The 109,506-nt window shown below is 70.6% G+C and carries 109 protein-coding genes and 6 pseudogenes (1 of these 115 only partly in view); 50 read left to right on the forward strand and 65 right to left on the reverse strand.

The genetic code is table 11. From position 1 onward, the window contains the following. Positions 1-450, forward strand: a pseudogene (locus ACFVS6_RS15055) (hypothetical protein); the annotation flags it as partial. A gap of 297 nt (positions 451-747) precedes the next feature. Here the strand turns inward: ACFVS6_RS15055 and ACFVS6_RS15060 are convergent. From ACFVS6_RS15060 to ACFVS6_RS15070, 3 genes are all read right to left on the reverse strand, one after another. Beyond that, positions 748-2,253, reverse strand: a complete 1,506-nt coding sequence (locus tag ACFVS6_RS15060) for a S1 RNA-binding domain-containing protein (RefSeq protein ID WP_389703939.1) — start codon at positions 2,251-2,253, stop codon at positions 748-750. A 1-nt stretch (position 2,254) separates the two neighbouring features. Further along, entirely contained in the window at positions 2,255-2,731 is a 477-nt protein-coding gene (locus tag ACFVS6_RS15065; protein WP_389703940.1) for a recombinase family protein, read from the reverse strand. 62 nt (positions 2,732-2,793) lie between these two features. Then, on the reverse strand, positions 2,794-3,189 hold the full coding sequence (locus ACFVS6_RS15070; protein WP_389703942.1) for a MarR family winged helix-turn-helix transcriptional regulator: 396 nt from the start codon (positions 3,187-3,189) through the stop codon (positions 2,794-2,796). A 262-nt stretch (positions 3,190-3,451) separates the two neighbouring features. Between ACFVS6_RS15070 and ACFVS6_RS15075 the strand changes: the two genes are divergently transcribed. Further along, positions 3,452-4,495 (forward strand): DUF4259 domain-containing protein, encoded by a 1,044-nt coding sequence (locus ACFVS6_RS15075; protein ID WP_389703943.1) that lies wholly within the window; start codon positions 3,452-3,454, stop codon positions 4,493-4,495. Between the two features lie 594 nt (positions 4,496-5,089). Further along, positions 5,090-5,545 (forward strand): matrixin family metalloprotease, encoded by a 456-nt coding sequence (locus ACFVS6_RS15080; protein WP_389703944.1) that lies wholly within the window; start codon positions 5,090-5,092, stop codon positions 5,543-5,545. Positions 5,546-5,705: 160 nt separating this feature from the next. On the opposite strand, the gene ACFVS6_RS15085 is transcribed toward ACFVS6_RS15080, so the two are convergent. Next, on the reverse strand, positions 5,706-7,412 hold the full coding sequence (locus tag ACFVS6_RS15085; RefSeq protein ID WP_389703946.1) for a WG repeat-containing protein: 1,707 nt from the start codon (positions 7,410-7,412) through the stop codon (positions 5,706-5,708). A 557-nt stretch (positions 7,413-7,969) separates the two neighbouring features. Continuing rightward, positions 7,970-8,182 (reverse strand): hypothetical protein, encoded by a 213-nt coding sequence (locus tag ACFVS6_RS15090; RefSeq protein WP_389703948.1) that lies wholly within the window; start codon positions 8,180-8,182, stop codon positions 7,970-7,972. A 320-nt stretch (positions 8,183-8,502) separates the two neighbouring features. Here ACFVS6_RS15090 and ACFVS6_RS15095 point away from each other — a divergent pair. The 3 genes and pseudogenes from ACFVS6_RS15095 to tkt all read left to right on the forward strand — a co-directional run. Then, positions 8,503-8,613 (forward strand): annotated as a pseudogene (locus ACFVS6_RS15095) (VOC family protein); the annotation flags it as partial. 651 nt (positions 8,614-9,264) lie between these two features. Further along, complete coding sequence (locus ACFVS6_RS15100) at positions 9,265-9,864, forward strand: hypothetical protein (RefSeq protein ID WP_389703949.1); 600 nt, start codon at positions 9,265-9,267, stop codon at positions 9,862-9,864. Between the two features lie 821 nt (positions 9,865-10,685). Beyond that, positions 10,686-12,893: a transketolase gene (gene tkt, locus ACFVS6_RS15105; protein WP_389703951.1), complete on the forward strand. Its 2,208-nt coding sequence runs from the start codon at positions 10,686-10,688 to the stop codon at positions 12,891-12,893. 119 nt (positions 12,894-13,012) lie between these two features. Here tkt and ACFVS6_RS15110 read toward each other — a convergent pair whose 3' ends face one another. Beyond that, positions 13,013-13,210 carry a hypothetical protein gene (locus ACFVS6_RS15110; RefSeq protein WP_389703953.1) on the reverse strand — a complete coding sequence of 66 codons (198 nt, stop codon included), beginning with the start codon at positions 13,208-13,210 and terminating at the stop codon, positions 13,013-13,015. A 193-nt stretch (positions 13,211-13,403) separates the two neighbouring features. Here ACFVS6_RS15110 and ACFVS6_RS15115 point away from each other — a divergent pair, with 193 nt between their 5' ends. After that, positions 13,404-13,661, forward strand: a complete 258-nt coding sequence (locus ACFVS6_RS15115; RefSeq protein WP_389703955.1) for a WhiB family transcriptional regulator — start codon at positions 13,404-13,406, stop codon at positions 13,659-13,661. A gap of 175 nt (positions 13,662-13,836) precedes the next feature. Here ACFVS6_RS15115 and ACFVS6_RS15120 read toward each other — a convergent pair whose 3' ends face one another. Continuing rightward, positions 13,837-15,114, reverse strand: coding sequence for a peptide ligase PGM1-related protein (locus tag ACFVS6_RS15120; RefSeq protein ID WP_389703956.1), 1,278 nt, complete (start codon positions 15,112-15,114; stop codon positions 13,837-13,839). Positions 15,115-15,602: 488 nt separating this feature from the next. Between ACFVS6_RS15120 and ACFVS6_RS15125 the strand changes: the two genes are divergently transcribed. Then, positions 15,603-15,818, forward strand: coding sequence for a hypothetical protein (locus ACFVS6_RS15125; protein ID WP_389703958.1), 216 nt, complete (start codon positions 15,603-15,605; stop codon positions 15,816-15,818). 131 nt (positions 15,819-15,949) lie between these two features. On the opposite strand, the pseudogene ACFVS6_RS15130 reads toward ACFVS6_RS15125, so the two are convergent. Next, positions 15,950-16,072, reverse strand: a pseudogene (locus tag ACFVS6_RS15130) (IS5/IS1182 family transposase); the annotation flags it as partial. Between the two features lie 1,660 nt (positions 16,073-17,732). Between ACFVS6_RS15130 and ACFVS6_RS15135 the strand changes: the two are divergent. Then, the gene (locus ACFVS6_RS15135) at positions 17,733-19,970 is read left to right on the forward strand and encodes a tetratricopeptide repeat protein (protein ID WP_389703959.1); all 2,238 of its coding nucleotides are present in this window, start codon (positions 17,733-17,735) and stop codon (positions 19,968-19,970) included. 174 nt (positions 19,971-20,144) lie between these two features. On the opposite strand, the gene ACFVS6_RS15140 is transcribed toward ACFVS6_RS15135, so the two are convergent. The 3 genes from ACFVS6_RS15140 to ACFVS6_RS15150 are packed head-to-tail and all read right to left on the reverse strand — an operon-like array spanning position 20,145 to position 23,302. Then, positions 20,145-21,011: an amidohydrolase family protein gene (locus ACFVS6_RS15140; RefSeq protein ID WP_389703961.1), complete on the reverse strand. Its 867-nt coding sequence runs from the start codon at positions 21,009-21,011 to the stop codon at positions 20,145-20,147. Next, positions 21,008-22,012: a hypothetical protein gene (locus ACFVS6_RS15145; protein WP_389703963.1), complete on the reverse strand. Its 1,005-nt coding sequence runs from the start codon at positions 22,010-22,012 to the stop codon at positions 21,008-21,010. Before ACFVS6_RS15145 ends, ACFVS6_RS15140 begins: the two co-directional genes overlap by 4 nt. Positions 22,013-22,036: 24 nt before the next feature. Beyond that, positions 22,037-23,302, reverse strand: coding sequence for a cupin domain-containing protein (locus tag ACFVS6_RS15150; protein WP_389703965.1), 1,266 nt, complete (start codon positions 23,300-23,302; stop codon positions 22,037-22,039). Positions 23,303-23,427: 125 nt separating this feature from the next. Between ACFVS6_RS15150 and ACFVS6_RS15155 the strand changes: the two genes are divergently transcribed. Beyond that, positions 23,428-23,925 carry a VOC family protein gene (locus tag ACFVS6_RS15155; protein WP_389703967.1) on the forward strand — a complete coding sequence of 166 codons (498 nt, stop codon included), beginning with the start codon at positions 23,428-23,430 and terminating at the stop codon, positions 23,923-23,925. Between the two features lie 436 nt (positions 23,926-24,361). Here ACFVS6_RS15155 and ACFVS6_RS15160 read toward each other — a convergent pair whose 3' ends face one another. The 8 genes from ACFVS6_RS15160 to ACFVS6_RS15195 form a co-directional block, all read right to left on the reverse strand. Further along, entirely contained in the window at positions 24,362-25,456 is a 1,095-nt protein-coding gene (locus ACFVS6_RS15160; RefSeq protein ID WP_389703969.1) for a hypothetical protein, read from the reverse strand. A 148-nt stretch (positions 25,457-25,604) separates the two neighbouring features. Continuing rightward, the gene (locus tag ACFVS6_RS15165) at positions 25,605-26,108 is read right to left on the reverse strand and encodes an SRPBCC family protein (RefSeq protein WP_389703971.1); all 504 of its coding nucleotides are present in this window, start codon (positions 26,106-26,108) and stop codon (positions 25,605-25,607) included. Positions 26,109-26,298: 190 nt separating this feature from the next. Then, complete coding sequence (locus ACFVS6_RS15170) at positions 26,299-26,637, reverse strand: hypothetical protein (RefSeq protein WP_389703973.1); 339 nt, start codon at positions 26,635-26,637, stop codon at positions 26,299-26,301. 437 nt (positions 26,638-27,074) lie between these two features. Next, a complete protein-coding gene (locus tag ACFVS6_RS15175; protein WP_389703974.1) occupies positions 27,075-27,359 on the reverse strand; it encodes a hypothetical protein in 285 nt (94 codons plus the stop codon). A gap of 226 nt (positions 27,360-27,585) precedes the next feature. Then, a complete protein-coding gene (locus ACFVS6_RS15180) occupies positions 27,586-27,759 on the reverse strand; it encodes a hypothetical protein (protein WP_389703976.1) in 174 nt (57 codons plus the stop codon). Further along, positions 27,756-28,064, reverse strand: a complete 309-nt coding sequence (locus tag ACFVS6_RS15185; protein ID WP_389703978.1) for a DUF6247 family protein — start codon at positions 28,062-28,064, stop codon at positions 27,756-27,758. Before ACFVS6_RS15185 ends, ACFVS6_RS15180 begins: the two co-directional genes overlap by 4 nt. A gap of 466 nt (positions 28,065-28,530) precedes the next feature. Continuing rightward, entirely contained in the window at positions 28,531-28,821 is a 291-nt protein-coding gene (locus tag ACFVS6_RS15190; RefSeq protein ID WP_389703980.1) for a hypothetical protein, read from the reverse strand. A 245-nt stretch (positions 28,822-29,066) separates the two neighbouring features. Beyond that, positions 29,067-29,645: a TetR/AcrR family transcriptional regulator gene (locus ACFVS6_RS15195; protein ID WP_389703982.1), complete on the reverse strand. Its 579-nt coding sequence runs from the start codon at positions 29,643-29,645 to the stop codon at positions 29,067-29,069. Between the two features lie 89 nt (positions 29,646-29,734). On the opposite strand from ACFVS6_RS15195, the gene ACFVS6_RS15200 reads away from it, so the two are divergent. Both ACFVS6_RS15200 and ACFVS6_RS15205 read left to right on the forward strand, forming a co-directional pair. Then, complete coding sequence (locus ACFVS6_RS15200; RefSeq protein WP_389703984.1) at positions 29,735-30,181, forward strand: anthrone oxygenase family protein; 447 nt, start codon at positions 29,735-29,737, stop codon at positions 30,179-30,181. Positions 30,182-30,389: 208 nt separating this feature from the next. After that, positions 30,390-30,965, forward strand: a complete 576-nt coding sequence (locus tag ACFVS6_RS15205; RefSeq protein ID WP_389703986.1) for a dihydrofolate reductase family protein — start codon at positions 30,390-30,392, stop codon at positions 30,963-30,965. A gap of 22 nt (positions 30,966-30,987) precedes the next feature. On the opposite strand, the pseudogene ACFVS6_RS15210 reads toward ACFVS6_RS15205, so the two are convergent. Further along, positions 30,988-31,153 (reverse strand): annotated as a pseudogene (locus ACFVS6_RS15210) (IS701 family transposase); the annotation flags it as partial. A gap of 152 nt (positions 31,154-31,305) precedes the next feature. Between ACFVS6_RS15210 and ACFVS6_RS15215 the strand changes: the two are divergent. After that, entirely contained in the window at positions 31,306-31,710 is a 405-nt protein-coding gene (locus tag ACFVS6_RS15215) for a type II toxin-antitoxin system PemK/MazF family toxin (protein ID WP_389703988.1), read from the forward strand. Positions 31,711-31,809: 99 nt separating this feature from the next. Beyond that, complete coding sequence (locus ACFVS6_RS15220) at positions 31,810-32,112, forward strand: hypothetical protein (protein WP_389703990.1); 303 nt, start codon at positions 31,810-31,812, stop codon at positions 32,110-32,112. Between the two features lie 271 nt (positions 32,113-32,383). Here ACFVS6_RS15220 and ACFVS6_RS15225 read toward each other — a convergent pair whose 3' ends face one another. From ACFVS6_RS15225 to ACFVS6_RS15240, 4 genes are read right to left on the reverse strand one after another with little or no spacing between them, the layout of a single operon-like run. Next, positions 32,384-33,583, reverse strand: coding sequence for an ABC transporter permease (locus ACFVS6_RS15225; RefSeq protein WP_389703992.1), 1,200 nt, complete (start codon positions 33,581-33,583; stop codon positions 32,384-32,386). Continuing rightward, positions 33,580-34,314: an ABC transporter ATP-binding protein gene (locus ACFVS6_RS15230; protein ID WP_389703994.1), complete on the reverse strand. Its 735-nt coding sequence runs from the start codon at positions 34,312-34,314 to the stop codon at positions 33,580-33,582. The genes ACFVS6_RS15225 and ACFVS6_RS15230 overlap by 4 nt, the downstream gene beginning before the upstream one ends. After that, positions 34,311-35,489 (reverse strand): peptidoglycan-binding protein, encoded by a 1,179-nt coding sequence (locus ACFVS6_RS15235; protein ID WP_389703996.1) that lies wholly within the window; start codon positions 35,487-35,489, stop codon positions 34,311-34,313. The genes ACFVS6_RS15230 and ACFVS6_RS15235 overlap by 4 nt, the downstream gene beginning before the upstream one ends. 2 nt (positions 35,490-35,491) lie before the next feature. Beyond that, positions 35,492-36,019 (reverse strand): hypothetical protein, encoded by a 528-nt coding sequence (locus ACFVS6_RS15240; protein WP_389703998.1) that lies wholly within the window; start codon positions 36,017-36,019, stop codon positions 35,492-35,494. A gap of 193 nt (positions 36,020-36,212) precedes the next feature. Here ACFVS6_RS15240 and ACFVS6_RS15245 point away from each other — a divergent pair, with 193 nt between their 5' ends. The 3 genes from ACFVS6_RS15245 (at position 36,213) to ACFVS6_RS15255 (ending at position 39,007) form a co-directional block, all read left to right on the forward strand. Next, on the forward strand, positions 36,213-36,869 hold the full coding sequence (locus ACFVS6_RS15245) for a response regulator transcription factor (protein ID WP_389704000.1): 657 nt from the start codon (positions 36,213-36,215) through the stop codon (positions 36,867-36,869). Then, complete coding sequence (locus ACFVS6_RS15250; protein WP_389704002.1) at positions 36,866-38,137, forward strand: sensor histidine kinase; 1,272 nt, start codon at positions 36,866-36,868, stop codon at positions 38,135-38,137. Before ACFVS6_RS15245 ends, ACFVS6_RS15250 begins: the two co-directional genes overlap by 4 nt. Before the next feature lie 174 nt (positions 38,138-38,311). Continuing rightward, positions 38,312-39,007, forward strand: a complete 696-nt coding sequence (locus ACFVS6_RS15255) for a VOC family protein (RefSeq protein WP_389704004.1) — start codon at positions 38,312-38,314, stop codon at positions 39,005-39,007. Between the two features lie 115 nt (positions 39,008-39,122). Here the strand turns inward: ACFVS6_RS15255 and ACFVS6_RS15260 are convergent, their stop codons facing one another. Beyond that, positions 39,123-39,680 (reverse strand): DUF1062 domain-containing protein, encoded by a 558-nt coding sequence (locus ACFVS6_RS15260; RefSeq protein WP_389704006.1) that lies wholly within the window; start codon positions 39,678-39,680, stop codon positions 39,123-39,125. A gap of 358 nt (positions 39,681-40,038) precedes the next feature. Here ACFVS6_RS15260 and ACFVS6_RS15265 point away from each other — a divergent pair, with 358 nt between their 5' ends. Both ACFVS6_RS15265 and ACFVS6_RS15270 read left to right on the forward strand, forming a co-directional pair. Next, positions 40,039-40,428: a hypothetical protein gene (locus ACFVS6_RS15265; protein WP_389704008.1), complete on the forward strand. Its 390-nt coding sequence runs from the start codon at positions 40,039-40,041 to the stop codon at positions 40,426-40,428. Between the two features lie 373 nt (positions 40,429-40,801). Continuing rightward, on the forward strand, positions 40,802-42,955 hold the full coding sequence (locus ACFVS6_RS15270; protein WP_389704010.1) for a SpoIIE family protein phosphatase: 2,154 nt from the start codon (positions 40,802-40,804) through the stop codon (positions 42,953-42,955). Positions 42,956-43,011: 56 nt separating this feature from the next. On the opposite strand, the gene ACFVS6_RS15275 is transcribed toward ACFVS6_RS15270, so the two are convergent. From ACFVS6_RS15275 to ACFVS6_RS15285, 3 genes are all read right to left on the reverse strand, one after another. After that, entirely contained in the window at positions 43,012-43,671 is a 660-nt protein-coding gene (locus ACFVS6_RS15275; RefSeq protein WP_389704012.1) for an MSMEG_1061 family FMN-dependent PPOX-type flavoprotein, read from the reverse strand. Positions 43,672-43,906: 235 nt separating this feature from the next. Beyond that, positions 43,907-44,668: an isocitrate lyase/phosphoenolpyruvate mutase family protein gene (locus ACFVS6_RS15280; protein WP_389704014.1), complete on the reverse strand. Its 762-nt coding sequence runs from the start codon at positions 44,666-44,668 to the stop codon at positions 43,907-43,909. Between the two features lie 112 nt (positions 44,669-44,780). Continuing rightward, the gene (locus ACFVS6_RS15285; RefSeq protein ID WP_389704198.1) at positions 44,781-46,019 is read right to left on the reverse strand and encodes a cation:proton antiporter; all 1,239 of its coding nucleotides are present in this window, start codon (positions 46,017-46,019) and stop codon (positions 44,781-44,783) included. A gap of 323 nt (positions 46,020-46,342) precedes the next feature. Here ACFVS6_RS15285 and ACFVS6_RS15290 point away from each other — a divergent pair. Further along, positions 46,343-46,900, forward strand: a pseudogene (locus ACFVS6_RS15290) (thiamine pyrophosphate-binding protein); the annotation flags it as partial. Between the two features lie 124 nt (positions 46,901-47,024). Here ACFVS6_RS15290 and ACFVS6_RS15295 read toward each other — a convergent pair. From ACFVS6_RS15295 to ACFVS6_RS15310, 4 genes are all read right to left on the reverse strand, one after another. Beyond that, a complete protein-coding gene (locus ACFVS6_RS15295; RefSeq protein WP_389704015.1) occupies positions 47,025-47,822 on the reverse strand; it encodes a crotonase/enoyl-CoA hydratase family protein in 798 nt (265 codons plus the stop codon). A 47-nt stretch (positions 47,823-47,869) separates the two neighbouring features. Continuing rightward, positions 47,870-49,075 (reverse strand): cytochrome P450, encoded by a 1,206-nt coding sequence (locus tag ACFVS6_RS15300; protein ID WP_389704017.1) that lies wholly within the window; start codon positions 49,073-49,075, stop codon positions 47,870-47,872. 422 nt (positions 49,076-49,497) lie between these two features. Next, positions 49,498-50,658: a DegT/DnrJ/EryC1/StrS family aminotransferase gene (locus tag ACFVS6_RS15305; RefSeq protein WP_389704019.1), complete on the reverse strand. Its 1,161-nt coding sequence runs from the start codon at positions 50,656-50,658 to the stop codon at positions 49,498-49,500. Positions 50,659-50,980: 322 nt separating this feature from the next. After that, positions 50,981-51,394: a DUF1398 family protein gene (locus ACFVS6_RS15310; RefSeq protein ID WP_389704021.1), complete on the reverse strand. Its 414-nt coding sequence runs from the start codon at positions 51,392-51,394 to the stop codon at positions 50,981-50,983. 113 nt (positions 51,395-51,507) lie between these two features. Between ACFVS6_RS15310 and ACFVS6_RS15315 the strand changes: the two genes are divergently transcribed. Beyond that, entirely contained in the window at positions 51,508-51,957 is a 450-nt protein-coding gene (locus ACFVS6_RS15315; RefSeq protein WP_389704023.1) for a MarR family winged helix-turn-helix transcriptional regulator, read from the forward strand. Between the two features lie 266 nt (positions 51,958-52,223). Here the strand turns inward: ACFVS6_RS15315 and ACFVS6_RS15320 are convergent, their stop codons facing one another. Next, positions 52,224-52,967, reverse strand: a complete 744-nt coding sequence (locus ACFVS6_RS15320) for an alpha/beta hydrolase (RefSeq protein ID WP_389704025.1) — start codon at positions 52,965-52,967, stop codon at positions 52,224-52,226. Between the two features lie 473 nt (positions 52,968-53,440). Between ACFVS6_RS15320 and ACFVS6_RS15325 the strand changes: the two genes are divergently transcribed. Further along, positions 53,441-53,881 carry a VOC family protein gene (locus ACFVS6_RS15325; protein WP_389704026.1) on the forward strand — a complete coding sequence of 147 codons (441 nt, stop codon included), beginning with the start codon at positions 53,441-53,443 and terminating at the stop codon, positions 53,879-53,881. Between the two features lie 211 nt (positions 53,882-54,092). Further along, positions 54,093-55,133: an AraC family transcriptional regulator ligand-binding domain-containing protein gene (locus ACFVS6_RS15330; RefSeq protein ID WP_389704028.1), complete on the forward strand. Its 1,041-nt coding sequence runs from the start codon at positions 54,093-54,095 to the stop codon at positions 55,131-55,133. A 139-nt stretch (positions 55,134-55,272) separates the two neighbouring features. Here the strand turns inward: ACFVS6_RS15330 and ACFVS6_RS15335 are convergent, their stop codons facing one another. Next, a complete protein-coding gene (locus ACFVS6_RS15335; protein ID WP_389704030.1) occupies positions 55,273-55,770 on the reverse strand; it encodes a hypothetical protein in 498 nt (165 codons plus the stop codon). Between the two features lie 39 nt (positions 55,771-55,809). Here ACFVS6_RS15335 and ACFVS6_RS15340 point away from each other — a divergent pair, with 39 nt between their 5' ends. Beyond that, positions 55,810-56,097, forward strand: a complete 288-nt coding sequence (locus ACFVS6_RS15340) for a hypothetical protein (protein WP_389704032.1) — start codon at positions 55,810-55,812, stop codon at positions 56,095-56,097. 45 nt (positions 56,098-56,142) lie between these two features. On the opposite strand, the gene ACFVS6_RS15345 is transcribed toward ACFVS6_RS15340, so the two are convergent. From ACFVS6_RS15345 to ACFVS6_RS15365, 5 genes are all read right to left on the reverse strand, one after another. Next, positions 56,143-57,003: a hypothetical protein gene (locus ACFVS6_RS15345; protein WP_389704033.1), complete on the reverse strand. Its 861-nt coding sequence runs from the start codon at positions 57,001-57,003 to the stop codon at positions 56,143-56,145. Between the two features lie 104 nt (positions 57,004-57,107). After that, positions 57,108-57,686 carry a suppressor of fused domain protein gene (locus ACFVS6_RS15350; protein ID WP_389704034.1) on the reverse strand — a complete coding sequence of 193 codons (579 nt, stop codon included), beginning with the start codon at positions 57,684-57,686 and terminating at the stop codon, positions 57,108-57,110. 129 nt (positions 57,687-57,815) lie between these two features. Continuing rightward, positions 57,816-58,196, reverse strand: a complete 381-nt coding sequence (locus ACFVS6_RS15355; protein WP_389704036.1) for a hypothetical protein — start codon at positions 58,194-58,196, stop codon at positions 57,816-57,818. A gap of 10 nt (positions 58,197-58,206) precedes the next feature. Further along, positions 58,207-59,544, reverse strand: a complete 1,338-nt coding sequence (locus tag ACFVS6_RS15360; protein ID WP_389704038.1) for a PP2C family protein-serine/threonine phosphatase — start codon at positions 59,542-59,544, stop codon at positions 58,207-58,209. Positions 59,545-59,729: 185 nt separating this feature from the next. Further along, the gene (locus ACFVS6_RS15365) at positions 59,730-60,107 is read right to left on the reverse strand and encodes an ATP-binding protein (RefSeq protein WP_389704040.1); all 378 of its coding nucleotides are present in this window, start codon (positions 60,105-60,107) and stop codon (positions 59,730-59,732) included. 237 nt (positions 60,108-60,344) lie between these two features. On the opposite strand from ACFVS6_RS15365, the gene ACFVS6_RS15370 reads away from it, so the two are divergent. Beyond that, the gene (locus tag ACFVS6_RS15370) at positions 60,345-60,968 is read left to right on the forward strand and encodes a flavodoxin family protein (RefSeq protein WP_389704042.1); all 624 of its coding nucleotides are present in this window, start codon (positions 60,345-60,347) and stop codon (positions 60,966-60,968) included. A 177-nt stretch (positions 60,969-61,145) separates the two neighbouring features. Here the strand turns inward: ACFVS6_RS15370 and ACFVS6_RS15375 are convergent, their stop codons facing one another. Further along, positions 61,146-61,841 carry a hypothetical protein gene (locus ACFVS6_RS15375; protein ID WP_389704044.1) on the reverse strand — a complete coding sequence of 232 codons (696 nt, stop codon included), beginning with the start codon at positions 61,839-61,841 and terminating at the stop codon, positions 61,146-61,148. A gap of 117 nt (positions 61,842-61,958) precedes the next feature. Here ACFVS6_RS15375 and ACFVS6_RS15380 point away from each other — a divergent pair, with 117 nt between their 5' ends. Next, positions 61,959-62,609: a TetR/AcrR family transcriptional regulator gene (locus ACFVS6_RS15380; RefSeq protein ID WP_389704045.1), complete on the forward strand. Its 651-nt coding sequence runs from the start codon at positions 61,959-61,961 to the stop codon at positions 62,607-62,609. An 88-nt stretch (positions 62,610-62,697) separates the two neighbouring features. After that, on the forward strand, positions 62,698-63,702 hold the full coding sequence (locus ACFVS6_RS15385) for a terpene cyclase (protein ID WP_389704047.1): 1,005 nt from the start codon (positions 62,698-62,700) through the stop codon (positions 63,700-63,702). 16 nt (positions 63,703-63,718) lie between these two features. Here the strand turns inward: ACFVS6_RS15385 and ACFVS6_RS15390 are convergent, their stop codons facing one another. Continuing rightward, positions 63,719-64,219 (reverse strand): TspO/MBR family protein, encoded by a 501-nt coding sequence (locus tag ACFVS6_RS15390; protein ID WP_389704048.1) that lies wholly within the window; start codon positions 64,217-64,219, stop codon positions 63,719-63,721. 179 nt (positions 64,220-64,398) lie between these two features. On the opposite strand from ACFVS6_RS15390, the gene ACFVS6_RS15395 reads away from it, so the two are divergent. Beyond that, complete coding sequence (locus ACFVS6_RS15395; RefSeq protein WP_389704050.1) at positions 64,399-65,979, forward strand: TIGR03086 family metal-binding protein; 1,581 nt, start codon at positions 64,399-64,401, stop codon at positions 65,977-65,979. A 34-nt stretch (positions 65,980-66,013) separates the two neighbouring features. On the opposite strand, the gene ACFVS6_RS15400 is transcribed toward ACFVS6_RS15395, so the two are convergent. Continuing rightward, complete coding sequence (locus ACFVS6_RS15400) at positions 66,014-66,472, reverse strand: hypothetical protein (RefSeq protein ID WP_389704052.1); 459 nt, start codon at positions 66,470-66,472, stop codon at positions 66,014-66,016. A gap of 380 nt (positions 66,473-66,852) precedes the next feature. Next, positions 66,853-67,581, reverse strand: a complete 729-nt coding sequence (locus ACFVS6_RS15405) for an SMI1/KNR4 family protein (protein WP_389704053.1) — start codon at positions 67,579-67,581, stop codon at positions 66,853-66,855. Positions 67,582-67,758: 177 nt separating this feature from the next. Between ACFVS6_RS15405 and ACFVS6_RS15410 the strand changes: the two genes are divergently transcribed. After that, a complete protein-coding gene (locus ACFVS6_RS15410; protein WP_389704054.1) occupies positions 67,759-68,175 on the forward strand; it encodes a hypothetical protein in 417 nt (138 codons plus the stop codon). 296 nt (positions 68,176-68,471) lie between these two features. Here the strand turns inward: ACFVS6_RS15410 and ACFVS6_RS15415 are convergent, their stop codons facing one another. The 6 genes from ACFVS6_RS15415 to ACFVS6_RS15440 all read right to left on the reverse strand — a co-directional run bounded on the left by ACFVS6_RS15415 (position 68,472) and on the right by ACFVS6_RS15440 (position 73,104). Next, the gene (locus ACFVS6_RS15415) at positions 68,472-69,047 is read right to left on the reverse strand and encodes a hypothetical protein (RefSeq protein WP_389704056.1); all 576 of its coding nucleotides are present in this window, start codon (positions 69,045-69,047) and stop codon (positions 68,472-68,474) included. A gap of 374 nt (positions 69,048-69,421) precedes the next feature. Then, complete coding sequence (locus ACFVS6_RS15420) at positions 69,422-69,610, reverse strand: hypothetical protein (RefSeq protein ID WP_389704058.1); 189 nt, start codon at positions 69,608-69,610, stop codon at positions 69,422-69,424. Between the two features lie 246 nt (positions 69,611-69,856). Beyond that, entirely contained in the window at positions 69,857-70,645 is a 789-nt protein-coding gene (locus ACFVS6_RS15425; protein WP_389704059.1) for a response regulator, read from the reverse strand. Continuing rightward, a complete protein-coding gene (locus ACFVS6_RS15430) occupies positions 70,642-71,817 on the reverse strand; it encodes a sensor histidine kinase (protein WP_389704061.1) in 1,176 nt (391 codons plus the stop codon). The genes ACFVS6_RS15425 and ACFVS6_RS15430 overlap by 4 nt, the downstream gene beginning before the upstream one ends. Before the next feature lie 20 nt (positions 71,818-71,837). Then, positions 71,838-72,380, reverse strand: coding sequence for a hypothetical protein (locus ACFVS6_RS15435; RefSeq protein WP_389704063.1), 543 nt, complete (start codon positions 72,378-72,380; stop codon positions 71,838-71,840). 118 nt (positions 72,381-72,498) lie between these two features. Beyond that, positions 72,499-73,104, reverse strand: a complete 606-nt coding sequence (locus ACFVS6_RS15440; protein ID WP_389704200.1) for a maleylpyruvate isomerase family mycothiol-dependent enzyme — start codon at positions 73,102-73,104, stop codon at positions 72,499-72,501. Positions 73,105-73,433: 329 nt separating this feature from the next. Here ACFVS6_RS15440 and ACFVS6_RS15445 point away from each other — a divergent pair, with 329 nt between their 5' ends. Continuing rightward, complete coding sequence (locus ACFVS6_RS15445) at positions 73,434-74,360, forward strand: aminoglycoside phosphotransferase family protein (protein ID WP_389704065.1); 927 nt, start codon at positions 73,434-73,436, stop codon at positions 74,358-74,360. Between the two features lie 176 nt (positions 74,361-74,536). Then, complete coding sequence (locus ACFVS6_RS15450) at positions 74,537-75,529, forward strand: MerR family transcriptional regulator (RefSeq protein WP_389704067.1); 993 nt, start codon at positions 74,537-74,539, stop codon at positions 75,527-75,529. A gap of 86 nt (positions 75,530-75,615) precedes the next feature. Here ACFVS6_RS15450 and ACFVS6_RS15455 read toward each other — a convergent pair whose 3' ends face one another. Continuing rightward, the gene (locus tag ACFVS6_RS15455) at positions 75,616-76,248 is read right to left on the reverse strand and encodes an AAA family ATPase (RefSeq protein ID WP_389704068.1); all 633 of its coding nucleotides are present in this window, start codon (positions 76,246-76,248) and stop codon (positions 75,616-75,618) included. Positions 76,249-76,363: 115 nt separating this feature from the next. Here ACFVS6_RS15455 and ACFVS6_RS15460 point away from each other — a divergent pair, with 115 nt between their 5' ends. After that, positions 76,364-77,254: a DUF429 domain-containing protein gene (locus ACFVS6_RS15460; protein ID WP_389704070.1), complete on the forward strand. Its 891-nt coding sequence runs from the start codon at positions 76,364-76,366 to the stop codon at positions 77,252-77,254. A 36-nt stretch (positions 77,255-77,290) separates the two neighbouring features. Here the strand turns inward: ACFVS6_RS15460 and ACFVS6_RS15465 are convergent, their stop codons facing one another. Both ACFVS6_RS15465 and ACFVS6_RS15470 read right to left on the reverse strand, forming a co-directional pair. Beyond that, the gene (locus tag ACFVS6_RS15465) at positions 77,291-78,190 is read right to left on the reverse strand and encodes an aminoglycoside phosphotransferase family protein (RefSeq protein ID WP_389704071.1); all 900 of its coding nucleotides are present in this window, start codon (positions 78,188-78,190) and stop codon (positions 77,291-77,293) included. 352 nt (positions 78,191-78,542) lie between these two features. Further along, on the reverse strand, positions 78,543-79,139 hold the full coding sequence (locus ACFVS6_RS15470) for a hypothetical protein (RefSeq protein WP_389704073.1): 597 nt from the start codon (positions 79,137-79,139) through the stop codon (positions 78,543-78,545). Positions 79,140-79,529: 390 nt separating this feature from the next. Here ACFVS6_RS15470 and ACFVS6_RS15475 point away from each other — a divergent pair, with 390 nt between their 5' ends. Next, positions 79,530-80,216 carry a DUF4328 domain-containing protein gene (locus tag ACFVS6_RS15475; RefSeq protein ID WP_389704075.1) on the forward strand — a complete coding sequence of 229 codons (687 nt, stop codon included), beginning with the start codon at positions 79,530-79,532 and terminating at the stop codon, positions 80,214-80,216. A gap of 208 nt (positions 80,217-80,424) precedes the next feature. Here ACFVS6_RS15475 and ACFVS6_RS15480 read toward each other — a convergent pair whose 3' ends face one another. Then, positions 80,425-81,330, reverse strand: a complete 906-nt coding sequence (locus ACFVS6_RS15480) for a hypothetical protein (RefSeq protein ID WP_389704076.1) — start codon at positions 81,328-81,330, stop codon at positions 80,425-80,427. Positions 81,331-81,750: 420 nt separating this feature from the next. On the opposite strand from ACFVS6_RS15480, the gene ACFVS6_RS15485 reads away from it, so the two are divergent. Then, the gene (locus tag ACFVS6_RS15485; RefSeq protein ID WP_389704078.1) at positions 81,751-82,509 is read left to right on the forward strand and encodes a GntR family transcriptional regulator; all 759 of its coding nucleotides are present in this window, start codon (positions 81,751-81,753) and stop codon (positions 82,507-82,509) included. Beyond that, positions 82,510-83,622 (forward strand): MFS transporter, encoded by a 1,113-nt coding sequence (locus ACFVS6_RS15490; RefSeq protein WP_389704079.1) that lies wholly within the window; start codon positions 82,510-82,512, stop codon positions 83,620-83,622. It begins immediately after the preceding gene. On the opposite strand, the gene ACFVS6_RS15495 is transcribed toward ACFVS6_RS15490, so the two are convergent. Further along, complete coding sequence (locus ACFVS6_RS15495) at positions 83,563-84,489, reverse strand: hypothetical protein (protein ID WP_389704081.1); 927 nt, start codon at positions 84,487-84,489, stop codon at positions 83,563-83,565. The genes ACFVS6_RS15490 and ACFVS6_RS15495 overlap by 60 nt on opposite strands. Before the next feature lie 834 nt (positions 84,490-85,323). Next, on the reverse strand, positions 85,324-86,061 hold the full coding sequence (locus ACFVS6_RS15500) for a VOC family protein (protein ID WP_389704083.1): 738 nt from the start codon (positions 86,059-86,061) through the stop codon (positions 85,324-85,326). 143 nt (positions 86,062-86,204) lie between these two features. Between ACFVS6_RS15500 and ACFVS6_RS15505 the strand changes: the two genes are divergently transcribed. Continuing rightward, positions 86,205-86,807 (forward strand): DUF6461 domain-containing protein, encoded by a 603-nt coding sequence (locus tag ACFVS6_RS15505; protein ID WP_389704085.1) that lies wholly within the window; start codon positions 86,205-86,207, stop codon positions 86,805-86,807. Positions 86,808-86,904: 97 nt separating this feature from the next. Here the strand turns inward: ACFVS6_RS15505 and ACFVS6_RS15510 are convergent, their stop codons facing one another. Beyond that, positions 86,905-87,816, reverse strand: coding sequence for an alpha/beta hydrolase family protein (locus ACFVS6_RS15510; protein WP_389704086.1), 912 nt, complete (start codon positions 87,814-87,816; stop codon positions 86,905-86,907). 151 nt (positions 87,817-87,967) lie between these two features. Between ACFVS6_RS15510 and ACFVS6_RS15515 the strand changes: the two genes are divergently transcribed. Next, positions 87,968-88,408: a hypothetical protein gene (locus ACFVS6_RS15515; protein ID WP_389704088.1), complete on the forward strand. Its 441-nt coding sequence runs from the start codon at positions 87,968-87,970 to the stop codon at positions 88,406-88,408. Between the two features lie 178 nt (positions 88,409-88,586). After that, positions 88,587-89,600 (forward strand): SDR family oxidoreductase, encoded by a 1,014-nt coding sequence (locus ACFVS6_RS15520; protein ID WP_389704090.1) that lies wholly within the window; start codon positions 88,587-88,589, stop codon positions 89,598-89,600. 155 nt (positions 89,601-89,755) lie between these two features. Here the strand turns inward: ACFVS6_RS15520 and ACFVS6_RS15525 are convergent, their stop codons facing one another. Beyond that, positions 89,756-91,231: an MFS transporter gene (locus tag ACFVS6_RS15525; protein ID WP_389704091.1), complete on the reverse strand. Its 1,476-nt coding sequence runs from the start codon at positions 91,229-91,231 to the stop codon at positions 89,756-89,758. A gap of 143 nt (positions 91,232-91,374) precedes the next feature. Between ACFVS6_RS15525 and ACFVS6_RS15530 the strand changes: the two genes are divergently transcribed. Together ACFVS6_RS15530 and ACFVS6_RS15535 are read left to right on the forward strand one after the other, a co-directional pair. Further along, the gene (locus ACFVS6_RS15530; RefSeq protein ID WP_389704093.1) at positions 91,375-92,298 is read left to right on the forward strand and encodes a LysR family transcriptional regulator; all 924 of its coding nucleotides are present in this window, start codon (positions 91,375-91,377) and stop codon (positions 92,296-92,298) included. Positions 92,299-92,648: 350 nt separating this feature from the next. Next, a complete protein-coding gene (locus ACFVS6_RS15535; protein WP_389704095.1) occupies positions 92,649-93,902 on the forward strand; it encodes a cytochrome P450 in 1,254 nt (417 codons plus the stop codon). A gap of 275 nt (positions 93,903-94,177) precedes the next feature. On the opposite strand, the pseudogene ACFVS6_RS15540 reads toward ACFVS6_RS15535, so the two are convergent. Then, positions 94,178-94,402: pseudogene (locus ACFVS6_RS15540) on the reverse strand (hypothetical protein); the annotation flags it as partial. A 90-nt stretch (positions 94,403-94,492) separates the two neighbouring features. Here ACFVS6_RS15540 and ACFVS6_RS15545 point away from each other — a divergent pair. The 3 genes from ACFVS6_RS15545 (at position 94,493) to ACFVS6_RS15555 (ending at position 96,430) form a co-directional block, all read left to right on the forward strand. After that, positions 94,493-94,888, forward strand: coding sequence for a DUF4118 domain-containing protein (locus ACFVS6_RS15545; RefSeq protein ID WP_389704096.1), 396 nt, complete (start codon positions 94,493-94,495; stop codon positions 94,886-94,888). Positions 94,889-95,092: 204 nt separating this feature from the next. After that, the gene (locus ACFVS6_RS15550; RefSeq protein WP_389704098.1) at positions 95,093-95,494 is read left to right on the forward strand and encodes a BlaI/MecI/CopY family transcriptional regulator; all 402 of its coding nucleotides are present in this window, start codon (positions 95,093-95,095) and stop codon (positions 95,492-95,494) included. 6 nt (positions 95,495-95,500) lie between these two features. Continuing rightward, complete coding sequence (locus ACFVS6_RS15555; protein ID WP_389704099.1) at positions 95,501-96,430, forward strand: M56 family metallopeptidase; 930 nt, start codon at positions 95,501-95,503, stop codon at positions 96,428-96,430. A gap of 65 nt (positions 96,431-96,495) precedes the next feature. Here the strand turns inward: ACFVS6_RS15555 and ACFVS6_RS15560 are convergent, their stop codons facing one another. The 3 genes from ACFVS6_RS15560 to ACFVS6_RS15570 form a co-directional block, all read right to left on the reverse strand. After that, complete coding sequence (locus ACFVS6_RS15560) at positions 96,496-96,951, reverse strand: tellurite resistance TerB family protein (RefSeq protein WP_389704101.1); 456 nt, start codon at positions 96,949-96,951, stop codon at positions 96,496-96,498. A gap of 108 nt (positions 96,952-97,059) precedes the next feature. Further along, positions 97,060-98,136, reverse strand: a complete 1,077-nt coding sequence (locus ACFVS6_RS15565; RefSeq protein WP_389704103.1) for a sporulation protein — start codon at positions 98,134-98,136, stop codon at positions 97,060-97,062. Positions 98,137-98,222: 86 nt separating this feature from the next. Beyond that, positions 98,223-98,444, reverse strand: coding sequence for a hypothetical protein (locus tag ACFVS6_RS15570; protein WP_389704105.1), 222 nt, complete (start codon positions 98,442-98,444; stop codon positions 98,223-98,225). A gap of 449 nt (positions 98,445-98,893) precedes the next feature. Between ACFVS6_RS15570 and ACFVS6_RS15575 the strand changes: the two genes are divergently transcribed. The 5 genes from ACFVS6_RS15575 to ACFVS6_RS15595 all read left to right on the forward strand — a co-directional run bounded on the left by ACFVS6_RS15575 (position 98,894) and on the right by ACFVS6_RS15595 (position 102,795). Beyond that, positions 98,894-99,433 (forward strand): ArsR/SmtB family transcription factor, encoded by a 540-nt coding sequence (locus ACFVS6_RS15575; protein ID WP_389704107.1) that lies wholly within the window; start codon positions 98,894-98,896, stop codon positions 99,431-99,433. Further along, the gene (locus ACFVS6_RS15580) at positions 99,430-100,716 is read left to right on the forward strand and encodes an MFS transporter (RefSeq protein ID WP_389704109.1); all 1,287 of its coding nucleotides are present in this window, start codon (positions 99,430-99,432) and stop codon (positions 100,714-100,716) included. Before ACFVS6_RS15575 ends, ACFVS6_RS15580 begins: the two co-directional genes overlap by 4 nt. Before the next feature lie 75 nt (positions 100,717-100,791). After that, the gene (locus ACFVS6_RS15585) at positions 100,792-101,598 is read left to right on the forward strand and encodes a hypothetical protein (protein WP_389704111.1); all 807 of its coding nucleotides are present in this window, start codon (positions 100,792-100,794) and stop codon (positions 101,596-101,598) included. A gap of 83 nt (positions 101,599-101,681) precedes the next feature. Beyond that, positions 101,682-102,167, forward strand: coding sequence for an HIT family protein (locus tag ACFVS6_RS15590; RefSeq protein WP_389704113.1), 486 nt, complete (start codon positions 101,682-101,684; stop codon positions 102,165-102,167). A gap of 256 nt (positions 102,168-102,423) precedes the next feature. Beyond that, on the forward strand, positions 102,424-102,795 hold the full coding sequence (locus ACFVS6_RS15595; RefSeq protein WP_389704115.1) for a low affinity iron permease family protein: 372 nt from the start codon (positions 102,424-102,426) through the stop codon (positions 102,793-102,795). Between the two features lie 199 nt (positions 102,796-102,994). Here ACFVS6_RS15595 and ACFVS6_RS15600 read toward each other — a convergent pair whose 3' ends face one another. The 4 genes from ACFVS6_RS15600 to ACFVS6_RS15615 form a co-directional block, all read right to left on the reverse strand. Beyond that, positions 102,995-103,840 (reverse strand): endo alpha-1,4 polygalactosaminidase, encoded by an 846-nt coding sequence (locus ACFVS6_RS15600; protein ID WP_389704116.1) that lies wholly within the window; start codon positions 103,838-103,840, stop codon positions 102,995-102,997. Positions 103,841-103,901: 61 nt separating this feature from the next. Then, positions 103,902-105,314: a sensor histidine kinase gene (locus ACFVS6_RS15605; protein ID WP_389704118.1), complete on the reverse strand. Its 1,413-nt coding sequence runs from the start codon at positions 105,312-105,314 to the stop codon at positions 103,902-103,904. Then, complete coding sequence (locus ACFVS6_RS15610) at positions 105,311-105,988, reverse strand: response regulator transcription factor (protein ID WP_389704120.1); 678 nt, start codon at positions 105,986-105,988, stop codon at positions 105,311-105,313. The genes ACFVS6_RS15605 and ACFVS6_RS15610 overlap by 4 nt, the downstream gene beginning before the upstream one ends. A gap of 370 nt (positions 105,989-106,358) precedes the next feature. Then, entirely contained in the window at positions 106,359-106,640 is a 282-nt protein-coding gene (locus ACFVS6_RS15615) for a hypothetical protein (RefSeq protein WP_389704122.1), read from the reverse strand. Positions 106,641-107,691: 1,051 nt separating this feature from the next. On the opposite strand from ACFVS6_RS15615, the gene ACFVS6_RS15620 reads away from it, so the two are divergent. Both ACFVS6_RS15620 and ACFVS6_RS15625 read left to right on the forward strand, forming a co-directional pair. Continuing rightward, positions 107,692-108,807, forward strand: coding sequence for an LLM class flavin-dependent oxidoreductase (locus ACFVS6_RS15620; RefSeq protein WP_389704123.1), 1,116 nt, complete (start codon positions 107,692-107,694; stop codon positions 108,805-108,807). A 5-nt stretch (positions 108,808-108,812) separates the two neighbouring features. After that, positions 108,813-109,506 carry the 5' portion of an ABC transporter permease gene (locus ACFVS6_RS15625; protein ID WP_389704201.1) on the forward strand. It continues 179 nt past the right edge of the window, so 694 of the gene's 873 nt are visible here — the first part of the coding sequence; it begins with the start codon at positions 108,813-108,815; its stop codon lies beyond the right edge, outside the window.

Here is a 109,506-nt window from a genome sequence, read left to right on the forward strand (position 1 = left end):
CTCGACAACGGCCAAGCCACCACCGTCACAGTGACAGGCCCCTCAGGCAGCTGCGTCCTACTGAACAACGCAGCCTTCGACAAAGTACGAGAACCGGGCAAAAACCTGATCCGACGCGCACGCATCGAGCGCTTGGGCAGTAGCGCTCCCGGCGCTCCCGCGCCCAAGGCGCCTGCCGGCGTTCAGGGTGCTCCTGCCGTGACGAACGTCGTTTGCCCGGGGTCCACGGTGACGTTCTCGGCGGAGGCGGGTCCGCCGGCAGCAACCAGCGGAACATTCCCCACAGGAACAAAACTGAAAGTAACGAACCTCGACAACGGCCAAGCCACCACCGTCACAGTGACAGGCCCCTCAGGCAGCTGCGTCCTACTGAACAACGCAGCCTTCGACAAAGTACGAGAACCAGGCAAAAACCTGATCCGACGCGCACGCATCGAGCGCGTCAGCTAGCAACCAGTTCCCCCTCCAAGGCCACCACTGTCATTCGAGGAATTTCCCCAGGAACAGACCGCCCCTCTGGTGCGGCCGAACAGCGGGCGCCGATGAGCCATTTCTCATCGGCGCCGGCGGCGAAGACCTCCTTGTCGGGCGCAACACACGGGCAGCCACCCCTCGGGGTTCGACCCTCGGCGCGGCACTCCGACTGCTCTACGGAGTCATGCGCACGGATCGGCAGGCTCGCGCCGCCGACGCGTCACGCTGCGCGAGCGCACTCTCCACTCGGCGCTCACCTGTTCTCTCTCGCCGTCAGTCACGCGGCCGACCTTCTGCCGTGGATGCGGGGGCCTGTACACGTGACAGGGCAATACAACGGTGCGTGAGATCGACTTCGATGATCTTCACAGAGAGGATGTCGCCGACCTCGACGACGTTTTCAGATGGTTCGTCCGGCTCCCCGTCGTGCACGAGCCCCTGGAAGCCGTCCTCCCGATCCTCGATGCGGACGAACACCCCGAACGGCATGATCCTGGTGACCGGACCGACGACCACCTCTCCGATCCTTTGCGCCAGCCGCCGCAACGGGTCTTCGTTCAGCGCTCGAAGGGACAGCGGCACCCGTTCCCGACGCATGTCCACGTCGAGGATCTCAGCTGTGACCTCCTGGCCGACGCTGACGACGTCGGACGGGTAGTCGATCGGACGCCAGGACAGCTCCGGAATGTTGATCATCGCGGTGAAGTCGCCGATGTCCACGAAGGTGACGCCGAAGTCGGCGATGGTCGTCACTGTGCCGGTGACGATCTGGCCGCGCCGCAGGGTCTTCAGGAAGGCCCAGTTCCGGTCGCTGGGCGTCGGCTCCGTCTGCCAGCGTGCGCGGAGAACGCCGTCGCTGTCGGGCAGTACGGCGGTGAACAGCGGGTGCCGCTCATCAGCGGTCAGGGGTACGACGCCGGCAGCACACGCACCTGCGAGCCGGGCGACCACTGCCTCGAACTGGGTCTCGTCCGCGATGGTGGCGGCGACACGCCCGTCCTTGTCCTCCCAGACGATTTCCACCCGGTCCTCGTCGGGCAGGGAGGCAACGGCCTCGGCGACATCGGTGAGCAGATCCGGCCAGACCGCCAGCTGCGCGCGGGGCGCCAGCCGGGAGCGCACCACCTCGATGTTCTCGCGTGTGACACGGTGCCACCGGGAGACGTTCGAGGCGTAGGTTTCCTCCAGGTACGTGGCCCGGTGGGAGCTGACCGTCCAGCTCAGGCGGGCCCAGAAGTCGGCGTCGGCCGGGCGCTGTACGTACTGTGGGTCGTCGGGGACGAAGTCGTACGGCGACGCCTCCAGGCGCTCCGGAAACAGCCCGAGCGCGCGGATGCGGGCCAGTGCCGTTTCGCAGGGGCGGATGCTGCCCACATAGACGTACTGGTCCCATCCGACGTGCACGGCGAAGGTGCCCTCCGCTTCCAGACGGCACCAGGCGCTGCTGTCGCGGAGCATGACCCGAACCAGTTCCAGGCCGACGGCGATCGGTACCAGCGCTCCGTCGTGGAACCCGGCGAGGCCGACGGGGAACAGGTCGGCCAGTCCGTGGCCGTCGGCCGGTGGCTCCAGGCCGAAGTGGGCGAAGCCTCCGATCTGCGGCTCGCGGACGGCCAGCCGGTCGATGCCGGTTTCCTCCGCGAGTACGGCAACGGCTCGTAGGTAGGCGGCTTCGACCGGTCCGTGGTCGCTGGTCGCGGGCTCGGCGCCGGTGTAGTGGCCGTACTGGTTGCGGTCGGCGGGGTCGTACTTGGTGACCCGGTAGACGTAGGGCAGCACGTCACTGACCGCCGGAGATCGAAGGCGCGGATGTCTCCCGGTGGGGTTCAAGAGGCCGGTGGGCGGTGGCTCGGCTCGCGCCGGCGCGAGTACGCATGCGGAGGAGGTCCGCCGCGAAGTCGGCGAAGGTGGCAGGGAGGTCGAACAACGTCTTGCCCATCGGGTCGGCGGGGTGGTGGTTCTGGGCGCCGCACGGGGGGAGCTCTTGGCTGCTGCGGGCGGTGAGCGCGTCGCCGCTGTACCGGGCGTCGGCCGCCGAGCGTGCGGGGCGGTGAGGCTTCGGGAAGGCGAGGGTACCGTCGGCGCGCACTGCCGCGAGGGTCCGGGGCAGGTCGGGCCGGTCACGGATGGCTCCGGTGAGTCCGTGGTCGAGGTGGTTCCGGTCCTCCCGGACGTTCGGACTGAGCAGGATCTCGCGCCGGCCGGTGCGGTCTTCCTCGTCCGAACCGCATATGCCGTAGCCGACGCGTTCGCTCATGTCCGGAGCGTACGGGAGGCCCCCAGCCAGCTCACGAGTCTCACTGGACACCCTGAAGGGGCTCAGCCGTCTCCTTCGCTCGAATCACCGCTGCGGTTCTCCTCGGCCAGGGCGAGCGCGGCCTCGCGCATGACGGCGACGGTTCCGGTGAGCCAGCGGCCGACGGCCGCCAGTTCCGACTCGTCGAGGCCTTGCACCACTTCGGCCATCCCTGCCGTCATCCGGGCCATGGCCGCACCCAGGACGCGGCGGTGCGCGGCGGTGGCGGTCAGGGTGAACCGGCGGCGGTCGCCGGGGTCCTTGGCGCGTTCGACGTATCCGAGAGCGGCCAGCCGGTCGATGATCTTGGTGATGGCGGCGTTGCTGAGGCCTGTTTCGCCGACGAGCCGACCGGGATTGGTGCCGGGGGTGCGGGCGATGATGCCGAGCACCTTGTGGGGGGTGTGCGCGGCGACCACGTGGTACGCCTGCCGGTTGCGGCAGTTGCTGGAGGACTGATCCGCCGGAAGCGACCGCAGAGGGCCTGGTGTTGTACGACAGATCCGCGCACACCCATCGATCCGTGCCGCAAGCGTCTCTCGCCACCTCACGGGACAAGAGATCGCACGTCCGTGGGCAGCATCGATCACCACACCGGCGTGACCCTACGCACCACCCCCTGGACCGGTGATGTCGGTGCCGCCTGGAACACTCCTGAGGCACCCCACCTCAAGGAGACCCATGGGCACCTGGGACGTCGGCCCCTTCGACAACGACACCGCCGCGGACTTCAGCAGCTCGCTCGACGAGACCGTTGAGGCCGGCCGGCCCGGCCTCATGCGGGACGCGCTCGTCCACGTCCTCGACGCCGACGACCCTCTCGACCAACACTTGGCGGTCGAAGCGGTGGCCGCCGTAGCCCTGGTGGCCGCCCAGTGCCCCGGGGGCCGACCCGTCACCAGCCCGTACGGGCCCGACCTGCCGGTCCCCGCGCTTCCTGCCGACCTCCGCGAAATGGCCCTGCGCGTCCTGGACCGGGTCGAAGCCGAACCATCCGAGCTGCGGGCGCTTTGGGCGGAGACCGACAAGTACCCCCACTGGCTGCGCAACCTGCAGCTCCTGCGCAGGGTGCTCGCCTTCCCCACGCCTCAGCCGGTGGCCCGCTCCTGGGCCAGAATCGACGCCTGGATGCGGCAACACACCCCCACCTCCTACGCGCTACTCGCCCCACCTGCCGCCCCCGCCGACGTCGAGGCCGCACAGGAGACGATGGGGCTGCGCTTCCCCACCGACCTCGTGGAATCACTGGCCTGCCACAACGGGATCACCCAGTGGGCCAACCTGCTCCCCGACCAGCCACCCATGTCCGTCGCGGGAATGGTCGAACACTGGCAGATGTGCATCGAGATCGCCGGTGACGACCCCGACCTGACGCAACCCGACGGGGACGACGAGCCCTGGTGGCACGCGTTGTGGATCCCGTGGGCGCAGAGCGACGGCGACTCCCAGATCATCGACATGCGCGAGGGGCCCGGCCAGGGCCGCCTCGGCAGTGCGGCACACGACGACACCGGGCACTTCGACGACGGCTGGCCCAACCTCGCCACCTACCTGACAGCAGTTGCCGACGCCTTCGATCACGGCACCGGCGTCGACGGGAAGGCCCCCTTCCTGACCTCCACGGGCGACCTGTGGTGGGCCCGGTCCGGCTCGACCGAGCTGAACGGGACGCCTCTCACCCCCGCCCCCACAACACGAGCCCGGACCGCTCCACACCGCCCGTAACGCCTTCAGGAGCGATGAGCTCGGCAAGCGCCAACCGGGGAACGAGCGGCTGAGCCGGAACGCCTGGGAATCGCGCGGCAACCACCGACGCCCGCTTCGCCGAGCACCTCGCCGCCGCCCGCCTGCGCCCACTACGAGCCCCCACGCCACCCATGCGGAGCCGGAGTGTCAGTTCGAGGACTTACCCATCCGTGTCGGCAGAACAGATACCGTCACACGGCGGGGGGACATGGACCCGCGACTCCCCTGACCGTCCGGTCTCCTGCGTGCAGACTGCGGCTCACCCGAACCCATCGCGGGCACCGCCCTCCCTCAACAGCCCTGGCCCGGTACACAGTCGCGCGTCGGCGCACCCGAGATGGCCTGTGGACGCGGCGCGACCCTTTCCTTCCACCCCCGAAGGGACCCTCCCGCACTGCGGCCCGGACGCCGACCATGCGGTGCCACGAATCCACGCCCCATTCACCCTGCGTAGCCAATACGATGCGGTGCGTGAAACGTCGACGCTTATCACTGCTCTCCGTCGCAGCGGCCTGCGCAGTGCTCGCCGCCGCTCCTCCGTCGCCGGCCCACGCGGCGGATCCCCTCCCCTGTGTGAAGGGCGAGTCCGAGTCGAGAGACAGGTCGGCCGTCGACGACGGGGAGATCCGCTTCACCGACGAGACCGCCTACGACGACGCGCGCAGGTTCGCGATCTCGGCCTGGCAGTACGGCGGCGCGAGGATCAAGATCCTCGGCGACAGCGCCACGACCGTCAACGACCTGGAGTTCCGCGACGAGAACCTCGGCAGCGGCAAGGACGCGCCGGTCGGGGAGTACCGGTACCGCGCGGCGCCGGGCTTCACCGACTACATCGTGTTCAACAAGCAGCGGATGGGCAAGGACATCGACTACCAACGTCACGTCGCACTCCACGAGTTGGGCCACGCCCTGGGCCTGTGCCACAAACCGGAGGGCAAGGCCGCCACCCTGATGTGGAAAGAGATCACGATCTCGATGAACCGGCCGACGGACGCGGACAAGGCCAACCACAAGAAGCTCTGGGGGTGAGACGAAGGAGTACCTCTCTCCTCGGACGCCGCCGTGCCGGCCGAGCAGCCGACCTGGAGGCAGCCAGGGCCACCGTCGAGGGGCTGGATCGTCGGGCGCGTCGTCCGTCCTTGGCCTCGGCCTCCACCGCAATCGGGTGACGGCTGCGGAGATCACCCGTTCAGGCTTCGACGACGGCCAGCCAGACCTGCAGTTCGCGGTCGCCGTCGCCGATGAGCAGGAAGTACTGGAGGACCAGGTGACGGCCCTCCACCTCCCAGGTGGCCTGCCACTCACCGTCGCCGCCGCGCAGGCAGTGCACCAGCTCGGCCGACTGCGTACCGAACAGCTCGCACAGCCGCCGCTCGTACGTCTCCAGGATCTCGGTGAAGCAGTCCTGCACACCGTCCTCCAACCACGGGTACTCGGTGAGCCACTCCGCCGCCAGCCAGGTACTCGCCAGCACGAGCACGGCGCCCTGCTCCGTATCGGCCCGGTCGTAGTCGTCGAGGTCCGTGAGGTCGTACGGGTCCTGGTTCCCGTCGAAGATCAGGGACGTGGGGCGGAACTCGCGGGGCGGCAGGGCCATGAGGTCCCTCACCACTTCGCCCAGGTCGCCCTCCCAGGCGGTGGTGTGGTCGATGAACGCCCTGACGTCCTCGGCCAGGAAGGGGCGGTGGTGTTCGAACGTGCCGGGGGCGGCCGTGCCGCGCCACACCGTGGTGCCCGCGGCGTTCCGCAGGGCGATCGCGCTGCGGTCGGGGGCGTCGACTTCGACCCGGCACACGTCGCGGCCGTCCCGGCCGACGTGGACGAGGCCTCCGTCGGGGGTCAGGAAGGGCGCCGTACCGTGCCCACCGTCGAAACCGGTGATCCAGGACTCTGAGTCGGTGAGGGGTTCGGGGTGCGCGACGGGGGTGAAGGAGCCATCGCTGCGCAGCACCCCCCACACCGGCGGGTCGAGCGGCCTGGCGACGGCCGCGCCACCGGCATCGAAGCGGTCCGTCCACTCGTACTCGTCTTCGATCGCCCATGCGCCGGTCGCGTCGCGGAAGCCTCGCGAGTACTCGTCACCGACCTTCAGCAGACCACAGCGCAGGACGCTGTCCATCTCGCCCTCCTGGCGGACGACGACCTTCCCGTAGGGGTCGACGAACCCGATGTACATGTCCCCCGCGGTCCCGCCGACGGCGTAGGCCAGGCCGTTCTCGTCGAAGGCGTCGAGGCGACGGAAGCAGGGCTCGACGACCCACGCACCGGTGGCGTCGATCAGCCCCCACGCCTCCCCGAGCAGAACGGGCGCCGTGCCGGCCGCGTTGAAGGGCAGCGCCCGGTCGAAGCGGGCGGCGATCGCGAGACGGCCCTCGCGGTCGACGTAGCCGCACCGGCCGTCGACCGTCCGGACGCCGGCCAGGCCGTTCGGTCCGTACCGTCCGGCCGCACGGTGGACCGGGTCGGTCACGAACGTGCCGTTCGGATCGATGTGACCGGCTCCGCTCTCCCCGCGGACGGCGGCGAGGCCGTGGGTGAACGGACCGGCCTCCAGGAAGCGCGCGGCGAGCACCTCCGTCCCCGAGGGGTCGGCGTAGCCCCACAGCCCGCCGGTCATGAACCGCGAGAGGCCTTCGTCGAAGCCGGTGGCGTGCTGCAAGGTCGGTTCGGCCAGCCAACTGCCGTACCCGTCCATGTACCCCCACGTACCGGCCAGGTCTGCGGCGGGGGCTATGAAACCGCCACGACCGTCGGTGTGCCATGCCCCGACCTCGGTCAGATCCGGCGGGCGCACGAGTCCTCCGACCTCGTCGACGAGTGCGTAGCGAAGGCCGAACGGGGCGCACCCTTCCACGGGAACCGCGTGCGGCGCGAGGGGGACGGTGGGGCTGTTCATACCGGTGGCGCTCCTTCGGGGCCCGCTGTCCGAGGTGCGGGACGTCGAGCAGCGTAGCCACCCCCGAACGGCGGCCCCGCACCAGGCGGAGAGGAGCTGCTACCGGCTACTGGCCACCGGCTCGCGGCGAAACCCGCTCTGCTCCCTCGGCACCTCGCAGGCCGGTCCTGCGCTCTCTCCCATCGGGTCGAGTCCGCCCCAGGTCGGCCGTCGACATCCACAGGTCCTCGGCCTGCCATCGGTGGGCCACCGTCGTGTTCAGGACCCGACCGTCGGTGGCAGCGGCGCCGGCGACCGGACGGCATCCAGGCCGTCGACGCATACTCCGCGCAGCACTGCTCGTTCTGGGACCGCCAACCCCGGTGAGCCCCCGGCGCTCGCGAGCGGCGCGTCCCCGGAGCGGTCCGGTTTTGGGGGCTGACCTCGGGCCGGCCTCGACGTCCATGCCACGTGCGCGCCTGCGGAGCTGTCCGGGACGGAGGGCCGATTCCGGACCCTTGTCCTCAAGCAGGGCCTGGGCCTCCCCCGGCCTCCCGAAGCCGACGGGAGGCAGGGCTTCAGGAGCCGAACAGTCGCAGGACACGCAGGGCGCCGCGCAGGTTCTCGGGTGCCGAGGCGGTGCCGGTCAGGGGCATCAGGTGGTCGTTGCCGCATTCGCCGGGCTGCTGGTGGTCGATCTCCCAGTCCCGGTCGGCGTCGAGGGTGGTCGAGCTGGTGGCGTAGAGGGGCCGCCGGCACGAACTGCACCAGTAGAACGACAGGTCGCTCACGTCGCCTCCCGGACGGCGGTGGGTGGACGTCGGGCGACCGTATCCGGCGGGGGCCGGAGGGAACAGCCGGCACTGACGATCGACCGGCAGAAGGCCGGCTCCAGGAGGCGAGGTCGTTCGTTCACATCGGCTGAAACGATCCGGCACAACTCACGTCACTCGTCACCCTCGATTCACTTCACTTCGGCAAGAGTTCGTCCGGGAACCACCGCACGCCTCTCTCTCGGCGCTCGTCGACGCGGAACCGGAACGAAGAGTCCTTCCGCTGGGCCCGAAAGGACTACAACAACGTCTTCGAGGACCCTGCGCACCACGAGGTCCTGGATTTCAAGGTGATCGACCGGGCCGAGGACAGCGTCGAGATCGGTTCCTGGGTGCCGACCATCGAGGAGGTCCGGGCCCGTCAGATGCCGACCACCCTGGTGTTCGTGCCATTGGATCGTTGGTGCAGGCGTGTCGTTGGCCGACGCCCGGTGGGCACGCATCGAACGTTGTTGCCGGACCGGACTCCGCGGAGGGGTGGTCGGTGGCGTGATCGCGGCTAGTTGATCGACGCGATCGCGTTCAAGTGCCGCACCAGCACGCCTTGGATGGACCCGTCCGAGCACCTTGGCTCGTGGAAGGGTGCCCACAGCCGCCTTGCACATGTGGGGTGCGGACGGAACCTGGGCGAAGGTCACCACCGCTCTTCTGGCCCAGGCCGAGGCTGAGGCCGAAGGCGACCTCGACTGCGTCGTGTCCGCCGTCACCGCCGCCGGGGCTCGTCAACGGGGCCCGGCCGGCGAGCCGCCCAACCATGCCCGCCCCGCGGTCCCATCGCTCCGCGACCGGCTCGGGTCCCTCGACGAGCGGCCATTCGGGGCCGCCCCCAGAACTCGGACGAGTGACCTCACGGACCGGCGGCCGATTCCGATCGGAACTTTTGTGCGATGTTCGCCCACGGTTGCGAGACAGACGCAGAACCCGTCTTTTCCCCCCGATCCCAACCCGGCACACGATCGCGCCAGGCCAACGGTCTTCCTCCCCCACACAACCGTGAGCCGCCCCAGCATGGGCAGGCCCCCATTGACGACGGAGCACACATGCGAACACTTGCCTGGGCAGCACGAGGCGTGGCGGCCCTCTCCGGCGTCGCACTCGCCGGGACGCTCCTCGCGCCCGCCGCGTCGGCGTACCAGGGACCCGATCCCAAGGCCCCGAAGAAGCAGGCAGCGAAGAAGCAGCCCGCCACGAAGCCACCGGTCAAGCAGGCGCCCAAGCCGGCTCCGGCCCTGCCCGAGCCGGCCGCGGAGCAGGGTGCGGGCGAGCAGAGCACCGACAACAGCTGCCGCACCTCCCGTGACGTCAGCTCCGCGGTGGTGGACTACTCAGGCACCGGGCTCTTCGAGACGGTCTTCCGCTCCGCCACGGACAACCAGGGACACGCGTTCCTCAACGACAGTCGCAACCCCGGCGTCTGGATCAACCTCGCCCTCGTCCCCAACGCCCCCAGCTGTGTCTACGACACCACCCTCGCGGTCACGGAGGAAAGCCCGGGACACCTGTTCATCACCCTCCTCGCCGACGACGGCACCCTCCACCAGGCCACTTGCACCACCACCGACAACGTCCCCTTCACCCCCTCCAACCTGCGCACCGCCTGCGCCCCCGGTTTCACCAGCCTGCCCGACACCCCCGTATAAACCCCTCCACCACCGGCGAACGCGACTACGCCCGGTGCCGGCCCCAACCCGGCACCGGGCCCCGTGCCGCCGCTCGACGCTGTGGCTGCGGCGTGCTGAAGTCGCTTTCCGTGAGGGATGACGGGCGGGCGGCGCTGGTCCACGCGGCCCCGGCCCGGCGGCCGACCCCAGTGGCAGGATCCGGCTCGGCCCTTCGATCTCGGGCAGCACGCTTGCTGCCGGGTGATCCGGGCAAGTGGGGAGAGAACCACCCCGGGAGTGCTGCCGCCGTCTGTCCGTCCGCCGGGCGGGACACCCTAGACGTGCGCGGTGCCGTACCGCTCTGGAGGTTTCGCATGCCCGTCTCCGCTGGATCCAGCCCGCTCATCGGGCTGACCGCGGCCGATGGACCGGTCCGGCTCGACGGCCTGTCCGGGGAGCTTCTCGCGTGTGGAGGGCCGAAGAGGCGGATCGCGGACGAAACCGTCGTGGGGGCCACCGCGAATCCGACGTTCCGTTGCCATGGCCCGCGAGCTCTGGGGCGCGGTCGGTCGGCCGAACCCTTCCATCAAGATCCCGGCCGCCCACGAGGGGCTGGAGTACAGACGAACGGCTCTCCGCCGACGACCTGGACGGGATGCCGGCACGAACCGAACGGCAGAGCGCCACGCCGGCGGAGCTGCGCTCCGCCGCGGCAGCTCGGACGATGGGATTCCGGCCGCCGTCCGCGCGGTGACGACAACGAGGACATCAGCGTGTACCGACCGGCAGGGCCGCGAGGGTACATCCGCCGACGGGCGGCCCGCAGGGCCGGTCCGTCCGCTTGACGAAGGGACAGCGGCATGACCAGCGAGCAGTCCGATGCAGTAGGGGGTCACAGGTCCGTGGCGCCTCCGACAGCCGAGCGCGCGGGCTGGGACGCGGTGGACGTACGTGCGGTGGACACCGTGCGTCTGCTGGCCGCCGACGCGGTGCAGAAGGTCGGCAACGGCCACCCGGGAACAGCGATGAGCCTGGCCCCGCTGGCTTACCTGCTGTTCCAGAACGTCATGCGACACGATCCGGACGACGACCAGTGGCTCGGACGGGACCGGTTCGTGCTCTCCTGCGGCCACTCCAGCCTGACCCTCTACATCCAGCTGTACCTGGCCGGCTACGACCTGCGGCTCTCCGACCTGGAGGCTTACCGGACCTGGGCCTCGGCCACGCCCGGACACCCCGAGCACCGTCACACCCGCGGAGTGGAGATCACCACCGGCCCGCTGGGACAGGGGCTGGCCGGCGCGGTCGGCATGGCGATGGCCGCCCGCCGCGAACGCGGACTGCTGGACCCGGACGCCGAGCCGGGCAGCAGCCCCTTCGACCACCACATCTACGTCATCGCCTCGGACGGCGACCTGATGGAAGGCGTCACCGCGGAGGCCGCTTCGCTGGCGGGCCACCAGGAACTGGGCGACCTGACCGTCTTCTACGACTCGAACCACATCTCGATCGAGGACGACACCGATATCTCCTTCAGCGAGGACGTGCCCGCCCGCTTCGCCGCCTACGGCTGGCACGTGCAGACCGTCGATTGGACCGCCGGCGGCGAGTACGTCGAGGACGTCGACGCGCTGCTCGCCGCGACCCGCGCCGCCCGGGCCGAGACCGGACGTCCGTCGCTGATCATGCTGCGAACCCTGATCGGCTGGCCGGCCCCCACCAAGCAGAACACCGGCAAGGCGCACGGCTCGGCCCTGGGCGAGGACGAGATCGCCGCCACCAAGCAACTGCTGGGCTTCGACCCCGCGGCGCACTTCATCGTCGAGGACGAGGTCCTGGCCCGTACCCGGCAGGCCGCGGAGCGCGGCCGCGCGGCACACGCCGAATGGGACGAATCCTTCACGAGCTGGCGCAATGCGCAGCCCGAACGCGCCGCGCTGCTGGACCGGCTCCAAGGCCAACGGTTGCCGGAGGGCTGGACCGACGTCCTGCCCACCTTTCCCGCCGATGCCAAGGGGATGGCGACGCGAGCCGCCTCGGGTGCGGTCCTCACCGCGCTGGCCCCGGTACTGCCGGAACTGTGGGGCGGCTCGGCCGACCTCGCCGGGAGCAACAACACCACCATGGACGGCGAACCGTCGTTCATCCCGGCCGACCGGCAGACCAAGGACTGGAAGGGCGGGCCCTACGGACGCACGCTGCACTTCGGGATCCGCGAGCACGCCATGGGCGCCGTTCTCAACGGCATCGCGCTCCAGAGCCTCACCCGCCCCTACGGCGGCACCTTCCTGACCTTCTCCGACTACATGCGGCCGGCCGTGCGTCTCGCCGCGCTGATGCGACTGCCCGTCACCTACGTCTGGACGCACGACTCCATCGGTCTGGGTGAGGACGGCCCCACCCACCAGCCCGTCGAGCACCTCGCCGCGCTGCGCGCCGTTCCCGGCCTCGACGTGGTGCGGCCCGCCGACGCCAACGAGACCACCACCTGCTGGCAGACCATCCTGGAGCACAACGACCGACCCGCGGGTCTGATCCTGTCCCGCCAGAACCTGCCCGTCCTCGACCGCGGAACGTACGCCCCCGCCCAGGAGGCGGCCCGCGGCGGCTACACCCTCGCGGACGCGGCCGACGGCGCTGCGCCCCAGGTGATCCTGATCGCCAGCGGCTCCGAGGTCCACATCACCCTGGACGCCCGCGACCTGCTGGCCGCCGAGGGCCTGGCGGTGCGGGTGGTCTCGATGCCGTGCCGCGAATGGTTCGCCGCCCAACCCCGCGAATACCAGGACAACGTCCTACCACCGGCCGTGCGCGCACGGGTGAGTGTCGAGGCTGCCGTCGGCCAGGGCTGGCGCGACGTGGTCGGCGACGCCGGACGCATCATCAGCCTGGAGCACTACGGGGCCTCCGCCGACTACCAACGTCTCTACGACGAGTTCGGCATCACCCCCGAGGCAGTCGCCGCGGCTGCTCGCGACAGCATCCACGACACAACCCGGGCCCCGCGCCCCGGCGGACAGCAGCAGACCGCGGCCCCCTCGGAGGGCGGCACCGGTGACCGTCCCTAGCTTCGCCCGGTTGTTGGGCTGATCAGAGGGGTGTACCGCACGCCGGCGTGCGGTACACCCCTCTGATCTCGTCGGTGACCAAGCTCCGAGGTCGGCCGGGACCCTTCCCCCGGCGCGGTCTACCGTCCCTGATCCGACTCCGCACGGCAGAGGTCCGACCGGCGCGTGCCACGGCGCCGACTCACCTGCGTCCACTCGGCGAACCACCAGGCGCCGGTCACCACGACCGCCCACAACAGCCCGCTGGACACGGCCTTCGACCAGGACACGCCCTCGCCCCAGCGCTCGACGCCGGTCAACACCGTCCAACTGATCACAAGTACAACAACCGTTCGTACACGTCGATGCCTGAACATGCGTCCCGCCTACCCCACATACCGGCACCAAACGAACCCGTGCGCCGCGATCGGGTGCGAGGAGAAGAAGTCGGTGCCGATGTTCTGCATAGAGCCGGCGATATCGGCCAGGCGGGCAGTGAAGCAATCCGGCAATGTGAACGGAGGCACGACGATGGACTGGCGTCACCAGGCCGCCTGCCGACAGGCGGACCCGGACCTGTTCTTCCCCATCGGCAGCAGCGGACCGGCCCTCCTCCAGATCGAGGAGGCGAAGGCGATATGCCGAAACTGCCCGGTCCTGGACGAATGTCTCCAGTGGGCCCTCGAAGGGGGCCAGGACATGGGCGTGTGCGGCGGCCTGACCGAGGACGAACGGCGCGCACTCAAGCGGCGGACAGCCAGGGAGACCCGAGCCCGCCTGCAAGCCTGAGCCCCGTCCGTCACCTCACGACGAGCGGCCGACGTGGAAGCAGACGTGGAAGCACCGGCCGGCGACCGCGGGCCGATCGCCGTGGCGCTGCGGAGGCAACCGGGGTGCCGTGCGGGTCCCTGCGCACTGTTTCACCCCGGCACCCATCCGGGTGCCAGGAGCGGCATCCTCTGGGTCAGCCGCCCTCGAATTCGAGGACCTCGGCCAGTGCCGCTTCCCGCTCTGCCACGTCCCCGGCGCTTCTGGCCACCACCGCGTACCGCCAGGACCGTCCATCGGGCGGTGCGTCCGCGTAGAGAACCACGCCCTCGCCGTGATCCTGGTCGAACGCGAGGCGGGATGCGCGCAGCCGGGCAAGCGCTCCTGCGAAGTCCATGGGGCTGCGGCTCCAGCCCTTCGACACCGACCATGCCGGGCGCGGCTCGACCGATTCCGCAGTCAGCCGGGCGACCATGCTGTGGGGTGTCGTCGTGGCCGTACGCCGGATGTTGCTCTCGCTCGCGTACGCGACACCGTCCGTGTCCACCAGCGCGTCGAGCCCGAAGGGCCCGGCGTAGCCGTGGTCCGCCAAGTGGCGGCCCAGGAGCGTCCCCCATTGCTCCAGCTCGCCCGCCACGTGTCCGCAGGACGGCGGCAGCGGAGAAACGTAGCCCGTGAAGGAGCCCCGGACCGTACGCATCGCACCGCTGAAGAGCACCCGTGTTCCGGAGGCGGTCACGTCCAGCTGGACGCTGACCGACTCGGCCACATCGAGGCACTCCTCCACCACCCAAAGGCCTTCGGGCCCACCGACCGAATCGAGCCGCAGGCTCACCCCGCCCGAAAGGTCCTCGCGGGACACGAAGCGCATCCCGTGCCCTCCGGCCGAACGGTCCGGCTTCACCACGACGCGTTCGTGCTCCCGCAGCAGCTCGCGCGTCACGGCTTCGGTCTGTGCGCGCCGGCAGACCCGCCCTGCGGGCACCCGCATGCCCAGCCGTCCGGCCGCCTCCCGGAAGCCGGCCTTCGTATTGAGCAGCATGGTCGTCTTCAGGGCGGCCTCGGCGGCCTCGATCGTGGGGTACGGGTGCACCGCGAGACCGATGTCGCGGGCGAACGCGATCGCCGAGGCGTCCAGGGCCGTCGGCAACAGCGCCGCACCTCGGTCACCGGCAACCGCCCGGACCCGGTCCATGAGGCCGGCCTCGCGCACCGCCCGCGCCAGCGGAACGGCTCCGGCGGGCGGTACCTGGATGACGGTGACCGATCCCGCAGGGACTCCGGTCAGGTCGAACGCGTACCGCAAGAACTCCGGGCTCAGCGGGACCGGCGTGACGAGCGCATCGCCCGGCCGAAGCAGCCACACCTTGCGCGGTGCCTGTTGGGCCCACTGCGTCAGGATCTGCCCCTCGTCGAGATCCACCGCCAAGTCCGAGAGGAAGTTCGCGAACACGACAACCGGGCCTGTCTCCATCACCCCTGCGCTCCTCTGCTCGCCGCACGTCGTTGCCTTCAGTGTCCTGCGGGCTACCCGCCACCGCTGTTCGGCGTCTGAAGTTCCGCGGCTGACCGGATCGTCTGTTCCGCCTGCCGGGGAAACAGTCCGCTCTGCCCGCGCGCACGGCGATGCGGGATGACCAGGTCGGAGCCCAGTAGCGGCCGCGGCGCCTCCGGGTTGAGGGGAGGCAGCGGCTCCGGCCCCGGCCCAGACGTACGCCGGCGCTGTGGATCCGTGGCCTGCAAAAGTACGCCGACAGCATTTTTGCCGGCGGAATTGCCTGGGGCTGTGAGAGTCCACCGTGATCGACTGAGTCTGCCGCAGGGGCGCTGCCCTGCGCCGGCGGACAACCCCCAACCGCCGACGCACAGCGCCCCTTTCGCCTGGACCTCTTCCGCGGCCCAGGAGTGAAGAGCGGTAGATGTCGACCAGAGCGAAGGGCAAGAGCCAGTATGAAGAAGAGAATGATTGTGCTTGCCGGTGCCATGGCCGTGGCCGGTAGTGTCGCCATCGCGGCCCCGGCCACCAGCCAGGCGTCCACGGCGGACCACGGACGGCCTGCTTCCGTCCCCGCCCCGCAGGCCACCGTTGCCGCCGACCAGCAGCTGTCCGTGTCCGACAACGGCCTCGTCACGCCGTCCGGCGAGTGGGGCGTGGGCCGTCGGACGCCGCGCGCCTAGGAAACACCCCTCGGGTCACCTCGCCGACCAGCTGAAGACGGCGGCGGGGTGAAGCCCGGCCAAGGGGTGTCCGCAATCGGTCTTCGGGAGGGCCGGGACAAGACCTGCGGTGCGGGATGACCAGCGACCCTGTACCGGTAGTTCTTCACCTTCGTGGCAATGGCATGGCCCCGTGCAGGGACGAGGGTGCCATCGACGATCAGCACCGCATCCTCGACGAACCGCTTCCGTTGCTTCAGCGCGAGCAACAGGGCGACGTGGTCCGGGACGGTTCCGACGGCGTGATCACAGCACCCACGACGGCAAAGGCCCCACGGCGGCAGCGGGCACCCTGGGTTCCGTCACCCCCACTCAGACCTGTCGGCCAGACGGCGGTACCACCAGAACTGAGTCCGCCACTCGCGCCGACGCACGAACGGGTCCGGAAGAGTACGGCGCAAGAACTCCGCGTCCAAGGGCTTCACGAGCCGGCCCAGCTCGGCTCGGGGGCGTTCCGGGAGCCGCTCCATCACCTCCTCCAACACGTCACGTGCATGTCTGACGTCGTCGAAGGAGCACCAGGTGCACGAGCAGAACGACTCCCGCGGGTAGAGCGGACGTCGGCCCGGTGGGTGAAGGAACTCGCGGTACCGCCGCAACGCATGGTCGGTGGCACCTGGGTGGATGTAGAAGCTGTCGCTCGAATGCTCGGCCCGGTGCACGGCCAGGCTCGCCCTCGCGGAGAGGCCGTGGATCCGGAACGGTGGGGTCGGCCCCCAGACACGGGAGGCCGGTTGTTCGGCGCGCAGTGCGCGCGGCCGTCTACGCGGCATCGGCCTTTCGACGAATGATCACGTGATCCATGATGCCAGGCGCCCAAGACCTGCCCTATCCGGTTTCCGACGTCGATCGACGGCCAGGGGTGCCACCAGAAGGAGGCGCACCACCCCGGTCGACGATGCCGGCGGTGGCGTCTGTGCGGTTGCGGCCGTTCAGCGAGCGGTGCGCGAGGGCGGGCGGGGCGACCCGGTGCGTTCCATGTCGACGCCGACGGGCCCCCGAGGACGGCCTGAGGCCGTTCCCGGGCTCATATCCGTCCGCTCGGAGTCCACGCGATGCGGCGTTCGATCCGGCCCGAGCGGGCGGACTCGGGGCTCGCACAGGTGATGTTGGCCAGGACGGAGCTGCGTTCGTCCGCGCGGTCGTGGTCGGCCGTGCGGGACAGCGTCCGCCGGTGGGACGACGTGCTCCGCCCGACGGAGGACGCATTGCCGCGGCCTACACCGCGGTCCCGTGAGGTGTGGTCCCCGGTGTTCGGGACCGGCGTGGGAAGCTGCGCGCCGTAGTGGTTGGCGAGGCTCGTCACCAGCGGCGTTCGGGCGGTCGGACATCGACCGGCCTTGCCCGATGTGGGGGTTGAGATCGCCGATGTGGCTGTTCCGGCTCCGCGGCTCGACGGTCGTGGAGCTGTAGCTGTGGCAGCTCCTCGTCCTCATGGATGTGATGCTGCGGTCGCTGCCGTCGGTGCCGGCTCCTTCGTCCATGCCGGTGATGTTCCACAGGCTCGCGTTCCAAGGACGGCTGTTGTCCGCGTGGGCCGGCGTGCCTCCGATGCTCACCGGGGTGCAGGTCACGAGGAGGGCGAGGCACAGGGGGCCCAGGCGCCTGCCCGTTCGGCGGACGGCGGAAATCGGGTTCATCGCTGGCTTTTCCACGGGGTGTTCGGCGCGGAACGCGCGCAGGCGCGCGGGTGCCGCAGATCGGGGGGTGAGGGGTACCGGCGGTGTCCGGCGTCTTCGTCTGTGCCTCAAGACAACCCGATGGATCCGGGGCGGAACAGGAAGTTCAACCCGCAAAACTGTGTGCCGCATACTTTTGCAGGTGGGGTTCGGCGTTCGAGCAGAACCACGTCGAACAAGAGGGGACGTTCTCGGCATGGGTACGGGTGCACCGGCCACCGGCGGCTTCGGCGCGCTTCTGCACGGTCTACGGACGGGGGCCGGGCTGAGCCAGGAGGAGTTGGCGCAGAAGGCGGGGATCAGTGTGCGGGCCCTGTCCTACATGGAGCGGGGCCGCTCCCGGGGGCCGCAGCGCCGGACCGTGCAGGCTCTCGCCACGGCTCTGGGGCTGGACGCGGCAGGGGCCGGGGAACTGGAACGCCTCGCGAGCCTGGGCCGACCCCGCCCTTCGCCCACGGCGGACGTCACGTTGCCTGAGGTCGTAACGGCGGGCGGCGTGCCGGATCCCGTCGCGTCCAAGGACGCGCCCGATCTGCTGCCGCGTGCGCCGCGCGGCTTTCACGGGCGTACGGCGGAGCTGGCCGCCCTGTCACGGGCCGCCACGGGCGAGGCGCCCGTCTGTCTGGTCGTAGGGCCCGCCGGGGTGGGGAAGACGGCCCTCGTCCTGCATTGGGCCCACCACGTCCGTGCCGGATTCGTCGACGGGCTGCTCCATGCCGACCTGCGGGGCTTCGGCGATACGGGTGAGCCCGCGCTCATGGAGGTGCTGCGGGAGTTCCTGCTGGCGCTCGGTGTGCCCGATTCCCGGATGCCGGAGTCGGCGAACGGCGCGGCCGCGCTGTTCCGATCCCTCGCGGCCGACCGTCGGCTCCTGGTGGTGCTCGACAACGCGCGTGAATCCGAGCAGGTCAGGCAGCTGCTGCCGGGTGGGCGCGACTGCGTCACCGTCGTCACCAGCAGGCACCGGCTGCAGGGTCTGATCGTCACCGACACCGCCCGGCCCGTCGCCGTGGACGTCCTCGGCGCGCAGGACGCCACGATGCTCCTGGCCGGTGTGCTCGGTACGGAACGGGTGGGTGCGGAGCCGGCGGCCGCGCGACGGCTGGCCGAGCTGTGCGGCGGGCTGCCCCTCGCACTGCGGGTGACGGCCGCCCGCCTGGCCGGACAGCCCAACTGGTCGCTGGGCGCGATGGCGGACGAACTGTCCGACCACACGCGTCGGCTGAGCCTGTTGGACGTGGAGGACACCGGCGTACGAGCGGCCCTGCGCATGACGCTGCAACAGCTTCCGGCACAGGTCTCCCGCCTGTTCGCACATCTCGGCCGGCACCCCGGCACGCACGTCGACCGGTATGCGGCGGCGGCCCTGGCGGGCACGGACCCGGCATCCGCCGAGGTCTCCCTGGACCGGCTGGCCGTCGCGCACCTCGTCGCGGAGACGACGCCCGGCCGATGGACGATGCACGACCTCGTTCGGCTCTACGCACGGAGTCTGGACAGCGGTCCCGAAGCACTCAAGCGCGTCCTCGACCACTACATCGCCACGGCCCTGGCGGCCGTGGCGGCGGCCGAGCCCGGCAACGAGGACTGTTTTCCGCTGCCCTCCGACTACCAACCGCCCGCCGACGTACGCGAGTTCGGCGATCGGGCCGCCGCCGTGGCCTGGTACGCGGCCGAAAGGGACGACCTCACGCTCGCGGTGGCCGCGGCGCACGCCGCCGCGCTTCACGACAGGACCTGGCGGATCGTCCTGACGCTGTGGCCACTGATCGTGTGGCGCGTACGGGACGGCTGGGTCCCGCTGCTGCAAACGGCGCTCGCGGCGGCGCGGGCCGACGCCGACCCGCACGGCGAGTCGAGGGTGCTGAACGTCCTCGGCTGGGTGCTGACCGAGGAAGGTCGCATCCCGGAGGCGCTGACTCATCTGGAGGCCGCTTCCGCGCTCGCCTCGCGGGCAGGTGACGCGCTGGCCGAAGCGAACGCTCTGATCGTCCTGGCGGTGGCGCAGTCGGCGCTCGGCAACCTGGACCAGGCGGCGCGGGGGTCCGAGCGGGCGGTGAAGCTGGCGCGGCAGGCCGGCGACCGGACCATCGAGAGACTGGCCATGCAGCACCTCGCCCGGCACCGGGCCGACTCCGGGAAGTGGCACCAAGCCCTCGACACGGCCACCGAAGCCCTGGCCTTCGACGACAGGTCGGGCACGGCCGACGTGCCCCGCATCCTGCTGCTCATGGTGAGGGGAGAGGCGCTGCTGCGGCTCGGGAACGAGGCCGAGGGCATCGGGCAACTCGACCTGGCCGCCCGGGAGGCGGAGTCCTTCGGTTACGACGACGGTGCGGTTCGGGCGCTCCGCGTGCTGCTGCGGGTATCGGCGGACGCGGAACTCCGGCAGCGCTACGACGCGGCAGTCGCACGACTCACCACACGGGCCTGAATCCTGACGCACCCCCCGGCGGGCGGGGTCGCCGACGAGCCGGCATGCGGGCCGGTCGCCGATGAGCCGCTCTGCGGGCGGGCGTTCGGGCGCTGCCCGGAACCGCCGAGCACGGTGGCGACGGGTCGGCCCGGATCCGGTGCTTCACGCACGTCCGGGCGGCCTCCGGCGCCGTCAAGTGGTTTCGGACGCGCCCCAGGTGACCGTCCGGTACTCGCGGACGGCTTCCGCCAGGCGCGCGTCCCGGACGAACGGGTAGTCCGTGCCGAGCAGGACGCGGGGTCGGCCCACGTGTCGTCCGGCCAGTCCGAGGGCCGCCGGATTCCCCTGTGTGTGGCTGTCGAAGCACAGGGTGGACGTGACGACGTCCTGCACGGTGTCGGGGTCGAGCAGGAAGCAGGCGCCGCCGGCTCTGCTGACGATCGGCCGTATGTGGGGGAACCGGGCCGACATGTCCGCTGCCAGCCAGTCGAGTACGACGGTGGTCAGTTGCGCGATGGCGCCCACGGACCACGTCACTGCGACGGGGTCGCACAGCGACGGCCCGGCGGGGGTTCCGGCCGGGTGGTAGAGCAGCGCTGCCCGGGCGTGATCCAGTGCCGCGTACAGGGGTTCGTAGTGGGAGTCCAGAGTGGACGTGCCGTGAAGGGCCGGGGGGAGGACGATGCCTCGTGCGCCGAGCCGGTTCATGAGGTGGTCGAGCTCGTGCAGTGACTCCGTCACCAGAGGCAGGGGCAGGATGCCCAGGAAGGCGAGGCGGCCCGGGGCTGAGCGGACCACGTCGGCCATCGCCTCGTTGGCCAGTCGCGCCGCCCGGACGTTCCGCTCGGGTGGGGCGAGCCCGGGATAGAGGGCCGCGGCATTGAGAACCTGGCAGTCGATGCCGCTGTCGTCCATCTGTCGCAGGCGCCGGCTCAGCATCGCGGCGCTGTCGTCACCCGGCGTGAAGCCCCGCTGGTGGCTGGAGTCCTGGCCGTGTGCGGCGAGGAAGTCGCAATAGGCGCGGGGCCACAGGTGGGCGTGCCAGTCGGTGACCGTCATGCCGCGGACCGTCGTCCGCCGAGCTTGCGGATGCGCAGCCCGGCGTACTGCCGGGCACGTTCCGCACCCGTCGTGCCACTGTCCTCCTTGCTGGCTTCCATGCGCAGACTCACGTTGGTGTCGCCGCCGAAGCGACGGCACACATGGACATGTGCTGCGTAGAGCCGCTCCAGTGCGTCCTCGAACTTCCGGTAGGTCACTCCCCCGGCGACCGCCGGCAGCAGCCGTGTGCCGAGGCTGTCGAGGGACTGCACCAGGTAGTGGTGGTCACGGGTCTGCAGGCCGCTGAATCCCGACCCCACATGCGGTGGGGTCATGGTGGGCCGGATCGAGCGGACGTAGAGCTCGGGGGCGAAGTCCGCGGCGTGCCGCATGGCGAGTGCGGCGCTCGTGCAGAACAGCACGGTGTAGTCGAGGTAGGCGGCTTGTTCGGCGGCGGTGCGTGCGTTGACGGCGCACCCGCAGGTCACGGTGATGGCCTGGAGGTGCGCGAAGAAGAGGCGGTGTCCGGACGTCCAGCGCAGTTGTGCGGTGTGCTCGTCGGCAGGGGGCGCGACGAGGCCCTCGGGCGGGCGTACGAGTCCTGTGCCTCGGTGGTGGGCACGCCGCCGGCTCAGCAGGGCCGAGCCGGCGCCCACCAGCGCGGAGCGCTCGGCCGGGCTCAGCGAGGAGGCGGTGCGCGCGAGGTCGAGGGCGGTGTCGATCTCGGCGACGAGGAGGGCACGGAGGAACAGGTCGGCGGGGCCGTGGGCCCTGGCCACGCCGAAGAAGGTGTCGTGTTCGCTGAAGGCTTCCTCAAGTGAGGGCGTCTCATGAGGCCCGGCGGTGTCGTAGTGGTCCGGCGTCAGTACCTGCCGCAGTCGTCGCACGGAGTCGGTCGCCGATGGTGAGGCGTCGAGCTCTGCTACCAGTGCGTTCACCGCGGACGTTGCCGACCACAGTTCATCCCCGGTCGTGGGGAGGTCGCGCGCGTGGAGGAGGGGAAGCGGTTTCGTGGTCACGGCAGGGGTCCTGTGCGTCAGGGGCTACCACGTCAGCGGATAGTCCGGGTCCAGCATGGGCAGTGCATCGCGTCCGGGTTCGAGGCGCTCGTGTCCGTCGAGCAGCAGGGTCCACTCGGAGGTTTCCTGTTGGCCGCGCGTCGCCTCGGCGAGTCCTGGGGGCGGGCCGTGCGGGACGCCCGGCGGGAAGACGGTCACCGACCCTTGGCGCACGCCGCTCTCCGTACGGGAGCTGAAGTCGCCGTCGGCGAAGAGCAGGAGTTCGTCACCGCCGAGGTTGACGTGCTGGTAGGGCACTTTGACGGCGTGCGGGTGGTACTCCAACAGGCGCGGGGTGAAGAAGATCAGGTCGGCGCCCGGCATGGCGAAGATCTGGTGTACCGGCGGTGGCGCGTGCAGCCGTGCGCTCACCGGCTCGCAGTCCGCGATGTTGAGCACGTACGGATAGAGCGTCCCGGTCCAGCCGACGACGTCGAACGGATGGTGGCGGTAGGTGATCGCCGTTCCGCGGTGACCGTGCCGGGTCAGGACGGTCGTGCCGCGTGCGTCGACGGGTTGTGGCGGGTCGGGATGCCGCAGGTCGCGTTCGCAGTAGGGACTCCCTTCCAGGAGCAGTCCGTGCGGGGACAGGTACCGGGCCGGGGCGCTGATCCGGCCTGCCGACTCGAACAGGGTCAGGCGCAGAGGCGGCGCGGTATCGCGCGCCGCCGGTGGTGTGCGCCGGCCAGGGTCTGCCGGGGGGACCGCGTCCGGCCGTCCTGCCGTGGAGGGGTGCCATGCGTGCACCACTCCGGCCGGGATGACGACGAAGTCTCCCGGGCCGACCTCCATGCTGCCCATCGCGGTGTGCACGAGGGCCGTCCCCGCTTCGACGTAGGCGCACTCGTCGGCGCCGGCGTTGCGGTACAGGGGCGATGCGCCGGTGGCGACGGCGCGCCAGACACGAAGCGTGTCACCGCCCACCAGCATGACGCGGTGACGTACCGCGTCGGTCTCCGCACCGGGGGCAGGCGCCGGACGGCGAGGGAAGTGCATGGCGGCGTGCAGACCCGAGGAATCGGATTCCGTCGACGGTGGTTCCCACGGAGCACGCCCTTCGACGCCTGCCGGGTTGTGCAGGTGGTAGAGCAATGAGGATTCGCCGTCGAATCCGTCGTCACCGAGCAGTTCCTCCACCAGGGGCGATCCCTCCGGACCCTCCCAGTAGATGTGCCGTTTCGGCGGATAGCACCCCACATTCCTGTAGTGCGGCATCGAAATCCTCCCGTCATGGATGAGGTCCATCCTCATTGCTCCGATGCTCGTGCCGCTTCGTACGATCGGGCGTGGAACGGATGAATGCGGATCGTCCGGACCGTCCTCCTCCGCCGGCGAACACACGCACATAGCATGAGGAATCAGTACTGATCAGAAGGATGAAACATCGGGGCGCGGAGGTGCCTGTGAGTGTCGAACGAGTCAACCACGTGGTCCTCTGGGTACGTGACGTGAATCGATCCGCCGATTTCTACAGTTTCGTACTGGGCCTCTCGGTCATCGAGCAGCACGGTAACGAAAAGGCGTTTCTGCGCTCTCCCACGAGTCCCAATCACCATGATCTCGGACTATTTCAGGCCGAGGTCACACGAGAGGTGACCCCGGGAAGTCCGGGAATGTATCACACGGCTTGGCAGTGCGATTCGCTTTCCTCTTTGGTGGACATTCGAGAACGCCTGACATCCTTGGACTCATTCCTGGGAGGCACCGACCACGGCGCCACGAAGTCCTTGTACGCGAAGGACCCCGACGGGCTGGAATTCGAGGTCATGTGGCTCACCCCTCGGGAAACCTGGGTGGAGGGACGCCAGCCGTTCGGCCCGCTGGACCTGGAGGCCGAGCTGCACCGTGTCGAGAGCGGCAACGGCAAGGGGTAGGTCGCTTCAGATGCTGATGGCCGACGACCCGACGGGCCGACGGGCTCGACCGGAGCAGGTCGTGTTGACGGGCATGGGCCCACGAGCAGCCGGACGGCCGCGTGGGGTTGGAGCGCCGCGACCATGGATCCCGAACCTGGGGAGTCCACCAGGTTCGGAGTCCGGTGGACCAGTTCTTCCGGCTGATCAGCCAATGAAATTCAGCCATGCACAGCTGCTAGGTTCAGCCAGTCCGAGGCGACCCCTCGGCCCACACGCCCTGAGCCACTGCGGGTCTTGGGGCGTGAACGGCTTCAGGGGCGGGGAACCGGTGATCGCCGTGTTCGGTTCCCCGCCCCGGCTTCGAGGCCTGTCCGTGTCTGCTCCGGATCGAAGTCGGGCAACGGACCTCCTCCGCGTTCCGCACTCCCGTCCCGGCCGGATCGTCACCGTCTGCTCAGGGCCAGGAGGCCCAAGGGTCTTCCGACGGTTCGGGCTCTTCGGGGTGGAGCATGCAGCGAACGCAGCGCAGGAGTCCCGGTTCCCCGGATCCGCCTGCGGCTTCCATCCACGGCAGGGCCTCCATGGCGTGCGCGCGTTCGTCCGTGGCGAAGGCGTCGACGGTCCTGCGAAGGTCCTCGGGTACGAGTACGAGTACGGGTACGGGTACGGGTGCAGGTACGAGTCCGGGTACGGGTACGGGTTCGTCGGTGAGGCAGAGCCAACCGATCGCCGCCGCCAGGCGAACTTCGGGGGCCTCCCGCCGGTCTTGCCACCGCTCGCGCAACCACGATGCGGTCGGCGAGTGGGCGTGGGCCCGGGTGGTCTCGGCGACGGCGAAGAGCAGCGCGGCGCGGACCAGGGCCTCCTGTTCTGCGGAGAACCTGGTGGCGAGGGCGGTTCGGACCGTGTGATCGGGGTCGGCGGCAGTGGCCAGAACGTAGGTGGCGTCGATGCGGATGGTGGGGTCGGGGTCGTGGAGGAACGGCAGCAGGGCGGGTGCCTCGGCGGTGATCGCTGCGCGGGCGGCGGCCACCGACCAGCCTGCGGGGTAGCCCGTTACCTCGACGCCGTAGTCGTCGTAGTCTCCGGGGGCGTGGCGACGAGGATCGGTGCGGTGGAGAAGGAGTCCATCGCGGGAGGCGACGCCGTGGTGCCGGGCGCGGGCCGGGCCCGAGAGCAGGCTGAGGGCGGGGGCACGGTGCGGGTGGTCGGCATCGGTCGCGATGGGGATGAGGAACGGTACCGCCAAGGCGACGGCGGCCCGGCTGTCGTTGGCGCACAGGCCCCACAACCCGGCCGTCGCCCGGCCGGCGGGTCCCTCGCCGGTGTGCAGCCGTCGAACGTCCTCATGGACTTCCTCGCCGTGGGGGAAGTTCCCCCACGGGACGGCGTCCAGGCACGACCCGCGCCGGTCCCCGGGCTGCATGGCGATGGTGGCGGTCACCACAGCCCGCACGTCGAAGGCGCCTCCCACGAACGAAGCCGGATCCGCTCCGTCCACCAGCTCCCGGCACATCGCGAACGTCGGATCGGTCCGCCAGTCCCCCACACCACACCTCCAGCGTCGAATCCCCGGAGAGTCGATCATGCCTTGCCGTGCCGTCCCCTCCGGCCGGCCACCGGACACGTCGGACGAAGGAAGATCAACACACCATGGGCGTCAGGACCTCGACCGATCGGGGCCGGGTTGAGGCAGCTCAGCCCGTCGAGTCGCGGACGTCCTTCCCCTGCTCTGCGAACGCCTTGAAGTCCTGCATGTGCTGTCGCGACTGCTTGCGGAAAGCGCCGGGCATCAGAAGGCCCATCAGCTTCATCAGAAGGCTGCTGAAACGGTACTCGTTCTCGCTCTCCCAGAGCGTCGTCGCCGGGCCGGCTTCGGTCAGCCGGTCGCGCACGGCGCTCCACATGCCCTCGCCGACGATCTCGCGGTCGAAGTGAACAGTCCTCGTTTTCGCGACCTCGCGCAGGTCTGCCGGTTCCCGACGTGTAATGGTCTCCGTGCACTCGACCCTCCGCCCGCCCATCTCCATCACGACCCGTGACTTCGTGCCGAGCTGCCCGTGCTGCCCGCTCAGCGGCTCGTGGAGCACCAAACCCCGCAGCCAATTCGGCAGGTGCGCCGGGTCGGCGAGCAGTTGGACCGCCTTCTCCCGCGGCAGGGCGATCTCGATGGAGACGGTGTATTTCAGCGGGCGCATCATTCTTTTCCTTCCAGGCGTGGGACACCACATTTTTGTGCTGCGCCACCCTCCTCAGGACAGGACACCGCGTTCTTCACCCGCGATGTGAGGCCGTACGTGTGATCTGCGGCTGGTTGCGCGAACATCGAGGGCGCCGCCCCGGAACACCCCGCGGGACGCGGCGGGTGAGCCGGCACCCCTTGCGGTTTCGTCAGTTCCGCGTGGAGCCGTTCGGGGGCTGTGGCCGCTGCATTCGTTGCCGGGCGGCGGTTCTCGACCGGCGGCTCCGGTGCTCGGAGATGCCGTGGTCCGCCGGATCGCTCGCGAGCAGCACCACGGCCAGGCGTTGGATCTTTTGGTCCAGGACGACGGCGAGGCGTCGGCGTTGCTCGCTGCGGATCGCGGCGAGCGTGTGGGTGCTGGTGTTCAGCTCGACGGCCAGATAGCTGGTCGGCCATCCCCGTTCGGCGAGGTCCTGCAGTGCCGCGGCGGCCCTTTCCGCGTCAACCAGGCCCGGCAGACGGTGATCTCGCCTGAAGACGCTGTTCAAGGGGACGCCGAGAATGGCATCGGAGGTAGCGCGGTGAATACCGGTCGGCCTCTCCCCTGCCGGGCGGAGCAGGCGCCGCACGAGCGTGACGGCGACCCCGGAAATCGCCGCGATGTCCGCAGCCGACAGGCCCGTCTCCCGTAGCCGACAGGCATGGGCGGCCGCGCCCGTGGAGGAGACCCGAGCGGGTCTGCCCGCCTTCAGCTCCCTGGTACGCCGAGCACGGTCCCGGCGAGCCGCGGCTATGCACGCGGGACGCGTACAGCCGTAGTCGGCGCAGGAAGGGCTGCCGTGCCGGACCCGGGACCGGATCGGCTGCTTACGGCCCTTGCTTACAGCCCCTGCCACGGGAACCGGGACGGGGACGGGGCTGGTGGAGAGCGCTGTGGATGCTGCGGGAGGGGTTGCGTTCATACCGGTGCGATTCTGACTTACCTTCATGTCGGCATTGATCCGAGGGCCGTTCGACCGATGACTGTGCCACCCGTCTCATGCCTACGCCGGTTCCAACCCCGGGCCGCGGACAGGGTGCCGCTCACGATCGGGTCCTTCGGCAGTGAGAGCTCACCGACCGGCACGGCGATGTGTGCGGCCTCGTACTCGACGGTCGCGGCCAGGCGGTCGGCGCGCTCTTGCCGCGTCAGCCCGAGTGCGACCACCACGCGATAGCCCACGTGGCCCATGGGTCGAGGGGCAGCAAGCCAGGCTGTTCCGTCAGTCATGACCGCCATCCTGACCTGCACCTCTGACAACGCCCACATCGGTCACGCTCGTCGCGCCCGGCGAGGCCACGGTTCCGAAGCAAGCCCCGAGGCGTTCTCGGAACTCGGGGGCACCACCGTCAGCCCCGCGAGACCGTTCCCGTACTTGGGCTACAGCGTTCACGTGAGTTGCCATCAAAGCCCGTGCCAGGCAACGCCGGACCCGACCTCGGCCGCGATACTTCCATCAGCGGCCCTGACCCGGGACGCCGAGGTCGGGGTGTTGCTGCGGCCGACCCCATGGGGAGCGCACCGCAATGTCCAGGACGTCGCGGACCGTCTCCTTGGCCGGGTCGGGGAGGTCGGAGAGCGTCTTCGCGGCCTGCGGGGAAAGTCGCGCCGCCCACGGCCGAGCGGTCACCTGCGGCGATCGAGGACGTCGTCCAGATCGACGAAGTCGGACTCGTCACAACCGGAGCCCATGAAGGCATCCACAGCCGGAGCCGCGGCGACGCGCAACTGCCAGGTACGCACCACCTCGTGCAGCGGGGTGAGGCTGAAGGAGTCGCGGGCGTCCTCCAAGGCCTTGGCCCAGTCCCGCTCGAAAGCCGGCACCCACGTGTCCGCACGGCGATCGGCGCGCAGCAGGGCACGGAGTTCGGCTGGGGCCCCGGGCGCGGGGGCGTACGGCGGGACGGTTACGGGGTCTACGGGTTGAGCGCTCACGGGCTCCTCCAGGCAGGTGGTACCGCCACGGTAGCCGCCGTAGCGGCGGAGGGAGGAGGGGTTCCGCTCTCGCGGCCGGTGAAGGTGGCTCCGAACGCAGCGGGAAGGCGTGGGCTCGCGGAGGCGCCACAGCTCCGCAGGACGCCGCGAGGGCCGGGAAGGCCGCCGAGATCGCGCCTCTCGGGCCCGACGCGGTGGGGCGGCCGCGCTTCACGGGGGGCAGTGGGCGGAAGCCGCTGACCGCTCAGCGGCGTCCCGGACAGGCGTTCGGCGTGTGCGGATCACTCCGTCCCGTCCCGCTCAAGACTCGGGTCGTACAAGGCCATTGAGTCCGTGATCCTGTGATCCTGCGTTCGAATCCGCACCGACACCTCGGAGAACGGCGCGGTGCGGAGCGCTTCACGTGGCCACGTGGAACGAGCCTGCCCTGCGGCCGCGTTCGCGGATGAGCCGGACTACGGATGGGCTACCCGCCGGCCGATTCCCCTGCCCGACCGGGAAGCGTCCACCAGGCGATCAGCCGTGCCGCCATCGCATCCGGCCGCGACGTAGCGGCGTCGAGACCGAAGTGGTCCTCCAGTTCGTGCCGCAGGAACTCGGCGATCGCCACCCGGCCCGCGCCGCCGTGAAGCCGCCCGAGCAACGGGGCGAGCATGCAGTCGTACTCGTCCTGCACGGCGTCGGCGACACCGATCGGATCCCACTCGTTGAGCAGACGCCGCAGGTCGCGCTCGGTGGAGGTGCTCCAGGGTCTCATCACCCCAGATTGCCTCATCACGGGCCCGGCCGGGCCCGTGGTCGATGCGCATCACCGCTTCCAGGGTGCGTGCCACCCGTCCGGGACACGGGGCCCCGGGCCGGGGCGTGGGTCACGGGGCCCGGCGATCAGCGGCTCCGCTCCGTCGGTGCGAGTGGCCGGGAGCGTCGGCGCGGGCGAGAAAACAGAAACGAGGCGGCGCAAGGACCCTGGCGCCCCCGCCCCGTACCCGCCGATCCGGTGTGTCAGGCCACGGCGAGGCGGTCCACCAGCAGTTCCACCCTCGACTCGGCATCCTCGGGCATGAGGCGGCCCGCTCGGGTCAGGGTCGCCAGGCCGTGGAGCGAAGCCCAGAACACCTCGGTGAACAACCCCGGTGGGACGCCGTCGCCGGCGACGTCGGTGAGGTATTCGACCAGGGCGGCGAAGGCGTCCTTCAGCGGCTCGGGGGTGTCCTCCTGCGCGTACATCAGGCCGCCGTCGAGCTGGAACAAGGCGTCGTAGACAGCCGGATTGTGCTCGGCGAAGTCGAGGTAGGCGTGGGCGAGCGCGGCGACCCGCTCGCGCGGGCTGTTCTCGCCTGAGGCGGCGGCACGCACGGCCGCGGCGAGTTCGGCGGCGCCTTCCAGGGCGACTGCGCCGATGATCGCGCGCTTGCCTCGGAAGTGGCTGTAGAGGACGGGCTGGCTGTATTCGATGCGCTCGGCGAGCCGGCGGGTGGTGACGGCGTCCCAGCCCTGCTGCTCGGCGAGTTCACGGGCGGTCGCCACGATGAGGCGCTCGCGCTCCGCCCGTTCGCGCTCCTTGCGTTCTTTTACCGACATGAAGAAATCCTAGCACCGCTAGACAAGTGAGCGCTTGCAGTACTAGCGTTGCCTCATCACCTAGCAACGCTAGCTCGGGAGGGAACCTCATGTTCAACGCCCTGCAGGTCTTCACCACCGTCGTCGTCGGTCTGATGGTGGGGGTGGAGTTCTCCGTCCTCTTCATCATGAACCGGATCCTGGACGCGCTCCCCGAGGACAGCGGCCAGCTCGGTCACGCCCACGGCGGCCGGATGCTCGGCGCCCTGATGCCGTTCTGGTACATAGGCTCGGTGGTCCTCGCCGCGATCTGGGCCGCCGTCGGATGGCACGACGGCGGCGCGGGACTCGTCGTCACCGCAGCCGGACTGCTGATCCTCAGCGTGGTCATGTCGATCCTGCTGCTCGTCCCGATCAACAACCGGAACAAGACCTGGACCCCCGAGAACCGTCCCGCAGACTGGAAGGAGCAGCTGCAGAGCTGGCACCGCTACCACTACGCCCGCGTCGCCGTCATCATCGCCGCGTTCACCCTGCTGGTCACCGCCCTCGTCTGATACCGGCGCCGCCCGGCACCACAGGACGCGACGGCTCCACGAAGTTCACCAAGCCGAGGACGGCTCGCACGGCGACGAATAGTGTCGCCGAAGAGGGCGAACACCGTCCTGGTCGGCGCCGAGAGATCCAGGACCGTCCCGCGAGCCGAGACAGGTCCTGCGGCGCCGGCGGCCGTAGGGTCGAATCCGTCTCCGAGGAGGACTTCTGATGCGCAGCGTGACCTACTCCATGGGTGTCTCCCTTGACGGCTACATCGTCGGACCGGACGGCGGCTTCGACTGGACAACGCCCGACGACAACGTGTTCCGCTTCTGGATCGAAACGACCCGAAAGCTCAGCGTCCATCTGATGGGACGACGGCTCTACGAGACGATGCTCTACTGGGAGACCGTCGACCAGGATTCCTCGCTGGACGAGGCGACGCGCGAATGGGTGGAAGTCTGGAACCCGCTCCCCAAAGTGGTGTTCTCCAGCACGCTGACGACGGTGCAGGGCAATGCCCGACTGCTCTCCGGCGGCCTGGCGGAGGAGATCGAACGGTTGCGAGCCGAGCCCGGGGAGGGAGACATCGCGATCGGCGGCGCGGCCCTCGCCGCCGAGGCGGCCGCGGCGGACCTGATCGACGAGTACCAAGTCGTGGTCCACCCGGTACTGGTCGGCGGCGGCATCCCGTTCTTCGCCCGGGACGAGCGCCAGGTGGATCTGGAACTCGTAGAAACCCGCACCTTCAGCTCGAAATTCGTCTACCTCCGCTACCGCGTGGTGCGCCCGGCCGCTGTCTAGACGTTCGCGATGCGCGGCCGATGGCCCCCTTGGGCACCTTCCTGGCCGACGTGTCCGCGCAGAACTTCCCGGCCCCTGTGGTGGCTTCGCGCGAGCAGGCCACCGCGAGGACATGGCCGGTGCCGCGTTCTTCCGGCGCGACGAGTGGCGTCAGGGTCGCCGCCGTGGACCTCGTCTCCCGCGAACGTCTCCTGCCGGCGGGCAGGGTCTACGCTGTGGCCTGCGACCACCGCATGATCTTCAGTCTTTTCCCGTAACGATGTTCAACGGTGGCCGCGCTGTCTCCACGGCGCGTCAGGGTCGCGCCGTGTCTGCCTGCCGCCCTGTATCCGGAGGACTTGTGCGACGTGGTGAAGTCTGGTGGGCCCAGTTCGACGAGCGGATGCTGGTCGTACTGCTTTCGGGAGACGACACGTCCGGGATCCGGGTGATGCAGGTCGTCGCTCCGGCGGGCGTCGACATCAGCGGTCTGGGCATCGAAGTGACGGTCGGCGCCGGTGAAGGACTGCCGTTCGAAGGCGTGCTGCGACTCGCGTTCCCGCGTCCAGGCCTCACCCCGTGCACGTGGCTGACCACCGTGTCCCGGGACGACCTGATCGAGCGCGCGGCCGTCCTGTCCTCCGTGAAGCTCGGCGAGATTGACGACGCCCTCCAACTCGCTGAACAAGCGCAGGAGCAGACCCCGGCCACGACCGCGAGACTCGGCGAGATAAGGGATGCCCTCCGACTCGGTGAACTCGGTTAGACGAAGAAGGAGCCGAGGGAAGCATCCAGCCGGCGACGGATGCGGGGCTGGACCACATGCTCGAACGCCGGCGGAGCCGGGTGTGGCAGCATCATCGCCATGTCCTTGCTGACCTGGAACCACGACGGTGATCTGTTCTGCGCCCTCACCACCGAGACGGGTACGAGCGAGGGCCGGATCACACAGTACGAGCTCAGCGAGGCCCGCATGGTTCCGGCTGGAACCCCTTCCTCGCAAGCTTCACCCGCGCCAGGGCCGACGGCCGTGACGGTGGTTGTCCACGCGCCGGCGGAGGAGAAACCCGCCGAGGTCCACTTCGACGGAACTCAAACGCTGCCGTTCGCCGTCCTCCAGCACTTCATGGCGTTCGTCGCCCCACACCTGGCAGACACGGAACGGTAGGGCGGCTGCCTTTGCGTCACGTTGGGAGCGTGGACAGGAACGAGAGACGCAATCCGTTCCTCGATCACCCGACCAGGAGCCGGCCCCGCCTGTCGGCGCAGGGGTTCGGTGCGGAGTCCTGGGGATGGACGGCGTGATCCCGCGCGCCCGCCCGCCGTTCGCCGGGTGGGTGCGCGGGATCCTGGTCCGGGACCGGTCGGCCGTAGCAGGTCGAGCGTGGTGTGCGGGTGGGAGGGGCGGGGACGGAACGGGCGCGGTTCCGGGTGTCCCCTCAGGCTGAGCGCAAGGCGTCCGTCGGGGAGGCCCTGGCCGCGCGCAGCGCCGGGTGGAGTCCGGCGAGGGCGGCGACGATGACGGCGACGACGGGACCGGCGACGACCGTGTGGAAGGGGATCGAGGCCGGCCATCCCTGGGCCAGGGCGTAGCCGTAAACGGTGAGGGCGCCGACGATCAGTCCGCCGATGCCTCCGATACCGCCCATCAGGACGGCTTCCAGCAGGAACTGGGCGGCGATCTGTCCGCCCCTGGCGCCCAGTGCGCGGCGCAGTCCGATCTCGCCGCGGCGTTCCATGACACCGACGACCATGGTGTTGGCGATGCCGACGCCTCCGACGAGCAGGGCCACTCCGGCGAGGGAGAGGACGAGTCCGGTGAGGGCTCCCTTCGTCTCGTTCCGTGCCGTGAGGAGGTCGGAGGGGCGGCTGACGGCGACCTTGCTCGGATTGGCCGGGTTGGCGGTGGCGCCTGCAACGGCCTGTACGTCGGGGACGCGTTCGGGATGGGTGCGCAGGTAGACGGTGGCGGCCGTGCCGTCCGCGCCCAGGTGTGCCGTTGCCTGTGGCCAGCCGACCAGGGCGGACGTGGCCAGTTCGGGGGCCAGGTCGTTCGGAGCGAGGATGCCCGTGACGGCGTACCACTGGCCGCCGAGCCGGACCCGCTCGCCGGGTGCGGTCACGCCGAGGCGCTGCGCGGCCTGGTCGCCGAGGACGGTCACGGGGAGGTTCGCGCTCGCCTCGTCCAGCCACTTCCCGCGGAGCAGGGTGGCGTGCAGGACGTCCATCAGGTTCAGCCGGGTGGCCAACACCGCGATGCTGCCGGTCTGTTCCTTCGGTACCAGGTCGTTGCGGTAGACCTCGGCCTTGGTCGCACCGGTCGCGGTGACCTGTTGCACGGGGGCGATGTTGGCGAGCATCTTCTCTGCCGTGGGTGGCAGTGGTGCGGGTTGCTGGTCGGTGCCCCTGCCCGGTGTGACGGTGATCAGGTTGGAGCCGAGTCGGTCCAGGCGGGCCAGCAGGTGCGCCTGGTTGGAAGCGCTGATTCCGGTCACGGCGATGACTGCGGCGATGCCCAGGGAGATGCCGAGGGCGGACAGGGCGGTGCGCATCTTGCGCGTGCGTGGTCCGATCATGCCCAGGCGCAGCAGGTCCGTCGGTCGGAGCCGGGTCCGGCGCAGGGGGGACGGGGATGTCATCGGTCGACTCCTGCGGGGTGCGGGCGGCGTTCGTCGAAGTCGATGCGGCCGTCGTGGATGCCGATGCGTCGGGGGAAGGAGGAGGCGAGGTCGCGGTCGTGGGTGATGACGACGACGGTGGTGCCGTTGTCGTTGAGGGCGCGCAGGAGGTCGACGACGGCGGCGCCGGAGGCGCTGTCCAACGCTCCGGTGGGTTCGTCGGCGAGCAGCAGCGCGGGGCGGCCCACGAGGGCGCGGGCGATGGCGACGCGCTGCTTCTCCCCGCCGGAGAGTTGGTCGGGGCGGTGAGCGAGGCGGTGCCCCAGGCCGACTTCGCGCAGGGCTTCGACGGCCGCCCGGCGCCGCCGTGCGGCGGGGGCGCCGCCGTAGAGGATGCCGGTGGCGACGTTCTCGACCGTGGTGAGTCCGGGAAGCAGGAAGAACTGCTGGAAGACGAAGCCGATCCGGTGCGCGCGCAGGGCCGCCAGTTCGTGGTCGGAGAGGTCGGACAGGTCGCGCCCTTCGAAGCGCAGCTGCCCGGCGGTGGGCCGGTCGAGCGAGCCGAGGAGGGCGAGGAGCGTGGACTTGCCGGAGCCCGAGGGGCCGACGACGGCGAGGAGTTCACCGGCCTCCACGGTGAGGTCGATGCCGTGCAGGATGCGCAGCGGGGGTGATCCCGCAACCGGGTGTTCCTTGACGACGCCGGTCAGCTCCAGCACGGGTACTCGGCCCCGACGCGGTGGTGTGGTCACTTGGGGATCACCACCTGGTCGCCGCTCCGCACGTCACCGGTGATCTGCGCCTTGGCGTCGGCGACGAGTCCCAGCCGGACCTTGACCAGCCGGCTGGTGGCCCCGTCGACGACCTTGACGCCGTAGCCGCCGCCGTCCAGGGCGAGCAGCGCCGTGACCGGGACGATGAGGGCGTCGTCGGCGGTCTGCCCGACGACGTTGACCGTCACGGCGGAGGGTCCGGCCGACCGGGCCTCGTCCTGGCTGTCCAGCGCGATGGTGACGGAGGTCTTCTGCTGACCGCCGCCACCGCCGGACCCGCCCGCCCCGCCGTCCCCTCCCCCGGTATCGCCGCGGAGCAGGGAGCGGACGCGCCCTTCGACCGTGCCGCCGCCCGAGAGGTTGACCAGCACCTTCCCGTTGGGTTTGAACTGGGACAGCTGGTTCTCGGCCGGCTGGACGACCGCGACGAGGTCGGTGCCGCTCACGGTCATCACGGACCCCGCCCCGAGGGTGGAGCCGAGCTGCGCGCCGTGCTTCTGCACCTGCACCTCGGCCGGCGCCAGCATGACGACGCTGCCGGGGGTGACCGTCCCCGTCTCCTTGACGCCGAGGGCCTTCTGCCATCGTTTGACGGCGGTTGCGGTGGCGTCCGTGAACTTCTCGTCGACGGCCAGGCCGAGGCCGCCCGCGTGGCCGAGCTTGACCAGGTTGCTCTTGAGTTGTTTGACATCGGGCCCGTGTCCGACGCCTGGGCCCAGCTCGCGCCACATGGGCCGGTCCCCCGTCATGAGGACGACGGGTCGCCCGTCGACCTCGTAGAGCTTGCCGCCCGCCTTGACGACGGTGCCGACGGCCGGCAGGGCGGTGATCGTGCCCTGGCCGGTCCCGACCACGGAGGTGGGAGTGTCGTGGCTGAGGGCCCCGGCGACCTGGATGCCGCTGGACAGCGATCCCTTCTCCACCGCCACCGTCCCGTGGTCGACGGACGACTGCTCGGTGCCGGGCCCCTTGCCCTCCCAGGGGCGGGTCGCGCCCCACGCGGCGGTGCCCGCGAGCGCGGCTACGAGGACGAGGGGAACGACGGTCCTGCGACGCTTCTTCCGCCTGCTGCCCGGCACGTCGGTGGCCTCGGAGGCGGTGGCCGCGGGGTCGGTGAAGCCGACGGCATCGCCGGTTTCGACGGTCTCGGGCATGGTCACTCCCCGATCGAGTAGCTGGGCGCGGGCAGCTTGCTGCAGGCCGGCTGGACCGCGTCCCACTTGGCGGCGTCGAACTTCAGCCGCGGGATGAGGAGGACGCCGCTCTTCGGGTCGGGGTCCGGTATCTCCGAGTAGCCGTTCTTCCGCGCGCACGCGACCCACGCACGCGCCTCGTCCACGAACTTCTGATTGATCTTCGCTTTGGCCTGGTGGATGCCGGGAACCTTCTCGTCGCAGACCTTGACCGCCGCCTCGTACCCGGCGACGTCCACGTCGCCGCCGGTACCGGTCGCGGGGGTGAAGATGTTGCCGTCCTTGTCCTGCTGGACCTCGTTGCGCCCCTGTCCGTGCATGCAGGTCACCCAGGCCCGGCGGACCGCGTTGTCGTCCTGCGGCTTGCCCTTGCCCGATCCGTCGCCCCCGGCGACGTTGGGCGCGGCCTCCTGGGAGGAGCAACCGCTCATCACCAGTGCCGCGCTCACGGCGGCTGCCGCCATGAGGACCCGTCCGGTTCGACTGCGCATGTTGTGCTCCCTGATGTGGCTCGACGATGGCGTGACGCGACGTCCACCAGTTCTACGCAGCGCCCGGTTAGCCATCGGTGAGCTGCGCCTAACCGGTGGCTAACGTCGTCCGGGGGATCCTTGACCAGCGGATTCACACAGGACGGCGCACCGCGCAGGCACCTGGAGCAGGACGGACGACGGGACGGAAGACATGCGAGTGCTCATCGTCGAGGACGAGGTGGAGCTGGCCGAGATGCTGGCCGAGGGCCTGCGCGGGGAAGGCATGGTCTGCGACGTCGCGCACGACGGTGCCCGCGCGCTGGAGATGACGGCCGTCACCGCGTACGACGTACTGGTCCTGGACCGCGATCTGCCCCACCTGAGCGGGGACTCCGTCTGCCGGGCCCTGAACACGGCCGGCCATCCTGCCAGGATCCTGATGCTCACCGCCGCCGGCGGCCTCTCCGATCTGGTCGACGGCCTCGGTCAGGGCGCTGACGACTACATGGCCAAACCCTTCTCCTACCTGGAACTGGTCGCCCGACTGCGGGCCCTCGGCCGACGCGCCTCGCAGGGCAGCGCGGCCACCGTGCTGAGCCGCCACGGTGTCAGCGTGGACACCGTTCGAAGGGTCGCCGAACGCGACGGCCGCCCACTGAAGCTCACGCCCAGGGAGCTCGGTGTGCTGGAACTGCTGCTGGCGGCGGACGGCGCACCCGTCGATACGGAGGAGCTTCGGGACAGGTTGTGGGACGCGGCACTGAACCCGGCCACCACCGCCGTACGGGTCACCGTGCACTCCCTGCGCCGCAAGCTGGGCGACCCTCCGCTCGTCCACCACGATCCCGGCTTCGGATACCGGCTGTGAGCCGCGGCCACCGGGTCGGCACCCGGCCCGTCCCGTACCGGCTGCCGCTGCGCGGGCGGCTGACGCTGACGACCACCGCGCTCTTCGCGGTACTCGGCGCCGGCCTGCTCCTCCTGAACTGGCTGAGCTCGCGGCAGCTCATCGAGGACAACCGCTACCTCGTCATCCAGGCCGTCGATCTCCTCCCGGCAGCCGAGCCACCCGGCGTCCCGGACACCGGCCCTTCCGATCCGGTACGGAGCCCCGCCCCCCTGCCGCCGGGCACCTCCGAGGCCGTACCCACCACGCCCGCCGAGGCCTTCGAGGACTTCCAGCACAGCGTCCTCAACGAGTTGCTGGTCCGGTCCCTCGTGCTCCTCGTCCTCTTCACCGTCCTCGCGGCACTGCTCGCCCTGTGGTCCGGTCGCCGCTCACTGCACCGCCTCACCCAGGTCACCGCCGCCGCCCGGCGCATCAGCACCGGGAGCACCCTGGACGAACGGCTCGCCCTGACCGGACCGCACGACGAGGTCCGCGAACTCGGCGACACCTTCGACGCCATGCTCGACCGTCTCGACCGCAGCTTCACCGCACAACGCCACTTCACCGCCCACGCCTCGCACGAACTGCGCACCCCGCTCACCTTGCAACGCACCGCTCTGGAGATCCCCCTGGCCCAGGGCCGGGTCCCCGCCGACCTGCGACCCGCCCTGCACCGCGCCCTGGACGCCAATGCCCGCACCGAGCGTCTGATCGAGGCGTTGCTGACCCTGGCCCGAGGAGAGAGCGAGGCTCTGACACCGCAGCCGGTCGATCTCGCGGACACCGCCCGCTACGCCGTCACGGAGCTCGCCGAGGAGGCCCGGGCGAGCACGATCCGCATCAGCACACACCCCGCCCACGCGCCGGTCGCCGGCGACCCCTCCCTGCTCCAGCAGATCGCGCTGAACCTCCTGACCAACGCCGTACGGCACAACCACCAGGACGGCACGGCGACCATCACCACCGGTGTCACGGGTCGGCGGGCCTTCATCGAGGTCACCAACACCGGACCGGCCTTGGCCCCTGCGGAGATCCCGATCCTGTTCGAGCCGTTCCGACGCGGCCCGGAACGCCGGAGCAAGGGCTCGGGACTGGGCCTCGCCGTGGTACGCGCGATCACCCTCACCCACCACGGCAAGGTCACCGCGACCCCGCGCCCCGGCGGAGGACTCACGGTCCGCGTCGACCTGCCCCTCCGGGCCGGCGGCGAACCGTCCACGTCTACGCCCACCGCTACGCCCACGTGAGGTGATCGGACCTTCGGAGCTCGGAACTTCGGGGCTCGGAACTTCGGACCTCGGAGATCGGGGCTGCCGGCCCGTTGGGTGCCACCGACCTCGTCCCGTCCCTGCGGCCAACTTCAGGGCCCCTTTTCGGATGACCACCGGACGGGTCCCGCAGTCGGCTGCGAGCATGCGGGCATGGAGCAAATACTGAGTCGGCAGCAAGCGTCGGAGGCTGTCCACGACCACGGCTGGCGCTTCCTGCTGGGCACGTTGCGAACGTCGGTCCCGGTCGGGTCGTTGGCCCAGGCGATCGGTTTGGCGGCGGGCGCCATCGCGGTGTGCGGCAACAGTGCCGATCGGCACCTGCGGGTCGATGCGCGCCCCGAGCGGCTCGTGCTCACTCTGCAGTCGCTGGACCATGCGGCCGTGACCGAACGGGACGTCGAACTCGCCCGTCGGATCTCCACCGCCATCAACGAAACCGGGTTGCTGACGACGGAACCCGACATCGGAACGGAGGCACCGCGATCGGTCCAAGTCCTGGAGATCGCGATCGATGCGCTGAGCATCGCCGAGATCCGGCCGTTCTGGAAGGCGGTTCTGGGCTATGCCGACGAGGCGGGAGCCGAGGGGCCGACGGATGCACTTGTCGATCCCGTCGGACAGGGCCCGGCGGTCTGGTTCCAGCAGATGGATCGGGCGCGCCCGCAGCGCAATCGCATCCACTTCGACGTCTGCGTTCCCCATGACGAGGCACCCCGGCGGATCGAGGCCGCGCTGGCGGCTGGGGGCAGACTCGTATCCGCGACCCATGCCCCGGCGTTCTGGGTGCTCGCCGACGCGGAGGGAAACGAGGCCTGCGTGACCACATGGCAGGGCCGAGACGACTGAGGCCCGCTGCGAAGCCCCCTTCCGGGCCTGATCGCCGCCCTCTCCCCCCTCCCAGGGACCTGCCCGCCGGATCCGTTCGGATGTCGGCGGGCAGGCCCCTGGTTCAGCGGAGGAGTCAGCGCTTGAGCGTGAACGTGAAGTCGCCCGAGAGCTTGCCGCTCAGACGGACCGTCGACACGAGGTTCCCCGCGGTGAGCAGCCTCTCGACCTCGGCTCGCGAGTAGTCGAAGCCTTCGGCGATCAGTCGCACGGGCCGCACGGGTATCCGCGCCGCGAAGCGGACCCGGACCTCGATCGCCTCACCATCCGGCAGATCCGGAAGACCCGGCTCGCCACTGTCGAGACGCCAGGCGTTGTCCCAGTCCAGGGCTACGTGATTGCGGCGCAGCAGGATCGGGTCCTGGAGCAGTTCGGCTGCCAGGCCGGGGTCGTTGTCGTGCATCAGGTCCAGGAACTCGGGTCGTACGGAACGCACGTGCGTCCGTTCCAGCACGGTGAGTTTGGTGGTGTCCCCGCAGCCGGTGCACAGGGCCAGGAGCCAGGCGTCGAGGAGTTTGTGGTTCGCGTTGACGCGAAACTTGCCGTGCGTCCGGAAGCGCCCGGAAGGACACCTGTGGCAACGGCGGAGAACTGTCGGAGGGCAGGTGGGAACGACCACCCAGATTTGTGACATGCGAATACACCGGTTCCAGTGAGAAGACCGCAGCGAAAAGGAGCACGGCGCACGAGTGCGACGCGCGACGGTTCAGCGCTCGGGGGGTCTCACTTGGTGTACAACGGCATGTCCTTACCAGGGGCGACAGCGGGTGGCAGCACGTTAACGGCCAACGGGAGCAGGTCTCCACTGATTTTTCGGCGGGTGATGGTGACTCACGACACCGGCGTGCATGCGGCAGTTGGCCGGTGAGGTCGCCTCGAATCGGAACGGCGCGGTCGAAGGCGGCAGCAGCGGCAGCGAGAGGCCGTGGCCCCTGGTGTGTGCCGGTGACCTGTCCACGCATCCTGCCCCCCCGGTTCTGGGACAATGACGTGTGAGCAAGCAGATATGGGAAGCGCTGACCGAGTCGGAGCGGGCCTTCCTCATCAGTTCCTATGAGATCGACATCCTCCCCGGCGTCCGGGGCGATCTCGCAGAGGCCGATCAGTCGGCTCCGGTCGAGGAACTGGCGCAGATCCTGCTCGGACTCGTCGACCGCGGCTGGATCGAGGTGTGCAGGGTCGTGCCGTGGACCTCCCCTGCGGGGCGGGAGGGATTCCAGCCCGGCGAGCCCGTGCCTCGCGACCGACTTCAGGCGCTGCTCTGCGACCCGGCCAACTGGGAGTACCCCGACGACGATCGCTGGATCGGCGCGTTGACCCTGGTCGAAACCGCGGAAGGACAGAAGATCACTCGCCTGTCGCCCGGTGAGATCGCCGAATAGCACACCCCGCTCGTCTCTCGGTTGCCTCCCTCGGATCCCTTCCTCGGGCTACCGCCACCGGGCACCCCACCCGATTCCCACCGCGGATGCGGGCGCGGACCGCCACCGCGGTGGCGTTCCGTACCTGCCCCGCCGCTCAGTGTGATGGATCGCGGCCCGGCGTGAAACTCTCCGCCCGGCGGTCGGCTGCGCCGTGGACCAGGTGCCTCTTGACCTGCAACCTGCCTCTCGGCGGCTCCCGCGCCGGTACGAGCGCCGACGGAGGCTGCCGCCCGGGCCGGTCGGGCGCAGGATGAAAGGAGGGCTGACGCGCCGGTGAGGGACTGGAACGTCGGGTCCGGGGCCCACCGCAGTGGGTGAAGGAGGTCCGTCCATGGTCGCGTCCGATGCGTTCTGGGCCGAGCCCGGCCCCGTACGGGTGGTTCCCTCCGAGCCCGGAGGGCTGCTGGACGTGCTGAGCGTGGCCGCGGTGGTCCTGGACACCGGGGGACGCATCACGTTGTGGAGCCCCCAGGCGCAGGAACTGTTCGGTTGGTCGGCCGAGGAGGCGCTGGGCAGCTACGCGGTGAAGCTGTTGGTCGCCGATGAGTACGTCGACCTGGTCCTGGAGCTGTTCGCGAAGGTCATGGCCGGAGGGGGGACCTGGGCAGGGGTCTTCCCCGTACGGCACAAGGACGGCTCCACGCGGCTGGTGGAGTTCCGCAACATGCGGCTGCAGGACGAGGGCGGCGGCGTCTACGCCCTGGGGATCGCCTGCGACGAGGCCGTCCTGCGCGGCGTGGAGCGTGACCTGGCGCTGTCGGTGCCGCTCGTGGCGCAGTCCCCGCTCGGGCTGGCGGTGTTGGACACCGACCTGCGGTACGTCCTGGTCAACCCGATGCTGGTGCGGATCAACGGCCTGCCCGCCGAGGAACACCTGGGCCGTACGCCCCACGAGGCGCTGCCGTTCCTGGACACGGACGTGATCGAGGCCTCCATGCGCCAGGTCCTGGACACCGGCGTACCGCTGCTGGACCAGTACGGTGTCGGCCGCACTCCCGCGGACCCGGACCGGGAACATGCCTGGTCGGGCTCCTACTACCGGCTGGAGGACCCTCGCGGGCGGGTGATCGGGGTCGCCCTGGTGGTGGTGGACGTCACCGACAGCCACCGCGCTGCCCGGGAGGCCGCCGAGGCCCGAAGGCGGCTGGACCTCATCGCCCGGGCTTCGGTGACCGTAGGCACCACCCTCGACCTGGGGCGCACGGCCCGGGAACTCGCCGACCTCGTCGTGGCCGATCTCGCCGACCTCGCCTCGGTCGACATCCTCGACTCCGTGTTGGAAGGGGGTGCGACGGCCCCGCCCGGCCCCGGTGCGGGACAGGCCCTGTTCATGGCCCTGGCCGTAGCGGCGGCCTACGAGACGGACGTGGTCCGCGCCGCCGACCAGGTGGGCGCGCGCACCACCTATTCGGCCGAGCGGCTGGTCACCCACTGCGTGAGCACCGGGCATCCCGTCCTGGTGCGGCGCGCCACGCGCCCGGACCTGGGGCGCATCGCGCGCGACGACGCCTCCGCGGAGCTCCTCGCCCAGGAGGGCGCGCACTCCTACTTGGCCGTGCCGTTGACGGCCCGAGGACAGGTCCTCGGCGCCCTCGGGCTCCTGCGCACCCGCAACCCGCTGCCCTTCGACCACGACGACGTCACTCTGGCCGGTGAGCTCGCCACCCGCGCCGCGATCGCCATCGACAACGCCCGCTGGTACCAGCACGCCGCCGACACCGCCCTGACCCTCCAGCGCCACCTCCTCCCGCATCCCCCGCCCCGGACCGCCGGACTGCAGATCGCCTACCGCTACCAGCCCGCGGCGGCGGCCGGCGGGATCGGCGGAGACTGGTTCGACGCGATCCTCCAGCCCGAGGACAGGACCGCCCTCGTCGTCGGCGACGTCATGGGACACGGCGTCCACGCCGCCGCCACCATGGGACAACTGCGCACGGCCACCCGCACCCTCGCCGACCTCGGTCTCGACCCCGCCCAGGTCCTGCGCCACCTCGACCACATCACCACGGAACTGGACGGAACCATGGCGACCTGCGTCTACGCCACGTGGGACCCGCGCCGCTCCCGCTGCCGCGTCGCCCTCGCCGGCCACCCGCCCCCCATCGTGATCCGCTCGGGGCGGGCCCCCGAACTGCTCGACCTTCCCGTCGGTGTGCCGCTCGGCACGGGCGGACTCGGCGACTCCGACTTCGAGACCACCGCCCTCGACCTGTTCCCCGGCGACCGGCTCGTCCTGTACACCGACGGCCTCGTCGAGACTCGCGGCGACTCCCTCGACGACCGCCTCGACCTCCTCCTCAGCCTCCTCACCGACCCCGGCCTCTCCCCCGAGGCGACCTGTGACCGGCTGCTGGCCTCCCTACGCCATCGTGACGCCGCCGATGACGTCGCCCTCGTCATCGCCCACGTTCGACCCCATACGTCCATCGACGAGGCGAGCGCATCGGCCCGACAGGCCAGCCCGGGCGGTGGGGCGGCACGCTGACGGACCGACACACGGCCGACCGTGGGGCATGCCGGGCCGGTGACGGCATGCGCCCGTCACTCGTACCGGTACTTCAGCGAGTCCGCCTCGTCCTGCTCGATGCCGGCGATCGTCAGCTCCGGCATCCGCAGCTGGGCCAGTGTGACCTCGGCGGAGGACGGCTGGGCATCCGCCGGCAACCATTGCTCCGGCTTCCAGGCCCCGCTGCGCAGGAGCGACTTGGGGCAGTGCGGGTAGACCTCCTCGATCCCCAGCACCAGCGCGCTCGCCGGCGGCTTGCCGACGGCGGTCAGCTGCGACAGCAGGTCCGGGCGCGTGGAGACGCAGGCCCGGCCGTTCACCCTGAGCGTCGTCGTGCGCCCCGGGATGACGAACAGCAGTCCGGCCCGTCCGGTGGCGATGACGTTCTGCAGGGTGTCCAGACGCTTGTTGCCGGTCGCGTCCGGTATTACCACCGTCCGCGCGTCCAGGACGGAGACGAAGCCGGGGGGCCCGCCGCGCGGGGAGACGTCGCAGTTGCCCTCGGCGTCCGCGCTCGCGATCAGGACCAGCGAGGAGCACCCGATCAACTGTCGTGTTTGTTCGGTGAGTTCGGTCATCTGCTTGCGCAGCGCCGTGTCCTTGGGGAGGACGTAGGCCCTGCGCAGCGCCTCTTGGTCGGACACGGCGTCCAGGCGGAGCGAGTCGAAGGCACTGCCGGCGAGTGATGGCGTCATGCCCCGACCCTAACGGCCCGACTCCCGGACCATCTTGGCCGGCCGGTGCCGTGAATCCGGGCGGTAGGGTGGGGCCGATGCGGTGGGGCCGGTGCGGTGAGTGTGCGTTGGCATGGAGACGACTTCCCGAGTCCTTCGCTGTGTGAACCTCGCCGGGCACCCCCGAGGTCGGGATCAGGCCGCCCCCGGCCGGGGTGCTGCCCGGGATCGAAGGTTCGGCCCCGGGCAGGACCGGCTAGGGAGCCCACCGGCCGAGCATGTCCTTCATCGCATCCGTCATCGCGAACTGCAACAGCGGACCGTAGGTGATCCGGCCGACCCCGAGGCGCCGGAAACGCGCGAGATCGTGCTTGACGGGATGGGCCGTGGAGTTCACCGGAATGGCGACCGCTGCGATCACCGCGACGAGCAGGTCGTCGTCGTCCTGAATGCCCACCGGATAGACGCTGTCGGCGCCTGCCTGCTCCATGGCCTGCAGTCGCTCGACCGCCTCGCCGAGAGCGCTCGCGGCGTCCTCGGCGTGCATGAAGAGGTCGGTGCGCCCGTTGATCCAGACCGGGACTCCCGCGTCGTCGGCCGCCGCGCGCAGGCCGGCGACGTAGCCCGCGTGCTCCTGCGTGCTGCGCACGCGTCCGCCGTCCGAGTGGACGGTGTCCTCGATGTTGAGACCGACGCCTCCGACCTCGATGAGGCCGGCGACGAGGTCTGCGGGATCCTGCCCGTACCCGGCCTCCAGGTCCACGGACACGGGGATGTCGACCGCCGCGATGATCGGCCTGACGGCGGCGAGCACCTCTTCGAAGGTCTGTCCCTCGTGGTCGTCGGCCCCCCGGGCGTCGGCGAGCGGATGACTGCCGATCGTCAGCGCGGGGAACCCGGCAGCGGCTGCCGTCCGCGCGGACCAAGCGTCCCAGACGGTCGGCAGCACGAGCGGCTGGTATTCGGCGTGCAGCTGCTTGAGGCGTTGAGCGCGCTCAACTGTGGTGCGAATGTCCATGTCCGGGACGCTACCCCGGATCTTCACGAACCAACGTGCCGACGGGCAGCACCCGTGATGGAAAGGGCGCGCCCTCGCCCGCGATCGGTCCGCGCCGCGCCCCGTGTGCTCTTCAGTCCTGTGGAGCCGAGCGGTCCAGTCGGGCCGTGACGGGGGTGGCCGCGACGCCGTGCAGAAGTACGGAGAGCAGCACGGTGAAGGTCACCACGGCCCACAGTTCGCGAGCGGGGGCGGCGAAGTCGGCTTCGCCCAACGCGTACGCGAGGTAGAAGAACGAGCCGATGCCACGGATGCCGAACACCGCGATGGCGGCTCTCTCCTTCCCCGTGGCGTTGCCCCGCGACTGGACGACCAAGCCGACGGCCGGGCGGATCAGGAGGAAGAGCACCAGCCCCAGAACGGCTCCGCGCCAGGTCAGTGCCGAGAGGCCGCCGTCGGCGATGAACCCGCCGACGAGGAAGAGGATGACGGCGGTGAGAAGCCTTTCGACCTGGTCGGTGAAGGCGTGCATGACGCGGTGGTACCGGTGGGCGCGTTCGGCGTTGCGGATCGCGCAGGCAGCGACGAAGACGGCGAGGAAGCCGTAGCCGTGGAGGAGTTCGGTCAGCCCGTAGGCCGTGAAGGTGGCGGCGAGCGCGACGAAGCCCTCACGGTGTTCGGAAAGCCGCAGCGCTCTCCAGGACGCCTGGAAGAACATCCGGCCGAGCAGCCGTCCGACGCCGAGCCCCACCACCAGGCCCACCACACTGCGCACCAGGACGTCGCTCCACAACCAGTGCTGGAGCCCGTCCGTGGACCAGCCCGTCGCCGAGGCCGTGGTCAGTGCGATGGCGGCCAGGACGAACGGGAAGGCAAGCCCGTCGTTGAGCCCCGCCTCGCTGGTCAGCGCGAAGCGGACCTCGTCCTCGTCGTCCTCCTCGTCCGTCGGCTCGCCCACGCGCACCTCGGCGGCAAGGACCGGGTCGGTGGGAGCCAGGGCAGCCGCCACCAGCAGGGCCACGGCCGGCGGCCACCCCACCAGCCACGCGCCGACCACCGCGGTGAACAGGATCGTCAGGGGCATGGCCAAGCCCAGCAGCCGCCAAGTCGTCGACCAGCTACGCCATCCCGGGGGCCTGTTGATCGCAAGTCCCGCACCCATCAGCGCGACCACGACACAGACCTCCGTGAGGTGCTCCACCATGCTTCGGTGCCGGACGGGATCGAGTGTCGGTAGCGCGTCGAGGGGCAGCAGGAACACCAGGAATCCCGCCGCGAGGAACACCATCGGCAAGGACAGTGGCCGCTTGGCCAGAGCAGAAGGCAGCACTGCCGCGCACAGGGCGCCCAGTCCCGCGCAGGCGTACACCATGTCGATCCCGGTCAAACCGAGCAAGCCGATCACCATTCCCGTGGGACCCGTGGGAGCACCTCGTCAGGACCGCCTACCCGATCTTGCGGCGGGCAGCCTCGGCGCACTCCCCCGGTTCGATGGATAGTCCCGTTCCGTGGTGCGGCGGCGAGTGCGGCGCCGGTGTCCGGTGTCGCGTCCCCGGTGGCTGGAATCGTGACCCGATGTCGAGGGCATCAGGGCCGGCGGGCGGGGCAGGCGACCGGAAGGCGGCCGATCCGGGCCGGCCCGTGCGCTCACGTGGTTCTCGGTCGGGGAACCGCATCGAATCGAAGGGCATCTCAGTGACACGTACCGTCGCTCACGTGATCGTCGACGCGCTGAAGGAGCTGGGCGTTCAGCATGTCTTCGGCGTCGTCGGTGACGCCCTGAACCCGCTGACCGACGCCATTCGCACCACCGAGGGCCTGGACTGGGTGGGGTGCCGGCACGAGGAGGCGGCGGCCTTCGCGGCCGGTGCGCAGTCCCAGCTGTCGGGGACCTTGGGGGTGTGCATGGGCACCGTCGGTCCCGGTTCCGTGCACCTGCTCAACGGGCTGTACGACGCCGCCAAGAGCCACGCCCCGGTACTGGCGATCTGTGGCCAGGTCCCCCTCGCCGAGATCGGCAGCGACTACTTCCAGGAGGTCGACAACGATCTGCTCTTCAGGGACGTCGCCGTCTACCGGGCCACCGTCACCTCGCCGGAGCAGATGCCGCGGATGCTCGAATCCGCGGTGCGCGCCGCGATCAGCCGCAGCGGTGTGGCGGTCCTGACGGTCCCCGGCGATCTGGGAGACCAGGAGGTGCGGCAGGACCGGCCCACCCGATTCGCTCTCGATCGGCCCGTGACCCGACCGGACGCCAAACTGAAGGAGAACCTCCCCAGCCGCGAAAACTGACGCCTGCCCAACCGGTGGGCATGCGCTGCCCCCGTACCTGTGAGGTTATGTGGGCCGGACGCGCCGAGTGGGAGTGGGTCCATCCTCACCGGCCCGGTCGGACGGTCCAGGTTGCGGGGCGCTTCTCGCAGAATGCACGGGATCCCTCTGCTGCCGAGTCCGTGGCGAAGACCGGGGTGGTGAGGGGGTCCTGGACGGTGAACGCCGTGTGGTCGTCCAGGCCGCGGGTGGCTTCGACGACCTGCCGGGTGACGCGGACGGCCTGTGGGGAGTTGGCAAGGATCCGGTCGGCGAGGGCGAGGGCCGCGTCCAGTGCCTTGCCCTGGCCGGACAGCTGGTTGACGAGCCCGTACCTGGCTGCGTCCGCGGCCGACAGGGTGCAGGCGGTCAGGAGCATCTCCATGGCCACGTGGTGCGGAAGGCGGACGGGCAGCCGGATGGCCCCACCTTCGGAGGCGACGAGACCACGCGCGGGTTCGGGGAGGGCGAAGAACGCGGTGTCGGCGGCGGTGATCAGATCGCAGGCGAGGACGAGTTCGAAACCGCCGGCGACCGCCGCGCCTTCGACGGCTGCGATGAGCGGCTTCGAACGGCGGGCCCGGGTGAGGCCCGCCAGGCCCCGGTCGGCAACCCTGGGCACCCCTTCGTCGGGGAAGGCCTTGAGGTCCATGCCGGAGCAGAAGTGGCCTCCCGCGCCCGTGAGGATGCCGACCTCCAGCTCCACATCGTGCTCCAGGTCGGTGAGTGCGGCGTCGACGGCGTCGGCCAGGGCCTGGTTCACGGCGTTGCGGACGCCGGGCCGGTTGAGGGTGATGACCAGGACTCGATCGCGTCGCTCGGTCAGCACCACTGCGTCCGTGGTGGGTGTGGAGGGGCTGTTCATCTGATCCGTGTGTCCGTTTCGGCTCGGCGGGGCGGGCGGGGGCGGGGTCATCCCCGGATGAGGGGCAGCGCGGCGAGTCCGCGCATGACGCGGGCCGGACGCCAGGGCAGTTCCACGGCGGGCTTGGCCAGCCGCACCGGGCCCAGGCGTTCGAGGAGCAGGGGGAAGGCCACGGTGGCTTCGAGGCGGGCGAGCGCGGCACCGATACAGAAGTGCGGGCCGTATCCGAAGGCCAGGTGGTCGTTGGGCGTACGGGCGAGGTCGAGGCGGTCGGGGTCGGGGAACTGGTCCGCGTCGCGATTGGCGGAGCCGATCAGCAGACTGACGGCCTCCCCTGGGGCGATGGTCCGGCCGTGCAGGCGAATCGGTTCCGCCGCGCAGCGGAACGTGGCGTCCCGCACCGGTGAGTCGTAGCGGAGCAGTTCCTCCACCGCGGTGGCCATCAGAGCGTCCGGGACGTCCCCGGCGGTGAGGCGGGCTGTCTGGCCGGGGTGGTGGAGCAGGGCGAGCATGCCGTTGCCGATCAGGTTCATGGTGGTGTCGTGCCCGACCAGCAGGAGGAGGTAGGCGGTGGAGCGGAGCTCCTCCTCGGTGATGGCCCCGCTCTCGTCGCCCGCCCGGACCAGGGCGCCCAGCAGGTCGATGCCGTCAGATGCGTGTCCGCCACGTTTCCCGGCGATCAGTGCGTCGAGCAGGCCGTGCAGATCGTGTTCGGCGCGGCCGGGACCGGCGCAGCTGGTGGGGCTGATGGTGGCCATGAGGGTGTCTCGGGTCTCGGCCGTGTCCAGGTGTGCGGGAACTCCGAGGATCGCGCAGATCATCCTGAACGTCAGCGGCGCGGCGAACTCCGTGATCAGGTCGAGGTGCAGGTGGTTCTCGACCTGATCCAGCAGTTGGTGGGCGGTTTCGGTGATGAAAGGTTCCAGCAGAGCGATGCGGCGGGGCACGAACGCGGAGTTGACCAGAGTCCGCAGGCGCGTGTGGTCCGGTGCGTCGGCGTGGACCAGGTGCCGATTCAGCCCTGCGGGCCCGGGCACGTATCCGGGGACCCGGTCCGGGTCCTTGCTCAGACGCGGGTCGGTGAGCAACGCCCGAACGTCCGCGTAGCGGGAGACCTGCCAAACGGCGGGCCGGCCCGGCCGCCGCTCGACGTGGGCCGGGGCGTTCTGGCGCAGCCACGCGAAGTACGGGTACGGATCACGTACCCGGGCCTCCAACAGATCGGCGGGCGGGTACGCGGTTTCAGCGGGCACAGCTACTCCGGGCAAGGCGGGAACGGGCGGACACCCCAACCAACGAGGTCCCTCACCAGGGGATACGGTGCGCGGCGGCCCTGAGCCGCAGGCCGACGGATGAGGAACTCGTCGGGCGTCTGGCGCCGGGCGCCGGGCGTGCCGCGTCAGGCGCCGGGCGCCCGGCGCCGGGGCTTCACGGCGAGGAACGCGTGTGCAAGCCGTGGGGGCTTCACCGGCCCGACCGCCTCGGCGTCGCCGATCATGACGTCCAGGTCCGGCGCCGCCCGTCGGTCGGCGGTTTTGCCGCCTGGTTCCGTCGAGGACGCCGCCCTTTGGCCCCAGCGGGATCGGGTGTGGGACGAGGAGGGGCCCATGGGGCCCGCGGCACCCGGGTCCGGATCGTGGGTCCCGAAGCGGGCTCGTGGCGAGGCCGGGCCGGCTCAGCCCCGGGCGGAATGGAAGGCGTGGACGGCGTCGGTGACCCGGTCGGCCTCCTCGTCGGTCAGTTCGGGGGCCAAGGGCAGGCAAACGGTGCGTGGCAGGAGGCCCAGGGTGACCGGGATGTCGGCGGTGCGGTGGGTGATGCCGCGCAGGGCCGGCTGTTGGGGAACGGCGTACGGGTAGACCTGTTCCGTGGTGATGCCGGTGCGACTCAGGTGGGCCGTGAGGGATCCGGCCGTGGCGGAGTCGGGCATCGTCAGGGGGTACTTGTAGTACGTGTGCGGCCGCTTGTCGGCATCACCGGGGGTACCGACGGGCAGGGTGGCGAACGCGTCGGTGTAGCGGGCGGCGAGGGTGCGGCGGCGGTCGGTCCAGGCGGGCAGCAGGTCGAGCTGGTGGCGGATGACGGCGGCGTCGATCTCGCCCATCCGTCCCCGGCTGCCGCGCAGGTGGTGGACGTTGCGCTCCCCGTCCCGGCCGAGGTCGGTGAGCTTGCGCAGCATCGGCAGGAGTGCGGGGTCGCGGGCCAGAAGGAGGCCCCCGTCGGCGAGGCCGCCGAGGTTCTTGCCGACCCACATCGAGAAGCAGCCGATGTCACCGATCGATCCCGCGGGCCGATCGGTGTCGGTGGCACCCGCGGCCTGCGCGCAGTCCTCGATCACGGCGAGGTCGTGGCGGTCGGCCAGGGTCCGGATCGCGGTCATGTCGGCCATCAGGCCGTGCATGTGGACGGGGATCACGGCGCGGGTGCGCGGGGTGAGGGCGGCCGCGGCAGCGGCCGGGTCGAGGGTTCGCGTGTGCGGGTCGATGTCGACGAACACCGGGACAGCCCCGGCGGCGGCCACGGCGAACGCGGTGGAAACGAAGGTCAGGGCGGGCATGATCACCTCGTCCCCCATGCCGATGCCGAGCGCCCGTACCGCGCATTCGAGCGCCATCGTGCCCGAGCTCGTCGCGGCGGCGTGGCCGCCCCAGCGTTCCCCGGCCACCACCTCCAGTTCCCGGACGCGGCGGCCGCCGTGGTAGACGCCCTCGACGATGACCTCCTCGACCAACCGCAGCACTTCCGCCTTCAGGCCCTGGACGCGGCGTGCGTGGAACTCCCCGGAAATCGGCCCGGCGGTCGGCCCGGCGGTCGGCCCGGCGGTCAAAATATTCATGATTGTTCTCCGTCGTCGTCTCAGCCAAAGGACAGAGGGGCGTCGGCGTCGGCGCATTTTCAAGATCACCCCTCCGGCCGGAGAACGAGGAAACGATCCGCCCGACATCTCAGCGCCCTCCCGCTGATCCGTTCGATCCCCCCACCACGCCAACGACGCACCCGCCCCAACCCGCAGGCCCACCCAGGGGCCACGGCCGCGGCGACAGGGGCGTGACGCCCGCTCTCGCACGGCCCGGGTACGACGGGGAACCGACAGAGGCGATGCCTACCAGGCCCCGCCGCCGCCTCGGCACTCGGACGGACCAACGGACGGCGGCCGCCTACAGCTCGACGGCCTCGTACTCCTCGACGTACGAGTCACCGTCGGCCCCGTGGTAAGTGCAGGTGCGTGCCGCCAGGTCTACGTCGTACCAGACGATGCCCGCCATCCAGCAGCCCCGGACGAACTCGGGGAACGTCGTCTCGCCGGCCTGGTTGGCGCGCAGTGCCGCTATGAGTGACTGACGGTCGAACCGTGCGACCTGGACGATGCCGGCGAGCAGCGGCTCGCTCTGGACGGCGACGGGGCCGGCGGCGGTCAGATAGAGCACCGCGTTGGACGGCACGGCCATGCGGTACCGGGTGACTCCGGCCCGGCGCAGCGATTCGGCGAGATGGGGGAAGCCTCCGACCTCGGGACGGTCGGCTTGCGCCCGCTCGAGTACGGCCTGCAGGTGGTCGACAGCAGTGGTCATGGTGCACTCCCTTGGGTGTGAGGGGCCTGCGACAGCCGGCCGCCACGACACGGTAGTAGAATGACAACAAATTTACAGAGTGACAACGCGTTGTCAATGTGGAAGTGGTGGACATGCCCGTGCCCGAGGTGACCGACGAGATGGCCCTGCTCGTCGCGGACGTATACGAGGCCGCAGGCGTCCTGCGGAAGTCCGGTGAGACGATCGCCGCCTCCGAAGGCCAGACGCAGTCCCGATGGCAGGTGCTCAGCGTTGCCTCCGGCGAATCCCTGACCGTGGCCGCGGCGGCACGCCGTCTGGGTGTCGCCCGCCAGGGAGTCCAGCGCATCGCCAACGATCTCGTCCACGACGGATTGGCCACCTTCCAGCCCAATCCCGATCACCGGAACTCCCCCCTGATCGACCTCACCCCCCAAGGGCGTCGCGTTCTCGAAGGCATCACACGGCGGGCCAACGACGTCCACCGTCGACTCGCAGCCGACATCACCCACGCCGAGCTCGCCGCCGCGCGCGACCTGCTGCGCCGCGTCATCACGCAGGTCGGCCTTTCCGGAGACGCGTGAGGGGGGAAGGCGTGCTGCCGGGTGCGGCGCGACCACGATGACCACCCCGACCACGCCGAACCACCCGCCCGACCGCCCACCCGCCCGACCGCCCGTCCGCGAGGTGGGACCGGCCGTCGTGGCCGCAGGTTCAGCGGTGCGAGCGGGCGGGGGGGGTCATGGCGTGGGCTGCCACCGGGCGGTCGGCCTGCCGCGCGGCAAGTACGGCGGCAACGTGCGGACGGTGGACAGCGGCGGTCCGCCACCTGGTGACGGCCGCCGTACGTTCACTTCAGGTGCCGGGCGAAGAAGCGGGCTCCGGCGTCGAGCTCGAACTGCGGGACGCCGGTGTGCCCACCCGAATTGGCGTGCAGCGTCTTCTCCTTGGAGCCGAAGGCATCGAACAGGTCCAGGGCCGCCTGCCGGTCGTTCCCCTCGTCGTCCCACTGCAACAGGACATGCAGCGGAATGGTGACCTGTCGAGCCTCCTCGAACATGGCGGCGGGCACGAGGCTCCCGGCGAAGAAGCCGGCGGCCACGATGCGGGGTTCGACGACCGCGAGGCGAACGCCGATGGAGATCACTCCTCCCTCGTACCCGACCGGGCCGCCGATCCCGGGCAACGACAGGAGGGAGTCCAGGGCGGCCCGCCATTCCGGGACCGCCCGTTCGACCAGCGGGAGGATGAGGGCGTCCACGATCTCGTCGCTCACCGGCCCGCCTGCTTCCAATGCCCGGCGCAGGTCGGCGCGGGCCTGCTCGGCGGCGGCCCAACGGGGCCGTTCACCGCTCCCCGGCAGCTCGATGGTGGCCGCGGCGAAGCCGTACTCCGCGGCGTAGTACCGGGCTCGTCCCGCCAGACGGGGGTACATCCTGCCCAGTCCGAGAGGAGGGTGGCCGATCAGGATCAGTGGCGCCGATGCGGGCGAGGACGCGGGCGCGGGCGTCCACAGGATGCCGGGGATCTCGCCGAGGGTGAATCGGCGCTCTAGAACACCGTCGTCGTGACGTTGTTCGGAGGTGAAGTGCATGGTGGTGCCTTTCGGGAGTGCTCGTGAACGGCGCTCCCGGACGACCTGCCTATCGCCCGACCGTGGCCCCGGAGGGGAGCACCCATGTCGATACTGCGTTCACGGGTACCACCTCCTCGGGCTCTGGCACGGTCCCGGGAAACGTAGCAGTGGTCACGGTGGGCGGCCAAGTGGGTTTGTTCGACGTGACTCCTTGGTCGGATGCTTCCCGCTCGCAGGGATGTCGCCGCCTCACCGCTTACCCTTCCGACCGGGGCGTCCGGGACGTCCCGGCGCCGGGAGTGACGTGCGCCCCGCTGCCGGGCGGTGGTGGACTCCGCCCTCCGGGGCGGCACTCGCGGGACGACGCACAGCGGCTGATCTTCTCCATGGGAATTCCCGGTGGTCCGAGGATGTCGAGAACGTGCCACGGGCTTCGTCCCAGGGACAGCAGTGGGCCTTCGCCCGCCGCACGAGGAAGAGGGAGAAACAGCATGGCGATTCAGCGGATGGACAACGTCGGTATCGTCGTCGAGGACCTGGACGCCGCAGTCGCGTTCTTCGTGGAACTCGGTATGGAACTGGAGGGCAGGGCGGAGGTCGGGGGCCCCTTCGCCGACCAGTGCACCGGGCTCGACGGCGTCCGCTGTGACATCGCGATGGTCCGGACCCCGGACGGTTCCAGCCGGATCGAGCTGGCGAAGTACCGTAGCCCCGCGGTCATCAGCGCCGGGCCGCGCAACCGGCCGCACAACATTCTGGGCACGCACCGCGTGATGTTCGCCGTCGACGACATCGAGGACACCGTGGCCCGCCTGCGCCCTCACGGCGCCGAACTCGTCGGCGAGATCGCCCGGTTCGAGGACAGCCATCTGCTCTGCTATCTCCGCGGCCCGGACGGCATCATCGTCGCGCTCGCCGAGCAACTGCGTTGAGAGCGGGAGACCGGTCCTCGCAGTCGAACGAGATCACCGAGGTTCCGACCCGCCCGATCAGCCGGGAGCCGGCGGGCCCGTGACATGACCCGTCCGGCCCGCGTCGGGATGAGCGGGGACTCCGTGCGAGGTGCCGATCCGCATGCCCCCACCTGCGGACGCTTGCTGAACGGTCGAATTCCGGACGTTGGCTGATATGATCATCGGCCCTATGCAGCAGTCTCCAGCCGTCGCCGGTACCGTCTCGACACATCTCTCGCGCTTCCTCATGAACGCCGTCCCCGGGCCGGCCTCGGGCAGGCTCCACCTCCTGTCCGACCTCGGTCCCGACGTCCTGCGCGACGACCTCGCCAGGACATCGACCCATTCCCTCCTCACCATTTGGGAGCAACTCGTCCTGACGGAGCCACACACGCTCATCGGTCCGCGGGTCCTGGCCAACGCACCGATCGGCACGTTCGGGGTCTGGGACTACCTGATCACCAGCGGCCCCACCCTGGGCCAGTCCCTGAGCCGAGCCGTGGAGCACATCGCCTCGCTCGGTGACCCGGCTGCGGAGCGGCTCCTCGTCGAAGAGGACGGACGCGATGTCGTCGTACGGCACGCCACCGGCAGTTGGGGGCCGGACCTGGTGGAGGCAGTCGACCTGTTCGCCCTCGCTCTCTTCCTGGACCGGGCCCGGGCTGCCGTCGGACGTCACGTCATCCCCTCCTACGTGACCATCACCCATCGCCCGCCGGCTCGGTCCCGGCAACTGGCCGAAATGTTCGGCACCGACCGGATCTCGTTCGGCGCACCGTACAACTCGATCGCCTTCACCGAGGACGACGCGAACACCCCGCTGCCCAAGGCCCAGCCCGGCTTGGATCGGCTGCTCATCCAGCACGCGGAACAACTGCTGGCGGCCTCCCGACCCGTGTTGCGGTGGCACGATCGCTTCCGGATGGTCCTGGCCACCGCCTTCCGTGAGGACGCCGTGAGTCTGGAGAGGGTGGCGAGACGCCTGGCCTTGAGCCCCCGCACCCTCCAGCGCCGGCTGTGGGAGAACGGGACGACCTGGCGCGAGCAGGTCGAGTCGATACGACAGCAGCACACACTCGACCTCCTACGGACGACCGACCTGCCCCTCCAGTCGGTCGCGGGCCGCGTCGGGTTCAGCGATGCGCGCGCGCTTCGACGCGCGGTACACCGCTGGGAGGGACGAACCCCCGGCGACATCCGCAGAACGGCGCGCCCGACAGCCCTCGGATGAACCACACCTCTCCGAGCCGCCGGCTGCGTGCGTGCCGTGCCAGGGGGCGATGGCCCACAGGTCGAGCCGTTCGTGAACGAGGACCGGCTCGACCGCGCCGGCTACGACGTACCCGCGTCCACCGGAGGAGCGGCTTCCGTCATCCGGTGCAGCCCTGGATGTCGTCCGGGCAGCCGTGCACGTCCGGTGGGGCGAGGGTGCTGAGGTTCCACACGATGATGCCGCTCGGTGGAGAGTCCGTTTCGATCGGGGGGACCTTGGCCGTGACGGGCCTGCCCGCGGGGACGTTCACACGTACGAACTGCCGGTTTCCGCAGCGGACTTCGAAGGTGCGGCTGGTCCCGTCACGTAGGAGGGTCAGGGCGATGGTCGACACGCCCTCGGTGTCGCAGGCGATGTCGAAGCGGTAGGGCTTGTCGCCAGGGGTATCGAGGATCTGATCAACCCCTGAGGCCACGTATTTGGATGCCTCGGCGATGAGGGTGGTGTCGACGTCGTCGGTATCGAAGGCCCGTTGGACCCGTTGGAGTGCGTCGTCGGGTTCCCACCACCCGGTGTCGCTGCCGCCGTCCTGGGTGCAGGACGTGGCCAGAGCGGCGGCCGTGAGCAGGACGGCGAGTGCACGGGGTATCCGCATGGCAGCACCCTAAAGGGAGGAACCGGGGACCGTCTCGTGGTGGCGAGACCGGTGTTCGCGTTCGCCATGCGCGGCGCGGAGATCGAGCGCTACAGCGTGCTACCCCGGGCCCTGGACCCTGTACGGCTCTTCCGCCCGCGCGACAGCGAGCCGGAGAACGAACGCCGGATGCTGGAGACCCTGCACACCGAACGCGGGCTCGCGTTGACATGGTGCAGGCTCAGCACCTTCCCAACACGCTCCTGGACGCGGGCGCCTCGCGACGGCGGGACATTCGTCCATCTCGGCTTCTCCCGGATCCTGCACGAAGGGGGCGCGTTGGGGTGAACGCTCGGGCGGTCCGACCGGGAAGTGCCCGGCGAACCTCGCTGCTCACTCCGGGCCGTCGTGGCCGGGCGCATAGGGCGGGATCGTCCAGCGCATCGTTGTCCGGCCCGTGCGGTCCGGCTGAAGTGTGACGGGATACACCTGTCCGAAGGGGCGTTCGCCGCGATGCCTCATCGAGTGATCGCCGCTGTCCCAGTTGATTCCCAGAACGGGGCAGTCGGCTACCTCGATCGCGCCGATCAGGAGCGGGTGGGTCCGACTCGCTCGGTTGAAGGAGTGGAAGTCGTTGTGCTCATCGACTGCAACCATGACGCCCCGGCCCTGTTCGTCCCCCGTCCAGTCGCCCAGGGCGTCGCCGAGGCTCTTGGCGTCATCGAGCGGGAGATCGAGCCACCCTCGCACTTGATTGCCGCGTCCCGGGATCAGCTCTCCGCCGAACTGACGATGGGCTGCCTCCGCGTGGGCTCCCCAGTAGGTGACATCGGCAAGGCCGTCGGTTGATGGGTGGCCGTCTCCGGTCCAGGAGTCCAGGGCAAGCGCATCGCCGAGCACCATGCCGCAACGGTCGACCGGTAGGTCGCCCAGGATGATCGGCTCGTTCCCCGCCGTGCGGACCCATGGAATTCCGAGATCGATCTCAAGGGTTGCGATGGTTGGTCCCCCGTCGAGCGGAGACTTCGCCGTGCCGGCCCGCACCGTCAACGGCCTGTCACCGGCGGCGCGAACCGCGACCATCTCACACATCCAGTCGTGGACGTGTCCGCCACCGATCGATGCCGAAGCCCTTGCACGCTCGGACAGCGTTCCCCCCAGCTGGGGCCAATGGTCGATCCACGACGCCATCCCCAGGACGAGGACCCCAGACGGCGCCGTCACGACTCCCAGGTCAATGTGACTCTCAGCCATGCGGCGATTGAACCTTCTCTCCGCTCTCAGGATCAAGCCAAGCCGGTTCATCCCCCTGATCGGCGATCACCGCCATGACCGGGGGGAGCGGCCCGGTCGTCGCCTCACACGGCAGATGTGCGGAAAGGATCAGTGGGAACGATTTCCGCATCGTCGAAGAGCTGCTCCAACGCCTCGTGGCCCTGACGCCTGCGGAACTCGATTTCGGCGGCCGTCACAGGCAAGGTCCACAGGATGCGGGCATGCCCCCCGGGCAGCGGACAGTGTTCAAGGTCGGGTCCGTGGAGATGGGGCAGGCTGATCAGCAGGTGGTCGCAGGTCGAGCCCGGCACCCACGGCTCACCGATCGGCAGGCTGTGTTCCAGGTCGAGCCGATGTCCTCCGCGGTGGTAGTGGGCGATCATCGCCATGAGGTCGATGAACCGCTGGTCGCGGACCTGGGCGGTCATGACGAACTCAAGCCCGTGGCCGTCCTTCTCCGTCGCGGCCCAACACCCGGCGGTCACATAGGCCCAGCCATCGCCTCGCGGACCGGGGCCGACCACGAGAACCCGTAGGTCGGGCGGGACTTCGCCGCGCTCCGGCCCCGGCTCGTGGATGACGGCCTCAACGGAATGCCCCTCGAAGAACGCCCGTACATGTGATTCAACGGCCTTCACGGCCGACTGTCCCCCGTTGTTCACCGCATGATCATCCCAGATGATCGGCGCGGCGTGTTGGCGACCGTTATCGAGGCCGGGCTCGTCGACGTACTTCTTGAACCGTGTGGAGCGGCGCTGATCCTCCGCGTCACCAACCCCGGGAGGGCTCCTTCAGCCGCCGGGGGCGTCGGCCGCCGTGATGGCCGTGAGAGCCGCTGTCAGGTGGGGATGGATCCGGAAGGCGCTCCGGGTGCCGGTGACGTCAAGGCGCCGGTTCAGCGACCGGCTGAGGGGGCCGACGAGGTGAAGTCGGGTGCGGATGTGGGCGTGCAGGAGGAGGCCGAGGAGGACGGCGTCGGCATGCTCGATGGACCCCACGTCCACTATCAGCGGAAGGTCGCCGGCCGTGGAGGCCCGGGTGAGGGCGGTTCGCAGGGCTGTTTCGTCCCACCAGTTGACCGTCCCGCGCAGGAGCAGGATTCGGGCCGGTGGGTTCCGGATGGGTGCTTCGATCAGCGTGAGTCGGTCGGCGGAGTCCGTTCCGTGGTCCATGGCGTGAGCCTCAGGGTCGGTGAACATCGGGGACGCGCAGGGCGAGGAGGGCGGTGTCGTCGCTGGCCCAGCCGCCGTGCCGGGCTGCGAGGGCCCGGTTGATGTGGTCGATGGTGTCGGCGGCGTCCATGCGCGTCGTGTCGGCGAGCGTTCGGATCAGATCCGAGTCGTCGAACACGTCGTGCTTCTTCTCTCCTGCCCCGGGACGGGCCCGGGCCTCGGTCGCGCCGTCGGTGTAGAGCAGGAGGAGGTCGCCGGGCGTCAGCCGGAACCGGACGTCGATCAGGGCGCTCGGGGCGAACACGCCCAGGAGCATGCCGGGGGTTCCGATCGGGCGGACGGTGCCGTCCGCGCGTCGGATCAGGGCGGGCGGATGCCCGGCCAGAGCCAGGGTCCCCGCGATCCCGCCGGGCGTGGGGCGGAAGCGGGCGTAGACCGCGGTCAGGAAGCGCGGCGAGTCCTGGGTGAGCATCGCGGTGTTCAGGTGGTCCAGGACATCGGCCGGGGCCCGGTTCTCCGTCGCGAGGGCGCGGATCGTGTAGCGGGCCATCGAGGAGACCTGTGCGGCTTGGACGCCCTTGCCGCACACGTCGCCGAGGACCACGCCCCAGGAGGTGCCCCGGGTGCGGAAGAGGTCGTAGAAGTCGCCGCCGACCTCGATGTCCGAGCGCCCGGCCCGGGAGGCCGGGTTGTAGGAGGCGGCGACCTCGATTCCGGGGATCCGGGGCGGCGACGGTGGCAGGAGGCCTTGCTGGAGGGAGTGGGCCAGGTCCGCGGAGAGGGTGAGGGCCTTCTGCGCGGCGGCCAGGGACTGGCGCAGGCTGATCTCGGCGCTGACCGCCCGGGCCAGGGTCTCCAGGGTGATCAGGTCCGTCGGGGACCATGCGCGGGGCCGGTCGTCGATGACGCAGAAGCTGCCCAGCACCTCGCCGTCCGGGCCGAGGAGGGGGAATCCGGCCCAGGCTCCGATCTTCATCGGCCCGACGGACGGGTGCCGGCGGGTGCGCGGGTCGTTGGGGGCGTCCTCGACGATGAGCGGGGCGCCGCCGAGTCCGATCAGGAGGTAGCAGAAGCTGTCCTCGACCGGGTTCTGCCGGTCGGCGAGAGCGACGGCGTCGACTCCGACGCACGCCTTCCAGAACGAGCGGCGCTCATCGACCAGGGTCACGAACGCCCGCCCCGAAAGCGTCACCCGGGCGGCAAGGTCCGCCAAGTCCTCGAAGACCCGTTCGGGACCGGTGTCCAGGAGACCGGTCGCCTCGACCGCCGCCAACCTGGCCCGATCCCACAGATCCTCCGGCAGGTCGGCTCGGTGCCGCTCGCGCTCGCGCACCCTCGTACCGGTCATCGCAGCCCCACGTCTTCCCCAGGGGGCCGTCTTCATGCCCCGGTCATCCCCTCTTGTGTCCAGAGCGGAGTCAATCACGCATCCGGCGGAGCCCCGACGCGGGCTGTGCCCGCCTCGGTGTTTCGGCCCCCACTCCGTTCGGGTCGACGGCGTCGACGCCGCACGCGCCCTCCGACCGACGGTGTTCACGGGTCGGAGTCGGCGGAGGTGAGGGGGAGGTAGGCGGTGATCGTCTTGCCGTCGTGGTCGGCACGGATTTCGGTGCGGGTGGCCATCCTGTTCACCAGGAGCCAGCCGAAGCCGCCCGGCACCGTGGGCGGCGTTCCCGGTGGGACGGGCAGGAGCGGGGAGGCGTCCGACACCGCGACGACCACCTCGTCGTGGAGGTGGCGCACGTCGAAGGCGGTCACACCGCCCGCATGCCGGATCGCGTTGGACACCAGTTCGGCGACCACCGTCAACACGTCGTCCAATGCCTGCTCGTCCACCCGGTGGGGAGCAAGGACCTCCCGAGCGAGCCGCCGGGCGTCCACGCCTCTGAGACCAGCCGCGTGATGTGACATCCCAGGCATCGTCGCTCCCCTCACGCCTCTCACACCTCTCGCCTTCTCCCTCCCCTCCACGCCATCCGCCCCGCCGACGGTTCCCCACCCGCACCAACGCGACCCTCGCGTGCGGAACTGCCCGGCCGGCCAGTTCCGCGCACCTTCCCGGGAACGGACAGACCGCACGGACGTCCCAGGGCGGGGGCCGCCGCACGACGGCGGGGTTGACCGCCGGAACGTGGGTAGTCGGAGGGCATGGAAGCCACTGAGAACACCCCGCTGCGTGCCGTAGCCCTCGTCTGCACGCTGTCCCCGTCCCCGGCCGCGTCCAGCTCCGATCTCCTCGCCCGGCAGACCCTGGAGGCCCTCGCCGAGCACGGCGTGACCGGCAAGACCATTCGGATCGCGGATCATGACGTGAAGACCGGTGTGGCCACGGACCTGGGTGACGGCGACGCCTGGCCGGACATCAGGGAGACCATCCTCGGCACCGACATCCTGATCCTCGCGACCCCGATCTGGCTCGGCCACCCCTCCAGCATCTGCCAGCGCGTCATGGAACGTCTGAACGCGGAAATCTCCGAAACCGACGACGAGGGCCGCATGCTCACCTACGGCAAGGTCGCCGCCGTCTGCGTGGTCGGCAACGAGGACGGCGCCCACAAGGTCAGCGCGGACCTCTTCCAAGGTCTGAACGACGTCGGGTTCACCCTCGCCCCCAACGCCGTCACCTACTGGGTCGGGGAAGCCATGCAGGGCACCGACTACCAGGACCTCGACAAGACCCCCGAGAAGACCGCCGCCACCACCAAGACCCTCGCCGCGAACACCGCCCACCTCGCCCGCCGCCTCAAGCGCAGCGCGTACCCGTCCGCCTGAGCGACAGCACCCCCGAACCGGCGGAGCCGGGACCGGCCGGCGCCGCACCGCCGATCCCGGTCCACCCCGTGCGCTCCGCCCGTGCACATCCGTCCACACGCATAAGCCCGTGCACATCCGTCCGTCGCTCGGCGGGCCCTCGCAGCCGAGGGTTCGTGCCGTGTCCGGTCGGCGGGCTCAGGCCCGGGCGGTCGCCGCGGCGACGATCCAGTTCCTGAACTCGACGGCGTAGTGCCGCAGGTGGCCCTCCAGGACGTCGTCCGGGCAGGTGACGGGGAAGTAGACGGTCAGGTGCGCGGTGAAGCCGTCGGCGGTGTCGCCGAACTGGATGAGCGCCCGCCCGACGACGGTGCCGTCGGCCAGGAAGAGGTTCGAGGACATCTTGCGCGGAAACTCCGACTCCGGGAGGAGTTCGTCCGCGTCCGCGGCCCAGGCCAGCGCGTCCGTTCCCCAGCCGCCCATGTAGAAGTCGGCGACGTGGGGGCCGATGTTCTCCACCACGCGCGCGCCGATCCCGTCGGTACCCATCACGTAGTGCTCGGGGTGAGCCGCGAGGAGCGCGCGCTCGTCCCCCGCGAACGCCTTGTCCATCCAGGCCAGGAACTCGCCCGAGGTCAGGCCCTTCGTCGCGAGCACCGTGGTGCCCGCCTTGAAGGTGCCGTCGGAGGTGCGGGCACTCTCGCGCAGGAAGGCGTTGCCCTCCTCGATGTCCGCGGCCAGGAGGTCGAGGAGGCCTTGGCGACCCAGCAGCGTACGGAAGCGGTCCAGGGCGCGGCGGGCATGGAAGAGCTCGTAGTCGTCGATGCTCCCGGCGCCGCCGGGTCCGGCTTGGAGCGTCACGGTGACTGGCTGGGGAATCCGGTTGTCGATCATGCTTGAACCTCCGATACGATGTGAATGTGAATTCACGTTCACATCGTGAGGGTACGCCGAGGAGTGCACCAGTTGTCAAAAGTCCCTGTTGAGAGCGCCGCGGATACCATGCGGGGCATGACCGAGGAGCCGGAGCGCCCAGCGTTCCACCGGGAGCCCCAGCAGGCCCGCAGCGCCGCGACCCTGGCACGTGTGCTGCGGGCAGCCGAGGAGATCGCCTCCACCTCGGGCCTGGAGGCGATGACGATCGCCGGCGTCGCCCGACGCGCCGGCGTCGCCGTCGGCACGATCTACCGCCGCTTCCAGGACAAGGACCAGCTGATCAGCGCCCTGACCGAGCGGATGCTGGAGCGCCGCGAGGAGTACGTGGCCGAGCGACTGCGCGCGGCCGATCCCTCGCTCCGCGGCGTCATGGACGCCTACGCACACGCCCTGCTGCAATCCTTCGCCGACAGCAGCAACCTCTTCCCCGAGCTGTTGAGCGCGCGAGGGGCCGGGGCGCTGGAGCGCGGGGCCCGTACCATCACCGAACTCCACCGACTCCTGCTCGACGCGGCGGCCCCGTACAGCGACCAGATCCGCCGCTCGCAGCCCCAGCAGGCCCTCGACGCCACGGCGCGCGCGATCCTCGGCGCCTGCTTCCACAACTCCGTGCGCCCCGATGCCGCCACCGGCGAGGCGGCCAGGGAGCGGTACGCCGACGAGCTCAGCGACATGGCCATCGCCTACCTGACCACTGCCGACCGGAGCCGCGGCAACAACAGCTGAGCCGAACCGACCACCGCACCCGTCGCGTCATTCCGAGTCGGCAGCCGGCCGACCTTCGGACGGTTCCCCGCACCTTCCCGGAGGACACATGCCGCAGGACATCCAGTTCGACCTGCCCTTCCCCGTCGCCGTCAGCCCCGACCTGGAGGGCGCACGGCGACGCAACCTCGAATGGGTAGGACGATTCGGCCTGGTCGGGGTGGAATCCCTGGAGTGGTACACCTCCTGGGACATGCCGCGCCTGGCCGCCCTGGGTTTCCCCTACGCCCGGGGCTCCGCGCTGGATCTGTGCGCGGACGCGATGGCGTTCTTCTTCGTCTTCGACGACCAGTTCGACGGCCCCCTCGGGCAGGACCCCGCCGGGGCCGCGGCGGTGTGCGGGCGACTGATCGACATCGTCCACGGCGCCGCCCCACCCGAAACCGCGGATGCCTGCTCGCGGGCGTTCGCCGATTTGTGGGCCCGCTCCACTGCCGGCGCCCCTTTCGGCTGGGTGGCCCGCACCGCCCACGAGTGGGAGTACTACCTCGCCGCCCAAGCGCACGAGGCGGTGGGCAGGATCCGTGGCGCCCCCGCCGACATGGAAACCTACCTCCAGGTCCGACGCGGTATCGCCGGCACCGATCTCCCCTTGTCCCTCGGTGAACGCGCCGCGCTCATCCATGTGCCCCCGGCCGCCTTCCACAGCCCGCAGCTGCGCATCATGCGCCAGGCTGCCATCGACGTGACCTTCATGTGCAACGACGTCTACTCCCTGGAGAAGGAGGAGGCCCGCGGCGACATGGACAATCTGGTCCTGGTGATCGAACACGACCGGGGGTGCGCGCGCGAGGAGGCGGTCGCCGGGGCTCGGGAGGAAGTCCACCGTCGGGTGGCCCGGTTCCGGGAACTGGCCCTCCAGGTGCCCGGACTCTGCGCGCAGCTGGGCCTGTCCGGTGAGCAGGCCGCCGCAGTGGACACGTACGTGCAGATCATGGGCGTGTGGATGAGCGGCTACCACGCCTGGCAGACGCAGACCCGCCGCTACACCGGTGCAGCTCACGTCCTGCCGCACACCGGGCCGGGCCACTTCGAGCGGGTGCTCGGCGCATAGCAACAGGTCGACGGGTTCAGGTGTTGGCCTGCCAGATGGCGGCGTTCAGGACCGTCGCGAAGCCGACCCACCCCAGGTAGGGGATCAGGAGAAGCCCGGCCGTTCGATGCACGCGGTGGAAGAGGCGGACGGTGACGACGAGGGCGGCGACCAGCAGGAGGATGTCCAGCAGGGCGACGTCGTACCGGCGCGCTCCGAAGAACAGGGGGGTCCATGCGAGGTTGAGGGCCAGCTGGACACCCCACCACGCCAGCGCCTTCCGCCGCTCCGGGTGGCCCGCACACCGCCAGACGAGCCAACCCGACAGCGCGATGGTGGCGTAGAGGAGGGTCCAGACAGGGCCGAAGAGCCAAGCGGGCGGCGCCCAACCCGGCCGGTCCAGAGAGGCGTACACCTCGGCGGCGTTCGACGAGGCGAGAGCACCCGCTGCGGCAACGGCGTAGGTCAGGAGCACGAACCCGGCGAGGGCGGCCCACTCCCGGCCCCCGCGAACTGCGTGCGTACCGGTTTCCCGCACTGCTTCTCCGCCTCTCTCGTCTGCTGCGACGGCTGCGACGGCTGCCACAGCCACGCACAGCCGCGACAACCGCTCGTACTTCTGCCCGCCGCCCGGTTCCGGATGCACGCGTGGTGATCACGGCGGGGGGCGTGAAGCTGCTTGACTCTCCCACGGAGGGAGAGTCGAAGGTGGAGCACATGCGCATGGACGAGGCGTCGTCGCCTCTGTGGAGCATCGGGGCCGTGGCGCGACAGGTCGGGCTGCCGGTGAAGGTCGTCAGGCACTGGTCCGACGCGGGTGTCGTGGTGCCGGCAGGAAGGACGGCCGGTGGCTACCGCTGCTACGACACCGCGGGTGTGGCCCGGCTGCATCTGGCCCGGACGCTGCGGGACCTGGGGCTGGGACTCGGTGAAATCCGGGCCGCACTGGATCGCGAGGACGGCCTCTCGGAGGTGGCGGCCGCGCACGTCGAGGCGCTGGAGACGCAGATCCGCCGTCTGCGGACCCACCAGGCCGTCCTGCGCACGGTCACACGTCGCACTACCCCTCAAGGACTTGCCCTCATGACCCGTACCGCCCACATGTCACCCACCCAACGGCGCAAGCTCGTGCACGACTTCCTCAGCGACACGCTCGGTGATCTGGACGTGCCCCAGTTCCGGGAGGGCCTCGCCGCAGCGGCCGCCGACCTTCCCGAAGATCCCACCGATGAGCAGGTCGAGGCATGGCTTGAGCTGGGAGAACTGGTCGCCGACGGGGAGCTGCGTCCGGCCGTGCGACGCATCGCGGAGTACGCCGCCCGCCACGGTCGGGAACCGCAGGACTCCCAGGTCGCGGAGGAGATGCGCGCCCTCACCGACGCCTGGACCGCACGCGTCCGCACGGCGCTGCACGCAGGCACGGCAGCGGACTCCGCGGCCGCCGACCGGGTCGTCGCGGAGATCGTCGCCGCCTGGCTGGCCAGCAGCGCGAACACGGTCCCCGCCCTGACCTCCGACGGACCCGAGGCGCGCGCGCTCCTGCACGAGCAACTCACGGCCGCGTCCGAGCCCGTCGTCGAGCGTTTCTGGCAGCTGCTGTGCGTTCTGGGCGGCCGCCCCGCCCCTGCCGGCATCGCCGAGGAGGGACGGTGGCTGATCACCGCACTGCTCGCCAACCCCGCGCCCGGCGCGCGCGATGCCCGACTCGAAGAGCTCTACAGGGACGACGTCGACCCGTGGCCGGGCGGTGTCCTGGACGCCTTCACGCAGGTCCAGGACATGGTCGGCACACTCGTCCGCGCAACGCTGCCGGCACATTTCGACCTACCGACCCCGTGCGACGACTGGACCGTACGCGATCTCCTCAACCATCTGGTGTGGGAGAACATGATCTGGGGCGGCCTGGCCCACGGCACTCCCCCCACCGAGGGCCACACCCGGGACCACCTCGGCGACGACCACGTCGTCGCCTTCGAGACCGCCGCCGCCTCGACGCGTGACGCCTTCCTGCGGCCGGGGATGCTGGACCGGTCGTTCGGCCCCGCCCCCGGCCGCCGGGTGGTCGAGCAGCTCCTCGTCGAGCTGCTCGTACACGGCTGGGACCTCGCGGCCGCTCTCGGCCTCGACCGCGATCTGGAAACCGATGTCGCGCGCGCCGCCCTGCCGGTCGTCCGCGAGATCCACGGTGACCTGCCCCGCACCGCCGGCGGGTCCTTCGACCCGGCGCAGCCCGTACCCGAGCACGCCCCGGCCCTGGATCACGTGGCGGCGTTCCTCGGCCGCCGCATCCCGCACTGACGGGCCCCCACCCGTCCCGCTTTCGAAACCGGCGTCATGGGCGGACCATTTCATCGTTCTCGGCGAGCGATGAGCGGACTCGGCGCACCATGGAGGGCGGCAGCAGCGGGTTGTCGGAGGGGGCCGTCCAGTCGAACCGGCTGCGAAGGCTGCGTAGGCGGGCAGCAGCACTTCGGGCCTCGGCGGTGCCCGCCTTCGCGCGGTGCTGGAGGGCATCGTCGACGACGGCACCCAGCGGTGCGTCGGGGAACTTCCGCCAGCGCTTCGGGCGCCGGCCGTTCATGCGCTGCTCAACAGCGTCGGCGCGGACACCGTCGGGTGAGCCCACGAGCGTCGTCAGCGCGGTCTGTGCGTGACGCCGGTTGGCGCTGTTGGGAGAGCGCTTGTTTCGGCGGATGCTTTTGCGTGAGCTCTTGTCGTTCTCGCCGTAGCTGTTCCGATGATCTTTGAGGTAGCTCAGCCGCTTCTTCTCCTGGGGTGTCCTGCGCTTCACCGTCCTGTGCCTCCTCCGCTCCGAAGAGCGCCAGAGTAGCCATGTGCGGGCGTGTGGACCACGCCGTTTCCGAACGCGGGACGGCAGCACGAAGAGCGGGTGGCGCGCCTAGTTCAGGACGCCGTCCAAGACCTCCTCCACCCAGTACCTCAGGCGGTGCCGGCGGTTGCAGAACCGCTTCGGGCGACGCCGGCGGCTGCGCTCGTCGAGCGGCCGGCGGCATTGCTTGCAGTGCTTCACACGTGTCCGATCCCCCATGACCTGTGACTCTATCGGCCAAGACCGGGCAGGCGGCCGCCGCCCCGGTCTTGTCGGTGAGTCACGAGAGCGCCCGTTGCCGACGCCGAAAGGGCGGCCCTTCCACGGGAATGCGATGTCGTCTACCGGAAGTCGTTCAGCCAATCGCCCGGCAGCAGGTCACGTATTCCGTCGAGGGCTGCTTCGCTGCGGCCGCGGGCCAGCAGACCAATGCCGTCGTCACGCAGCAGCACGTCGTCTCCCAGGAACCAACGGATGGTGTCCTCTTCCTCGCACATCGGGTAAGCGGGGAACGGCAGCCGGGTGCAGTTCTGTTCCACCAGGTCAACGCCGTGGTCGTCGAAATCGCTCAGGAAGTCGCAGACCTCCCCATCGGCCTGCAGGGATTCCGACAGCACGATCTCGATGAAGCACAGGGACAGCCGTTCCAGCCAGCTCTCCCAGCGTTCGGCGGCCTTGTCCGCCAAGTCGGCCCTGATGAAGACGGCAGGGTCGTCGTCCGTCAGCTTGTCGAGGAGGATCCCCCAGGAAACGACCCCCTGGTTCTCGTGCCGGAAGACCAGTGCCTCCTTGGACTCGTCCACATACAGCTCCGACGGGCTGAGCAGGACGTCGTGGTTGCTGGTCAGGTCCCGCCGGCGGCCGAGGAGCAGGTACGCCTCCCGAAGCGCCAGGGGCAGCCGAACGCCGAGCCTCTCCTCCGCTGCCGCGAGATCCGCCTCGCTCCAGCCGTCGTCATCGCCGAGCGCCTCCGACCAGTTCGCGACGAACCCGCGGATGAACTCCCAGGCGTTCCCGCGGCTTTCAACACCGGCAGCGAGCGACCGCACCACATCGAACCCTTGTGTCATGCCAGGACGATATCGGCTCCCCCTGCGCAGCCCTCGGGCACCTCGTCGACGACGGCCCCGACGCACAGGGTTCAGCAGGGTCCCGCCCGCCCTGCCCGGGTGCGAGAATGCGGCTCCTGGCCGACGGATGCGTTGGCATCGGTGTGGGGCACGAGCGCTGACGAAGCGGGGGTCGCCATGACGTTGGCCATGTGTCCACTGTGCAGTGATGACGAAGACATAGCCGTGGTCCGCGCGTTGGACGGCGGCCGCCAGCTCGTGAAGCACCGGTGCGGCTTCGAATGGGAGGCCGGGGAGCCCACCGCCCCGCACAGGGATCCGCTCAACACCTTCCAAGGCCTCAAGACCCGTTTCCCGAAAGCCACCGATGTCGATCGCGAGCAGTTGGAGCGCGTGGCCGGCCTGAAGGAGCGGTACCTCGCGGTCAGACCCGCCCTCGACCGCGGCGTGGCGGCTTACTGGTCGAAGTACCAGCAGGTCTTCTCACCCGATGGGTTGTGGACCTGCCACCCTCAAGTCCTCAAGGACTTCGCCAATTCCGAGGTCGGCGCCCACCCCGGCAATCAGGCCACCTTCAACACCGCGTGTCGGTGAACTGGACCTGCGGCAGGCTCATCCTGTGGAGCAACGACCTCCTGCTCGACCCCGCGGGCGACGGGTTCGTCAACAGACAGCACGCCGCCGCGTTCTTGTGGTGGGCCAGGGATCAACCAGGAGCACGACGGGCCACCTGATGACGGTCGCTTCGCCGGGCGTGGGAGCGGGCGCGATCCCGACCGTTCCGAGCGAGGTACGCCCGGCCGGCTCACGAGGCCCGGGACCGGCCGGACCGGGATGGCACGCTCAAGGCGCCATCCCGGGCGGCCGCCACTACCACTGCCACTGCGGTACTAGTCGGTGCAGTAGCGCTTGATCGCCGCGTTGAAGGCCGCGTCGAAGGCCGAGTCGTGTGCCTCCTTGGCCGCCTTCTGGGACGCCGCGTCGGGCACGAGTCCCTGCGGCACCGGCTTGGCCTTGGGCTTCGCGTCGCAGTTGCCGGCCTGCGCCAGCTCCTTGCCGATGGTGAAGCCCTCGGTGGCTCCGGCCTTGCGCGCCGCGTCCACGGCGTTCTTGTTGACGGCGTCCTGGGCCGCCTGGCCGCCCAGGCAGGTCGCGTTCAGCCCGCCGCCGCCGGCCGTGTACTTGCCGTTGGGCTGGTCGGCGACCGAGAACTTTCCGTCCTCTCCGACGGTGACCAATACGCCACCAGGCCCGTCGGTCTGGTCGACGGTTACCTTGGTGCCCTTGGTGAAGCCCTCACCGGTGATGATCGACTTGGTTGCGTCCCCCGGCTTCGCCTCGACGAAGCATTGCGCCGAGGGCAGGGCCTGCGGGGCAGCCGCCCATACGGCAGCGGCGGCCGGCCCGAGAGCCAGCGAGCAGGCCAGTAGGGGGGCGCTCAGGACGACACGCGTGCGCTTGTTCATCTCAGCTTCCTCACGCCTGTGGGGGGCGAGGGCAGCCGCATGCGGAACGGAGGAGCCGCCGTGCGGCAGGGGACGACGTAGGCCACCGGCTGTCGCTAACGGCAAAGACGAGTGCGTCCCTGGCGCTTACCGAGTCACCCCAAAGGGAGTCCGGTCCATCAATTCATCCTCCCTCTCCCGTCCGGAGGTGTCGAGCGGGGCAGAATCCGCGCGCGGGGCGCGGGCCGGCGCCCGTACGGATGTACGGCTGTACGGATGTACGGGGGCGGTCGAGGAGCGACGCGGCCTTCCGTTGGTGCGCAGCGGGATGCGGACGCGTCGCAGCGGCCACCCGGGGACGGGCAGCCGCTGCGACGTGATGGGGTTCCTGAGTGTCAGGGCAGGCACAACTTGCAGCCGCCCTGTACCGCGGCGGAGGCATGGGTGCCGCTGTGCACGGTGTGCGCGGCCGCGGTGGTGGTGCTGGTGGTCTGGGGTGCGGCCGAGGCAACGGTCGCGGTGCCGGCGAGGCCGAGGGCCGCGAGCGTGAGACCGGCGGTGGCGAGGGTACGGGTGATGCGCATGGTTCAGGTCCTCCGGGACGATCGGGTCCGTCGGTGACGCACCTTGGTGTGGCGGACCCCAGGGGTGGGGGCTTGATCTGTTGTGCACCGACCCCTCCACTGAACCGCGACACGCTCCGGAGCCACGTCCTCCATTCGGTCACGCGCCCGGATGAACGGACCGGTCGCAGGAGGGTGGGGTGTGCGGCGGCCCGGCCCGGCCTGAGCCGACCCGGGTCGGGGTCGGAGTCGGAGTCGGGATCGGCCTCAGGTCAGGCCCGACCTGAGGGCGAGGCGTACGGCTTCGGCCCGGTCCCGGACGTGGGTCTTGGCGAAGAGGTTGTTGATGTGGGTCTTGACGGTGGCCTCGCTGATGAAGAGCCGTTCGGCGATGGCCCGGTTCGGGAGGCCCTGGCCGATGAGGGCGAGCACTTCGCGTTCGCGGACCGTGAGGTCGGCCGGGAGGGGTTCGGGCGTCGGTGGGTTGGCCCGGCGGGGGGCACTGGCCGCGGCGAGGAGGCGGGTCTGCACCTCGCGGTCGAGCACGGACTGTCCGGCGGCGGCCGCGCGGATGGCGCGGGCGATGTCCTGGCGTCCGGCGTTTTTCGTCAGGTAGCCGCGTGCGCCGGCGCCGAGCGCCGCCATGATCGATTCGTCGTCGGCGAACGTGGTGAGGACGACCACCGCGACGTCCGGGTGCGCGGCGCTCAGCCGCCGTGTCGCCTCGGTCCCGTCCATGACGGGCATCCGCAGGTCCATCAGGACGACGTCGACGGGAGCCGCGGCCACGGCCGCCAGCACCTCCTGCCCGTTCGCCGCCGCCGCGACGACCTCGATGTCCGGCAGCAGGGCCAGGACGGCGGCGAGCGGTTCGCGCACCGCGGCCTGGTCGTCCGCGACGACGACCCGGACGGGCCGCGATTCGCCGCCGGGGGCGGCGGAGTCGGCGGAGGCGGAGGAGGCGGCGGGAGATCCGGTGAGGCCTGTGGGGCCGGTGGTGCCAGGCCTGGCGGACCCGCCGGTTCCGGCGCCCCCGTACTCGGTCGGTCCGGTCACTGCGGAACCACCGCTTCCACCTGCCAGCCTCCCCGTTCCGGACCCGTCGTGAGCGGACCCGTGGTGATGCTCCCGCCGAGCAGGGCGATGCGTTCGCGCATGCCGATCAGTCCCCATCCACTGCCCTCGGCCACCGCCACCGGGAGGGCGGCGGGCCCGTTGCGCACGCTCAGTACGGTCGTGTCCTGCGTGAAGGTCAACCGTACGGCCACCGCTGCGCCCGGTGCGTGGCGGCCCGCGTTGGTCAGGGCCTCCTGGGCCACCCGGAGCAGGCCCTGGGTCACCTGCGCGGGCAGCGTACGGACGTCCCCGTCAACGGTGAGGGCGTCGTGGTGGCCGGAGGACTCCAGCAGCGCCGTCAGGTTCTCCAGCAGCGGCAGGGCGTCCTCGCGCAGCGCGTGCACCGTCCACTGGGCCTGTTTCAGGCTTTCCCTGACCAGGCTGTGGGCCGTGCCGTTGGCCTCTCGGATCCGTTCCAGGTCGCCGGTGTCGATCAGCGCGTCGACCAGTTCCAGTTGCATGTTGATGCCCGCGAGCGAGTGGGCGAGGACGTCGTGGATGTCCCTGGCGATCCGGGTGCGCTCCCCGAGCACCGCGGTCCGCGCCTCGGCTCGTGCCGCCTTCTCCGCGGACCCGGCGGCCTCGATCGCCGCCCGGGTGGCCTGCGCGCGACTGCGCGAGGCCATCCCGGCCAGTACGGCGGCCCCGGTGGCCAGGCCGACCAGCGCGGGGACGGTCTGATCGCCCGGTTCTGCCCGCAGGTACAGGACGCCGCCGCAGAGGAGGCTGCTGAGCGCGGCGACGGCCGCGGCGGGCGCGGTCTCCAGGCGGTTGCCGGCGAGGGCGACGAGGAAGAAGGCGAAGAGGTAGGACGTTCCGGTGTCCGCGACACCGAGGAGGGCGGCCGCCGCCACGACGCCCGTGACGGACCAGGCGAGGACGAAGCGGCCGGAGACGCGGTCCGCGGGCACCAGCCGCAACGCCAGTACGGCGCAGTTGAGCACGAACAGGAGGGTGACGGCCAGGCCCCGGCCGCCGAGGCCCATGGGCCGGATCGTCACGATCCCGACGATGACGAGGGCCAGCACGACCGCCCACTGGGCGCGGCCGCCGCGGCCCTCGTGCGGACGTACGGTCGTGGCGGCGGCCCGGTCCGTGCCTGGTTCTGGCATGGCGCGACCATAACGCACGGTCAGGCCGCGTGACCGGCGCCGACGGCGGACAGCGGGGCGGTCCCGAGCGGCGTCGCGGGGGGCAGCATCCGGCTCCGTACGAAGATCGTCGCAAGCCGGGTGACGACCTCGGTGAGCGCCATCAGTACCAGCGCCGCCACCCACGCCTGGGAGCCGGTGATCCGGTTGTCCATGCTGAACCGCGCGACGTGGCCGGCGCCGCCGTGGTCGACCCACAGTTGGAAGCCGAGCCGTGCGCCCATGCCGATGACCCACAGCGCCGCCGAGACCACCCCGGCCTTGATCAGGATCTGCCCGTCGGCCCGTCGCATCCAGGTGAAGATCCCGCCGGCGATGCCGAGGACCGCGCCGACGCCCATGAGGGCGCCGATCAGCAACAGGTCGTTGCCGCCGGTGGGAATGCCGTCGAGGTAGCTGAAGCCGACGAAGGTCACGATCCCGAGCGGCAGGAGGTAGGACCGCGGGGTCAGCGGGCCCTCTCGCAACTGCCGGAAGACGATGAGAACGAGGGCGATGTCGATGATCCAAGTCGTGATGTCCATGCCCCAAGGCTGCTGCTCGGAGGCCCGGAACACCTGCGTCCAGGGGTGGAGAGGGGGGTGGAGATGGGGGTGGAGGCAGGTCGTGGGGGTGCGCCGTCGCCCCGAGGTGACGGGGACCTCAGATGCCTGCCGCCAAAGCCGCGAGGCCCGGTCCGGCGAGGTCGTCCAGGGCGACCCGACGGCCCGTGACGGCCAGCAGGAGGGAGAGGGCGGAGCCTTGGACGTCCGCTCCGGTGCCGATCGTCAGGCCCGCGTCCCCGGCGGTGAGACGGACGCGTGCGACGAGCTCCTTGGCCCCGCCGAACGACGCCGACGTACGCGTCTGCAACCGAAGCGCCCTGACGACGGCCTCCTGCGCGTAGCAGTGGGTGATGCCCAGGGGGCGGCGGATGTCCTCGCCGTGGACGATCTCCTCGACGAGACGGCTGTCGAGCGGCGCCGGCGGTGTCGACCTCCGGGTCGCCGCCTCGCGCAACCGTTGCAGCGTCTCCTGGGGCGAGGCACCCCGCGCGCGTTCCACACCGCGGGCGTTCTGCCGGTCGAAGTCGAAGCGCGCCCGGACCAGTCCGGTGACGAACCCGAGGCGCGTCGTACGGGCCGTGTCGACGAGGTGGGCGACCACGTCGTGCACCGTCCACCCCGCGCAGAGGGACGGGCTCCCCCACTGGTCCTGGTCGAGTCGCTCCAGGTCCTCGACCAGGGCCGCCCGCTCCGCGTGCACCATCGTCCAGACGTCTTCCACCGCGTTTCCCCTTCGTCGCGTTCCCTTCGTCGCGCTCCAGTGTCTGCCGGAACGGGCTCCGCAGGCGTGACGAACCCGGCGTTTCGTCACGGGCCGGGCGGATGTGGGGGGAGACGCGGTACTCCTACGAGTCGCACTCGAACGCAGACGGCCGGGCCCTGTAGACGTCGACGCCGACGCTCACCCTCCCGCTCACCACCTCCACACCTCCACCAACCGCCGGCAACCCCGAAATTTCCGCGCTGCCGGGCACCCCGTTCGTTAGGCTCGGCGACGGTATTTCTCCCGAACCCACTCCCCCGAAGGCGCCCATGAGTCCGCCGCTGGATATCGAAGTCCCCGACTCCCTGGTCGCCTCGTACACGGGGAATGGTGGTGAGGCGGAACGGGCCTGGATCGCCCGGCTGCCCGACCTCGCGGCGGAGCTCCTCGGCCGGTGGGGACTGGAGCGCGACGGCGGCGTCGGGTCCGGCGAGGCCGCGCTGGTGCTGCCGGTGCGCCGCGCGGACGGCGCCCGCGCCGCGCTCAAGCTCCAGATGCCGCGTGCGGAGACGGCCGCGGCGCTGATCGGATTGCGGGCGTGGAACGGCGACGGCATCGTGCGGCTGTTGGACCACGACCCCGAGAGCGGCGCCGTGCTGCTGGAACGTCTGGACGGCTCGCGCACCCTGACCTCCGTCGAGGACGACGACGTGGCCATGAGCACCCTCGCCGCACTGATGGCGCGACTGCACTCCGTCCCGGCGCCCGAGGGCCTGCGTGGCCTCGGTGATGTCGCGCGCGACATGCTGGCGTCCGTACCGGCGGCCGGCGCCGCGCTGGCGGACCCGACGGACCGGCGACGGCTGCACGGCTGGGCCTCCACGGTGGCCGAGCTGGTCCGCGAGCCCGGCGACCGGATGCTGCACTGGGACCTGCACTACGACAACGTGCTCGCCGCCGAGCGCGAGCCGTGGCTGGCCATCGACCCCGAACCCCTGGTCGGCGACCCGGGCTTCGACCTGTGGCCGGCCCTGGACACCGGCTGGGAGGAGCTCCGCTCGGCCGGGACCGCCCACCGGGTGGTGCGCCGCCGCTTCGACCTGCTGACGGAGAGGCTCGACCTGGACCGCCGTCGCGCGGCCGGCTGGACCTTGGCCCGGCTGCTCCAGAACACCCTGTGGGACATCGAGGACGGTCGGACCGCCATCGACCCCTCCCAGACCGCCGTGGCCGAGGCGCTGCTGCCGCACCTGTAGATCCGGTGCGGTGCCGGTCCAACCCGGTGCGGCACCGTGTTCAGCGACCCACTGTGCCCCTCCCCTCACGGAGGGGCACAGTCGCGTCGTACCTCGGTACCCGGTCCCGGATGGGGCCCGGATCCGCGCTCGGATCTCTTGAGTCTCCAGCGGCTGGAGGGTCCAGGATCTGATCCATGGAAGACGAACGCCCCGACGCGCTCACCATCGGCCGGCTCGCGCAACGCACCGGGCTTCCGGTGCGCACCCTGCGCTTCTGGTCGGACCAGGGAGCGGTACCGCCCTTGACGCGCTCCGCCGGCGGTTACCGCCTCTACGACGCCGAGTCCGTGGCCCGTGTCGAGCTGGTCCGCACCCTGCGGGAGCTGGGCCTCGGGATCGACGAGGTGTGCCGCGTCCTCAGCGGACGCACCACCGTGGCCGAGGTCGCCGACGCGCACGTGGCCGCACTCGACGCGCGGATCCGCTCCCTCAAGGTCAGCCGGGCCGTCCTGTCCACCGTCTCGAAACGTGGTTCGACAGCTGAGGAGACAGCACTGATGAACCGTCTGGCACGCCTGTCGGCCGACGAACGCAAGCAGATCATCGACGAGTTCAAGGAGGAGGTGTTCGGCGGCCTCGGCCTCGATCCGCGCCTGCAGGACCGCTTGCGCACCTTCAGCATCGAGCTGCCCGACGACCCCACACCCGACCAGGTCGACGCCTGGATCGAACTGGCCGAGCTGGTGCGGGATCCCGGCTTCCGATCCCGCATGCGGACCATGCTGGAACTGAGCGTTCCGACCCCCGGTCGGAGTCGTCCCCCCGGCGCGTCCATCTGGTGGGCCAGGCAGGTCGTGCAGACCGTCGCTGAGGTCAGGGAGCGCGGAACCGCCCCTGAGGGTCCGGCGGCGACCGAGGTGCTCTCCCGGTTGTTCGGCGACGCCGATCGCGCCGCAGTGCTCGTGTGCCTGGAGGCCGGGATCGAGGCAGGGGCGGAGCGCTACCGCAGGCTCGCCGCCCGCGTGCGCGGGCAGTACGCATCTCCCGACGCGAGCGAGGAACTGGAGTGGCTGGCGCGGGCCCTTCGGGCCGCCGGTCAAGCCCCGCCCGCCCTACCGCGCTCGTCCTCGCCCTCGTCTCGCCTCGCCTCGCCTCGCCTCGCCTCGGATAAAATTGAGATGAATTGAGATGAATTTGGGTGATGCCGAAGCGGGTCGAAGCGAGCCGTGGCGCCGCCCACCTTCACCGGCGGCCCGGGCCCCTCGCCCGGAGCTCAGTCGAACCGTATGTGTTGGACTCCTGTCCAGGCCTGGCGCAGCCGCCTCCTCGTCGGGCTGTCCGTGTTCGGGGCGATCGTCAGGCCGGTCGATGCTGCGATGTGGTCGGCGACCTGGGGGATCGCGAGGCGGTCGGTCCATACGTGCTCGGCGAACTCGGGCTCGCGCAGCCGGTCCAGGCACAGGTCGAGCTTCGCCACGGCGAAGCTCTCGCGACGCAAGGTGGCGTCCTTACCGGCCACGAACCGCACGGCGTGCCCGAAGCCGCGCTCGCTCAACCGTCGCAGGACCGTCCCCCGATCGGCCAGCAAGGCGAAGTGCCGGACGTCATGACCTCGTTCCCGCAGCCGACCGATGATCTCCCGGAAGTAGGCCGGCTCGACGAGCGTCATCGGTACGATCACCGTGCCATCGTGCTGGTTGAGGGCCATGTCCAGCACGTCATGGACGCCCTGACGCCAGGCCGGAAGATCCTGAAAGTCCCCGCGCAGCTCGGGCGGCATCATCCGGTGCAGACCGAAGCCGACATGTTCCGGGTCGCAGAGCACGCTCCCGGGTAGCCGACGTTGGAGCTCGTGCGCGGTCTGCGTCTTGCCCCCACCGAAGGGGCCGTTGATCCAAAGGAGCATACGCAGACCCTACGATCGGCCACCGCTCGGAATCGGTCATCGAGAAGGAAGCGGAACGAAGTTGAACGTGATGCCTGCGGAAAAGAGGCCCGAGACCACCGCCACGGACACTCCGATGGTGACAGTGGGGATCGACCTGTCGGGCCATTCCGGAACGACCGGGGTCTGCCGTATCACCTGGTCGGAACAACCGGTCGTCGAACTGCTCGACTCCAGAAGCGACGACGACCTCCTGGCGGCCATGCGGTCCGCCGACAGGACCGGCCTCGACTCGCCCGTCGGCTGGCCGGTGGCGTTCACATCCCTCCTCTCAGCCCACCAGGCCGGCACGAAGCTGCCCGTACGGTCCCGATACGCGTCCCTCCCCGGTGGCCCTGCTGGGCTGTGCACGTTCACCCATCGTCTGACCGACGACGTGGCATGGAAGCGCACCGGGGCGGGGAGACGGCGTCCCCTGTCCGTCGCCGCCGACAAGCTCGGGATCGTCGCCATGCGCGCGGTGAACCTCTTGGAACGGTTGGCCGGGACGGGACCCGCCATCCCCCGGGACGGCTCCGGCTCGGTCGTCGAGGTCTACCCGGCTTTCGCGCTGATCCAGTGGGGGCTTGCGGGCAAAACCGGCTACAAGGGATCAAAGCCCGGCGCTCCTGCTGCGCGGGCCGAGATCCTGGCCGGCCTCGCCGAGGGTTTGGGCCTCGGTCCCGGTCCTGTTCCCGGTGTCGATGTCGGCCTCGATCCCGGCCCCGGTCTCGATCTCGGTCCCGGTCTCGGTCTCGGTCTCGGTCTCGGTCTCGGTCTCGACGGAACCGTGCGTGACCGGTGCGCGCGCAGCGACCACGATCTGGACGCCTTGATATCTGCGGTCGTCGCCCGGGCCGCGGCATGCGGGATGACCCATGTGCCGACGACGGACGAGGAGCGCGCCATGGCGGCGGTCGAGGGCTGGATACACCTCCCCCGGCGAGACGTTCCGCTCGCCGCTGTGCGGCGCGGAGTGGCTCCCTGACCCTCCGCGCCGCCCGGGCCGCTCGAACGGGACTGCCTAGCCGATGAGGGCCTGAGTGATCTGGCGGGTGGTCTGAGCGGCGATCCGGGGGTCCGTCGCCGCGTACCAGCCGTAGGCGTTCAGGCCTGTGGCGAGGGCCCAGCCCCGCCCCCGGGTCCAGGTCGCCTCGTCCACGTCGAGGGCGGCCCGGAACACGGCCCGACTCCGTGCGGACAGCAGGGTGAAGGCGATCATCAGGTCGCGGGCGGGGTCGCCGATGCCGAGACCGCCGAAATCGATCACCGCGCTGAGCCGCCCGTCCACCGTGAGGAGGTTGCCCGTGTGGAAGTCGCCGTGGAACCAGACCGGGGGCCGATCCCAGGCGGGAGCTTCGAGTGCCGCGTTCCACAGTGCGGTCGCCGCGGTTGCGTCGAACACCCCGTCGAACCGGGCGATGGCGGCCCGGGTGTCGCGATCGCGATCGGCCAGCGGAGCCCCGGAGAGGCCCACCGGGACGTGCCCGGTCGGAAGGTCATCCGGCGTGAACCCTTGGAGGGCCGTCAGGAACCCCGCCAGGCCGGCTGCCGCATCCGACGAGTCGGCCAGGGCCTCCACGGTCGCCTGTTCACCGTCCAGCCATCGGGCCACCGACCACGGCCACGGATAGCCGAAGGCGGGCCGGCCCGCCTCCACCGGCGCCGGGACCGCCAACGGCAGGTACGGGGCCAGCCGGGGAAGCCAGTCGTACTCCTTCCGGAACTGCTCGGCGACCACCGCGCGGCGCGGCAGCCGGACGGACAGTTCGCCGCCCAGCCGGTGGATCACATGGTCCGAGCCGCCCGGGTCGACCGGAGTCAGTGGCAGTCCGGCCCATTGCGGGAACTGGGTGTCGATCAAGCGCCTCACCAGCTCCGTGCCGATCACCGGGGTGAGGTGCGGGGTGCGTTCGGTCGCCACGTACGGCTCCTGCGGTCGGCCCTCCGGGCGGGGCGGGCGGTCGGGATCATCCCAGTGCACGCGCACCCGCCCCGTCCAACGATTTGCGGCCACCCGCGCCCCGGCCGGGCTCCCCACACCCCCGTCGCCGCGCACCCATCACCGGACACGGACGTCGTCGGACAGTCAGCGAACTCGTCGCGGGTTCACCCGAGTTCATGGGGCACGCCAAGGCTGGGCGATGATCTCGCGGGCAGGGTCGCCGCGCCTCGGAGGCAGGGATCGGGGGACCGCGAACCGGCCCTACGCCCGAGTCGAGCGTCGGCGCGACCTTACCGCTCTGCGGGGCGTCGCGGCAGCGCAGGCCACAAGGTCAGGCATGCCGGACGGCGGATCGGACGTGTTCCGGGTACCAGGCGGTGATCCTGATGGCCACCACGAGCAGGACGACGGGGATGACCCAGCTGAACCAGTCACCGTGGTGCCCGGACTCCACAGCGATCAGCCCGGCAATCGCGATGAGCAGGAACACGGCGCCCCACACTGCTGTCAGCACCCGGTTGGTCCGGCGGAACACCGGCGAGTCCCAGTACTGGGAGGGCACCGACTCGCGGGCGTACTGCTCGGTGAACGGTGTGAACGCCAGCGACCCGAGGGCGACAGCGGCGATGACCCCGCTCGACAGTGCCTGTGCGTACGTCTCCAACCACATCAGGTCACCGCGGTCGAGCACGAGCGCCAGGATCGAGATCACGGCGAAAAACACCATTCCGGTGATCTCCAGCACCTTGACGCTGCCGCGCCGCAGGTCGGGCACGTTCAGCACGAGTGAGGCGATCAGTGCGGCAAAAGCGGCCAGCTTCCACGTACTGGGGCTCGCGACCACGTCGAAGATGATCCACGGTGCGAAACCCAGCAGGATGCCGGTGTGGCGGGGGGTTGTCCTGTCGTCGGTGCGGTCCGGGGCCATGGCGCCTCCCCTGCGGAGTGCGGAGCGGGCTCCCCGGCGCGGCCGGCCTGAGCGTGCACCCGTCCGGCTCCCATGGTGCACAGGCCCGCACGGCTCCGCATTCCGGGCGGCCGCCCTGGGCGCCTGGCAGCGGTGTCCGTACCGCGTTGCACCGAAGACGCCGGAAGACGCCGCAGGCGCGCATCGGGAGGCTCCTCGAACGCGCTCACACCGGCCCGTTTCGACCCCACCCGTTTCCCCGACCTGCCCGGCCGTTCGTGCCGGAGCCGGAGCCGGAGCCGCAGCACCGGGTTTTCACCGTGGACGGGCGACGCCGCGTCGCGTATTTTCGCTCTGCGCACCGATCCGCGGGCGAATACCGTTCCATGCCCGTGAGGGGTCCACAGCGTCATGTCCCGTTTCCAAGAAGTCCGTCCGCGCCCTCCCCTGCCCACCCCGGCACGCGGCACCGGACGCGCCCTGCTCATGGGTGTCTGTGCACTGCTGACCGCCTCCGTGGCCGCCGACCTCTTCTCCTTGTACGCGGGTATCCGGATGCACTCCGAGGTGCTCGGCGACGGGGGCTTCCTCTTCGTCCCCGAGGACCGACTGGCCACCGCGGAGAAGCTGTTCTCCATCTCGGACCAGTTCCGGGCATTGACGATGGCGGCCTGCGCGGCCGTCTTCATCACCTGGTTCCACCGGATGCGGCGCAACGCCGGAGCACTCGCCCCGGACCGGTTCCGCGGAGGGCCGGGCTGGGCTATCGGGGCGTGGTTCGTTCCGTTCGCCTGCTTCTGGATGCCGTACCGGATTGCCGTCGACATGTGGACCGTAGGCCTGCGGACGGCCCCGGCTGGCCGGAGCGCCTTCTGGCCGGTGAACCTCTGGTGGGGTTCGTTCGCCGGCTCCGTCCTGCTCAGCGCCTACGGCGGAATGCGCTACGGAAGGGCGGAGGACCTCGGTGCGCTCCTGGACGCCGTGAACGTGGGCATCGCGGCCGATGTACTGAACGTCGTCGCGGCCGGCGCGGCCGTGCACTTCGCCGTCCGCCTGAGCCGTTCGCTGACTCCGCCGACGGGCACGACCAGCGCCTGACCTGCCGACCGCTCCCCCGGGTCTGTGCCGGCGCGCCGTACGACGCCTGCCTTGCGCCACCCGAGCACGACAGGGGTCGGACCGCGGACCTCGACCGGTACCCGCGCAGGACGCCCGGCCGGGAAACCCCGGCCGGGCGTCCGCACGTACTGGCCTCGGTCCGGGCGTCCTCCGGGACGCTATCGTTCGCGTCCGCCCCGAGGACCGGTCAGACCTTGTTGTAGGTGCCCGTGCTCCAGAGGGCGCCGCCCTTGTCGGGGCCGCCGGTCTTCTTGTAGATGACGAAGTTGCCGTCGTCCTGGAGCAGCGCCCAGGCGTCCGGGTTGCCGGAGGTGCCGGTGCGCCAGCGGACCGCTCCGTTGGCGTCGTTCTGCCTGATGGTCAGGTCGCCCTTGTCCCCGTAACCCATCTGCAGGGTCACGGGAGCGCTGCCCCCGTACGTGCCGCTGCTCCAGATGGCCTTGCCGTCGCTCTTGCGGTACATGACGAGGTTGTTGTCCTTCTGGAGGACCAGCCACACGGTGGCCGACTGGGCCCAGGAGCCCGCCCACCAGCCGTGCGCGGCCGTCTCGAAGTCCGAGCACAGCTGGTTGAACTGCTCCAGGCTGCCCGTGGACCACCTCTGGGTGGCGGCGTCGCTGCCGCGTCCCTCGACGACGAACCGGCCCCCGAGGATGTAGGCCTGGGGGGTGAAGACGGTGCCGGTGCCGTAGGTGGCGGTGTGCCAGAGTGCTCCGCCGGTCTGGGCGCTGCCGCCCTTGCGGTAGATGACGAAGTTGCCGTCCGCCTGCATGGTGGCGTAGGCGCCGGGGTTGCCGTAGGTGCCGCTGCTCCACAACGGGAGCTTGTAGCCACCGGGCTTGCCGAGTGCGTACACCACCAGGTTGCCGTCGGGCTGCATCACCAGTTCGGCCGCGCTGACCTTGTCCGCCAGCCGGGAGCCCGACTCCAGCCTCTGGCCGGCGGAGATCAGCGCGGCCTCGCCGCTTCCCGAGGTGCGGCACTGGCCGGGTCCGGCAGCGGCCGCCGGGGAGGCGGCCGCAGGGATCAGGACGCTTGCGGCACAAGCGGCGAGCACGGGTATGAGCGCTCTGCGGAGCGCGCGGATGTGCATGGTCGTGTTTCCCCCCAGAAATCTGTGCGCCCTCGGCCGGGGCGCAACTGCGTCTCTTTGTACATGGCCGCACGATCGAGCCGGCCACCGACTCCCCCGCGTGGTTGGGACGGGCTCGTGTGCGGAGCGGCGGGTCCGACGAACCGGCCGGCGCCGAAATTCCGGTACGACCGGCCCCGCGCGACGGCGTTGGTCGCGCACGCGCCGACCGGTCCGGTCCCCCGACGCCTCACGGTTCGCTACCGCAGGCCGGCGGCTGCCATCCGGCGTGCTATGCGCCTCGGCGGGGCTGGAGACGCCGTGGGACGCATGAGCACCGAGCGCATTTCTACTCCAGCAGCTTTTGCTTGGTGCAGTAGCTTGCCAACGCCCCCTGGGAACGACCGACTGCCTCAACGCAGGACATCCGGAGGGACCCGCATGCCCCGAGACGCACCGTACCTGGCCGTGGCCGACATACTTCGCGCGCGGATTCTCGTGGGAGAGTGGGGGGTCGGGGAGCGCCTGCCGTCCAGAGCGCGGATGGCCGTGGACTGCGGGGTGGGACGCAACGTCGTGCAGAGGGCCGTGGGCCGTTTGATCATCGACGGTCTCCTCGAAGGACGTACGGGCTCGGGCACTTACGTCCGAACCCCGCACGAACGCCTGCGGCTGGTCCGTTCGCGGCACCGCGAGCGCGTGGAGGGCTCTCCTCGCCGGCATGACGGGAAGGAACGGGGCAGGGCCGACTCCTGGGATGCACACAGCCAGGTGCGCGTTCCGGCCCCCGAGGCCATCGCCGAGCGGCTCGCCATCGACCCGGGGAGCCTCTGCGTCCAGACGCACTACGAGTTCCTCGCCGACGGACAACCCGTCCAGCTTTCCGAATCCTGGGAGCCGATGGCCATCACGGATGGGACACCGATCGTCCTGCCCGAGATGGGCCCTCTGGCGGAAAGGGGCGTGGTCGAGCGAATGTGCTCGATCGGTGTGGTCATTTCGACCGTGGTCGAGGTGCCGCGCCCGGCGCGCGCCACGCAGACGCATGCCAATCTCCTGGGAATCAGCGCGGGGGACCTCGTGCTCCACATCGAGCGGACCATCTTCGACACGGACGGCCGGCCGGTGGAGACGGCCGACATGGTGATTCCGGACGTGCGCCGCGAAGTGGTCTACGAGTTCGGAGTCGACCGAACCTAGTTGGCCAATCCGTTTGAAAGACCTCGCACAAGCGACAGCAGGGTACTTCGTCTGCCGGCAGGTGCGTGGGTCGACCGCATGCGCAAACGAACGGTGATGATCTGCACCGATCTCACGCGCGCGGTCATTCTTCTGACGATCCCACCGGCCTGGTGGGCAGGCGCTCTCACCATCTGGTGGCTGTACGCGGTCGCTTTGGTTCACGGGGTGTTGAGCGTCTTCTTCGACGTTGCGTACGCCGGCTATCTCCCGCACCTGGTGGGTCGCAGCAAGCTGATGGAAGGAAACTCGAACCTGTCGACGGTCCAGTCGGTGACCAGCATCGGCGGCCCGACACTGGCAGGGCCGCTGGTCGGCCTGGTCGGTGCCCCTGCAACGCTATTGGTGAGTTCGGCCGGAATGGCCGTATCGGCGCTACTGGCGATCACCATCCGGAAACGCGAACAGGAACCCGAGCCGAGCGAGCGGCCTCAATTGTGCCGCGAGATCAAGGAGGGGTTGAGGTTCGTCGTCAGGCACCCCACCCTGCGTGCAATCATGCTGGGGGATGCGATGTTCAATCTCTTCCTGGCCATGTATCAAACCATGCTCCTGGTTTTTTTGGATCGGGAGATGGGTTTGCAGCCCTTCGGAATCGGGTTCGCCCTGTCGGGCATGGGTTGCGGTGCCTTGACGGGCGCACTGTTGGCCAACCGGGTCGCGCGGCGGGTCGGGCACGGTCGGGTCATCTGGCCGGCGTCACTGGCCACTTGTCCCCTGACCGCCCTCATGCCGTTGGCGCGAACAGGTTGGAGCGTGTACGTGGCCGCGGTCGGACTCGCGGCTCTTTCGCTGGGTGGGGTCGTTCGCGTGGTGGCCCAGTCGACCCTTCAGCAGGCCCTGACACCGGATCGGCTGCTGGGCCGGATGAACGCCACCACTCGGTTTGTTGCTTGGGGCGGCATCCCCATCGGCGGGCTCCTGGGCGGAGCCTCGGGCTCTGCCTTCGGAGCAACACTCACCTTGGGGATCGCTGCGTCCGGCATGACGCTGAGCGCGCTTGCCCCCTTCCTTTCACCGCTTCGGACCATGGGCACGCTTCCCACGGACGGGGCCCCCGAGTTCGTGCGCTGAGGGCGCGGCAGCAGGCGGGTCGTCGGCGGCCCCCGCCTGACGTGGCTCCATGTGCGGTCGTGTGCGAAGCCAGTACGAGCGGGCCGCCACGGTCAGGCAGATGCCGTAGACCGCGAAGGCGACCATCCCGATCCAGGCGACCAGCAGCGCGTCGCCCGAGGAGTGGAAGTCACCGCGCCGCATCGTCACCACGCCGGACGTCGCCAGGGTCAGGTAGCCGACTCCCACGACGCCGTACGGGGCGAGCGTGGCGGCGCCCAGTAGGGCCGCCGCGAGCGGGAGCGGGCGTGGCACCCGTCGGCCGCGCAGGAACAGCGTCCAGCGCGGGAAGACCTGCCCCCACGGGCGGACCAGACCCCAGAGCAGGAAGACGCCGAGCACCGCCAGCAGCGCCGTGGGGTCCAAGCCCCAGGACTCCAGGGCGAGGAAGACTCCCGAGGCACCGTTCCGCTCCGAGACCGCGAGCATCTCCTCGCCGGTGATGCCCGCGAACGTGCCGCCGGACGCCCAGACCAGCTTCATCGCCACGTACGGGACGAACGCCAGCGTCCCTGCCAGGGCGGCGAGTTGGGCGAGCCGAGGGGCGGCGGACGGCGCTCGTACGGCAGTGCCCGCGGGCCGGCGACGGTCGGAGCGGGCCGTGGCCGCGAGCAGGACCGCCCCCATCGCCGCCAGGGCCTTGTTCGTGGTGGAGGCCGGGCTGACCACTCCCTGACCGAACATCAGCGTGATCACATCCATCAGCAGGCTGAACGCGGTGATCACGGCCAGCCCGCAGACCACCCCGAGCAGCACCCGTAGCACCGGGCGCAGCCCGTGCCGCACCACCGCTCCGCAGGCCAGGGCCGCCGACGCACCCAATGCCATGGCCGTTCAACCCGACCGGCCTGCCCCTGAGGCACCGCCGTGGTAGGTCAAGGTGGTCCCGCTCAGCACGCATGCCAGGCCGAAACCGGCGTACGCCACCGCCCAGAGCATCGTTGCCCGAGCCACCCGGTGGGGCCATCGCTGCCACCGGGCGCTCCAGGGCGCCTTCATCGTCCGTTCAAGACCCGTCATGTTCTGAACGTCGCATCGGCTGGGGCCAGATGGCATCGGGCGCCGGAACGATCTCCCTCGAAGTCCCTCCCCCAACCGGGTGAGGGACTTCCAGCCGGGTGAGGGACCTCCGAGGCGAAGGCGTGAGCCCCCACGGGGCCGGCTCGAACCGTCCGTGCGCGGGGCGTTCGCCCGGTCAGCCGCGGCGGAACAGGTCGCCCTCCCCCGCCCGATGCCTTCCCGTCGGCAGGGATCCCCCGCCCCCGGGAATTTCCCGGCCTTCCTGGAGCCACTGCCGCTCAAGGGCGTCGTAGATCGGGGAATCCCAGACCCAACCGGTGTCCGCCCCCACATCGGCGGAAACCCTCGGTGCTGGAACGGTTCTCTGGTCCATATGCAGCCCAACGACACCATGCCGGGCGCCGTAGCGGGCCGTGACCCACCCGTCACCAGGAGACCGCCCGGGGGCGTCGTCCCGGGCTCGGTATCCGTGGAATCCCAGCACTCAGGTCGCGTCGGGCCGGACCCGCTGCGGGTGGCCGGGGGCTGTTCACGAGTTCCGACCGCGACCCCACGGGCACGGACGTGACCGGCCGGTACCGGCCCGACCGGGCGCGGGAACGGGTCATGCGCCGCCGGCCCGAAGCGGGCCGTCGCCGGGGATCAGCGGGGGCTGAGGAGGCAGAACTCGTTGCCCTCCGGGTCGGCCAGAACCGTCCAGTGGATTGCGGACTGGTCGATTCCGGGGTCGGTGGCGCCCAGGGCGCGCAGTCGGACCTCTTCTGCCTTCAGGTCGTCGCCGGTGTACGGGCTGACGTCGAGGTGAACGCGGTTCCACCCGCTCTTGGTGTCGGGGACGCGGACGAACTCCAGGTAGGGGCCGACGCCCTGGGCGGACCGCAGGGACGCCTGGTCGTCGGTGACCCCGTGGAGGGTCCAGTCCATCGCCTCGCCCCAGAACCGGGCCATCGCGCGCGGGTCGGTGCAGTCGGCGACCACCGCGGCGATCGGCCCGGTGTCCTGGTAGATCGGCCGGGGTTCCAGGACGCAGAACTCGTTGCCCTCCGGATCGGCCATCACCGTCCAGGGAACGTCGCCCTGCCCCACGTCGGCGAGCGTCGCGCCCAGGTCCTGCAGGCGTGCGACCAACTCCGCCTGGTGGGCGGGCGAGGTGGTGGCCAGATCGAGGTGCACCCGGTTCTTCACCGTTTTGGGTTCCGGGCGGGCCACGAGGTCGATGCAGACGGCCACGGGGTCGGGATAGACGAATCCGACCGGTTCGAGGTTCGTGACACCGGGTGCCTCACTGTCGATGCCCCATCCGAGCGCCTCCGCCCAGAACCGGCCGAGCGCGGAGTCGTCATGGGCCTTCATGTTGATCTGCACGAGTCTTGTTGCCATGCCGAAGATCCTAGAACCTGTCCTCGGCCCGGGCCGAGGCGGTGACCTGCGGTGGCTCCGTCCGTGACCACGATCGCGAGCGGCTCCCCCTCGACGGCAGCGGCGCGCTCCCGCTGTCGGTGACACGAGCGAGGATGGACGGCATGACGAAAACCGGAGCGGACTACGCGTGGTTCGAGAACGACTTCCCCGACCTCGCCGAGGCGTACTGCTTCACGCTCGTGCGGGGCCTGTCGCCCGATGACGTGGCGTCCCGGCTGGAGGGGCGAGTGGAGAAGCCCCTGCGGGGTATCGCGGCGGTCGTCGACGCCGCTTTCGCCCAACACGATCTGACCGACGGCGCGAGCCAGTTGATGGCCATGACGACCGTGGGTGGCTGGACGCTGCTGATCGAACCGAACGGATACCTCGGTGTCACCGAGGGTCGGGCCCTGCCGGCCTCGGCCGGGGCTAGTTGGGTCTCCCACTTCGTGAACGTCAACGCGGTCGGTACGTTCCTGTCGGCGCAGGACCAGGTCCTGCGGCTCTGCTTCGACCCCATGTTCCCGGAGGACAGGTGGGGAACGGCGCCCGACGAGTTTCTCGACGTCATGCGGCAGATCGGATTCCATTTCGAGGAGGCTCCGGAAACGGACCTGTCCTCGCCGGCCGCGTTCGCTCTGGCCGAGCACCTGACCGGCGTCGCCATCACTCCGGCGCTGCTTCAGGACACCACGTTCACCTGCGCCACCATCCGGATTCGTTGACGTCCGTCCTTCGCGGTGGGCACCCGCGGCATCCCCGAACGGCCGACGGGCCGGCGCGCGCCCGGCCCCGACCGGCTCGTCGGCTGCCGGTGGGGCATCAGGCCGGTTCTCGCACCCCGGCGACGGGCACCCGCGAGCGCCCGACCAGGTGTTCCAGGAAGAAGCCGGCCGCCTCCTCGCCGACCCGGACGCGGACCTGAGGGTCTGCCGGTTCGGGCGCGAAGAAGTCGTCGTGGCGGACCCGGGGCCCGGCCGAGCGACCGCGGGCCGTGGGGATGTGTTCCATGTACGGGCGGGTGTCGCTCTCGTACGGGGTGATCGTGTCCGCCCCGCCCCACCGGATGCCCACGGGCACCCGAACGGTCGCCAGGGACTCCGGCGTCACCAGGCCGCCGACCCCCGGGGCCACCTGGAACACGGCGCGTACCCGCCGGTCCGAGAGGTCCGCCGCCGCGGCCTCCAACGCCCGCCGGGACTCCTCGACCGGCGGGAACGTCTTGCGGAGCTCCTCAAGGACCCCCGGGAACTCGGGGATCTCCGGGAAGGGAACCTCCCCGGTCAGCACCGCCCACAGCACCCGGGGGTCGACCCGGGCACCTGCGAGAGCCGCCGCCGTGTAGCCGCCCAGGGAGAAACCCGCGGCGCCGACCGGGCCCAGGGGGTGCTCGCGGTCAAGGGCGTCGAGGGCGAAGGAGACGTCCCGCGGCCGCTCCCATACGTGCAGGAAGCCCTCCGGCTCGTAGCCGTCGACGAAGTTGTTGCCGTGGTGGTCGAGAGCGGCGACCCGGAAGCCCGCCTCGCGCAGCGGGCGCACCAGCCACTGCATCTCGCCGCCCGACCCGCCGGTGCCGTGCGAGACGAAGACCAGCGGGGCGGATGCGGCGCACGGCCGGTCCGGCTCCCACAGGTAGAGCCGCAGGGGGCGGGGGCGGCCCGGGTCCCGCAGGTCGCGGCGGGACTCGTCGTACAGGACGCGTATCAGCGGCTGTTGCCGCCCCGGGAGGGTCATGGCGCCATCGTAGGGAGTGGCATCCTGCGGGAAGTACCGGACGCCCCGGCGACGGCTCGGGGCGGGAACGGACCCGGACCGTGCTGCGTCCTTCCGGACAGTCGGAGCAGTACGGGGCCGGGGCCTTGGGCCCATGGCGAAAGGGGGCCGGATGGCAAGGAATGGACGAGTCGCGGGCCGGTGGTTCGTGGTCCTGACGGTGGGAACACCGCTGGTCGTGGCCGCGATCGTCATGGCGGTGGTGTTCACCGGGACCGGCGCGCTGGGGCGCGGCCCGCTCCATCGGGCGGTCGATTCCTACCTCGACGTGGTGGGCGGCGAGGGGGCCGTTCCGGTGCGCGCGCGGGACGGCAACTGCCCGGACGGGCAGGGGGATCCCGCTGTCGCCCTGCGCGGGATCGCGGCGCCTGCCTTCGGGCACCGCATCGTGTCGTCCACCGAGACCGGTGACAGCGCCTCCGTCAACGTGGACCTCACTCCGAAGGTCGGCGCCCCGGTCGCGGTCGTCCTGGACCTGCGCCGGACCGGCGACCGCTGGGACGTCTGTGCGGCCTCCACCGGCCGGGTGCACATCGACCCCGACCCGTTCTAGCCGGCCCTGCCGCCGCGCCGATCGTGTTGAGGTTCGAGGCATCGGTCCGGTCGTGGCTCCTGGTAAGCTCGTCGACTTCGATCCGCAGCCTTGGCTTTGCGTTCACGCGGTACGGCGGAGGCCGTCCGCCGTCCGGGCCAGGTGCAAGATCCACGCGCACGCGTTGAAAGGTCTTGCTGTGAAGAGGTTCGATCAGAACGAGTCCGATCGGTCCGATCGGTTCCATCGGGGGTCCGATCGGTTCCATCGGAACGAGAAGGCACCGAGCTCCGAAGGCGTCCACCTGCTGACCGTCGTCGGCCCGCGCAAGGACGAGGGCAACAGCCCGACCGGGATCGTCGGCCGAAGGCTGGCGCGACAACTGATCGCCCTGGGCCGCCGGGTGCGGGTGATCGCCGAGCCGGGCCGGTGCGACGGCTGGCCCGACGGCGTCGAGGTCGTCCGCGGATCCATCACCCGGCCTCCGGAGTGCGCCCGCGCCTTCGACGGCGTCGAGGCCGTGTTCCTCGCGGGCGCCCTTCCGACCACGGTCGAGAAGGCGCTGGCCCTGGCGCGGAACGCCGGCGCGAGGAAGATCGTCCTGTTGTCGTCGCACGGGCCGGAGTACGAGGAGGCGAATCCCCCGGAGACCTGGTTCTGGCTGGCGATCGAGAAGGCGGTGGAGCGCTCGACGATCCCGTGGACTCACATCCGGCCGTCGGCGGTGATGGGTGCCGTCATCGAGGGGACCTACCCGGCGACAGGGTCTGACTGGCCCGGCACCGTCCGCGTCGACGGAGTGGTCCGGGAGGCTTTCCTCGACCACGGCCACTACCCCTTCATCCACGAGGAGGACCTCGCCGCCGTGGCGGCCGCGGCCCTGATCGGCGACGACTTCACCGGAATGGTCATCGAGGGGGTGGGCCCGCCGCTCAGTACACGTTCACGCGTGGGAAGCGTCGCGGCCGCCCTGGGCCGCGACATCGCCACCGTCGAGCTGACGCCTGACGAAAGCCGGGCGATCTGGCAACGACGTGGCTGGCCCGAGGGTGCGATCGACGTGACGCTGTACGCGCTTGAGGAGTACGGCGCCCGGTTCGCCGAGCTCGCCCGGTGGACGGCCGAGCAGCGGCCGTCGGTCGAGGAAATCATCGGCCGTCCGATGCGCACGTACGACGACTGGGTGCGCGAGAACATCGACTTGTTCCGCTGACCTGTTCCGCTGACCTGGGCACGGCTGCGGCTGCGCGTCGCCGCCGGTGGCCGCCTGCCGGGCCTTCGACCGTCGGCCTTCGTCGACCGCGCTCGAAGGCCCGGCGGGCGGGTGGGCCGCGCGTGCCCCTCCAGGCCCGCTCCGCGGGGTACCGGTCAGCGCGCGACGGCGGTGTCGGTTCGTGCGGCGCCCGCGTCGAGCATGGTGTCCGGCGCGGCTTCGCCCAGGGCGGACTGTGTGGCGCTCCGCCGGGAGCGCAGGCCGAAGGCACTGATCGCGGCGGCGACCACGGCCGCCGCGAACGGCACGAGCAGTCCGGCCCGGTACCCGTCCAACAGCGCGGCAGGGGTCTGCGCGTGGGTGGCGGACACGGAGACGGCGGTGACCGCGGAGAGTCCGAGGGCGGCACCGAACTGGAAGGCGGTGTAGAGCAGGCCGCCCGCGAGCCCCTGTTCCTCCTCCGCGATCCCTTCCGTGGCCACGATGGTGAGCGGGCCGTACGCCAGGGAGAACGCGAGGCCGAGGATGATCAGGCCCGGGAACATCGCCGTGTAGCTCCAGTCGGCACCCAGAGGGAGGAACAGTCCGTAGGCGAGCACCGCGAGCAGGAGCCCCCCGAAGATCACCCTGGCGTTGCCGAAGCGGTTCACCAAGCGTGGGGTGAGCGTCGGCGAGAGGATCGCGTCGACCCCGATGACCAGCATCGCGAAGCTGGTCTGCAGCGTCGACCAGTCGCGCAGTTCCTGGAGGTAGAGCACCACCAGGAACTGGAAGCCGAAGAACCCGGCGGCGAACAGCATCGCCGAGAGGTTCGCCCGCACCAGGGACCGGCTGCGGAAGATGCCCATCCGCACCAGGGGCTCGGCGGAGCGCCGTTCGATGACGAGGAAGGCGGCGAGGAACGCCAGTCCGGCCAGCAGGGTGCCCGCGCTGGCCGCGATGCCGGCGTGTGCCGCACGCTCGACGCCCAGCACGATCAGTACGAGGGCAGCGGTGACGGTGAGTGCGCCGGCCGCGTCCACGTGCTTGCCCGCGCGGTCCGGGCGTTGCGATCCGGGGACGAGGACGAGGGCGGCGACGAGGATGAGGAAGGAGAGGACGACCGGGGCGAAGAAGACCCACCGCCAGCCGACGGCGGTGAGGAGTCCTCCGGCGACCAGTCCGATCGTGAACCCTCCCGCCGCGGTGCCCGAGTAGAGGAGAAGGGCCTTGTTGCGCTCCGGGCCCTCGGCGAAGCCCGTGGTGATGATGGACAGGCCGGCGGGGGTCATGAAGGCCGCGGCGACGCCCGTGACGAATCGGGCGACGATGAGCATCCACCCCTCGGTGGCGAATCCGCCGAGTCCGGAGAACAGGAGGAAGACGGTGAGCCAGAGGACGAACATCCGACGGCGTCCGAACAGGTCGGCCGCTCGACCGCCGAGGAGCATGAAGCCGCCGTAGCCGAGTACGTAGGCGCTCATGACCCACTGCAGCTCGCCCGTGGAGAGCCCGAGGTCGGCGCGGATCGACGGCAGCGCCACATTGAGCATGGCGACGTCGATGCCTTCGAGGAAGATCGCACCGCACAGCACGAGCAGGACGCCCCACTTGCGCGCGTCCGATCCGCTCGAAGTACTCAAGGCACTCATGACGATGAACTCCTTCCGGAGTGGTGGGTGTTGGTTATGGGCCAAGCCTTCTCCACGCTCCGGGCGGGAACAACAGCGAAGATCGCAACGTTCGGTAAGCCAGGCTTACCGATACCTGTCCCAGGCGATTTCCGGAGACGAACGTGGACCAGAACGAACTCGATTGCTTCCTCGTCCTCGCCGAGGAACTGCACTTCGGCCGGACCGCCACCCGCCTGCATCTCTCCCGCGCCCGGGTGAGTCAGCTCGTCCAGAAGCTGGAGCGCCGCGTGGGAGCTCCCCTGTTCACGCGTACGAGTCGCAGCGTGGCACTCACCGGTCTGGGCAGTCGCCTGCGCGAGGATCTCGAACCCCATTACCGCGGCATCGAGAGCGCTCTGGCGCGTGCCGTGACGTCGGCGCGCGGCATCGAGGGGGTCCTGCACGTCGGCTTCTCGACGCCCCTGGCCGGAGAAATGGTGATGAGGGCGACCGAGAAGCTGCGCACCGTCCATCCCGAACTCGTCGTCGAGGTGTGCGAGGTGCCGCTCTCCGATCCGTACGGAATGCTGCGCAGGGGTGATTTCGACCTTCAGCTGACGGATTTCCCGGTGTTCGAGGACGACGTGACCCGCGGGCCGACGCTGCTCGCCGAGAGCAGGGTGCTGGCGGTCGCCAGCGGCCATCCCCTGGCCCGACGGGACACCGTGACGCTTGAGGACTTGGCCGACGTGCCGTTGCTGACGATCGCCGGTGACCTTCCGGATTACTGGCAGGACCATCAGCTGCCGACGCGCACCCCCGGCGGCAGGCCGATCGGGCGGGGCCCGTCCGTCACCAACTTCCAGGAGGCGCTGACGCTCGTCGCGGGCGGCAAGGGGGCTTGGCTGGCGGGCGCCCACGTCGCCCGGTACCACGGCCGACCCGGCATCTCCTACGTCCCGGTGGAGGGGGACAGCCCTCTCGGATACGGGCTGATGTGGCGGTCCGGGAGCAGCAGTCGGGTGATGGAGCTCTTCGGTCGCACGGCGGTCGCGGTCGCTCGGGACATGGCGTCTGCCGCTCCGAGAACGGCGGTGTTCGCCTGATCGCCGGGGCCGGCCGGCAAGCGGTCGCCTCGACCCCGCTCGTCCCACCCCCAAGGTCGGGTCGTCGCCGCGTCCTCGCACCTCAACCGTCCGTGCCGCCCCTCGGGACGACTCGGGTCCCGGGCGGGCCGAGGAACGCGCACGAGGAGTTGCCCGAGCCCTGGCGAGGGGGAACGGTGTGGTGTTTCCTTGAAGTGACCCGTCCGGACGGACACCATCGATCCGAACGCAACCCCCAAGCCTCTCGGATGAGTTCGCCGCACGTCCGGCAGCCGGGGTGATGAGCGCGGTACGGCAGCACGGCCGGGTATCACGACGCCGGCAGAGCCGGTGCGACGGAAGCCAAGCTGATGGGGGACTCCATGACCGCCGTCCACAACGTCCCGGACATCCTGTCCCAGGAATTCGCCGACAACCCGTACCCGACCTACAGCGCCCTGCGCGAGAACGCACCCTTGCTCTGGCACGAGGCGACGCAGAGCTACCTGATCTCGCGCTACGAGGACGTGGCGCGGGCGTTCAAGGACAAGGAGTCGCTGTTCACCACGGACAACTACGCCTGGCAGACCGAGCCCGTGCACGGGAAGACCCTTCTCCAGCTGAGCGGGCGCGAGCACTCCACCCGGAGGGCTCTGGTGGCGCCCGCCTTCCGCGGCAACGAGCTGCGGGAGAAGGTGCTTCCGGTCATCGAGCGCAATTCCCGTGAGCTGATCGACGCGTTCCGCGGCGCCGGCTCCGTCGATCTGGTGAGCGGCTTCGCCTCCCACTTCCCCATCTCGGTCATCGCCGACATGTTCGGGCTGGACCGCTCCGGCCACGAGCACATCGGCGGTTGGTACCGGGCCTTCGTGGCGTTCACCGCCAACCTGTCCGGTGATCCCGAGTTCGCGGCGGCCGGCGTCCGGGCCCAGGCCGAGTTCGCCGCGTACATGCTGCCGATCATCCGCGATCGGCGGAACGACCTCGGTGATGACCTGCTGTCCGCGCTGTGCACCGCCGAGGTGGACGGGGTACGCATGAGCGACGAGGACATCAAGGCCTTCTGCAGCCTGCTGCTCACCGCGGGTGCCGAGACCACCGACAAGGCCATCGCCGGCCTGTTCGCGAACCTCCTGGCCAACCCCGAACAGCTCGAAGCCGTCCGCCAGGACCGCGGACTCATCGACCGGGCCTTCGCGGAGACGCTGCGCTTCAGCCCGCCGGTGCACATGATCATGCGTCAGTCCGCCGCCGAGGTCCGGACGAGCGGGGGCACGATTCCCGCCGGCTCAACCGTCACCTGCCTCATCGGGGCGGCGAACCGTGATCCCGGGCGCTACGAGGCTCCGGACCGTTTCGACATCTTCCGCGACGACCTCACGGCGACCACCGCCTTCTCCGCGGCGGCGGACCACCTGGCATTCGCCCTCGGACGGCACTTCTGCGTCGGCGCGCTACTGGCCAAGGCCGAAGTGGAGATCGCAGTCAATCAACTCCTCGACGCGATGCCGGACGTTCGGCCCGCCGACGGTTACGACCCCTCCGAGCAGGGGGTGTTCACCCGGGGGCCGAAGTCCCTGCTCGTGGAGTTCACACCGACCCCTCCCCCGGGACGCGCACCCTGACGGACGTCCCCGCGAGGTGCGGGTACGGCTCCGCTCGACCCGGAGCCGCTCACCGCTCAACCCGCACCCGTCAGCCCGTCAACCCGTCTACGGCGGTGGTGCGCAACCGTGACCGCGGCGAGCAAGGGCCGCCTCGTGTGCGCCTGATGGCACGGGGGCCCGCTCCCCCATGCCTGGAGAGAGGGACCGTCGGGTCAAGGTCCGGCTCCTGTCCTGCCGGGGGGCGGGCGGTGATGCGCGGGGCTGCCTCCGTGACCGTCCGCCCCGGATCGCGATCACGACGTCGGGCCCGCGATCCGTCGACGGGCGGAGCCCCGGACCTCCTCGAACTCGTCGGCCGTCAGCTCCTGCGGATCGTGACCTTCCCACTCGGAGACGGGCAGTTCCGCCGTCGTCCCGAACCTGCTGTCGTACTCGTCGAGGCGGCCCGTGTCACGGGCCTGCTGCCATTCGGAGAGGGACGCGGCTGCGATCGGGGTCAGCTCCGGCCCTGCGAGTTCGGCCGCCACATGCGGTAAGGACCGTCGCCGTCCGGTGGTGCACCATGGCGGGGGCTCCAACGGTGGGGTTCCGGTGCCGAGGAGGCTGTGATGCTCGAATGGAAACTGGTGCACCCGGGCCGCCGTCCCGTTCCCGACCCCACCGCGACCTCCTCCGTGTGGGCGTTGACGACGGCGGCGGCGCTGGCAGTCGTGATCGCCTTCCACCTCCTCGGATGGCAGGGCGGCACCACCGCCGGTCTCGTCGTCCTCTCGCTCGTGGTCGCCCTGACCAGCACCGGCGCCCGCCTCGCCGCCGCGCCCGGTACCGCGCTGCTCTGCTGGGCGGTTCTCAACGCCTTCGGCGCCCCGCCCATCGGCGAGCTCACCTGGGCCGCCCCGCACGACCCGGCGCGGATCGCCTGCCTGCTCCTCGCCGCCACCGCCGGCACCGCGACGGCCCGCATCGCCCACGCCCGCGCCGCATACCGGCGACTGGACCAGTGACCCGGGCCCGGCGCGTGGCCGGGGGTGGACCGGGGCGGGAGCGGGCCCCGGCGAGGAGGTTTCCGAGGGCGCCGATGAGTGGAGCCCGCGACGGCATGCCTCAGGTGGGGCCGCGAGGATTCGCGGCTGTGGTGGCGCCGGGCACTCAGTACGATGGAGCGCACTTCGACCGAGACCACGATCCCCCGGACGGGAGGCTTGAGCATGACGGCCCGACACAGCAAGGAAGGCGCTTCGCCCTCGCGTCGGGGGCAGGGCGAGCTGGAGGCGCAGGTTCTTGCCGTGCTCGGTACCGCCCCAGGGCCGGTGACCGTCGCATGGGTGCAGGAGCGCCTGCCCGGCGGGTTGGCGTACACGACGGTCATCACGATCCTGACCCGCCTGCACGCCAAAGGCGCGGTGGAGCGCGAGCGCGCCGGTCGCTCCTTCGAGTGGGTGCGGGTGGCCGACGAGGCGGGGCTCGCGGCGCTGCGGATGCGCAAGGTCCTGGACGGCGAGGCGGATCGGGAGGCGGTGTTGACGAGCTTCGTCACGTCGCTGTCCCCGGGGGACGAGGACCTGCTGCGGGGTTTGCTCGCGCAGGTGGACGAAGAGGGAGAGCGCTGAGCTCCGATGGGGGTCTTCGTCTTCCTGCCCTTGGTGTTGCCGCTGACCGCGTGGCCCATCGCCCGACTGGCCGAGCACCATCTCCATCCGCGGAGCGCGACCCGGCTGCTGACGGTCATCGCCGTCGTTCTGGCGGTGTGCAGCACGCTGTGCCTGGCGTTGCTGATGGTGGTCGGGACCGCGCAATTGCCGGGGAACCCGCTGCCCGACGGTTGGTCCGATCCGGAGGTGCGCGAGGCGGTGCCGTACGACGAGGTCGCGGGGAAGGTGGCCATCCCGGCGCTGCTCGGCGCTCTCGCCGGCTGCGCGTCGATCACCTGGGGGCACTTCCGCGTGCGGCGTGCGGTCCGGCGTGCTCTCGGTTCCCTGCCGGACCGGAGCGTGGCCGTCCTGCCCGACGACGCGGCCTTCGCCTTCGCGTTGCCGGGACGGCGTCAGCGGGTCGTGGTGAGCTCCGGCATGTTGGCGGAGCTCGACGGGCGTGAGCGGCGGGCCCTGTTCGCCCACGAACGGGCCCATCTGAACGCCCGTCACCACCGCTTCCTGTTGGCTTCGCGGTTGGCGGCGTGCGCCAATCCGTTCCTGCGCCCCCTGTGCACGTCGGTCACCTACACCACCGAGCGGTGGGCCGACGAGGAGGCGGCGGCGGTGACGGGAAGCCGTCGGGGTGTTGCCCGGGCCGTGGCCAAGGCGGCTCTGGTGCGGGTGGCCGCTCCCGGCCGGGCCCTCGCGCACTTCGCGGCGGCGGGTCCGGTGCCGCGGCGGGTGGCCGCGCTTCTGGCTCCCGCGCCGGCGGCGCTGCGCTGGCCGCCGGTCTTCACCGCAGCAGGCCTCGCCGTGTGGGGCGCCGCAGCGGGTACGGCCGCCTCGGCCCTGTCATCGGCGAACTCGGCGATCACGTTGTTCTTCATCCTCAAGGCCGCCACCCCGCTGTAGGGGGCGGGGTCCCCGGCACCTGAGCGGTGCCGGGGAGAGGGGGCCGGCCCCTCGTCGTCCTGCGCTCAGAGGTCGAACTCGTGGGGCGGCAGGTCGAGGATGTAGCAGGCCTCCCGTACGACGGCCTGCTCGGTCTTGTCGAAGTCGCCGTCCGCGCCGCCGATGACGATGCCGATCTGGATGACCGCGCGCGCCTCGGCGGGCTTCTTCTTGGCCTTGGCGACCTCTTGCAGGACGGCGACCTTGCCGAAGTCGAAATCGGCCGCCAGCTTGTCGAGGTTCGCGTCGAAGCGCCGCTGGAGGTCGGCGGCGTCGAAGTTCTGCAACACCTCGTTGTTGGCGATGAGTTGTGCCACCCGACGGCGTTCGGAAGGGTCGATGGTGCCGTCGGCCGCGGCGACCAGGGCGCACATCGCCATGCTCGCGTCGCGGAACGCACCGCTCTTGAGGTCGTTCTTCTTCGCCACCAGCTGGGTCTGCATCGTCGATGCGGATTCCTTGATCCGGTCCCACAAGGCCATGCCCACTCCGTATTCCTCGAACGGCGGTATCGGGCGGCGCCCGAAACCCTTCACTTTCTACAACTCTGTAGAAGTTACCAGTAGGGCTCCCGCTTCCGCTCCCGCGCCCTACGCCTCCACATCTCCGCCGTCGCCGCCGTCTTCATCTCCCTCGCCGTCGTCGTCGCGTTCGTCGCCGTCGCCGCCGTCGCCGTCACCTTCGAAGAAGTCGCCCACCTCGTCGACGACCTCGGCCGCGACCAGGCCTCCGACCACTCCGACGGCCACGCCGGCTGCGCCTGCCGCGACGACCGTCCCCACACCAGGACCGGATGGATGTCCACCGCCGGAGCCGACATGCCCCCCGTACCCCTTGTCCATGTGCGGGGTGCCGTCGTGGGCATAGGTGTCGAACCGGGCGCCGTGGTCGGCCCGATGCTCGACCAGTTGACGGATCCAGCCGTCGACCTCCGCCTTCCAGTCGCGGTGCGGGACATCGGCGTGCTCGACGTCGTACCGACCCAGGGCGTCGCCCGCCTCGGAGCGGTTCCCTCCCCCGCGCCTGTCGGCCTCCAGGACGACCTCCACGCCTGCCGGGCCGGCGAGGAAGGTCAGCTCGATCTCGTCGGCCCGCCGCGCGTAGGCGGGGGCCGGGACGAGTTCGATCTCCTGGTAGAAGGGCAGCCGCTGTCCGGTGCCGCGGATGTGACCCAGTTCGAGGTCTGCGGACTTGAACCCGAAGCCGAGCTGCCCGAGGGCCTCCAGGATGGCCTCCTGGGCGGGAAGCGGACGGACGGTGAGCGGGTCGAGGTCGCCCTTGTCCCTCGCACCGGCGATGCCGAGCTCGGTCCGCACGCCCAGGACGATGCCCAGCGACTGCCCGTGCAGTTCGGTGATCGGGGTCTCCCACGGCAGGGTCACCGCGAAGGGCACACCGCACCCCTCGCCCGCCGCCAAGCGGAATCCGCCGCCCACGCTGAACCGCTCGAAGACCAGGGCACCCTGGGACTCGCCGTCCTCGTACTCCGCCTCGACGTGGGCGATCAGTTCCAGGGTGACGCGCTCGATCATGAAGTCGGCATTGCCGCCTTTGAGGTGCACCTGGCCACTGAGCGTTCCGCCGGGGACGGCGGCGATCGGGTCCAGGACCGTGTCCACGGCCGGGCCGCCCACACCGAGCGAGCCGAGCAGTCTCTTGAACACCATGCCGGCGTCCACTCCTTCTGGTTGCGCTTGAGTTCACTGGAATCGGGGGCGGCACGGCGTGATCGTGCCGCCCCCGCGGATCGGGCCTACTTGACCGTGCCGTCCAGGGCCACCAGGGCCTGGGCCCAGGAGACGTACTTCAGGTCGGCGAGGTCGGCGACCGTCTTGACGCCGAACGCCTCCTGGAGGAGGTCGCCCTGGCGGTCACTGACGCCCTTCAGGGCCGACACGGGCGCGGCGAGGATCTCCGGCAGCCCCTTGTCCGCCCACGCCTTGTCCAGCACCTTGCTCAGATCGATCGAAGCCATTACGGGTCCCCTCAACAAGTCAACACGGCAGGTACCAGTGAGCGGGCAGGCGTGCGCGGCCCGGCGCGACGGCGGCCGGGGTCGCGAAACCTGCACCCCTCGCTATTTCTACAAAGCTGTAGAAGCATAGAGGCCGAAGGGGCGCAGTCGAGTCACATCCCGGGGGATTCCGGGAGGAAGGCCGAAAATGATGGGCGAGGCGCGCTCGGGCGAGGCGCCTGCGGCGCCCACCACCGGCCGGGACGGCAACTCCACTCCCATCGGCACGAGTTCGGGGTGAGGTATCGCCACACCGCGATCCGACACGCGAACCACGGCGCTCCCGGAACTTGAGGGCGTGCGGGCGAACAGGACGGGGCGGGACGAAGGCCTCACGCACCGACCACCACTTCCGGCCGCTCGGGCGAAACCCCTTGCGCAATGGTCAAGAAGTGTTGACCATTGGGGACATGCCAACTGATGATCTTCCCGAGACGTTCCACGTCACCACTGACGAACAGCTGCGCGCCGTTTCCAATCTGACGCGCCACCGGATCATGGCCGTCCTCCGGTTCGAGCCCGCGACGATCACGCAGATCGCCGAACGGGTGGGCCTCGCGAAGGGGAGTTCCAGCTACCACGTACGGCTGCTCGAACGGGCCGGCCTGGTCAAGGTGGTGCGGACCAGAAAGGTCCGAGGGGTGACCGAGCGGTACTACGCGATGGCCGCACAGACGATCGCGCTGCCGGATCCGGGCGAGGGCGGGCCGGACGTGCTGATGCGCCATGCGGTGGCGGATCTGGAAGCAGCGCCGGCGGACGGTGAACGGCACGTACGGATGGCGCACCTACGGCTCACCGAGGCTCAGTTCGCCGAATTGGGGGCGCGGCTGCAGGCACTGGCGGACGAGTACCGGGCATTGTCCGACCCGTCCCTGCCGGACGCCTCACTCGTCTTCGCGCTGTTCCACCCGGCGCAGCGTACGCAGGCCGAAGGGGAGGCCAAGTGACTTCAGACGTAAAGAGGTTGCCGATCGGTTTCGGGCGACTGTGGACCGCTCAGACGGTCTCCTCGCTCGGTGACGGCGTGTTGCACACCGCACTGCCGCTGCTCGCGTTGATGTTGACGCGGGATCCGATGGCACTCGCCGTCGTCACGGCGTCCGGGACGCTGCCGTGGCTGTTCTTCGGAGTCCTCGGCGGTGCGCTGGTGGACCGCTGGGATCGTCGGCGCACGATGTGGGTCGCGGACACTGCCAGGGCGGTGCTCCTCGCGATACCGGCGGCCGCGGCCGCGCTCGACATGCTGAGCATTCCGCTGCTGGCGGCCGTCGCCTTCCTGCTCGGCCTCGGCGGACTCTTCTTCGACACGGCCGCCACGGCCTATCTGCCGGATCTGCTCGGCCGCGACCCCGCGCTCCTCGAACGTGCCAACTCCCGCCTGCGCGGCGCCCAGACGGCTGCCTTCGGTTTCGTCGGGCCTCCCCTGGGCAGTGCGCTGCTCGCGTTCGGGCGGGCGGTTCCGCTGCTCGTCGACGCGGTGTCCTTCGCGTTCTCCGCGCTGCTCGTACGGTCGCTGCCCGCCACGCCCCGGCCCGTACCGGAAGCCCGCGCGTCGCTTCTTCGGCAAGCGCGGGCCGGCGCCTCGTACGTCTTCCGGGATCGGTTGCTGCTCGGGCTCGCGCTGCGTCCGGCGGTCGGGAACATCGCCTTCCTCGCCGTGGAGACCGTACTCGCCCTCTTCGCCCACGACCGTCTCGGCATCGACACCCTCGGCTTCGGCCTGCTCCTCACGGCGGAGGCCACGGGCGGGCTCCTCGGCGCGGGGATCGCCTCCTTCCTCGGCCGCCGGCTCGGCACCGGGACCGCGCTGACCTGCACGGCCGCAGTGGAGGGCCTGGCCATCCTGGCGCTCGCCGCAGCCCCGAACCCGTACGTCGCCGGGCTCGCTCTCGCCGTCTGCGGGGCGGGCATGGGAGCCACGATGGTGCTCGCTCCGTCCCTCCGGCAGGCGATCGTCCCGGCCCACCTGATGGGCCGCGTCGCCTCCACGTCCCGCATGCTCTCCATGTGCGCCGCCCCGTTCGGCGCCTTCCTCGGCGGCTGGCTGGCCACCGCGTACGACGTGCGCACCCCGCTCTACGCCGCCGCCGGCCTCCTCCTCGCCATGACCGCCGTGACGTCGACCATGACCAGCAACCGGCGCGTCGAGGCGGCTCTGCGCGCCGCCGCCGCCCCTGATGATCCGGATCACCCGGACTCCCGGGTGCCCGTTCGGGAAGCTGCCGTTTAGACCGTCGACCCGTACGGCGAGGGGCATTCAGGCGCGGAAGTACCGCGCCTGCCTCCGACGCAATAGCCTCGGACCGTGACCCTTAGCCCCAGCCGGACCGAGCAGCCCCGCCCCGCCTCGCTCCCGCCCTCCCGGACACTGCTGGACAGCACGAACTGGGGATCGCTCGCCACAGCCTGCGGCACGGGTGAATCCCTGCCTGCGGCGCTGACGCTCCTGACCAGCTCGGACCCGGTGATCAGGGAGTCCGCTCTCCGAAATGCGCTGGGACCCGTCACGCACCAGAACAGCATCTACGAGGCCACCGTGCCCGTGGCGCTGTTCGTCGCGGCGATCCTCGACCACCCGACCATCACGGCGGTCGAGCGCAGCCAGGACACCGCGACTCCCCCGACCCGGCCCATCCTCGTACAGCTCCTCGACTGGCTCGGCGACACCGCCCGCGACGCCGACGACGAGTGCGCTGCCATCGACGAAGGCTCCAACGGCGAGGGATGCCTGGATGAGTACCCGCCGATGCGTGCGTTCAGGGACGCCAGGCCGGCCATCTTCTCCGCTGTGCGGGCCCTCCTCGGTCACGACCACGCGGACTTGCGCCACGCCGCCCTGATCGCAGCCATTCCCCTCATCGAGCACCCCCTCCTCACCCGGCACCAGGCCGATCTGGCCGACCGCGCACGAGCTCTCCTCGCCATCAGCAGCGACCGCCACCATCGGGACCGCGTCCTGAACGCGCTGAAGGCATGGGGTCACGACACCAGCACCTTGGAGAACACTGCCGACGTCGCGGCTCGTGAACATTACGCCCGCCTGAGGGCTGAACGCGCTTCTTGGAACGGCGGTTGGACGGGTGGCGGCTACAGTGCGGACCCGCCGTTCTGACCCGAGGTCCGAAACGCTTGGAATCGACCCCTGTTCACCCCGCGCGGCCGTTCCACCGGAAGTGGCGCTCTACGATCAGGTCCATGACGACTCCCGACTGCTACGCATGCGGCAAGGAAGCAGAGTTCGACGACCTTCCGCCACGCGAGCGCGTGGTGCATGACCAGCACTGGCGGGTGGCCCACGCCGTCAACACCGCGCTGCCCGGCTGGCTGGTGCTGCTGCCCCGGCGCCACGTCACCGCGGTTCACGACCTCACCGATGCCGAGGCGGCGACCCTCGGGATGTGGCAGGTCAAGCTCTCCCGCGCGCTCCGGAGCCGGACCGGTTGCTCCAAGACCTACGTCGTCCAATTCGCCGAAGCCGAAGGCTTCTCCCACGTGCACTTCCACATCGTTCCGCGCATGTCGGATCTACGGCCGGCGCATCGTGGGCCGGGGGTCTTCGAGCTGCTTCGGCGGCCCGAGCAGGAGCACGTATCCGCTGAGCGGGCAGACCAGGTGGCACGGTCCCTCCGAGCTCGACTTCAGGAGCATCCGAACGGTCGATCAGAAGATCACGGAGTCTGAACAACCCTGTGGGGTTCCGGCGCGAGGAGCACCTGATCGACCACCCCAGGACGTCTGCGAGGTCCCGGTGGCCGAGATCCCGGCCGAGGAATTTCATCGGCGTCCTTGAGGGCATCGTTTCGGCACTCGATGGCGTCCGTCCGGACGATCCGCCGCCGATCGGACGGCGCGGCGGGGCGCCCGGCCGCGTGGGCTCCGGGATCCCGTACGGCCCGTCAAGGTCACACGTGTCGCCGGACAAGGGATGATGCTCGGTATGACGTTCGAACATCCCGCCGAAAAGAACGAGGACGGCCGCGTCGGTCCGTTCGAGAGGCTGGCCGAGCTGGCCTCCAACTTCACGAGCTCGGCGGTCTTCTTCGCGGTGTGCGTGGCCCTGGTGGTCAACGTCGTGGTCGTGCACGCCCTCCACCTGTCCCAGAGCTGGCAGCACCTGGCGGGCGACGCCGTGGCCTCCGTCGCCCTGCTGCTGCTGGCCCTGCTGAAGAACTCCGAGCGGCGGGCCGAGCACGCCATCCAGCGCAAGCTGGACGCCATCGCCGCAGCCCTGCTGGAACAGCACTCGGGTGAATCCGGCACGGCGCACGAGGAACTGAGGAAGGCGATCGGGATCGAGGAGCGCCAGTAGGGGCCCCTCGGCCCGTGATCCGTGGCCGGGGTCCGTGGCCGGGGTCCGCTGCTTGTTCACCGGCCCGCAGCGGTGCTGCCCGATTCCGTCGCCCCGGGGCCGTCACCGGAACCCGGCTGCCGACCGTCCGGATGGCGGTGGGCGTTCCCGGGTTCCGGTGACGGTGCGGGGCCCCCGAGAGGGGTGGGGGCCCCGCGGTTCAGCAGGCGCGGTAGCGGTAACCCCGCGCGCCGGCGGCGGAGACGTCGAGGTCGCGCTGGACGATCGCGAGCTTCGATCCCCAACCGGCGCAGGCCCGGTCGTAGCCGGAGTTCTCGTACTCGATGACGAACACGCGGTTGGCGTAGGCCTTCGCGAAGTCCCCGCACTCGTTGTACTGGCCGCACTCCTCGGCGACGGCGAAATCGAAGCCGATCTTCGTCCGGTCGGAGAGCATCTCGGCGGTGTTCTTCTGGCCGATGGCCAGGCCCTCCGCGTGGGCGCGGTCCGCGAGGAGCTTGGCGAAGGCCACGTTGTGCGCCTTGGTCAGGCGGCCCCCGGAGCGGGCGAAGGAATCCAGGTTGTCGGGCTCGACCGCCTGGAAGCCGCTGCTCGCACAGCCCTTGATCCAGTCTCCGACGACCTTGGCCAGCCGGGTGCGCTTGTCGGCCGTGGAGGTGTCGAGGAGCGCCTCGCCCCAGTCCTCGTCGAGGACGGGACGCTTGGCGGTGTCGCGCAGCACCAGGTCGGGGTGGTTCTTCTGCCACCAGCCGAGTGCATCGGGCTGGGCCTGGAAGGCGTTGACGTAGCAGATGTTGTACAGGCCGGCCGCGGGCCGGGCGGTGCGGTCGCGGGAGACCACCTTGACGCCCTTGGGGGGCGTGTACGCGGCCCCGATCTGGTAGTCGAAGGACGCGTTGGCCACCGGGAGCCGCGGGGCGGCGGTCTGTCCCGCGGAGGCCTGCGAGAGGGTCAGGCCCGCTCCGACGGCGAGGACGACGCCCGTGGCGCCGGCGGCCAGGGTCGACTTGCGGCGCAGGAAGGGGGTTGCGGAGTGCTTCGGCACACGTTCTCCAGTGCGAGGTGCGATGAGGTGTTCGCATCCTGCGCGATGGATCGTGAGGAATTCATGAGGCGGGGCCCCGGCCGCGTCCCGGACCCGCTCCGTGGGCCGCACGTTGGTCCCGACGGTCCAGGGAGAAGCGGACCAGGGTGCCGCCGCCGGGGCGGAGGTCGGCCGTGAGCGACCCACCGTGCGCGGCGGCGATCTCGGAGACCAGGGAGAGGCCGATGCCGGTGCCACCGCCGGGCGAGCGGAATCGTTCCGTCAGAGCGGGCAGGTCGGCCGCGGCGATGCCGGGGCCGCGGTCCGCCACCACCACGGTCGATCCGCGGACCATGACGTGGACCTCCGCCCGGCCCGACGGGTCGCCGGGCGTGCGGCCGTGCCGCAGGGCGTTGTCGAGGAGGTTGCGCACGGCGATCCGTACGAGAGCCGGGTCCGCGGTGACGACGGAGGCGTCGAGGGATGTCGTCAGGACGTGCGGGCCGGCCGGCAACTCCTCGCACGTCTGCTCGACCAGCTGATCGAGCCTGAGCGGGACGGCGCGCAGCGCTTCGCGATGGGCCGCTTGGAGTCGGCCGCGCGTGAGGACGTTCTCGACGACGTCGGCGAGGCGTTCGGTGGCTCGCCGGATCCGCGGCAGGTGGGGGTCCAGGCCGCGGGGGTCGGTGCCCGCGACGTCGACCGAGCTGCGCATGACCGCCACCGGGGTCCGCAGCTCGTGGGCCGTGTCGGCGAGCATCCGCTCCTGGGCCTCCAGGGACTCCCAGGCCGGGCGCAGGCTGCGCCCCGACAGAAGGTGTCCGGTGCCGGCCGCCAGGGTGGTGAGGAGTCCCGCTCCGACGAGCACCGACATGACGAGCCGGTCGTGCTCGGCCATGCGGTGGGCCGGATCGCCGGCGACGACGACCGCTCCCCGCACTTCCTGCGTCTCGTCATGGTGGAAGGGCCGGGCCAGCAGGTAGGCGGTGCCGCCCCGGGCGTCCGGCACCTCGGCGCGAACGGTGTCGTCGCTCCGCATGGCGGATCGGGCGAGTCCGGCGAGGCGGTCGTCGCCGATGGGCACGGCGGCCGGGCCGGGCGAGGTGAAGACCCGCCGCAAGGAGCCGTCGGCGGAGGTGTGCAGGACGTTCACGCGCGGGTAGCCGCGGGTGGCCTCGTCGTCGTACAGGCCGTCCAGTTGGAGGCCCTCGTCCGTGTAGTAGATCAGTGAGGTGCTCACGGCGGCGCGCCGGTTCATCTCGTCGTACTCCGCGGCACGCCAGGAACGGGCGTCGGTGCGGATCACCATCCAGGACAGGACGCTGACCCCGGCCAGGGTGACGAGCGTGTAGGCGAGGGTCAGTCGGAACTGGAGCCTGCGCAGCCGCCTGCGGGCCGGTGAGCGCCGGCGGCGGGTCGGGGCGGGCGTCCGGCCGTGGCCGGCCCGTTCCTCGCCGGTCGGCAGGCCGTGCCGGTCCGGGGCCCGGTTCCTCACGGGTGGTCCGTGTTGTCGGAACCGAGCAGGAACCCGTGGCCGCGGACGGTGCGGATCAGCGGCGGGGCGCCCAGTTTGCGGCGGAGCCCGGCCATGACGGCGTCCACGACGTTCGACACGGGGTCGGCCATCTCGTCCCAGCAGTGCTCGACGAGAGCCGCGCGGGTGACCACGGTCTCGCGGTGCACGAGCAGGTGGCGCAGGACGGCGTACTCCTTGTGCGTCAGGGTGAGCAGGACACCGGCTCGACGGACCTCGCGGCGGGCCGCGTCCAGTTCCAGGTCGGCGTGGGCGAGGTGGACGGGGAGTCGGTCGCCGGCGCGGCGGGCCAGGCTGCCGACCCGCATCACGAGCTCCTCCATCGCGAAGGGCTTGGGAAGGTAGTCGTCCGCGCCCGAGCGGAAGCCGTCGACGCGGTCCGACAGGGTGTGGAGGGCGGTGAGGCAGAGCACCGGGGTCGACCATCCGCTCCGGCGCCGGCGTTCCAGCGCGTACAGGGTGTCCCCGGAGGGCAGCAGGCGGTCGAGAACCACGCAGTCGTACGCGGCCAGGTCGAGCAGGAACTCGGCCTCCGGCCAGTCGGCCGCGTCGTCCACCGCGTACCCGGCGGCCTTGAGGCCGGCCGCCACCACTTCGCGGAGGTCGGGTTCGTCCTCGACGAGGAGTACGCGCATGTCCTGTTCGCCCTTGGGTTCGCGCCGACCGTGGGCCGGCGGGAGGAGTCGCGCCGCGCCGCCGTGCGGCGGAGTGGACGACCGGGAGGACATAGTAAACAAGCCATGGCCAAACCATGACCATTGGTGATCGCGAGTGAGCGGTCGAGCCGCCTTCGGTTCCGGCGGCCACGACCGCGCGCCCCGAAACCCGGCGGCCGACCGGCAGGCGGATCGGGACGAATTCAGTGCAACGTGCATCGACCGGGGTGCCCGTGGGCAGGCATGCCACAGCCCTGGGAAGACGTTTCGGGCGTCTTCCCAGGGCGTGGAGCCGATCATTCGAGCCGTTCCGGCCGGTCGGGTCAGCGCCTGACCGTCCGGCGGGCCGTCACAGCTTGGCGAGCGTACAGGCGGTCTGCGCGAGGGCCGGCGGGACCGACGAGACGTTCATCAGGACGAGGCGGCACAGCAGCTGGTCGGCCGGCAGGCCCGAACCACCCACGGTGCAGGCCAGGTTGGTGTCCGTGCTGGAGTAGCCGGCGGCCGCGAGGTACGCCGTGCAGTCACTGGGAGCGGCCTGGGCCGCCGGGGCCGCGATGACCACGGCGCCGGCCATCGCCATGGCCGTCACGGCGGCGGCGGCGAGGCGGGTACGAAGGGTGCGCTTCATGATTCCTCCCGAGGACGAACGAATTGACCGACCCCGGAAGACAATCCTCCGGGGACGATTAGAGAGTAGAGGAATATCCCGGGCGAAAGTCCGGAAACAGCGGAACCGATTACCGCCGGCCACCCAAAAGGAAAAGAAATGGCCGCAGGGTCTGTCCGACGTTTGGGCATTCCTGTGGGACGCACGCATCGGATCGGGAGCAGAGTTGCGGCCACGAGGCTGGATCTGGTGCTTCTTGGTGACGTTCTGACAGCAATTGGTCCACATGTGGCCCATGTTCGACGATCGGAGATCAGTCAGGTTGGCCGAAAACATGCCAGAGGAATGGTCCACAACCGAGGCGTCGCCGCACCATGGAAGGCGTTCGGATTCTCGCACACAAAACGAAATGCCCGCGCTCCCCGCCGGCGCTCGCCGACAAACGTTACCGGATCCGGGCTGACGGAGCAGGGAATACGGGACGAGAAGTGCGCCGAGCGCATACGGGGGGCGCAATTGAATTCCGCGCCGACCGGAATGTCCGCACCACTCCGCGCATCCTCTTCCGGACTCGGTCGCGGGGCGGCGCCGCCGATGCCGCCAAGTCGGTTTCGTCGGGCCGCACCGTTGCCGTCGCCGCCCCCGCGGCCGGCGGGCGCCCTGCCGGGCCGTCAGCGGGCCCCGCTCCGGCACGCCTTGTCCACCCGCCAACGCCCCGCGGGCCCGCACGCACTCCGCGACCGGCACCTCGTCCCGCCATACGGAACGGAATCGTCCAGGATGCGGACGACGGTTGCACATGCCCGAGCGGCGCCGACAGGATACGGCCCATGGCCCCCGTCCTCGTTTCGCGTCGTCACGTAGATCTGCTGCGTGTCTCGACCATGCTGTGTCGGGCCGACCGCTTCCGTACGCACGGCTGTTGATCCACTGATCCACCGCGCCTGAACCGTACGGACACCCCCGCGCACCGTCCGCGCCTCCGTTCCGCCCTCCCTCCTGCCCGTGTACACGTGCCACCGCCCTCACCGCGGTGCCGCGTGCCGCGCCGCTGCTTCGACGAGGTCCTCCCATGCCCGAAAACCCACTCCGGCTCCACTGGTTCCTGCCCACGGGCGGGGACGGCCGCGACCCGGGCGGCGTCACCGCCGTCCAGGGCCGCAGCCGAGCGGCCACCCGCCGGCCCGCCGACATCCCGTACCTGGCCCAGGTGGCCCGCGCCGCCGAACAGGCCGGGTTCCACTCCCTGCTCACACCGGTGGGCCTCGGCTGCGTCGACCCCTGGATCCTCACGGCCGCACTCGCGCAGCACACCACCCGCATCGGCTTCCTGGTGGCGTTCCGCGCCGGCTTCGCCGGCCCGACCCTGATCGCCCAACAGGCCGACGCCTTCCGGCGTTTCGCCGGGGGCAGGATCGCGCTGAACGTGGTGACGGGCGGCGACCCCGCCGAACAGCGCGCCTACGGGGACCACGTCGAGCACGACGAGCGCTACGCCCGCACCGAGGAGGTGATGTCGGTCCTCAGGTCGCTGCTGGACGGCAAGACCGTGGACCACCACGGGACCCACCTGCGGATCGAGGGGGCCCGGCTCCCCGATGCCGACGTCCTCCACCCGGTGACCCTGTACTTCGGTGGGGCTTCCCCCGCCGCCGAGGCGGTCGCCGCCCGGCAGGCCGACGTACAGCTCCTCTGGGGCGAGCCGCCGGCCGCACTGGCCGTACGGATCGCCCGGTTGACAGGGCTGGCCCGGGCAGCCGGCCGCACCGTGCGGTTCGGACTGCGGCTGCACGTCATCAGCCGCGACACCGCCGCCGAGGCCTGGTCCGAGGCGGACCGGATCCTGGCGGGGTTCGACCCGGAAGCCGTACGGGCGAGCCAGGAACGGTTCGCCACCATGGACTCCACCGGGCAGGCCCGGATGACCGCCCTGCACGGCGGGGCCGCGGACGCCGCCCGGCTCACCGTGGCACCGAACCTGTGGGCGGGCATCGGCCTGGTCCGGGAGGGGGCCGGAACGGCACTGGTCGGCTCGCACGACGAGGTGGCGCAGCGCCTCGCCGAGTACCGGGACCTCGGCATCGACGAGTTCGTCCTCTCCGGCTACCCGCACCTCGAAGAGGCCTACCGGGTGGGCGAGGAAGTGGCCCCGCGCCTGCGCGCCCTCACCGGGACGGAGGCCGCGTGACCGCCCTGGTGACCGCGCCCGAGGTGGCGGAGCAGGAGGCGCGGCCAGGTCCGGACCCGGCCGGTTCCGCGTCACGGCGACGGGAGCGGCTGCGGGACGCGCTCCGTTGGGGCGCGCTGCGGATCGTGGCGCTCGCCGTGCTGCTCGCCGCCTGGCAGGCGGTCGTCGCCGCCGAGGTGTGGCCGAGGGTCCTGGTGCCTTCGCCCGGGGACGTGTGGCGGCAGTTCATCCTCGCGTCCACCGTGCACGACGGGGTCCGGGGCTACGGCGGCCACCTGCTGATCGAGCACCTGGGCGTCAGCCTCGGGCGGATCGGCACTGGTTCGGCGTACGCCGTACTGGTGGGCGTGCCGCTGGGGTTGTTGATCGGTACGATCCGACCGCTGGCTGTCGTCCTGGAACCCGCGGTGACGTTCCTCCGCACCCTGCCGCCGCTCGCCTACCTCTCGCTCCTCGTCATCTGGTTCGGCATCGACGAGGCACCGAAGATCTGGCTGCTGGTGATCGCCGCGCTGCCGCCCATCGCGGCGGCCACCGCCGCTGCCGTGCGTACGGTTCCCGGCCAACTCGTCGAGGCGGCCAGGGCCCTGGGCTCGGGCCCGGTGGCGCTGCTTCTGTCGGTACGGCTGCCCTCCGCGCTGCCCGAGATACTCACCGGCGTCCGGATAGCCGTCGGAGTCGCCTACACCTCGGTGGTCG

It is taken from the genome of Streptomyces sp. NPDC057939, from assembly GCF_042887545.1.
In the GTDB taxonomy this organism is placed as follows: Bacteria; Actinomycetota; Actinomycetes; order Streptomycetales; family Streptomycetaceae; genus Streptomyces.

What these genes read in the sequence shown, in the direction of transcription:
- ACFVS6_RS15155 (WP_389703967.1), top strand. Translation starts at nt 23,428, where the DNA reads ATGAAACATCGGGGCGCGGAGGTGCCTGTGAGTGTCGAACGAGTCAAC.
- ACFVS6_RS15460 (WP_389704070.1), top strand. Translation starts at nt 76,364, where the DNA reads ATGGTGACAGTGGGGATCGACCTGTCGGGCCATTCCGGAACGACCGGG.
- ACFVS6_RS15380 (WP_389704045.1), top strand. Translation starts at nt 61,959, where the DNA reads ATGACCGAGGAGCCGGAGCGCCCAGCGTTCCACCGGGAGCCCCAGCAG.
- ACFVS6_RS15235 (WP_389703996.1), bottom strand. Translation starts at nt 35,489, where the DNA reads ATGCCCGAGACCGTCGAAACCGGCGATGCCGTCGGCTTCACCGACCCC.
- ACFVS6_RS15295 (WP_389704015.1), bottom strand. Translation starts at nt 47,822, where the DNA reads ATGAACAGCCCCTCCACACCCACCACGGACGCAGTGGTGCTGACCGAG.
- ACFVS6_RS15325 (WP_389704026.1), top strand. Translation starts at nt 53,441, where the DNA reads ATGGCGATTCAGCGGATGGACAACGTCGGTATCGTCGTCGAGGACCTG.
- ACFVS6_RS15225 (WP_389703992.1), bottom strand. Translation starts at nt 33,583, where the DNA reads ATGACATCCCCGTCCCCCCTGCGCCGGACCCGGCTCCGACCGACGGAC.
- ACFVS6_RS15445 (WP_389704065.1), top strand. Translation starts at nt 73,434, where the DNA reads ATGAGTCCGCCGCTGGATATCGAAGTCCCCGACTCCCTGGTCGCCTCG.
- ACFVS6_RS15220 (WP_389703990.1), top strand. Translation starts at nt 31,810, where the DNA reads ATGTCCTTGCTGACCTGGAACCACGACGGTGATCTGTTCTGCGCCCTC.
- ACFVS6_RS15370 (WP_389704042.1), top strand. Translation starts at nt 60,345, where the DNA reads ATGGAAGCCACTGAGAACACCCCGCTGCGTGCCGTAGCCCTCGTCTGC.
- ACFVS6_RS15480 (WP_389704076.1), bottom strand. Translation starts at nt 81,330, where the DNA reads ATGCACATCCGCGCGCTCCGCAGAGCGCTCATACCCGTGCTCGCCGCT.
- ACFVS6_RS15140 (WP_389703961.1), bottom strand. Translation starts at nt 21,011, where the DNA reads ATGACGGTCACCGACTGGCACGCCCACCTGTGGCCCCGCGCCTATTGC.
- ACFVS6_RS15065 (WP_389703940.1), bottom strand. Translation starts at nt 2,731, where the DNA reads ATGAGCGAACGCGTCGGCTACGGCATATGCGGTTCGGACGAGGAAGAC.
- ACFVS6_RS15205 (WP_389703986.1), top strand. Translation starts at nt 30,390, where the DNA reads ATGCGCAGCGTGACCTACTCCATGGGTGTCTCCCTTGACGGCTACATC.
- ACFVS6_RS15255 (WP_389704004.1), top strand. Translation starts at nt 38,312, where the DNA reads ATGGAGCAAATACTGAGTCGGCAGCAAGCGTCGGAGGCTGTCCACGAC.
- ACFVS6_RS15615 (WP_389704122.1), bottom strand. Translation starts at nt 106,640, where the DNA reads ATGAAGCGCACCCTTCGTACCCGCCTCGCCGCCGCCGCCGTGACGGCC.
- ACFVS6_RS15375 (WP_389704044.1), bottom strand. Translation starts at nt 61,841, where the DNA reads ATGATCGACAACCGGATTCCCCAGCCAGTCACCGTGACGCTCCAAGCC.
- ACFVS6_RS15240 (WP_389703998.1), bottom strand. Translation starts at nt 36,019, where the DNA reads ATGCGCAGTCGAACCGGACGGGTCCTCATGGCGGCAGCCGCCGTGAGC.
- ACFVS6_RS15335 (WP_389704030.1), bottom strand. Translation starts at nt 55,770, where the DNA reads ATGCGGATACCCCGTGCACTCGCCGTCCTGCTCACGGCCGCCGCTCTG.
- ACFVS6_RS15175 (WP_389703974.1), bottom strand. Translation starts at nt 27,359, where the DNA reads ATGACTGACGGAACAGCCTGGCTTGCTGCCCCTCGACCCATGGGCCAC.
- ACFVS6_RS15545 (WP_389704096.1), top strand. Translation starts at nt 94,493, where the DNA reads ATGCTCGAATGGAAACTGGTGCACCCGGGCCGCCGTCCCGTTCCCGAC.
- ACFVS6_RS15550 (WP_389704098.1), top strand. Translation starts at nt 95,093, where the DNA reads ATGACGGCCCGACACAGCAAGGAAGGCGCTTCGCCCTCGCGTCGGGGG.
- ACFVS6_RS15450 (WP_389704067.1), top strand. Translation starts at nt 74,537, where the DNA reads ATGGAAGACGAACGCCCCGACGCGCTCACCATCGGCCGGCTCGCGCAA.
- ACFVS6_RS15555 (WP_389704099.1), top strand. Translation starts at nt 95,501, where the DNA reads ATGGGGGTCTTCGTCTTCCTGCCCTTGGTGTTGCCGCTGACCGCGTGG.
- ACFVS6_RS15415 (WP_389704056.1), bottom strand. Translation starts at nt 69,047, where the DNA reads ATGAACAAGCGCACGCGTGTCGTCCTGAGCGCCCCCCTACTGGCCTGC.
- ACFVS6_RS15455 (WP_389704068.1), bottom strand. Translation starts at nt 76,248, where the DNA reads ATGCTCCTTTGGATCAACGGCCCCTTCGGTGGGGGCAAGACGCAGACC.
- ACFVS6_RS15590 (WP_389704113.1), top strand. Translation starts at nt 101,682, where the DNA reads ATGACGACTCCCGACTGCTACGCATGCGGCAAGGAAGCAGAGTTCGAC.
- ACFVS6_RS15085 (WP_389703946.1), bottom strand. Translation starts at nt 7,412, where the DNA reads ATGAACAGCCCCACCGTCCCCCTCGCGCCGCACGCGGTTCCCGTGGAA.
- ACFVS6_RS15305 (WP_389704019.1), bottom strand. Translation starts at nt 50,658, where the DNA reads ATGAATATTTTGACCGCCGGGCCGACCGCCGGGCCGACCGCCGGGCCG.
- ACFVS6_RS15620 (WP_389704123.1), top strand. Translation starts at nt 107,692, where the DNA reads ATGCCCGAAAACCCACTCCGGCTCCACTGGTTCCTGCCCACGGGCGGG.
- ACFVS6_RS15115 (WP_389703955.1), top strand. Translation starts at nt 13,404, where the DNA reads ATGGACTGGCGTCACCAGGCCGCCTGCCGACAGGCGGACCCGGACCTG.
- ACFVS6_RS15315 (WP_389704023.1), top strand. Translation starts at nt 51,508, where the DNA reads ATGCCCGTGCCCGAGGTGACCGACGAGATGGCCCTGCTCGTCGCGGAC.
- ACFVS6_RS15135 (WP_389703959.1), top strand. Translation starts at nt 17,733, where the DNA reads ATGGGTACGGGTGCACCGGCCACCGGCGGCTTCGGCGCGCTTCTGCAC.
- ACFVS6_RS15420 (WP_389704058.1), bottom strand. Translation starts at nt 69,610, where the DNA reads ATGCGCATCACCCGTACCCTCGCCACCGCCGGTCTCACGCTCGCGGCC.
- ACFVS6_RS15165 (WP_389703971.1), bottom strand. Translation starts at nt 26,108, where the DNA reads ATGATGCGCCCGCTGAAATACACCGTCTCCATCGAGATCGCCCTGCCG.
- ACFVS6_RS15565 (WP_389704103.1), bottom strand. Translation starts at nt 98,136, where the DNA reads ATGGTGTTCAAGAGACTGCTCGGCTCGCTCGGTGTGGGCGGCCCGGCC.
- tkt (WP_389703951.1), top strand. Translation starts at nt 10,686, where the DNA reads ATGACCAGCGAGCAGTCCGATGCAGTAGGGGGTCACAGGTCCGTGGCG.
- ACFVS6_RS15435 (WP_389704063.1), bottom strand. Translation starts at nt 72,380, where the DNA reads ATGGACATCACGACTTGGATCATCGACATCGCCCTCGTTCTCATCGTC.
- ACFVS6_RS15470 (WP_389704073.1), bottom strand. Translation starts at nt 79,139, where the DNA reads ATGGCCCCGGACCGCACCGACGACAGGACAACCCCCCGCCACACCGGC.
- ACFVS6_RS15310 (WP_389704021.1), bottom strand. Translation starts at nt 51,394, where the DNA reads ATGACCACTGCTGTCGACCACCTGCAGGCCGTACTCGAGCGGGCGCAA.
- ACFVS6_RS15395 (WP_389704050.1), top strand. Translation starts at nt 64,399, where the DNA reads ATGCGCATGGACGAGGCGTCGTCGCCTCTGTGGAGCATCGGGGCCGTG.
- ACFVS6_RS15120 (WP_389703956.1), bottom strand. Translation starts at nt 15,114, where the DNA reads ATGGAGACAGGCCCGGTTGTCGTGTTCGCGAACTTCCTCTCGGACTTG.
- ACFVS6_RS15345 (WP_389704033.1), bottom strand. Translation starts at nt 57,003, where the DNA reads ATGGCTGAGAGTCACATTGACCTGGGAGTCGTGACGGCGCCGTCTGGG.
- ACFVS6_RS15440 (WP_389704200.1), bottom strand. Translation starts at nt 73,104, where the DNA reads ATGGTGCACGCGGAGCGGGCGGCCCTGGTCGAGGACCTGGAGCGACTC.
- ACFVS6_RS15320 (WP_389704025.1), bottom strand. Translation starts at nt 52,967, where the DNA reads ATGCACTTCACCTCCGAACAACGTCACGACGACGGTGTTCTAGAGCGC.
- ACFVS6_RS15285 (WP_389704198.1), bottom strand. Translation starts at nt 46,019, where the DNA reads ATGGTGTACGCCTGCGCGGGACTGGGCGCCCTGTGCGCGGCAGTGCTG.
- ACFVS6_RS15405 (WP_389704053.1), bottom strand. Translation starts at nt 67,581, where the DNA reads ATGACACAAGGGTTCGATGTGGTGCGGTCGCTCGCTGCCGGTGTTGAA.
- ACFVS6_RS15575 (WP_389704107.1), top strand. Translation starts at nt 98,894, where the DNA reads ATGCCAACTGATGATCTTCCCGAGACGTTCCACGTCACCACTGACGAA.
- ACFVS6_RS15195 (WP_389703982.1), bottom strand. Translation starts at nt 29,645, where the DNA reads ATGTCGGTAAAAGAACGCAAGGAGCGCGAACGGGCGGAGCGCGAGCGC.
- ACFVS6_RS15410 (WP_389704054.1), top strand. Translation starts at nt 67,759, where the DNA reads ATGACGTTGGCCATGTGTCCACTGTGCAGTGATGACGAAGACATAGCC.
- ACFVS6_RS15560 (WP_389704101.1), bottom strand. Translation starts at nt 96,951, where the DNA reads ATGGCCTTGTGGGACCGGATCAAGGAATCCGCATCGACGATGCAGACC.
- ACFVS6_RS15330 (WP_389704028.1), top strand. Translation starts at nt 54,093, where the DNA reads ATGCAGCAGTCTCCAGCCGTCGCCGGTACCGTCTCGACACATCTCTCG.
- ACFVS6_RS15360 (WP_389704038.1), bottom strand. Translation starts at nt 59,544, where the DNA reads ATGACCGGTACGAGGGTGCGCGAGCGCGAGCGGCACCGAGCCGACCTG.
- ACFVS6_RS15595 (WP_389704115.1), top strand. Translation starts at nt 102,424, where the DNA reads ATGACGTTCGAACATCCCGCCGAAAAGAACGAGGACGGCCGCGTCGGT.
- ACFVS6_RS15245 (WP_389704000.1), top strand. Translation starts at nt 36,213, where the DNA reads ATGCGAGTGCTCATCGTCGAGGACGAGGTGGAGCTGGCCGAGATGCTG.
- ACFVS6_RS15535 (WP_389704095.1), top strand. Translation starts at nt 92,649, where the DNA reads ATGGGGGACTCCATGACCGCCGTCCACAACGTCCCGGACATCCTGTCC.
- ACFVS6_RS15270 (WP_389704010.1), top strand. Translation starts at nt 40,802, where the DNA reads ATGGTCGCGTCCGATGCGTTCTGGGCCGAGCCCGGCCCCGTACGGGTG.
- ACFVS6_RS15365 (WP_389704040.1), bottom strand. Translation starts at nt 60,107, where the DNA reads ATGTCACATCACGCGGCTGGTCTCAGAGGCGTGGACGCCCGGCGGCTC.
- ACFVS6_RS15495 (WP_389704081.1), bottom strand. Translation starts at nt 84,489, where the DNA reads ATGGCATTGGGTGCGTCGGCGGCCCTGGCCTGCGGAGCGGTGGTGCGG.
- ACFVS6_RS15430 (WP_389704061.1), bottom strand. Translation starts at nt 71,817, where the DNA reads ATGCCAGAACCAGGCACGGACCGGGCCGCCGCCACGACCGTACGTCCG.
- ACFVS6_RS15525 (WP_389704091.1), bottom strand. Translation starts at nt 91,231, where the DNA reads ATGAGTGCCTTGAGTACTTCGAGCGGATCGGACGCGCGCAAGTGGGGC.
- ACFVS6_RS15125 (WP_389703958.1), top strand. Translation starts at nt 15,603, where the DNA reads ATGATTGTGCTTGCCGGTGCCATGGCCGTGGCCGGTAGTGTCGCCATC.
- ACFVS6_RS15515 (WP_389704088.1), top strand. Translation starts at nt 87,968, where the DNA reads ATGGCAAGGAATGGACGAGTCGCGGGCCGGTGGTTCGTGGTCCTGACG.
- ACFVS6_RS15510 (WP_389704086.1), bottom strand. Translation starts at nt 87,816, where the DNA reads ATGACCCTCCCGGGGCGGCAACAGCCGCTGATACGCGTCCTGTACGAC.
- ACFVS6_RS15075 (WP_389703943.1), top strand. Translation starts at nt 3,452, where the DNA reads ATGGGCACCTGGGACGTCGGCCCCTTCGACAACGACACCGCCGCGGAC.
- ACFVS6_RS15280 (WP_389704014.1), bottom strand. Translation starts at nt 44,668, where the DNA reads ATGGACATTCGCACCACAGTTGAGCGCGCTCAACGCCTCAAGCAGCTG.
- ACFVS6_RS15355 (WP_389704036.1), bottom strand. Translation starts at nt 58,196, where the DNA reads ATGGACCACGGAACGGACTCCGCCGACCGACTCACGCTGATCGAAGCA.
- ACFVS6_RS15150 (WP_389703965.1), bottom strand. Translation starts at nt 23,302, where the DNA reads ATGAGGATGGACCTCATCCATGACGGGAGGATTTCGATGCCGCACTAC.
- ACFVS6_RS15505 (WP_389704085.1), top strand. Translation starts at nt 86,205, where the DNA reads ATGACGAAAACCGGAGCGGACTACGCGTGGTTCGAGAACGACTTCCCC.
- ACFVS6_RS15275 (WP_389704012.1), bottom strand. Translation starts at nt 43,671, where the DNA reads ATGACGCCATCACTCGCCGGCAGTGCCTTCGACTCGCTCCGCCTGGAC.
- ACFVS6_RS15100 (WP_389703949.1), top strand. Translation starts at nt 9,265, where the DNA reads ATGCGAACACTTGCCTGGGCAGCACGAGGCGTGGCGGCCCTCTCCGGC.
- ACFVS6_RS15610 (WP_389704120.1), bottom strand. Translation starts at nt 105,988, where the DNA reads ATGCGCGTACTCCTCGTCGAGGACGAACCCGACCTCCGCGAAGTGGTG.
- ACFVS6_RS15385 (WP_389704047.1), top strand. Translation starts at nt 62,698, where the DNA reads ATGCCGCAGGACATCCAGTTCGACCTGCCCTTCCCCGTCGCCGTCAGC.
- ACFVS6_RS15500 (WP_389704083.1), bottom strand. Translation starts at nt 86,061, where the DNA reads ATGGCAACAAGACTCGTGCAGATCAACATGAAGGCCCATGACGACTCC.
- ACFVS6_RS15570 (WP_389704105.1), bottom strand. Translation starts at nt 98,444, where the DNA reads ATGGCTTCGATCGATCTGAGCAAGGTGCTGGACAAGGCGTGGGCGGAC.
- ACFVS6_RS15200 (WP_389703984.1), top strand. Translation starts at nt 29,735, where the DNA reads ATGTTCAACGCCCTGCAGGTCTTCACCACCGTCGTCGTCGGTCTGATG.
- ACFVS6_RS15475 (WP_389704075.1), top strand. Translation starts at nt 79,530, where the DNA reads ATGTCCCGTTTCCAAGAAGTCCGTCCGCGCCCTCCCCTGCCCACCCCG.
- ACFVS6_RS15190 (WP_389703980.1), bottom strand. Translation starts at nt 28,821, where the DNA reads ATGAGACCCTGGAGCACCTCCACCGAGCGCGACCTGCGGCGTCTGCTC.
- ACFVS6_RS15485 (WP_389704078.1), top strand. Translation starts at nt 81,751, where the DNA reads ATGCCCCGAGACGCACCGTACCTGGCCGTGGCCGACATACTTCGCGCG.
- ACFVS6_RS15260 (WP_389704006.1), bottom strand. Translation starts at nt 39,680, where the DNA reads ATGTCACAAATCTGGGTGGTCGTTCCCACCTGCCCTCCGACAGTTCTC.